Source organism: Streptomyces sp. LHD-70, assembly GCF_031157275.1.
In the GTDB taxonomy this organism is placed as follows: Bacteria; Actinomycetota; Actinomycetes; order Streptomycetales; family Streptomycetaceae; genus Streptomyces.
The window spans coordinates 1-112638 of the sequence record NZ_JAVIFW010000005.1 but is presented as its reverse complement, the minus strand read 5'-3'; the positions used below and the strand labels follow the sequence as shown (position 1 = coordinate 112638).

105 protein-coding genes and 1 tRNA gene (1 of these 106 only partly in view) are annotated in these 112638 nt (G+C 72.2%); 40 read left to right on the top strand and 66 right to left on the bottom strand.

The features are described 5' to 3' along the window. The 3 genes from RCO28_RS11190 to RCO28_RS11180 all read right to left on the bottom strand — a co-directional run. Positions 1-734: the 5' portion of an SCO1664 family protein gene (locus tag RCO28_RS11190; protein WP_308940892.1), read on the bottom strand. 115 nt of this gene lie to the left of the window's left edge; 734 of the gene's 849 nt are visible here — the first part of the coding sequence; its start codon is at positions 732-734; its stop codon lies beyond the left edge, outside the window. After that, on the bottom strand, positions 698-1288 hold the full coding sequence (locus RCO28_RS11185) for a DUF3090 domain-containing protein (RefSeq protein ID WP_282534813.1): 591 nt from the start codon (positions 1286-1288) through the stop codon (positions 698-700). Before RCO28_RS11185 ends, RCO28_RS11190 begins: the two co-directional genes overlap by 37 nt. 136 nt (positions 1289-1424) lie before the next feature. Continuing rightward, positions 1425-2120 carry a histidine phosphatase family protein gene (locus RCO28_RS11180; RefSeq protein WP_308940891.1) on the bottom strand — a complete coding sequence of 232 codons (696 nt, stop codon included), beginning with the start codon at positions 2118-2120 and terminating at the stop codon, positions 1425-1427. A 59-nt stretch (positions 2121-2179) separates the two neighbouring features. Here RCO28_RS11180 and corA point away from each other — a divergent pair, with 59 nt between their 5' ends. After that, on the top strand, positions 2180-3172 hold the full coding sequence (gene corA / locus RCO28_RS11175) for a magnesium/cobalt transporter CorA (protein ID WP_308940890.1): 993 nt from the start codon (positions 2180-2182) through the stop codon (positions 3170-3172). 21 nt (positions 3173-3193) lie between these two features. On the opposite strand, the gene RCO28_RS11170 is transcribed toward corA, so the two are convergent. Together RCO28_RS11170 and RCO28_RS11165 are read right to left on the bottom strand one after the other, a co-directional pair. Continuing rightward, complete coding sequence (locus tag RCO28_RS11170; RefSeq protein ID WP_308940889.1) at positions 3194-3982, bottom strand: ferritin-like domain-containing protein; 789 nt, start codon at positions 3980-3982, stop codon at positions 3194-3196. A 331-nt stretch (positions 3983-4313) separates the two neighbouring features. Continuing rightward, positions 4314-5369 carry an LLM class F420-dependent oxidoreductase gene (locus tag RCO28_RS11165; RefSeq protein WP_308940888.1) on the bottom strand — a complete coding sequence of 352 codons (1056 nt, stop codon included), beginning with the start codon at positions 5367-5369 and terminating at the stop codon, positions 4314-4316. Positions 5370-5523: 154 nt separating this feature from the next. Here RCO28_RS11165 and RCO28_RS11160 point away from each other — a divergent pair, with 154 nt between their 5' ends. Together RCO28_RS11160 and RCO28_RS11155 are read left to right on the top strand one after the other, a co-directional pair. Further along, entirely contained in the window at positions 5524-6507 is a 984-nt protein-coding gene (locus RCO28_RS11160; protein WP_308940887.1) for an aldo/keto reductase, read from the top strand. After that, positions 6504-8867 (top strand): helix-hairpin-helix domain-containing protein, encoded by a 2364-nt coding sequence (locus tag RCO28_RS11155; RefSeq protein WP_308940886.1) that lies wholly within the window; start codon positions 6504-6506, stop codon positions 8865-8867. Before RCO28_RS11160 ends, RCO28_RS11155 begins: the two co-directional genes overlap by 4 nt. Positions 8868-8971: 104 nt before the next feature. On the opposite strand, the gene RCO28_RS11150 is transcribed toward RCO28_RS11155, so the two are convergent. Next, positions 8972-9679, bottom strand: coding sequence for a hypothetical protein (locus RCO28_RS11150; protein ID WP_308940885.1), 708 nt, complete (start codon positions 9677-9679; stop codon positions 8972-8974). A 47-nt stretch (positions 9680-9726) separates the two neighbouring features. Here RCO28_RS11150 and RCO28_RS11145 point away from each other — a divergent pair, with 47 nt between their 5' ends. Further along, on the top strand, positions 9727-9915 hold the full coding sequence (locus tag RCO28_RS11145) for a DUF5703 family protein (protein ID WP_175410115.1): 189 nt from the start codon (positions 9727-9729) through the stop codon (positions 9913-9915). Between the two features lie 147 nt (positions 9916-10062). On the opposite strand, the gene RCO28_RS11140 is transcribed toward RCO28_RS11145, so the two are convergent. From RCO28_RS11140 to RCO28_RS11130, 3 genes are all read right to left on the bottom strand, one after another. Then, positions 10063-10794, bottom strand: coding sequence for a chaplin family protein (locus RCO28_RS11140; RefSeq protein ID WP_308940884.1), 732 nt, complete (start codon positions 10792-10794; stop codon positions 10063-10065). 139 nt (positions 10795-10933) lie between these two features. Further along, entirely contained in the window at positions 10934-11167 is a 234-nt protein-coding gene (chpH, locus tag RCO28_RS11135; protein ID WP_308940883.1) for a chaplin ChpH, read from the bottom strand. A 219-nt stretch (positions 11168-11386) separates the two neighbouring features. Beyond that, a complete protein-coding gene (locus RCO28_RS11130; protein ID WP_308940882.1) occupies positions 11387-12721 on the bottom strand; it encodes a M20/M25/M40 family metallo-hydrolase in 1335 nt (444 codons plus the stop codon). A gap of 210 nt (positions 12722-12931) precedes the next feature. On the opposite strand from RCO28_RS11130, the gene RCO28_RS11125 reads away from it, so the two are divergent. Then, positions 12932-13016: transfer RNA gene (locus RCO28_RS11125), tRNA-Leu, on the top strand. A gap of 154 nt (positions 13017-13170) precedes the next feature. Here the strand turns inward: RCO28_RS11125 and RCO28_RS11120 are convergent. Together RCO28_RS11120 and RCO28_RS11115 are read right to left on the bottom strand one after the other, a co-directional pair. Next, a complete protein-coding gene (locus tag RCO28_RS11120) occupies positions 13171-13893 on the bottom strand; it encodes an aspartate/glutamate racemase family protein (protein WP_308940881.1) in 723 nt (240 codons plus the stop codon). 71 nt (positions 13894-13964) lie between these two features. Then, the gene (locus RCO28_RS11115; RefSeq protein ID WP_308940880.1) at positions 13965-15476 is read right to left on the bottom strand and encodes an NCS1 family nucleobase:cation symporter-1; all 1512 of its coding nucleotides are present in this window, start codon (positions 15474-15476) and stop codon (positions 13965-13967) included. A gap of 283 nt (positions 15477-15759) precedes the next feature. On the opposite strand from RCO28_RS11115, the gene RCO28_RS11110 reads away from it, so the two are divergent. Beyond that, positions 15760-16170 (top strand): YchJ family protein, encoded by a 411-nt coding sequence (locus tag RCO28_RS11110; RefSeq protein WP_308940879.1) that lies wholly within the window; start codon positions 15760-15762, stop codon positions 16168-16170. A gap of 68 nt (positions 16171-16238) precedes the next feature. Here the strand turns inward: RCO28_RS11110 and RCO28_RS11105 are convergent, their stop codons facing one another. The 4 genes from RCO28_RS11105 to RCO28_RS11090 form a co-directional block, all read right to left on the bottom strand. Next, on the bottom strand, positions 16239-16874 hold the full coding sequence (locus RCO28_RS11105) for a cytochrome b/b6 domain-containing protein (RefSeq protein ID WP_308940878.1): 636 nt from the start codon (positions 16872-16874) through the stop codon (positions 16239-16241). Further along, positions 16816-17469 carry a molybdopterin-dependent oxidoreductase gene (locus RCO28_RS11100; RefSeq protein ID WP_308941234.1) on the bottom strand — a complete coding sequence of 218 codons (654 nt, stop codon included), beginning with the start codon at positions 17467-17469 and terminating at the stop codon, positions 16816-16818. Before RCO28_RS11100 ends, RCO28_RS11105 begins: the two co-directional genes overlap by 59 nt. Before the next feature lie 168 nt (positions 17470-17637). Next, the gene (locus tag RCO28_RS11095) at positions 17638-19209 is read right to left on the bottom strand and encodes an APC family permease (RefSeq protein ID WP_308940877.1); all 1572 of its coding nucleotides are present in this window, start codon (positions 19207-19209) and stop codon (positions 17638-17640) included. 82 nt (positions 19210-19291) lie between these two features. Next, the gene (locus RCO28_RS11090; protein ID WP_308940876.1) at positions 19292-20242 is read right to left on the bottom strand and encodes a hypothetical protein; all 951 of its coding nucleotides are present in this window, start codon (positions 20240-20242) and stop codon (positions 19292-19294) included. 287 nt (positions 20243-20529) lie between these two features. Between RCO28_RS11090 and RCO28_RS11085 the strand changes: the two genes are divergently transcribed. Further along, the gene (locus tag RCO28_RS11085; RefSeq protein ID WP_308940875.1) at positions 20530-20976 is read left to right on the top strand and encodes an ASCH domain-containing protein; all 447 of its coding nucleotides are present in this window, start codon (positions 20530-20532) and stop codon (positions 20974-20976) included. A 20-nt stretch (positions 20977-20996) separates the two neighbouring features. On the opposite strand, the gene RCO28_RS11080 is transcribed toward RCO28_RS11085, so the two are convergent. After that, positions 20997-22652, bottom strand: a complete 1656-nt coding sequence (locus RCO28_RS11080) for an FAD-binding dehydrogenase (RefSeq protein ID WP_308940874.1) — start codon at positions 22650-22652, stop codon at positions 20997-20999. Between the two features lie 160 nt (positions 22653-22812). Between RCO28_RS11080 and RCO28_RS11075 the strand changes: the two genes are divergently transcribed. The 6 genes from RCO28_RS11075 (at position 22813) to RCO28_RS11050 (ending at position 27163) form a co-directional block, all read left to right on the top strand. Beyond that, on the top strand, positions 22813-23319 hold the full coding sequence (locus RCO28_RS11075; RefSeq protein WP_308940873.1) for an NUDIX domain-containing protein: 507 nt from the start codon (positions 22813-22815) through the stop codon (positions 23317-23319). Positions 23320-23343: 24 nt separating this feature from the next. Continuing rightward, positions 23344-23739 carry a DUF202 domain-containing protein gene (locus RCO28_RS11070; protein WP_308940872.1) on the top strand — a complete coding sequence of 132 codons (396 nt, stop codon included), beginning with the start codon at positions 23344-23346 and terminating at the stop codon, positions 23737-23739. After that, entirely contained in the window at positions 23736-24065 is a 330-nt protein-coding gene (locus RCO28_RS11065) for a DUF202 domain-containing protein (RefSeq protein WP_308940871.1), read from the top strand. Before RCO28_RS11070 ends, RCO28_RS11065 begins: the two co-directional genes overlap by 4 nt. Before the next feature lie 306 nt (positions 24066-24371). After that, positions 24372-24668 (top strand): hypothetical protein, encoded by a 297-nt coding sequence (locus RCO28_RS11060; RefSeq protein WP_308940870.1) that lies wholly within the window; start codon positions 24372-24374, stop codon positions 24666-24668. 251 nt (positions 24669-24919) lie between these two features. Next, positions 24920-25942, top strand: a complete 1023-nt coding sequence (locus RCO28_RS11055) for a phosphotransferase family protein (protein ID WP_308940869.1) — start codon at positions 24920-24922, stop codon at positions 25940-25942. A 6-nt stretch (positions 25943-25948) separates the two neighbouring features. Next, positions 25949-27163 (top strand): acyl-CoA dehydrogenase family protein, encoded by a 1215-nt coding sequence (locus RCO28_RS11050; protein ID WP_308940868.1) that lies wholly within the window; start codon positions 25949-25951, stop codon positions 27161-27163. A gap of 8 nt (positions 27164-27171) precedes the next feature. Here RCO28_RS11050 and RCO28_RS11045 read toward each other — a convergent pair whose 3' ends face one another. The 3 genes from RCO28_RS11045 to RCO28_RS11035 all read right to left on the bottom strand — a co-directional run bounded on the left by RCO28_RS11045 (position 27172) and on the right by RCO28_RS11035 (position 30260). Further along, on the bottom strand, positions 27172-27768 hold the full coding sequence (locus RCO28_RS11045) for a TetR/AcrR family transcriptional regulator (RefSeq protein ID WP_308940867.1): 597 nt from the start codon (positions 27766-27768) through the stop codon (positions 27172-27174). 69 nt (positions 27769-27837) lie between these two features. Then, positions 27838-29511: an AMP-binding protein gene (locus RCO28_RS11040; protein ID WP_308940866.1), complete on the bottom strand. Its 1674-nt coding sequence runs from the start codon at positions 29509-29511 to the stop codon at positions 27838-27840. Next, positions 29508-30260, bottom strand: a complete 753-nt coding sequence (locus RCO28_RS11035; protein WP_308940865.1) for an SDR family oxidoreductase — start codon at positions 30258-30260, stop codon at positions 29508-29510. The genes RCO28_RS11040 and RCO28_RS11035 overlap by 4 nt, the downstream gene beginning before the upstream one ends. Before the next feature lie 196 nt (positions 30261-30456). Between RCO28_RS11035 and RCO28_RS11030 the strand changes: the two genes are divergently transcribed. Continuing rightward, positions 30457-31719 carry a DUF1343 domain-containing protein gene (locus RCO28_RS11030; RefSeq protein WP_308940864.1) on the top strand — a complete coding sequence of 421 codons (1263 nt, stop codon included), beginning with the start codon at positions 30457-30459 and terminating at the stop codon, positions 31717-31719. 82 nt (positions 31720-31801) lie between these two features. After that, positions 31802-33139, top strand: coding sequence for an MFS transporter (locus RCO28_RS11025; protein ID WP_374991147.1), 1338 nt, complete (start codon positions 31802-31804; stop codon positions 33137-33139). A gap of 68 nt (positions 33140-33207) precedes the next feature. Here RCO28_RS11025 and RCO28_RS11020 read toward each other — a convergent pair whose 3' ends face one another. Continuing rightward, complete coding sequence (locus tag RCO28_RS11020; RefSeq protein WP_308940863.1) at positions 33208-36063, bottom strand: penicillin acylase family protein; 2856 nt, start codon at positions 36061-36063, stop codon at positions 33208-33210. Between the two features lie 300 nt (positions 36064-36363). On the opposite strand from RCO28_RS11020, the gene RCO28_RS11015 reads away from it, so the two are divergent. After that, entirely contained in the window at positions 36364-36966 is a 603-nt protein-coding gene (locus tag RCO28_RS11015) for a hypothetical protein (RefSeq protein ID WP_308940862.1), read from the top strand. A gap of 49 nt (positions 36967-37015) precedes the next feature. Here the strand turns inward: RCO28_RS11015 and RCO28_RS11010 are convergent, their stop codons facing one another. Beyond that, complete coding sequence (locus RCO28_RS11010) at positions 37016-37534, bottom strand: hypothetical protein (protein WP_308940861.1); 519 nt, start codon at positions 37532-37534, stop codon at positions 37016-37018. A 125-nt stretch (positions 37535-37659) separates the two neighbouring features. Next, the gene (soxR, locus tag RCO28_RS11005) at positions 37660-38127 is read right to left on the bottom strand and encodes a redox-sensitive transcriptional activator SoxR (protein ID WP_308940860.1); all 468 of its coding nucleotides are present in this window, start codon (positions 38125-38127) and stop codon (positions 37660-37662) included. A gap of 96 nt (positions 38128-38223) precedes the next feature. On the opposite strand from soxR, the gene RCO28_RS11000 reads away from it, so the two are divergent. After that, a complete protein-coding gene (locus tag RCO28_RS11000; RefSeq protein ID WP_308940859.1) occupies positions 38224-38688 on the top strand; it encodes a MaoC family dehydratase in 465 nt (154 codons plus the stop codon). A 65-nt stretch (positions 38689-38753) separates the two neighbouring features. On the opposite strand, the gene RCO28_RS10995 is transcribed toward RCO28_RS11000, so the two are convergent. The 3 genes from RCO28_RS10995 to RCO28_RS10985 all read right to left on the bottom strand — a co-directional run bounded on the left by RCO28_RS10995 (position 38754) and on the right by RCO28_RS10985 (position 41130). Continuing rightward, positions 38754-39398 (bottom strand): TetR/AcrR family transcriptional regulator, encoded by a 645-nt coding sequence (locus RCO28_RS10995; RefSeq protein WP_308940858.1) that lies wholly within the window; start codon positions 39396-39398, stop codon positions 38754-38756. A gap of 228 nt (positions 39399-39626) precedes the next feature. Next, on the bottom strand, positions 39627-39917 hold the full coding sequence (locus RCO28_RS10990; RefSeq protein ID WP_308940857.1) for a YiaA/YiaB family inner membrane protein: 291 nt from the start codon (positions 39915-39917) through the stop codon (positions 39627-39629). A gap of 61 nt (positions 39918-39978) precedes the next feature. Further along, entirely contained in the window at positions 39979-41130 is a 1152-nt protein-coding gene (locus RCO28_RS10985; protein WP_308940856.1) for an acyl-CoA dehydrogenase family protein, read from the bottom strand. A 64-nt stretch (positions 41131-41194) separates the two neighbouring features. Between RCO28_RS10985 and RCO28_RS10980 the strand changes: the two genes are divergently transcribed. Further along, entirely contained in the window at positions 41195-41860 is a 666-nt protein-coding gene (locus RCO28_RS10980; RefSeq protein ID WP_308940855.1) for a TetR/AcrR family transcriptional regulator, read from the top strand. A 53-nt stretch (positions 41861-41913) separates the two neighbouring features. Then, the gene (locus RCO28_RS10975) at positions 41914-42885 is read left to right on the top strand and encodes a DMT family transporter (protein WP_308940854.1); all 972 of its coding nucleotides are present in this window, start codon (positions 41914-41916) and stop codon (positions 42883-42885) included. Here RCO28_RS10975 and RCO28_RS10970 read toward each other — a convergent pair. The 10 genes from RCO28_RS10970 to RCO28_RS10925 form a co-directional block, all read right to left on the bottom strand. After that, a complete protein-coding gene (locus tag RCO28_RS10970) occupies positions 42851-44182 on the bottom strand; it encodes an MFS transporter (protein WP_308940853.1) in 1332 nt (443 codons plus the stop codon). The two genes, RCO28_RS10975 and RCO28_RS10970, sit on opposite strands and share 35 nt — an antisense overlap. 392 nt (positions 44183-44574) lie before the next feature. Beyond that, a complete protein-coding gene (locus RCO28_RS10965; protein WP_308940852.1) occupies positions 44575-45657 on the bottom strand; it encodes a Zn-dependent alcohol dehydrogenase in 1083 nt (360 codons plus the stop codon). A gap of 29 nt (positions 45658-45686) precedes the next feature. Next, entirely contained in the window at positions 45687-47075 is a 1389-nt protein-coding gene (locus tag RCO28_RS10960; protein ID WP_308940851.1) for an aldehyde dehydrogenase family protein, read from the bottom strand. A 178-nt stretch (positions 47076-47253) separates the two neighbouring features. Next, the gene (locus RCO28_RS10955) at positions 47254-48798 is read right to left on the bottom strand and encodes a SulP family inorganic anion transporter (protein ID WP_308940850.1); all 1545 of its coding nucleotides are present in this window, start codon (positions 48796-48798) and stop codon (positions 47254-47256) included. A 14-nt stretch (positions 48799-48812) separates the two neighbouring features. After that, positions 48813-49427: a carbonic anhydrase gene (locus RCO28_RS10950; RefSeq protein WP_308940849.1), complete on the bottom strand. Its 615-nt coding sequence runs from the start codon at positions 49425-49427 to the stop codon at positions 48813-48815. A gap of 356 nt (positions 49428-49783) precedes the next feature. Then, positions 49784-50218, bottom strand: a complete 435-nt coding sequence (locus RCO28_RS10945; protein WP_308940848.1) for a hypothetical protein — start codon at positions 50216-50218, stop codon at positions 49784-49786. A gap of 181 nt (positions 50219-50399) precedes the next feature. Next, positions 50400-51641, bottom strand: coding sequence for an MFS transporter (locus RCO28_RS10940; protein ID WP_308940847.1), 1242 nt, complete (start codon positions 51639-51641; stop codon positions 50400-50402). Positions 51642-51644: 3 nt separating this feature from the next. Then, positions 51645-53081: a CitMHS family transporter gene (locus RCO28_RS10935; RefSeq protein ID WP_308940846.1), complete on the bottom strand. Its 1437-nt coding sequence runs from the start codon at positions 53079-53081 to the stop codon at positions 51645-51647. A 122-nt stretch (positions 53082-53203) separates the two neighbouring features. Further along, the gene (locus RCO28_RS10930) at positions 53204-55429 is read right to left on the bottom strand and encodes a molybdopterin oxidoreductase family protein (RefSeq protein ID WP_308941232.1); all 2226 of its coding nucleotides are present in this window, start codon (positions 55427-55429) and stop codon (positions 53204-53206) included. A 215-nt stretch (positions 55430-55644) separates the two neighbouring features. Next, positions 55645-56259, bottom strand: coding sequence for a TetR/AcrR family transcriptional regulator (locus RCO28_RS10925; RefSeq protein WP_308940845.1), 615 nt, complete (start codon positions 56257-56259; stop codon positions 55645-55647). Between the two features lie 113 nt (positions 56260-56372). Between RCO28_RS10925 and hmgA the strand changes: the two genes are divergently transcribed. From hmgA to RCO28_RS10910, 3 genes are all read left to right on the top strand, one after another. Continuing rightward, positions 56373-57710, top strand: a complete 1338-nt coding sequence (gene hmgA, locus RCO28_RS10920) for a homogentisate 1,2-dioxygenase (RefSeq protein ID WP_308940844.1) — start codon at positions 56373-56375, stop codon at positions 57708-57710. Between the two features lie 87 nt (positions 57711-57797). Further along, positions 57798-58547, top strand: a complete 750-nt coding sequence (locus tag RCO28_RS10915; RefSeq protein WP_308940843.1) for a GntR family transcriptional regulator — start codon at positions 57798-57800, stop codon at positions 58545-58547. A 20-nt stretch (positions 58548-58567) separates the two neighbouring features. Continuing rightward, complete coding sequence (locus RCO28_RS10910; protein WP_308940842.1) at positions 58568-59776, top strand: type ISP restriction/modification enzyme; 1209 nt, start codon at positions 58568-58570, stop codon at positions 59774-59776. A gap of 199 nt (positions 59777-59975) precedes the next feature. Here RCO28_RS10910 and RCO28_RS10905 read toward each other — a convergent pair whose 3' ends face one another. Further along, entirely contained in the window at positions 59976-60755 is a 780-nt protein-coding gene (locus RCO28_RS10905; protein WP_308940841.1) for an ABC transporter permease, read from the bottom strand. Between the two features lie 33 nt (positions 60756-60788). Further along, a complete protein-coding gene (locus RCO28_RS10900; RefSeq protein ID WP_308940840.1) occupies positions 60789-62528 on the bottom strand; it encodes an amidohydrolase in 1740 nt (579 codons plus the stop codon). A gap of 193 nt (positions 62529-62721) precedes the next feature. On the opposite strand from RCO28_RS10900, the gene RCO28_RS10895 reads away from it, so the two are divergent. Next, positions 62722-63942, top strand: coding sequence for a CaiB/BaiF CoA-transferase family protein (locus tag RCO28_RS10895; RefSeq protein ID WP_308940839.1), 1221 nt, complete (start codon positions 62722-62724; stop codon positions 63940-63942). Positions 63943-64097: 155 nt separating this feature from the next. Here RCO28_RS10895 and RCO28_RS10890 read toward each other — a convergent pair whose 3' ends face one another. The 3 genes from RCO28_RS10890 to RCO28_RS10880 form a co-directional block, all read right to left on the bottom strand. Next, positions 64098-64367: a hypothetical protein gene (locus tag RCO28_RS10890; RefSeq protein ID WP_308940838.1), complete on the bottom strand. Its 270-nt coding sequence runs from the start codon at positions 64365-64367 to the stop codon at positions 64098-64100. Positions 64368-64921: 554 nt separating this feature from the next. Further along, positions 64922-65731 (bottom strand): SGNH/GDSL hydrolase family protein, encoded by an 810-nt coding sequence (locus RCO28_RS10885; protein WP_308940837.1) that lies wholly within the window; start codon positions 65729-65731, stop codon positions 64922-64924. Positions 65732-65931: 200 nt separating this feature from the next. Next, entirely contained in the window at positions 65932-66555 is a 624-nt protein-coding gene (locus RCO28_RS10880; protein WP_308940836.1) for a hypothetical protein, read from the bottom strand. A 206-nt stretch (positions 66556-66761) separates the two neighbouring features. On the opposite strand from RCO28_RS10880, the gene RCO28_RS10875 reads away from it, so the two are divergent. Then, entirely contained in the window at positions 66762-67871 is a 1110-nt protein-coding gene (locus tag RCO28_RS10875; RefSeq protein WP_308940835.1) for a DUF5925 domain-containing protein, read from the top strand. Positions 67872-67919: 48 nt separating this feature from the next. On the opposite strand, the gene RCO28_RS10870 is transcribed toward RCO28_RS10875, so the two are convergent. Then, positions 67920-68288, bottom strand: a complete 369-nt coding sequence (locus RCO28_RS10870) for a GntR family transcriptional regulator (RefSeq protein WP_308940834.1) — start codon at positions 68286-68288, stop codon at positions 67920-67922. 71 nt (positions 68289-68359) lie between these two features. Between RCO28_RS10870 and RCO28_RS10865 the strand changes: the two genes are divergently transcribed. Together RCO28_RS10865 and RCO28_RS10860 are read left to right on the top strand one after the other, a co-directional pair. Continuing rightward, positions 68360-69286, top strand: coding sequence for a GNAT family N-acetyltransferase (locus RCO28_RS10865; RefSeq protein ID WP_308940833.1), 927 nt, complete (start codon positions 68360-68362; stop codon positions 69284-69286). Next, positions 69261-69764, top strand: coding sequence for a DUF402 domain-containing protein (locus tag RCO28_RS10860; protein WP_308940832.1), 504 nt, complete (start codon positions 69261-69263; stop codon positions 69762-69764). The genes RCO28_RS10865 and RCO28_RS10860 overlap by 26 nt, the downstream gene beginning before the upstream one ends. 85 nt (positions 69765-69849) lie before the next feature. Here RCO28_RS10860 and RCO28_RS10855 read toward each other — a convergent pair whose 3' ends face one another. Further along, a complete protein-coding gene (locus RCO28_RS10855; RefSeq protein WP_308940831.1) occupies positions 69850-70992 on the bottom strand; it encodes a methyltransferase domain-containing protein in 1143 nt (380 codons plus the stop codon). A 309-nt stretch (positions 70993-71301) separates the two neighbouring features. Between RCO28_RS10855 and RCO28_RS10850 the strand changes: the two genes are divergently transcribed. Beyond that, positions 71302-71436: a hypothetical protein gene (locus RCO28_RS10850; RefSeq protein WP_308940830.1), complete on the top strand. Its 135-nt coding sequence runs from the start codon at positions 71302-71304 to the stop codon at positions 71434-71436. Between the two features lie 12 nt (positions 71437-71448). On the opposite strand, the gene RCO28_RS10845 is transcribed toward RCO28_RS10850, so the two are convergent. Genes RCO28_RS10845 through RCO28_RS10830 form a run of 4 tightly spaced genes read right to left on the bottom strand, consistent with a single transcriptional unit; the run spans position 71449 to position 74942 of the window. Beyond that, entirely contained in the window at positions 71449-71910 is a 462-nt protein-coding gene (locus RCO28_RS10845; protein ID WP_308940829.1) for a GNAT family N-acetyltransferase, read from the bottom strand. Continuing rightward, on the bottom strand, positions 71907-73412 hold the full coding sequence (locus RCO28_RS10840; RefSeq protein WP_308940828.1) for a tripartite tricarboxylate transporter permease: 1506 nt from the start codon (positions 73410-73412) through the stop codon (positions 71907-71909). The genes RCO28_RS10845 and RCO28_RS10840 overlap by 4 nt, the downstream gene beginning before the upstream one ends. Before the next feature lies 1 nt (position 73413). Then, on the bottom strand, positions 73414-73953 hold the full coding sequence (locus tag RCO28_RS10835; RefSeq protein ID WP_308941231.1) for a tripartite tricarboxylate transporter TctB family protein: 540 nt from the start codon (positions 73951-73953) through the stop codon (positions 73414-73416). 5 nt (positions 73954-73958) lie between these two features. Beyond that, positions 73959-74942 carry a tripartite tricarboxylate transporter substrate binding protein gene (locus RCO28_RS10830; protein ID WP_308941230.1) on the bottom strand — a complete coding sequence of 328 codons (984 nt, stop codon included), beginning with the start codon at positions 74940-74942 and terminating at the stop codon, positions 73959-73961. Between the two features lie 185 nt (positions 74943-75127). Here RCO28_RS10830 and RCO28_RS10825 point away from each other — a divergent pair, with 185 nt between their 5' ends. From RCO28_RS10825 to RCO28_RS10815, 3 genes are all read left to right on the top strand, one after another. Continuing rightward, entirely contained in the window at positions 75128-75814 is a 687-nt protein-coding gene (locus RCO28_RS10825) for a response regulator (protein WP_308940827.1), read from the top strand. Between the two features lie 201 nt (positions 75815-76015). Then, positions 76016-77017: a lytic polysaccharide monooxygenase gene (locus RCO28_RS10820; RefSeq protein ID WP_308940826.1), complete on the top strand. Its 1002-nt coding sequence runs from the start codon at positions 76016-76018 to the stop codon at positions 77015-77017. Between the two features lie 127 nt (positions 77018-77144). Further along, positions 77145-77579 (top strand): SRPBCC family protein, encoded by a 435-nt coding sequence (locus RCO28_RS10815; RefSeq protein ID WP_308940825.1) that lies wholly within the window; start codon positions 77145-77147, stop codon positions 77577-77579. A 29-nt stretch (positions 77580-77608) separates the two neighbouring features. On the opposite strand, the gene RCO28_RS10810 is transcribed toward RCO28_RS10815, so the two are convergent. Further along, complete coding sequence (locus RCO28_RS10810; protein WP_308940824.1) at positions 77609-78580, bottom strand: hypothetical protein; 972 nt, start codon at positions 78578-78580, stop codon at positions 77609-77611. Continuing rightward, positions 78577-82026: a DNA polymerase III subunit alpha gene (locus RCO28_RS10805; RefSeq protein ID WP_308940823.1), complete on the bottom strand. Its 3450-nt coding sequence runs from the start codon at positions 82024-82026 to the stop codon at positions 78577-78579. Before RCO28_RS10805 ends, RCO28_RS10810 begins: the two co-directional genes overlap by 4 nt. A 184-nt stretch (positions 82027-82210) precedes the next feature. Here RCO28_RS10805 and RCO28_RS10800 point away from each other — a divergent pair, with 184 nt between their 5' ends. Then, positions 82211-83269: a DUF3533 domain-containing protein gene (locus tag RCO28_RS10800; RefSeq protein WP_308940822.1), complete on the top strand. Its 1059-nt coding sequence runs from the start codon at positions 82211-82213 to the stop codon at positions 83267-83269. 51 nt (positions 83270-83320) lie between these two features. Here the strand turns inward: RCO28_RS10800 and RCO28_RS10795 are convergent, their stop codons facing one another. From RCO28_RS10795 to RCO28_RS10785, 3 genes are all read right to left on the bottom strand, one after another. Further along, positions 83321-84406, bottom strand: a complete 1086-nt coding sequence (locus RCO28_RS10795; protein ID WP_308940821.1) for a S1 family peptidase — start codon at positions 84404-84406, stop codon at positions 83321-83323. Between the two features lie 401 nt (positions 84407-84807). Next, complete coding sequence (locus RCO28_RS10790) at positions 84808-85707, bottom strand: S1 family peptidase (protein ID WP_308940820.1); 900 nt, start codon at positions 85705-85707, stop codon at positions 84808-84810. A gap of 492 nt (positions 85708-86199) precedes the next feature. Further along, positions 86200-87546 (bottom strand): DUF5685 family protein, encoded by a 1347-nt coding sequence (locus RCO28_RS10785; protein WP_308940819.1) that lies wholly within the window; start codon positions 87544-87546, stop codon positions 86200-86202. Between the two features lie 283 nt (positions 87547-87829). Between RCO28_RS10785 and RCO28_RS10780 the strand changes: the two genes are divergently transcribed. Then, positions 87830-88276, top strand: a complete 447-nt coding sequence (locus RCO28_RS10780) for a cell division protein SepF (RefSeq protein WP_308940818.1) — start codon at positions 87830-87832, stop codon at positions 88274-88276. Positions 88277-88315: 39 nt separating this feature from the next. Here RCO28_RS10780 and RCO28_RS10775 read toward each other — a convergent pair whose 3' ends face one another. Together RCO28_RS10775 and RCO28_RS10770 are read right to left on the bottom strand one after the other, a co-directional pair. After that, entirely contained in the window at positions 88316-89512 is a 1197-nt protein-coding gene (locus RCO28_RS10775; protein WP_308940817.1) for an acyl-CoA dehydrogenase family protein, read from the bottom strand. A 102-nt stretch (positions 89513-89614) separates the two neighbouring features. After that, the gene (locus RCO28_RS10770; RefSeq protein WP_308940816.1) at positions 89615-91294 is read right to left on the bottom strand and encodes an MFS transporter; all 1680 of its coding nucleotides are present in this window, start codon (positions 91292-91294) and stop codon (positions 89615-89617) included. Positions 91295-91563: 269 nt separating this feature from the next. Between RCO28_RS10770 and RCO28_RS10765 the strand changes: the two genes are divergently transcribed. Further along, positions 91564-92721 carry a glycosyltransferase family 39 protein gene (locus tag RCO28_RS10765; protein ID WP_308940815.1) on the top strand — a complete coding sequence of 386 codons (1158 nt, stop codon included), beginning with the start codon at positions 91564-91566 and terminating at the stop codon, positions 92719-92721. Positions 92722-93010: 289 nt separating this feature from the next. Further along, positions 93011-94030: a phosphatase PAP2 family protein gene (locus RCO28_RS10760; RefSeq protein WP_308940814.1), complete on the top strand. Its 1020-nt coding sequence runs from the start codon at positions 93011-93013 to the stop codon at positions 94028-94030. A 138-nt stretch (positions 94031-94168) separates the two neighbouring features. On the opposite strand, the gene RCO28_RS10755 is transcribed toward RCO28_RS10760, so the two are convergent. The 6 genes from RCO28_RS10755 to RCO28_RS10730 all read right to left on the bottom strand — a co-directional run bounded on the left by RCO28_RS10755 (position 94169) and on the right by RCO28_RS10730 (position 99821). Continuing rightward, the gene (locus RCO28_RS10755; RefSeq protein ID WP_282534888.1) at positions 94169-94384 is read right to left on the bottom strand and encodes an I78 family peptidase inhibitor; all 216 of its coding nucleotides are present in this window, start codon (positions 94382-94384) and stop codon (positions 94169-94171) included. A 301-nt stretch (positions 94385-94685) separates the two neighbouring features. After that, complete coding sequence (locus RCO28_RS10750) at positions 94686-95663, bottom strand: helix-turn-helix transcriptional regulator (RefSeq protein ID WP_374991146.1); 978 nt, start codon at positions 95661-95663, stop codon at positions 94686-94688. A 58-nt stretch (positions 95664-95721) separates the two neighbouring features. After that, on the bottom strand, positions 95722-96570 hold the full coding sequence (locus RCO28_RS10745) for a hypothetical protein (protein ID WP_308940813.1): 849 nt from the start codon (positions 96568-96570) through the stop codon (positions 95722-95724). Next, positions 96567-97835, bottom strand: coding sequence for a glycosyltransferase family 4 protein (locus RCO28_RS10740; protein ID WP_308940812.1), 1269 nt, complete (start codon positions 97833-97835; stop codon positions 96567-96569). Before RCO28_RS10740 ends, RCO28_RS10745 begins: the two co-directional genes overlap by 4 nt. A 224-nt stretch (positions 97836-98059) precedes the next feature. Further along, on the bottom strand, positions 98060-99364 hold the full coding sequence (locus RCO28_RS10735) for an ABC transporter substrate-binding protein (RefSeq protein ID WP_308940811.1): 1305 nt from the start codon (positions 99362-99364) through the stop codon (positions 98060-98062). Continuing rightward, positions 99339-99821 (bottom strand): hypothetical protein, encoded by a 483-nt coding sequence (locus tag RCO28_RS10730; RefSeq protein WP_308940810.1) that lies wholly within the window; start codon positions 99819-99821, stop codon positions 99339-99341. The genes RCO28_RS10735 and RCO28_RS10730 overlap by 26 nt, the downstream gene beginning before the upstream one ends. Positions 99822-100010: 189 nt before the next feature. Between RCO28_RS10730 and RCO28_RS10725 the strand changes: the two genes are divergently transcribed. The 3 genes from RCO28_RS10725 to RCO28_RS10715 are packed head-to-tail and all read left to right on the top strand — an operon-like array spanning position 100011 to position 103928. Then, positions 100011-100580 (top strand): hypothetical protein, encoded by a 570-nt coding sequence (locus RCO28_RS10725; RefSeq protein ID WP_374991145.1) that lies wholly within the window; start codon positions 100011-100013, stop codon positions 100578-100580. Between the two features lies 1 nt (position 100581). Further along, complete coding sequence (locus RCO28_RS10720; protein ID WP_308940809.1) at positions 100582-103278, top strand: ATP-binding cassette domain-containing protein; 2697 nt, start codon at positions 100582-100584, stop codon at positions 103276-103278. Continuing rightward, on the top strand, positions 103275-103928 hold the full coding sequence (locus tag RCO28_RS10715; RefSeq protein WP_308940808.1) for an ATP-binding cassette domain-containing protein: 654 nt from the start codon (positions 103275-103277) through the stop codon (positions 103926-103928). The genes RCO28_RS10720 and RCO28_RS10715 overlap by 4 nt, the downstream gene beginning before the upstream one ends. Before the next feature lie 190 nt (positions 103929-104118). On the opposite strand, the gene RCO28_RS10710 is transcribed toward RCO28_RS10715, so the two are convergent. Further along, positions 104119-104736 carry a transglycosylase family protein gene (locus RCO28_RS10710; RefSeq protein WP_308940807.1) on the bottom strand — a complete coding sequence of 206 codons (618 nt, stop codon included), beginning with the start codon at positions 104734-104736 and terminating at the stop codon, positions 104119-104121. A 372-nt stretch (positions 104737-105108) separates the two neighbouring features. Between RCO28_RS10710 and RCO28_RS10705 the strand changes: the two genes are divergently transcribed. Continuing rightward, positions 105109-105933 carry a hypothetical protein gene (locus RCO28_RS10705; RefSeq protein ID WP_308940806.1) on the top strand — a complete coding sequence of 275 codons (825 nt, stop codon included), beginning with the start codon at positions 105109-105111 and terminating at the stop codon, positions 105931-105933. Between the two features lie 235 nt (positions 105934-106168). Further along, positions 106169-106471 (top strand): hypothetical protein, encoded by a 303-nt coding sequence (locus RCO28_RS10700; protein WP_308940805.1) that lies wholly within the window; start codon positions 106169-106171, stop codon positions 106469-106471. Positions 106472-106604: 133 nt separating this feature from the next. On the opposite strand, the gene der is transcribed toward RCO28_RS10700, so the two are convergent. The 6 genes from der to RCO28_RS10670 all read right to left on the bottom strand — a co-directional run bounded on the left by der (position 106605) and on the right by RCO28_RS10670 (position 111770). Continuing rightward, entirely contained in the window at positions 106605-108107 is a 1503-nt protein-coding gene (der, locus tag RCO28_RS10695) for a ribosome biogenesis GTPase Der (RefSeq protein ID WP_374991144.1), read from the bottom strand. A 41-nt stretch (positions 108108-108148) separates the two neighbouring features. Continuing rightward, positions 108149-108841: a lysophospholipid acyltransferase family protein gene (locus RCO28_RS10690; RefSeq protein ID WP_308940804.1), complete on the bottom strand. Its 693-nt coding sequence runs from the start codon at positions 108839-108841 to the stop codon at positions 108149-108151. After that, positions 108799-109494, bottom strand: coding sequence for a (d)CMP kinase (gene cmk / locus RCO28_RS10685; RefSeq protein ID WP_308940803.1), 696 nt, complete (start codon positions 109492-109494; stop codon positions 108799-108801). Before cmk ends, RCO28_RS10690 begins: the two co-directional genes overlap by 43 nt. 159 nt (positions 109495-109653) lie before the next feature. After that, the gene (locus tag RCO28_RS10680) at positions 109654-110739 is read right to left on the bottom strand and encodes a prephenate dehydrogenase (protein WP_308940802.1); all 1086 of its coding nucleotides are present in this window, start codon (positions 110737-110739) and stop codon (positions 109654-109656) included. Further along, positions 110736-111098 carry a chorismate mutase gene (aroH, locus tag RCO28_RS10675; protein WP_308940801.1) on the bottom strand — a complete coding sequence of 121 codons (363 nt, stop codon included), beginning with the start codon at positions 111096-111098 and terminating at the stop codon, positions 110736-110738. The genes RCO28_RS10680 and aroH overlap by 4 nt, the downstream gene beginning before the upstream one ends. 168 nt (positions 111099-111266) lie before the next feature. Further along, a complete protein-coding gene (locus RCO28_RS10670; RefSeq protein WP_374991143.1) occupies positions 111267-111770 on the bottom strand; it encodes a YidB family protein in 504 nt (167 codons plus the stop codon). A gap of 43 nt (positions 111771-111813) precedes the next feature. Here RCO28_RS10670 and RCO28_RS10665 point away from each other — a divergent pair, with 43 nt between their 5' ends. Continuing rightward, positions 111814-112524 (top strand): DNA polymerase beta superfamily protein, encoded by a 711-nt coding sequence (locus RCO28_RS10665; RefSeq protein ID WP_308940799.1) that lies wholly within the window; start codon positions 111814-111816, stop codon positions 112522-112524. Positions 112525-112638 lie beyond the last annotated feature (114 nt).

Here is a 112638-nt window from a genome sequence, read left to right as displayed (position 1 = left end):
AACTCCACGAGCCGGTCCGCGAGCGGCGCACCCTCGGCGAGGTCCCGCGCGAGGGTGCCGAGAACCTCGACGGCCTCCGCGGTCAGCGGCTCACCGGCCCAGCCCCACAGCAGGGTGCGCAGCTTGTCGTCCACGTGGAAGGTGACGCCGTGGTCGATGCCGTACAGCGTGCCGCCGGGCGCGGGCAGCAGATGGCCGCCCTTGCGGTCGGAGTTGTTGATCACGGCGTCGAGGACGGCGAGGCGGCGCAGGCGCGGGTCGTCGGCGTGCACGAGCAGGGCCGTGCGCCCCTCTGAGACCTCGGCGAAGCCGACGGCCTTCCAGCCCTCGTCGGGCTCCTCCCCGTCGACGAGCGCGAGGAGTTCGGGCGCGGAGTCCGCCTCCGACGGGGCGACCGGCTCGATCCACAGCTGGCACATGCCCTCGCCGTGCGGCCCGTCGCGCAGGACGGTTGGCGGTACGAGATCCCAGCCGGTGGCCCGCGACACCTCGTACGCGGCGACCTCGCGCTGGGCGAGCGTGCCGTCGGGGAAGTCCCACAGCGGACGCTCACCGGCGACCGGCTTGTACACGCAGTGGGCGCTGACGCCCTCGTGCTCGACCGAGCAGTAGAGAACCGCGTTGGAGGCTTCGCGGATCCGTCCGAGCACAGTGAGTTCGCCGTGCGTCAGCAGATCGACGGCTTCCGCGGTGGCGGTCACAGGCCGCGCCGGTATCCGTTCTGACGCGGGCATACGTGTCCTTCCGGGTCGAGCGGCAGGCTGCACAGCGGGCACGGCGGACGGCCCGCGTTCACGACGTCGAGGGCGCGCTTGGCGAAGGCCCTGGCCTGCGCTCCGGAGAGCCGTACGCGCAGCATCGGCGGGCCGTTCTCGTCGTCCTGGAGCAGTCGCTCCTCGGCCTCGGCGAGGTCCTCGTCGTCGTCGGCGTCCAGCTCGACGAGCGCCTGGGCCTCGACGACCATGCGCTGCTCCTCGCCGTCCCAGGCGAGCGCCATGGTGCCGACGCGGAACTCCTCCTCGACGGGGGCGTCGAGGGGCGCGCTGTCGGCGATCTCGCTGGGCGCCACGGCCGGCACGGGGGCGCTGCCACCGCTGCGCCGCACGACCTCGTCGAGCAGCTCGTCCATGCGCTCGGCGAGCGCGGCCACCTGGGTCTTCTCCAGGGCAACGCTCGTGACCCGGCCACCGGCGGAGGCCTGCAGGAAGAACGTACGGCGCCCGGGGAGCCCGACCGTGCCGGCCACGAAACGTTCCGGCGGGTCGTAGAGGAACACCTGACGGGACACGTCCTGGCCTCTCCCTCGGTATCGGGTACTGCGGCTGTCTGCTCGCTGTCGGGTACTGCCGGCCATCGGGTACGACGGCCTGATGTGCTGCGGCCCTGGCCGCGGTCGACGTGGGTCACCCTACTGCGGGCGACGATCACGGTGCGCCCGCACCGCCCCCGACTGTCGCGTCGCCCCGCCCGGCGTCGGCCCCGTTGTCGCGCGGCGCGAGCCCGCCCAGGTCACCGGTGTCCCCGAGGCGTACGAGGAAGGGGCGGAGCCGCGTGTACCGGATCACGGTGACCGAGCAGGGCTCGACGGAGATCCGCTGGAACAGGTCGAGGTGGAGGCCCAGCGCCTCCGCGACGAGGGACTTGATGATGTCGCCGTGGGAGCACATCACATAGAGGGCGTCGGATCCGAAATCACGCTCCACGCGCGCGTTCCACTCCCGTACCGCCTCGGCGGCGCGGTGCTGCATGGCGCGCATGGACTCGCCGCCGGGGAACGCCGCGGCGGAGGGGTGCTGCTGGACGACCCGCATGAGGGGTTCGTCGGCGAGCTCGCCGAGCTTGCGGCCCGACCAGTCGCCGTAGTCGCACTCGTTGATGCCCTCCTCGGTGTGCAGCGTGAGCTCCGGGCGGGCGGCGAGCAGCGGCTCCAGGGTCTGCCGGCAGCGCTCCAGGGGGCTGCTCACGGCCGTGGCGAGGGGCAGCTCGGCGAGCCGCCCGGGCAGGGCGGCGGCCTGGGCTGCGCCGCGCTCGTCGAGGACCACTCCCGGCGTCCGTCCGGCGAGCACGCCCGCGGTGTTGGCGGTGGACCGGCCGTGCCGGACCAGGATCAGGGTGGGCATGGCTGCCAGCGTAGGCGGACCGGGCCACGGGGGTGCGTACAGGCCCGGATCACGGGAGAATGCCCGCAATGATCGTGGACTGCGCCATCTATCGCGACGGCCGCCGCGCCGAGGGCCCGGAGGACTTCTCGACGGCCCTCGCAGAGGCGAGGGCCAGCGGTGACGCGTTCCTGTGGGTCGGCCTGCACGAGCCGACGGAGCGGGAGTTCGACCACGTCTCGGACGAGTTCGGCCTGCACCCGCTGGCCGTCGAGGACGCCCTCAAGGCGCACCAGCGGCCGAAGCTGGAGGTGTACGACGACTCGCTGTTCATGGTCCTGAAGCCGATCGTCTACGACGAGGCGGCGGACAGCATCAGCTCGGGCGAGCTGATGCTCTTCGTCGGCGACGCGTTCGTGGTGACGGTGCGGCACGGCGAGGGCGCACCGCTCGCGGCCGTACGCAAGCGTCTGGAGGCGGACCCGAAGGTGCTGCGGCACGGTCCGACGGCGGTGCTCTACGCGGTGAGCGACGCCGTGGTGGACCACTACATCGATGTGGCCGCCGAACTGCACCTGGACCTGGAGGGCCTGGAGGCGGAGGTCTTCGAGCCGACCGGCGGCGACACCCGGCACACGGCGGGCCGCATCTACAACTTCAAGCGCCAGGTCCTCGAATTCCGCCGCGCCACCATGCCGTTGGCGGCCCCGATGACCCGGCTCGCGGGCGCGGCCGTGCCGTTCGTGCACGCGGAGTCGCAGCCGTTCTTCCGCGACGTCGCCGACCATCTGACCCGCGCCAACGAGAGCGTCGAGGGGCTGGACCGCCTCGTCTCGGACGTCCTCTCCGCGCACCTGGCGCAGACCGGGGTGCGGCAGAACGACGACATGCGCAAGATCTCCGCGTGGGCCGCCATGGCCGCCGTCCCGACAATGGTCGCGGGCGTGTACGGCATGAACTTCGAGCACATGCCGGAGCTGAAGCACACCTGGGGCTACCCGGCCGTGGTGGCGCTCATGGCGGGTGCGGTGTACGGGCTCTACCGGCTGTTCAAACGCCGCGGCTGGCTGTAAGCCTCGGGCCCGCGGGGCCCGTCAGGCGAACTCGGGGGCCGAAGTCGCGGGCTCGCCAAGGGCGTTGCGCCGCTCCGGCATCCTCAGGGACACCATCCGCCGCCACCCGCCGGCCCGCTCGTACGCGTAGATGGCGTGGATACCGGCCGCGAGCAGGGCCGCCTTGGGGCCTGGCCAGCCGAGGATGCGGCCCATGTGGGACATGACGGCGAGGCTCACATCGCGGTAGATGCGGATCTCGGCGTGCGCGCACTCGTGCAGGATCCGCTGGATCTCCCGGCCGTGCCCGGCGTACGCGAACCGCAGCAACTCCTCGTGGCAGTACGCGAGATGGTTGTCCTCGTCGTGGGAGATCATCTTGACGGCGCGGCCGACGTCGGGGTGGTCGGCGAAGTGTCTGCGGAGCAGGTCCATCTGCTCGGAGGCGCGCTGTTCGGTGACGCGGCTGTGGGCGAGGTACATGATGATGTCCTGCTCGCCGAGCGGCCGCTCGGCCCTCAGCTGTTCATGCGCGAGGCCGATGCCGTTCCGCTCCAGGAGCAGGGTGTAGTCGGTCTCCGGCGGGACCTGGCAGGGTTCGAGGCGGCGCTTCTTCAGGAGGGCGTTGAAGATCCGGCCATGCTTGTCCTCGTCCGCGCCGTGCCGCCTGATCCTGGGGGCGAGGTCGCGCTGACTCTCCGGTACGAGCGCGGCGATCCGGCCGTTCTCCCAGCCCCCCTGGGACTCGCCGCCGGCCGCGATGGAGCAGAACAGCCGGAACGACTCGTCGTCGTCGAGGATCTCGGAGAACAGGCTCTTGGCCGAAAGCATCACTGCCACCTCCTGGGGGCGCCCGCGAAGTGACCCCGCGAAGAACGAGTCAAATGCGGTGCGAGGCGGCGGGCAACTCGAGATGGTTCGTGAGCGCCACGGAGAGCAGGACGGGCGGCAGACCTCCCGGAGCCCGTCCGAGCCCGTGAGACCCCGCCAGAGCCCGTCTGAGGCGTAACCGACGGGCTTGTGCGGCGTTGTACGGAGTAACGGCCGTGGCGGGGAAGACCCCCGAGCCCCCACCACGGCCGTAGAGAACTCCCCCGGGAACTCCCCCGGGAACTTCCCCGGAGAACTCCCCACTGCTCCGGTCTCCCGGAAATCCCCCGCGTCAGGCCAGTCCGGCCCGATCGAGCGCCTCGGTGCCCGCGCGCAGCGCGGCCAGTCGCTCGTCGAGCGTGAAGCCGGCCGGTGCGAGCGTCAGCGTCGTCACTCCGGCCTCCGCGTAGGCCTGCATGCGGTCGGCGATCCGCTCCACGGAGCCGAGCAGGGTGGTGGAGTCGATCAGCTGCTGCGGCACCGCGGCGGCCGCGCCGTCCTTGTCGCCGGACAGGTACTTGTCCTGGATCTCGGCGGCTTCCTTCTCGTACCCCATGCGCTGCGCGAGCTGGTTGTAGAAGTTCTGCTTGCGGCTGCCCATGCCGCCGACGTAGAGCGCGGTGTACGGGCGGAAGGTGTCGGCGAGCGCGCTCACGTCGCCGTCGTCGCCGAGCGCGAGCGGCAGCGTCGGGCACACGTCGAAGCCGTCCATCGTCAGTCCGGCCTTCTCGCGGCCCGCGCGGATGTGCTGCAGCGCGGTGTCCTCGATGTGCTCGGCGGCAGGAAAGATCAGCAGCGCGCCCTCGGCGATCTCGCCGGTCTGCTCCAGGTTCTTCGGGCCGATCGCGGCGATGTAGACGGGGATGTGCTCGCGGGCCGGGTGCACGGTGAGCTTGATCGGCTTGCCGGGGCCGTCGGGCAGCGGCAGCGTCCAGTGCTCGCCGTCGTACGAGAGGCGCTCGCGGCTCATCGCCTTGCGGACGATGTCGACGTACTCGCGGGTGCGGGCCAGCGGCTTGTCGAACTTCACGCCGTACCAGCCCTCGGAGACCTGCGGTCCGGATACGCCGAGGCCGAGGCGGAAGCGGCCGCCGGAGAGGGAGTCGAGGGTGGCCGCCGTCATGGCGGTCATCGCCGGCTGCCGGGCCGGGATCTGGAAGATCGCGGAGCCGACGTCGATGCGCTCCGTCTGGGCGGCGACCCAGGAGAGCACGGTCGCCGCGTCCGAGCCGTATGCCTCGGCCGCCCAGCAGACCGAGTAGCCGAGCCTGTCCGCCTCCTTGGCGACGGCGAGATTGTCCGCGTCCATCCCGGCGCCCCAGTAGCCGAGGTTGATCCCGAGTCGCATGCGCCGAACCCCTTACCCATGAGTAACGTGCCTGTTGTCCGGACTCTAGCGCGCCGCGGTGCGATCCGTCAGCGGGTGGCTGTCCACAGGCTCCGGCGAACGGTTATCCACAGGCCCGCCCGGGTTCGGCACGTGAGCAGTAACCTCAGCGCCCATGGAGCAGAGGCATCTCGGCCGCACCGGCCTGCGCGTGTCCAGGATCGGCCTCGGCACCCTCACCTGGGGCCGTGACACCGACGAGCACGACGCCGCCCACCAGTTGAAGGTCTTCTGGGAGGCGGGCGGCACGCTCGTCGACACGGCGGACGTGTACGGCGGCGGCGAGGCGGAGTACGTCCTGGGGCAGCTCGTCGAGGGCCTGGTGCCCCGGCGCGAGCTGGTCATCGCCACCAAGGCGGGCAGCGTCCCCGACCCGGAGCGCCGCTTCGACGGCTCGCGCGGCCATCTGCTCGCCGCCCTGGACGCCTCGCTGCAGCGGCTCGGCACGGACTACGTCGACCTGTGGCAGGTGCACGCCTTCGACGCGTCGACGCCCCTGGAGGAGACCCTGCAGGCCCTGGACATCGCGGTCTCCAGCGGCCGCGCCCGCTACGCCGGGGTGTCCAACTTCTGCGGCTGGCAGCTCGCCAAGGCCGCCACCTGGCAGCTCGCGGCCCCGGGCGTGCGCACCCGCCTGGCCAGTACGCAGATGGAGTACTCGCTACTGCAGCGCGGTGTGGAGCGGGAGGTGCTGCCGGCCGCGCTCGACCTGGGCGTCGGGCTTCTGCCCTCCTCGCCGCTCGGCCGGGGCGTCCTCACCGGCAAGTACCGCCACTCCACGCCCGCCGACTCGCGGGGCGCCTCCGAGCAGTTGGCGCCCTTCGTGGAGCCGTATCTCGACGAGGCCGCGGGCCGCGTGGTGGACGCGGTGGCGACGGCGGCGGACGGCCTCGCGGCCACACCGCTGCAGGTGGCCCTCGCGTGGGTGCGCGACCGGCCGGGGGTGGCCGCGCCGATCGTGGGCGCGCGCAACGCACAGCAGCTCACGGCCGCGTTGTCAGTGGAGAGCCTTAGTCTTCCTGACGAGATCTGCCGGGCTCTCGACGACGTGTCGGCGCCCGTGCACCGCTACCCCGACCAGGACTGGAGCACCCTGTGAGTACGGAGTCCGCCGCCCCGGACGAGACCGGCAGCACCACACCCGAGCCGGCCGCGGAGGACGCCCTGCCCGAGACGCCCGCGGAGAACGCCGCGGCCCCCGGCGGGGGCGGCTCGGACGGCTCGGACGGCTCGGACGGCACCGAGGGAGACGCAGCGGAGAGCGCCGCCGACGGCACCCAGGAAGACGCTGAGGAGACCGCCGCGGAGAGCGCCACCGACGCCACCAAGGAGGAGGCCGCCGCCCAACCCTCCGAAACCGAGGCCGAGTTGGCCGCGCAGCGGGAGCTCAGGGAGCGGATCGAGCGGCGCAAGGCCGAGCGGGACGCCCCGATCGAGAGCGGCACGAAACTCAGCGGCACGGCGGCCGACCTCCTGGCCGCCGTCCGCGCCGTGGAGAGCGGCGAGAAGCCGGCCGGAGCGGTCTTCGAGCCCGAGTCCGCACCCCGCCGCCCGGCCCCCGAGCCGGCCCGCAGGCCCGAGCGCCCGGCGCCGGTGAGCACTCCTGCGGGCCCCGCCGCCGAGGCCGTGGACGCGGTCCGCGCGGTCCTCGCCGAAGGCGGTGCCCCCGCCGCGCTCGCCGAGCAGACGGCCACGGCCCTGGGCGAGGGCGCCGAGGCCGTGCTGCGCGAGGACCCCTGGCAGCTCCTCCGGGTCACGGGCGTGCGCCCGGAGCAGGCCGACGGCTTCGCCCGCGCCCTGCTGGGCGACGCCTGCCGTCCGGACGACGAGCGCCGCGACCGCGCGGTCGCCGTCTGGCTCCTGGAGCAGGCGGCCGTCGCCGGCCACACGGCGCTGGACGCCCCCGCGCTCGAATCCACGCTTGGGCGGTACGGCGTGGCGGACGCCGACGCCGCGGTCCAGAGCGCGATCGCCGAGGGCGACCTGCTGGTCTTCCAGGACGCGCTGGAGAACGCCCCGGGCGCCCCGGCCGCGCCCGCCACCGCAGCAGCCGAGGGCGAGGGCGAGGGCGAGGAGGCGGAAGAGCAGGAGCGGCCGGTCCGAGTCCTCGTCGGCCTGGAGCGCTACGCCATGGCGGAGGAGAGCCTCGCCGACGGCCTGGCCAGGGTGCTCAACTCCCTTGCCAAGGAGGAGAGTCCGCAGCGGTCCGCCCTGCTCGCGGCGGCCGGTTCCGCCCGTGGTTCGACGGCCGAGCTGATCCGTGCCGTCGCGGGCAGCAGCCTCGTCCTGCACACCGGAGGTGAGGAGGCCCGCGCCGAGCCCGCCGCCCTGGTGGCCGCCGCCGCAGCCGCCGGACTCCGGGTCTGCGCCGCCTCCCACACCCCGTACGGGAAGAGGACGTTCCGGCAGGCCGTCGCCGCGCGGACCGGTGCGGCAAGCGAGTCCGCGGAGGCCGGGTCCACGCCGGGCGGCACCGCGGAGGGCGCCGCCGTGACCGTCGCCGAGTTGCTCTCCGGCGCGGAGGGCCCCGGCCGGGACGCCGAGGGCGCGTTCGACCTTGACCTGCTCGTGCTGCTCGACGCCCCGCAGCTGGACGTCGAGGGTGCGGCAATGCTCGTGGAGTCGCTGCCCGACGGTGCCCGGCTCGTGCTGAGCGGCGATCCGGGGGCGCTGTGGTCGGCGGGCCCGGGTCGGGTCTTCGCCGACCTCCTGGGCGCCCGCGTCTGCCCCGTGGTGGTCTCGCGCGTCCCGGACGAGGGCCCGATCGGCGAGCTGGTCTCCGGCATCGGCATCGGCGAGCTGAACCAAGTGGCCGCGCCGGACAAGGAAGTTGTGATCGTCCCCGTGCGGGACGCGGGCGAGGCCGTGCACCGTACGGTGCAGCTCGTCGCCGAGTCGGTGCCCCGCGCCTTCGGCCTGCCCGCCGGCGCCACGCAGGTGATCACCGTGGGCCACGGCGGCGCCGCGGGCACCCGTGCCCTGAACGCCGCGCTGAAGGAGCGGCTCAACCCCGGACCGGGCCGCTTCGGCGGCTTCGACCCCGGCGACCGGATCGCGTACTCCCCGGCGCCCAACCGCACCGTCCTCGGCCAGGTGGTCCGGGCCGACGCGGACGGGCTGCACGTGGAGTGCGAGGGCAGACCGGTCGTCGTCCGCAAGGACCGGGTGGAGCAGTCCGTACGCCACGGCTGGGCGCTGACCGCTCAGCAGGCCGTCGGACAGCGCTGGCCCGCAGCCGTCGTCGTCCTGCCCGGTGACGCGGCCAAGGGGCTGACCAGAGCGTGGGTCTACACCGCGTTCGGGCGGGGCGAGCGGCATCTGTCGGTGGTGCACGGCGTGGAGCAGGCCCTCCCGCGCGCCGTGGCGGAGCGCCCGGCGAAGCCGCGTACGACCCGGCTGCAGACGCTGCTGCGTACGCAGGTCCCCTCGCCCGAGGCCACACCGCCCCAGGACGCCTGACCTCGCACGCACGGCGGCGCCCGACGGGAAGAACCCGTCGGGCGTCGGCCGTGACCGACGGCAGGCGGTGAGGGGCCGGGCGCAGAGGGCGCCCGGCGTCGGCCTCAGGCGAGCCCGTCGACTTCCTGCGATGCCGTACGGGCGACTCCGCGGCTTGCCGCGGGGCGGGGCTCGTCCACGTCGTCCTCCAGGTCCTCGTCGAAGACCGAGCTGACGTCGAAGCGGCACACGATCTGCTGCGGGTCGGCCTGCTCGAAGGGCGCGTCCAGCCACTCCCCCGGTTCGGCCGGCTCGTCCGCGGCCGCCACCCACAGCGTGGAGTCGCCCTCCTCGAGGCCGAACTCCTTGTGCCGCGAGGCGATTTCGTCCGGTTCGAACTCGCCGAAGAGCACACCGAGCGCGGCGTGCACGCTGTGGCCCACGACCCCGGCGGCCGAGGGCTCGCCCGCCGCGGTGTCGGTGTCCAGATCCGCGACGCGCTGTGCCTGTGCCCGCAGCCGCTGCGGCTCGATCACGGTGTAGTCCCGGCGGATCAACACGCTCACCGCGTTCGGCTCCTCCGGCCCGGTGTACGGCGGCAGGCCGTCCTCCGCGCCCGGGATCTCGAAGGGCGTGACCTCGTCGTAGGCGTCGTAGAGCAGTTCGTCGTACACCTCCGCCGCCGCGGCCAGCTGGTTGAACGCCTCATGGACTCCCGAGTCGTCATCCCCCGACCTCCGCTCGACGGCCGCCAGGTGGGCGTCGAGCGCGGCCTTGACCGCCTCGGCGGCGGCACGTACCTCGGCAGCTGTGGGCTGCGCAGCATCAGACATAGTGCAGACGCTATCCGTACCGGGGCGCTGCCCGCACAATAGATGCGATGCCGGAATACGAATTTGTCGATGTGTATGTGCCGCGCGGGGTGTCCCGCAAGGAAGCGACGCGACTACTGACGGACCACGCGGAGTACGGACACTGGGAGTTGGACCGACTGAGCCTGCGCAGGGACGGCAGCCGGAAGGTGCGGTTGCGCCGCCGGATCATCCGGCAGGTGCGCGCCACCTGGTGAGGCTGCCGGGCAGGAGCCGCCGGACCTGAGGTGCCTGGCGTAAGGAGCTGCCTGTAAGGAGCTGCCGGATGTCAGGCTGCCGGACATGCGAACGGAGTGGGTGCCGTCCTTGACGGCGCCCACTCCGTCGTCGTGCTCCCGGGTGCGTCAGGTGCGCACGCGGGCCTTGCGGTACAGCACGGTGCCGGCGAGCAGCATGCCCGCACCCACCGGAACCGCCACACCGAGCGGCAGCTCACTGCCGGTCTGCGCGAGGGTCTCGATCTCCTCGACCGGCGTCACGAGCTGGGTCTTCGGCTCGTTCGGGGGCTTGCTGGGCTCCTCGGCGACCGGGTCGCGGGGGTCCTGCGGCTTGCCGGGGACCTCCTTGTCCGGAGGCGCCGCCTCCCCGTTGCCGCAGTCGTTGCCGGTGGTGGGGTTGAGGGCGCCGACAACCGAGACGCCGTTCCCACAGGCGTTGACCGGCGCCTCGACGGGAGCCTGGACGTTGTTGCCGGAGAGGACGCCGGGCGAGCCGGAGGTGACGCCTTCGGCGGTCGCTCCGCCGCCCGATCCCCGCTGGGAACCGCTGCCGCCCTCGCCGTAACCGCCGCCCTGCTCGGAACTTCCGCCCTGGTCTGATGAACTGCCGCCTCCCTTGGAGGAGTTGCTGCAGTCGTTGCCGGCCGCCGGGTTGAGGAGGCCGACGACGTTCACGGTGTTGCCGCAGACGTTGACCGGCACCTCGATCGGTGCCTGAACGCTGTTCCCGGAGGCGACGCCGGGCGACCCGTGGGCGCTGCCCTGGGCCCCCGAGTCGGCGTGTGCGTAACCGGTGACGGCGAAGACGCCGGACGCGGCCGCCACGGTGATCAGGCCTTTACGCGTGACCTGTCGCATAGGTACTTCCCTGTCTTGGAACTACTGGGAACGCGCACACCCCACAGCGGGACGTGCGCCGAATGCCCAACGGCCCCGGAGTGCATGGCGCACACTCCGGGGCCACGGGACTCAACCCCTCAAGGGGTGAGGCACAACGTCACTTGTTCACGCAGGTGTTGCCGAAGGTGGGGTTCAGCAGCCCGATCACGGAGACCGTGTTGCCGCAGACGTTCACCGGCACGTGCACGGGCACCTGGACGACGTTGCCCGAGAGCACGCCCGGAGACTTGACGGCAGCGCCCTGAGCACCGGCGTCGGCGACGGCGATACCCGCGCCGGCGAGCACCAGACCACCGGTGGCAGCCGCAGCAGCGACGACCTTCTTGATCATTATTCCTCCTTGTTGGCAATGCAGTCCCAGCCGCGGACTGCACCACCTGTAACGAGGAGAGGTGACGGGGGCTACGACCGAACGGCCCCATTCACCCGTTTCAGTCAACTGCGCACACGCAGACGATTCTTGACGCGAGCGCGACGCCTTCCCGGGGCGTCACGAGGCGCCCCGAGACGCTCCAAGGCGTTCCGAGACGCCCCGAGGCTCCCCGAGAAGTCACGAGGCGTCGATGAACCGGTCGAGGACGCGCACGCCGAACTTGAGGCCGTCCACCGGAACCCGCTCGTCCACGCCGTGGAACATGCCCGCGAAGTCCAGCTCCGGCGGCAGCTGCAGCGGCGCGAAGCCGAAGCAGCGGATGCCCAGGTCGTCGAAGGACTTGGCGTCGGTGCCGCCGGAGAGCATGTACGGCACGGCCCGCGCGATCGGGTCCTCCGCCTTGAGGGCGCTCTGCATGGCGTCGACGAGCTTGCCGTCGAAGTCGGTCTCCAGGGCCTTGTCCGCGTGCACGTCCTCGCGCTGCACGCGCGGGCCGAGGAGGCGGTCGAGGTCGGCCAGGAACTCCTGCTCGTAGCCGGGCAGGAAGCGGCCGTCGACGTGGGCGGTGGCCTGGCCGGGGATGACGTTCACCTTGTAGCCCGCGCCGAGCATGGTGGGGGCGGCGGAGTTCTTCAGGGTCGCGCCGACCATCTTGGCGATGCCGCCGAGCTTGGCGAGCGTCTCGTCCATGTTCTCCGGGTCGAGCTCGGTGCCGAGGGCGTCGGACAGCTCGTCGAGGAAGGAGCGGACGGTCTTGGTGACGCGGATCGGCCAGTTGTGCCGGCCGAGGCGGCCGACGGCCTCGCAGAGTTCCGTGATGGCGTTGTCGTCGTTGGTCATGGAGCCGTGGCCCGCCGTGCCGTCCACGGTGAGCCGCATCCAGTGCATGCCCTTCTGGGCGGTCTCGACGAGGTAGAGGCGGAGGTTCTCGTTCACGGTGAAGGAGAAGCCGCCGACCTCGCCGATCGCCTCGGTGACGCCCTCGAAGAGGTCCGGGTGCTTGTCGACGAGATAGCGCGCTCCGTACGTACCGCCGGCCTCCTCGTCCGCGAGGAAGGCGAGCACGATGTCGCGCGGGGGCTTGCGGCCGCTGCGCATGCGCTCGCGTACGACCGCGAGGGTCATCGCGTCCATGTCCTTCATGTCGACCGCGCCCCGGCCCCAGACGCAGCCGTCGGCGATCTCGCCGGAGAAGGGGTGGTGGGTCCAGTCCTGCGCGTTGGCCGGTACGACGTCGGTGTGGCCGTGGATCAGCAGCGCGGGCTTGGACGGGTCCTCGCCCTCGATGCGCGCGACGGTCGAGGCACGGCCCTGGTGGGACTCGAAGATCTTCGGTTCGAGGCCGACCTCGGCGAGCTTCTCCGCCACGAACTCGGCGGCCTTGCGCTCGCCCGGTCCCGAGTGGTCGCCGTAGTTGCTGGTGTCGATACGGATCAGGTCCCGGCAGAGGTCGACGACCTCGTCCTCGCCGGAGACCGACGGTGCCTTCTCGCCCCTGCTCGACTCGCTCACGCTGCTTCCTCCCGAGTTGCCGCTGCTGGTCCCCCACATCCTCGCGCGCCGACCCCGCTCACCCCAAGGCAGGGCACCGCCCGTAATGCGCCGTTCATGGCCGGGCGGGGGTGGGCCGGGGTGGGCCAGGGGTGGGCCAGGGGTGTGATCAGGGCACCCCGAATGTTTGCTATGGTTTTCCACGTCGCCGCGGGAAACCGCGGGTCACCGGTCCGGGTGGCGGAATGGCAGACGCGCTAGCTTGAGGTGCTAGTGCCCTTTATCGGGCGTGGGGGTTCAAGTCCCCCCTCGGACACAGCGAAGATCCCCCGGCTCCACTGGAGCCGGGGGATCTTTTCGTTGGGCTGCGGCTCAACTCCCGTACGGGCGCGGCCGGTTCGATGCCCGGACACACGTCCGCCCCGGCCGGGCTCGGGGCGCACCGGTCGGGGCGGGGTTCGTGGGAGCGGTCAGTTGCTCGGGGGCCACGCCTTGAAGTGCTTCGGGCGGGGAGGCGCGTACGTCCGGATCTTGGAGGTCTTCAGGCCGAGGCGGACCAGGGACTCGGCGATCGTCACGGCCGCGGCGACGCCGTCCACGACGGGGACGCCGGTGCGCTCGACGACACGTTCGCCGAGGCCCGACATGCCGCCGCAGCCCAGGCAGATGACCTCCGCACGGTCCTGCTCGACGGCGCGGGCCGACTCCTCCACGATCGCCTCCACGGCGGCGGCCGGGTCGCGCTCCAGGTCGAGGACGGCCATGCCGCTGGCGCGTACGGAGGCGCAGCGGTCGGAGAGGCCGGCGAGGGCGAGGCGGTCCTCGATGAGGGGCACGGCCCGGTCGAGGGTGGTGACGACGGAGTACGTACGGCCGAGGAACTGGGCGGTCGAGGCGGCGGCCTCGGTGATGTCGACGACCGGGACATCGAGCAGTTCCTGCAGGCCCTCGCGGCCGTGCTCGCCGTAGCCGGCCTGGATCACCGCGTCGAAGGGCTCCGGGTAGGCGCGGACGGTCTCCATGACGGCGATGGCGGCCAGGTGGCTCTCGTAGTTGCCCTCGACGGAGTCGGCGCCGAAGGCCGGGGTGAGCGGGACGATCTCGGTGCCGGGGGCGGCGACGCTCGCGGCCTGCTCACCGATGCTCTTCGTCATCGTTTCGGTGGTGTTGACGTTGATGACAAGGAGTCGCATGGGGTGGTGTTCCTGTTTTCTCGCGTGACGGTGCGGGTGGGACGGGTGGGACAGGTGCGGCGGGCTTCCGCTCAGACGCTCGGTACGGCGATGTCCTCGCCGTCGACGTCCTCCTCGGGAACCGCGGGGCGGCCCGGCAGGACGACGAAGAGCAGGGCGGCGAGCAGGGCGCCGATGAACCAGGAGAAGCCGGAGATGCCCTGGAAGGCCGGGACGAGCGCGATGACCACGGCGAGGGCGGCGGCCGGGACGAACGCCCCGACGGCGCGGGGGTTGATGCCCTTGCGGTACGCGTACGTGGCCTCGGGGTGCTCGGTGTAGAGGTGCGGGACGTGCACCCGGGTCTTGCGGATCAGCCAGTAGTCGGCCATGACGATGCCGAAGACCGGGCCGAGGAGCGCGCCGAGTCCGCCGAGGAAGTAGTTGACGACGACCGGGTTGTTGTAGAGGTTCCAGGGCAGGATGACGAGCCCGATCGAGGCGCTGACGACGCCCGCGCGGCGGAAGTTGAGCTTGCGCGGGAAGAGGTTGACCAGGGTGTAGACGGGCGCGACGAAGTTGGCCATCAGGTTGACCGCGACGGTCAGGACGATCAGCGCGAGCGAGGCGAGGACCAGCAGGAACGTGTTCGGGATCGTCTGCACGATGTCGGAGGCGCTGGTGACGACCCTGCCGTCGAGCTTGAACTGCGCGCCGCTGAGGACGACCACGATGCCGGCGAAGAAGAGCATGTTCACGGGGATGCCGACGAGGTTGCCGACGTTGATCGAGCGGTTGCTCTTCGCGGAGCGCGTGAAGTCGCAGAAGTTGAGCACGAACGTGCCGTAGATGACGACCCAGAGCGCGGCGGCCTCGAGGATGTGCAGCCAGCGGTCGGCGCCGGTGAAGGCGTTGCCGGCGTCCATGGCGATGGACATGTCGGCCTTGGCGAACATCCACACGGCGAGCGCGAGCATCGTGATGAGGACGGCGGGCGCGGCCAGCTCGACGTACTTGCGGATGGCGTCCATGCCGAAGCTGACGATCAGGACCTGGATGACCCACAGGCCGAGGAACGAGACCCAGCCGAGCGCGGAGAGGCCGAGGATGGAGGTCTGCTCCCAGCTCGCGAGGCTCGGGATGAGCGCCTTGAGCAGCGCGGAGAGCACGGTCGCGGCCAGATAGGTCTGGATGCCGAACCAGGCGATGGCGACGCCGCCGCGGATCACGGCGGGGAGCTGGGCGCCTTTGACGCCGAAGGCGATGCGGCTCATGACCGGGAACGGGACGCCGGTCTTGGAACCCATGTAGCCGGAGAGGCTGAGCAGGGCGAACAGGAAGAGCGAGGCGAGCAGGAACGCCGCGAGGATGTCCCAGACGCCGAGCCCGAGAGCGAACAGGCCCAGGGCGAAGGCGTAGTTGCCGAGGCTGTGCACGTCGTTGGCCCAGAGGGTGAAGACGCTGTAGCCGCTCCAGTTGCGGCCTTCCTTCTTCGTGGGCGCGAGGTCCGGACTGTAGAGCCGGGTACTGGTGCCCGTGGCAGTCGCCTGCGAGGCGTCCGAAGACGACTCTCCTGTGTGCGCTGCGTCCTGTGCTGTGGTCACACCAGTCACCCTTCCGGGAGTTCCGGTATCCGGGAGTTCCGGTATACGGAATCAGTTTTTCGAAGCAGGTGAGCCAGGACGCTACGACCGGTTTCGCGTACCGGTCAAGAGGTTCGCGGGAGAAAACCACAGGTGAACGGGGGGCGATCAAGGCCGCAGCGTGCAGTAACAGCCTCAGGTATGGGCTGGAACTGGTGGGTAAATGGGATACCAAATCTTGCTCAGGCACAAGGGGTGACCTGCCTGCACGTCGCCCGAGCCGCCTCGCCGCAGGCACGGCAGAATGAGCGGCATGTCTCGTCGTACGACCTCACCGTGCCCTTGCGGACAGCCGCTCGCCTACGCGGAATGCTGCGGAAGATTGCACTCCGGAAAGGCCGCCGCGGCCACTCCGGAGGAGCTGATGCGCTCCCGGTACGCGGCGTTCGCCGTTGAGGACGAGGCGTATCTGCTGCGGACCTGGCATCCGCGCACCCGCCCGCCGAGGGTCGGCTTCGAGGCCGGGGGGTCGATGCGCTGGACGGGCCTGGAGATCCTGGACAGCGCGGAGGGCAGCGCGTTCCACAGCACGGGCACGGTGACGTTCCGGGCCCGGTACGTCGACGGCGGCCGGGCGGGCGCGCTGCACGAGCGCAGCCGGTTCGAGCGGCTCGACGGGGCGTGGGTGTACGTGGACGGGGATGTGTACGAGTAGCGGGGCGCCGGGCCAGGGACCGCCGCCCCGAGGGGCGCGGACCCGCAAGGGCCGGGGAGGCGGGAGCCCTAGACCGTGTCCTTGAGGTCTCTCCTGCCCTCGCGGAGTTGACGCGCCTCGCTCCGCTGTGACCACATGCGCACGGCCATGCCAATGTGTCCGGCCACCACGATCGCGACCGCGAGGGCCAGCCAGTCGTGCACGAAGGTCGCGCCGGTGCGTACGGCGAGCGGGGCCAGGCCGGTGAACCACATCAGGATGCCGGTGCCGAGCATCACCAGGACCGCGCCCGCGATCCACGCCGCGTACAGCTTCTGGCCCGCGTTGAACTTGCCCTGCGGGCGCGGCCCCCGCTCGCGGCGGAGCGCGGCCCGCAGCCAGTGGCGGTCGTGCGGGCCGAAGCGGTCCAGGCGGCGCAGGTCGGCGCGGAGCGCGCGGGAGGCGAGGCCGGCGAGGAGCGGCACGGGCAGCAGCAGGCCCGTCCACTCGTGCACGGTGACGACCAGGGCGCGGCGGCCGACGAGCTGGGCGAGCGCGGGGACGTAGAGGCAGGCCGCCGAGGCGATGCAGAGCAGCGTCAGGGCGGCGGTCGCGCCGTGCGCCCAGCGTTCGGCGGGGCTGAAGCGGCCTGCGTGCACGGCCTGTTCAGGCGGTCGGGGTGTCGTCGCGGCCGTTGGAGCGGCCGACCCAGGCGTCGACGTCATAGCCTCGCTCCTCCCAGTATCCGGGCCGGACGTCCTCGGTGACGGTGATGCCGGAGAGCCACTTGGCCGACTTGTAGAAGTACATGGGCGCGACGTACAGGCGTACCGGCCCGCCGTGTTCGTGGCTGACCGGCTTGTCCTGCATGCGCAGGGCCACCAACACGTCGTCCCTGCGGGCCTGTTCGAGGGTGAGGCTCTCGCTGTACGCGCCGTCGAAGCAGGTGAAGCGGACGGCGCGGGCCTCGGGGCGGACCCCGGCGGCGTCCAGGAGCCGGGACAGACGTACGCCCTCGAAGGGGGTCTCGGGGACCCGCCAGCCCGTCACGCACTGCACGTCGCGCACGATCCGGGTCTGCGGTTCGGCGCGCAGCCCGGCCAGCGTGTACGTGCTGGGGCGGTCGACGAGGCCGTCCACGCGCAGGCGGTAGGTGCGGGCGTTCTTCGGCGGTACGGACGCGGTCACGGAGTAGTACCGGAAGGCGCCGCCCGCGGGCAGGGCGTCGGTCAGGCCGGTCGGGTCCTGCCGGGCCAGCGCCTCGACGCCGCGCTGCAGGAGCGGGGCGGCGGCGACTCCGGCCGCGCCCAGGCCGAGCATGCCGAGCACGACGCGGCGGCCGATGGGTGCGCCGGAGGCGTCGTCGGACCGGTCGTGGACGTCGTCGGGCGGGGTGGGGTTCACATCCCCGAGTTCAGCACTCGGGACGCGGTCGGACCAGGGGGCGCGGGGCTTCGTCAGGGTTTCGTCATCTCTTGCGGTGCGCCCCTACGGGTGCGTGCGCTGGGTCGCCTGCTCAAGTTGGAATGCCTCGTTGCCCAGACCGATCCGGGCGTGGGCCTCCGGGCGCCGGGCGCGCAGGACGGCGCCGTGCACCAGGCCGACGACCGCCGCGAGGCCGATCACGCCCGGCAGCACCCACGCGAGGGCGGAGCCGGGGCCCGCGCCGACGAGGACGTCGAAGTCCTTCACCGTGTACCCGGCGATCACCAGGAGCGCCAGGCCCGAGAGGGCCGCGGCGACCAGCCGCCAGGCCTGGGCGCGGGCGGCGCCGCGGCGGGCGAAGAAGACGATCACCGCGAGGGAGGCGGCGGCCATGAGGGCGATGATGCCGAGGGCGCCGACGTTGCCCATCCACGTGAACAGCCGCAGCACCGGAACGGTCGGGTCGCCGATGGGCTTGTCGTCGGTGACCGCGAAGGCCGCGATGACGGCCACCGAGATCACCGTCTGCAGGAGCGAGCCCGAACCGGGCGCCCCGCTCGCCTTGTTGGTACGGCCGAACGCGGCGGGCAGCAGCCCCTCGCGGCCCATGGCGAAGGCGTACCGCGCGACGACGTTGTGGAAGCTGAGCATCGCCGCGAACATCCCGGTGACGAAGAGGATGTGCAGGACGTCCGTGAAGCCGGCGCCCAGGCGGTCCTCGGTGAGGCCGAACAGCAGGCCGGGGCCCTGCTCGCGGGCCGCGTCGACGATCCCGGACGGACCGGCCGCCACCGTCAGCGCCCAGGAGCTGAGCGCGAAGAACAGCGCGGCGAAGCCCACCGCCAGGAACATCACGCGGGCGACGACCACCTGCGGCCTGCTGGTCTCCTCCGCGTACACCGGCGCCTGCTCGAAGCCGACGAACGCGGCGATGCAGAAGCAGAGGGCCGTGCCGAAGCCCGCGCCGGTGAGGGAGTCCGGGTCGAACGCGGTGAGCGCGAGCCCGGAGGAGGCGGGCTCGGCGACCGCCGCCACGTCGAAGACGACGACCAGGAGGCACTCGATGAGCAGCAGCACGCCCAGCACGCGCGCGTTGAGGTCGATCTTCAGCCAGGCGAGTGCGGCGACGAGCGCGACGGCCGCCAACGCCGGTATCCACCAGGCCAGTTGGATGTCCAGGTAGGTGGCGAAGAGGGTGGAGACCTCGAAGCCGAAGATGCCGTAGATGCCGACCTGCATGGCGCTGTACGCGACCAGGGCCACGAGCGAGGCTCCCGCACCGGCGGTGCCGCCGAGGCCGCGGGAGATGTACGCGTAGAAGGCGCCGGCGTTGTGGACGTGCCGGCTCATCTCCGCGTATCCGACGCTGAAGAGGGCCAGGACCAGGCCGAGGATGACGAAGAGCAGCGGCTGTCCGACCATGCCCATCACGCCGAACGTGGTGGGCATGACTCCGGCCACGACCATCAGGGGCGCGCTGGCGGCGAGGACGGAGAGCAGCAGGCCCGCCGTGCCGAGGCGGTCGGCGCGCAGGGCGCGCTCCTCGCCCTTGTAGGTGTTGATCCGGCTGTCGCGCGCGGTGGGGGTTGCTGCGGTTCCTGTCGTGTCGGTGGTGCTCGAACTGCCCGTCGACATGGTCGCTCCGGTTCCTTCGGGGGTGGGGGGGCGGATCGGTGGGGCTCGGGTCGGGTCGCGCACCCGGCGGCTGCCGGGCGGGTCAGGCGGCGCCGAGGGCTGCGTTGCGGGCGGCGCCGAAGGCCTGTGCCGGGTCGCGCCCGGGGTACGACCAGGGGTCTTCGGTCGCGTTTCGGCCGATGCGGTGGAACAGGGCCGCCGCCTCGGCCGCGCGGCCCTCGCAGAACTTGGCGTGGGCAAGGAAGTTGAGGTCGATGCGGCCGCGCGGATGCTGGTCGCCGCCCCACTCCAGCCACCAGTCGAACGCGCCCTTCAGGACGAGGCGCGCCAGCCGTCCGGACCAGTGGCCCGAGCGCTCCGGCGGGGACGCGGCGCGGGTGGCACCGGCGAGGACGCGGTACCGCTCGGCGTGCGCGACGACCGGGAGGATCGCGAGCGGGGAGTCGGGCGGCGCCTGGTCGACGGCCCAGGAGGCGAAGTCGTACACCTCGTGCAGCGGGTCCTGGCCCAGGTCGGCGCGGCGTTCGGCGAGGCGGCCGACCATGAGGTGGTGGGCGTGGTGGTGCTGCGGGTGGCGGTGGCGGACCTCGTCGAAGAGGCGGACCACGTCCTCCTCGGAGCCGAGGGTGCGGGCCAGGAGCAGCAGGGCGAGCCACGGTGTGGGGTCATCGGGGGCGAGCGAGGCGGCGGCGCGGCAGGCGTCCTGCGCGTTCTCGGGGCGCTCCTTGCCGCGCAGGGCACGCCAGACCGAGGCGCAGGCGAACAGGGCCGCGGCGTCCGCGCTCTCCGGCTCGACGAGCCGCCACTCCTGCGCCCACGCGCGCGTGGCGGGTGACTGTCCGAGGACGACGAGGCGGTGGCCTCTGCGGTCCCAGTCGGGGCCGGTGGCGGCGAGCAGGGCACGCGTGTCGGCCCAGCGGCCGCGCTCCAACGCGGCGCGGGCGGCGGTCAGTTCGGTGTCGTCGAGGGCGGGGTCGAAGTCGTACGTGGCGCGCTTGCGGGCACGCCCGAGCGGAGGAGGCGGTGGGGACACCTCGGTGAGTCCTTCCCATCACGGTGGTCAAGCGGAGGGTGTGGACGGTTGCTGCGGGTCTGTGGTCGTGAGCCTGCGGCGATCACGCACCGCAGACCGGATGATCACGGACAGCTAAGCGGCAGGGGTCCCTTCCGTCAAGGCCGGGCCGGGAGGAATCGATTCGCCAACTGGCTTGTCCACAGGGTGAATTGGGGGGTTGGGGCGATTGTCAGTGGGGGGTCGTAGTCTCGCGAGTGGAGATCAGGACCAGCAGCGGACCACCGCAGGACCGAAGGAGCAGCGCCATGCAGCCGACCGACCCGCACCAGGACGTTCAGGACCTCCCGCCCCTGGGCCTCGCCTTCCCAGGACCGCTCCGGGACACCCTGGTCGCGGCAGTGCTCGCGGGCGAGAAGACATCGACGACGGGATTGCTGGTGGAGTACGAGCTGGAGGGCGAGCCCCTGCCGAGACCCGGGAACCGCTATGCGCTGATCGACTCCGACGACCGGCCCGTCGCGGTCGTCGAGACCACCGGAGCGCAGGTCATGCCGCTCGCCGAGATCGACCTGCGGCACGCCCTCGACGAGGGCGAGGGGTACACGTCGGTGGCCGAATGGCGGGTGGAGCACGAGAAGTTCTGGCACTCCCCGGAGATGAGGGCCGCGCTCGGCGACCCGGAGTTCACGGTCGCCGACACCACACAGGTGGTCGCGGAGCGCTTCCGGGTCGTCGCGCGCCTGACTGACTGAACCCGCCCTACCTCACCGCCCTACCCCACCGCCCGACCCGCCGCCCGACCCGCCGCGCGGCCGGAGAAGATGCAGCCGCCGAGGAACGTGCCTTCGAGGGAGCGATAGCCGTGCACGCCACCACCGCCGAACCCGGCCGCCTCCCCCGCCGCGTACATCCCGGGCAGGGGGTCGCCGCCGTCCGTGAGCACGCGCGAGGTCAGGTCGGTCTCCAGGCCGCCCAGGGACTTGCGGGTGAGGATGTTCAGGCGTACGGCGACGAGCGGGCCCGCCTTCGGGTCGAGGATGCGGTGCGGGGACGCGGTGCGGATCAGCTTGTCGCCGATGAACTTGCGGGAGCCGCGCATCGCGGTGATCTGCAGGTCCTTGGTGAAGGGGTTGGCGATCTCCCGGTCGCGGGCGGTGATCTCGCGGCGCAGTTCGGCCTCGTCGATCAGCGGCTCGTCGGTGAGCGCGTTCATGCGGCGGACGAGGGCGGCGAGGTCGTTCTCCACGATGAAGTCGTTGCCGTGGTCCATGAACGCCTTCACCGGGCCGGGCACGTCGGCCCGCGCGCGGCCGATCACGTCGCGCACGGACTTGCCCGTCAGGTCCGGGTTCTGCTCGGAGCCGGAGAGGGTGAACTCCTTGCCGATGATGCGCTTGTTGAGCACGAACCAGGTGTGGTCGTAGCCGCTGTGCATGATGTGGTCGAGGGTGCCGAGGGTGTCGAAGCCGGGGAAGAGCGGCACCGGGAGGCGCTTGCCGCGGGCGTCCAGCCAGAGGGAGGACGGTCCGGGCAGGATGCGGATGCCGTGCTTGTTCCAGATCGGGTTCCAGTTCTCGATGCCCTCGGTGTAGTGCCACATCCGGTCGCGGTTGACGACATGGCCGCCCGTGTCCTCCGCGATGCCGATCATCAGTCCGTCGACGTGCGCGGGCACCCCGGAGAGCATCCTGGCCGGCGGGCGGCCGAGGCGCTCGGGCCAGTTGGCGCGGACCAGCTCGTGGTTGCCGCCGATGCCGCCCGAAGTGACGATCACCGCCTGGGCTTTGAGCTCGAAGAGACCGGTGACGGTGCGGCCGGACTCCTGGCCGCGCTCGATGTCGGACGGTTCGAGCACCTCGCCGCTCACGGTGTCGACGGCGCCCGCGCTGCGGCCGAGGCCGGTCACGCGGTGCCGGAACCGCAGGTCGACCAGGCCGCGCGCCACCCCTTCGCGCACGCGCCGTTCGAAGGGGGCGACGAGCCCGGGCCCGGTCCCCCAGGTGATGTGGAACCTGGGCACCGAGTTGCCGTGCCCGGTCGCGTCGTACCCACCGCGCTCGGCCCAGCCGACGACGGGGAAGAACCGCACGCCCTGCGCGTGCAGCCAGGAGCGCTTCTCGCCCGCCGCGAAGTCCACATAGGCCTCGGCCCACTTGCGCGGCCAGTGGTCCTCCTCGCGGTCGAAGGCGGCGGTGCCCATCCAGTCCTGTAGGGCGAGCGCGTGGCTGTCCTTGATCCGCATCCGCCGCTGCTCCGGGGAGTCGACGAAGAACAGTCCGCCGAAGGACCAGTGCGCCTGCCCGCCGATGGACTGCTCGGGCTCCTGGTCGAGGAGGATCACCTTCCGTCCCGCGTCCACGAGTTCGGCAGTGGCCACGAGACCGGCGAGGCCCGCCCCGATCACGATCACATCAGCGTCGTACGCCATGGTCATCCGTCCTGTCGGCGGTGCGCTTCGGGGAGAAGGCACGGGGGTCGGGCAGGGAACTCAGGGATGGGTTACCGATGGGTTAGATCTTCGGGACACATGTGCGGGGCGTCAACCGCTGCGTTGGACGTGCCTGGTGCGACGCGGGTTGGATGGCCGCATGAGCGCTGACGAGATCCTCGACATCGTGGACGAGCAGGACCGCGTCGTGGGCACCGCGCCGCGCGGCGAGGCCTACGCGAAGGGCCTGCGCCACCGCTGCGTCTTCATCCTCGCCCGGGACGCGAAGGACCGCGTCTTCGTGCACCGCCGCACGCCGACGAAGCTGGTCTTCCCGTCGATGTACGACATGTTCGTGGGCGGCGTCGTCGGAGCGGGCGAGGCGTACGACACGGCGGCGCTGCGCGAGGCCGAGGAGGAGCTGGGCGTCCGTGGACTCCCGCAGCCCGTCCCGCTGTTCAAGTTCCTGTACGAGACGGACGAGCACACCTGGTGGTCGTACGTCTACGAGGTGCGCTGCGAACTCCCGGTGTCCCCGCAGGCCGAGGAGGTCGACTGGCACACGTTTCTGCCCGAGGACGACCTGGAGCGCGCGCTCGGCGAGTGGGAGTGGGTGCCCGACGGCCTGGCGGCGTACGAGCGGCTGAGGGCCTGGCGTGCGCGGTGATCGGGCGCCGGTAGGGTGCGGGGCGTGATCGGGTTCGTGGAGTCGTTGCGGCTGTGGTTGGCCCCCGCGCGGGTGCGGGAAGAGGGCGAGACGCCGGACTACCGCTTCTCGCTGGCCAACGAGCGGACCTTCCTCGCCTGGATCCGTACGGCGCTCGCGCTTGTGGGCGGCGGCTTCGCGGTAGACCAGTTCCTGCCGGACCTGTCCTGGGGCTGGCGGATCGCGCTGGCCCTCGCGCTGCTCGTGGTGGGTGTGCTGTGCGCGCTGCGGGCCGTCAACCACTGGATGCGGTGCGAGCTGGCGATGCGGCGCGGAGAGGACCTGCCGGTGTCCCGGTTCCCGGCGCTGCTCGCGCTCGCGGTCGGGCTCGTCGCCCTCGCGATGGTGGTGGTCGTGCTCTTCGGCTGGGCGGAGGGGTGAGTCACCCCGTACCACCGGCAACTCCTGAGCGGGACCCGGGACTTCAGCCGGAGCGGACCCGACTCGCGTGGCGGCGTACGACGTTGTCCTGCACGGTGGCCGCCGTGCTCGCGGGCAAGCAGGCGCTGCACGGCGGGGCGGGCCCGCTCGCTCTTGCCGCGGCGGGGCTCTCGCTGGTCGTGTGGCTGGTGTTCGTGGTGGTCGCCAACCGGCGGATTCATGCCCTGGTGAGTGCCCGGCCGGTGTCGATGCGGTGGGGTACGGCGCTGGGGGCGGCGGGCTGCACCGTGGGGCTGGCGGTCTTCGCGGTGGCCGTGGTGCGCTGAGGCCGCCGTCCTGAGCTGAGGCTGAGCCGCCGAGCGTGGCCTTGGTGCGCGGCCGTGGTGGGCGGCGTGGTGCACGGCGTGGTGCACGGCCGTGGCGCGCGGGCGTGGCGCGCGGGCGTGGCGCGCGGGCGTGGCGCGCGGAGCGCACGGGCGGAGCGCGCCCTTCCGTGCGCGCCACCGTGCACCCGGACGCCCCCGCCACTCGCCACCAAGCCCCACCAATCCCCACCATCACAACCGGATGAATCCGACATACAGGTCTAGCCTGGTGCTGTCATCCACCCCTGTACACCGAAGGTGAGCCGCATGACCACCCTCCACCTGGAGCACCCGACCCACGAGCACACGCACGGCGAGAGCTGCGGGCACCCGTCGGTCACGCACGGCGACCACATCGACTACGCGCACGACGGCCATCTGCACCGCGAGCACGAGGGCCACTGGGACGAGTGCGAGCCCGCCGGGCATCAGGCCCACGAGGGGCACGAGCACCAGCACGGCGAGGGCTGCGGCCACCAGACCGTCTCGCACGGCGACCACGTCGACTACGTGCACGACGGACACCGGCACGCCGAGCACAACGGCCACTGGGACGACCACTGAGTACCGGCCCCGAGCCGTACTTCCCCCGCTCCCGCCCCGACTGGCAGGCTCTGCCGAGAGGGTGCGGTGGGCGGGGGTTCTTGTAACGGCGACCACCGCAACGCCTCCGCACGACCACCACCTACGCACGACCACCACCTACGCACCTCGCCCTTCCGGACGAGAGCCCGATCACTTTCGGCCCACAGGGTAGACGGCATACCGACTGGTCGGCATGATGCTCCTGGAGTCAACACACAGGGAGCGACAGCATGGCCTCAGACCAGCCACCGGGCCTCGACCTCGCAGCACTGCGCGGCCACCTCGACCGTGTGCACCCCGGACTTGTGCGCGGCCCTCTCGAAGGACGGCTGATCGAGGGCGGCCGCTCGAACCTCACGTACGCGGTGACCGACGGAACCGACCGCTGGGTGGTGCGCCGCCCGCCGCTCGGCCACGTCCTCGCGACCGCGCACGACATGAAGCGCGAGCACCGAGTGATCAGCGCGCTGCAGGACACCGCGGTGCCGGTGCCGAAGGCGGTGCTGCTGTGCGAGGACGAGTCGGTGATCGGCTCGCCGTTCTACGTCATGGAGTTCGTGGAGGGCACGCCGTACCGCACCGCGGGCGAGCTGGCGGCGATCGGGGCCGAGCGGACCAGGGCCGCCGCCTTCAACCTGGTGGACACCCTGGTCGAGCTGCACGCCGTGGACCCCCAGGCCGTGGGGCTCGGCGACTTCGGCCGGCCCGAGGGCTTCCTCGACCGCCAACTGCGGCGCTGGGGCAAGCAGTTGGACGCCTCCCGCAACCGTGACCTCGCGGGCATCGACGAGCTGCACGCGGCGCTCGGCAGGGAGCTGCCGAACTCCCCCGCGGCCACCGTCGTGCACGGCGACTACCGGCTCGACAACGTCCTGATCGACGACCGCGAGCAGATCACCGCGATCCTCGACTGGGAGATGTCGACGCTCGGCGACCCGCTGACCGACCTCGGGCTGCTCGCGATGTACAGCGCGCGGCTCGAACTCCCCGACTCCCCGATTTCCACGACCGCTTCGGCTCCCGGCCACCCGGACGCGAGCGAGCTCATCCAGCGGTACGCCGCGCGCTCGGGGCGCGACGTGTCGGCGGTCTCCTGGTACACGGCGTTCGCCTGGTTCAAGCTCGCCGTGATCCTCGAGGGCATCCACTACCGGTACACGCTCGGGCAGACCGTCGGCGCGGGCTTCGACCGCATCGGCGAGCTCGTCCCGCAATTCATCGAGCACGGCCTGACCACCCTTCAGGAAGGCTGATCCGTCATGGACTTCGCATTCGACGCCCGCACCGAGGAGCTGCGCACCAAGCTGCTCGCCTTCATGGACGAGTACGTGTACCCGGCGCAGCCGGTGCTGCACGAGCAGCACGCGCAGCTCGACTCGCCCTGGAAGGTCCCGCAGATCGTGGAGGACCTGAAGGCGGAGGCACGCCGGCAGGGCCTGTGGAACCTCTTCTTGCCGGACGCCGAGCACGGGGCCGGGCTCACCAACCTCCAGTACGCGCCGCTGGCCGAAATCACCGGCCGTGTCCCGCAGTTGGCGCCGACCGCGCTGAACTGCGCGGCGCCGGACACCGGCAACATGGAGGTGCTCACGCAGTTCGGCGACGAGCAGCAGAAGAAGCAGTGGCTGGAGCCGCTGCTCGCCGGTGAGATCCGCTCGGCGTTCGCGATGACGGAGCCCGAGGTGGCCTCGTCGGACGCGACGAACATCGAGACGCGGATCGAGCGCCAGGGCGATGAGTACGTCATCACCGGGCGCAAGTGGTACATCTCCGGGGCGATGAACCCCAACTGCAAGATCTTCATCGTGATGGGCAAGACCGACCCGGACAACGAAGACGTACGCCGGCAGCAGTCGATGATCCTGGTCCCGCGCGACACCCCGGGCCTCACGGTGAAGCGCGCCATGACGGTCTACGGCTACGAGGACCACTGGCACGGCGGGCACGCCGAGGTGGTCTTCGACCAGGTGCGGGTGCCCGCCTCGAACCTGATCGGCGAGGAGGGCGGCGGCTTCGCGATCGCGCAGGCGCGGCTCGGCCCCGGCCGTATCCACCACTGCATGCGCCTGATCGGCATGGCGGAGCGCGCCATCGAGCTGATGTGCAAGCGGGCCGTGTCGCGTACGGCGTTCGGCAAGCCGCTCGCGCAGCAGGGCGTGGTGCACGAGTGGATCGCGGACGCGCGGGTCGCCGTGGAGCAGTTGCGGCTCCTCGTCCTGAAGACGGCCTGGCTGATGGACACGGTCGGCAACAAGGGCGCGCACACCGAGATCCAGGCCATCAAGATCGCCACTCCCCGTACGGTCGTCGACATCCTCGACCGCGCGGTCCAGCTGCACGGCGCGGGCGGCGTGAGCCAGGACTTCCCGCTGGCCGAGCTGTGGGCCGGGGCGCGCACGCTGATGCTCGCGGACGGCCCGGACGAGGTGCACCAGCGGTCGCTCGCCCGGCGGGAGTTGAAGAAGTACCTGTGACCTGAGGGTCAGGGGCGCAGCGCGCGCAGCAGCAGGTCCGCCAGGTGATCGGCGACCTGCTGCTGCGTGAGCGGGCCGCCCGGCCGGTACCACGTCGACAGATGGTGGACCGAGCCGAAGTGGTAGTCCACGACGAGGTCGGCCGGGGTGGCGGTGGAGAACACCCCGGCCTTCTGGCCTTCCTCGATCAGGGCGCGGAACCGTTCGTGGTAGCGGCGGCGTTCGGAGCGCACCTGCTTGTTCTTCTCCGGGCTCAGTTGGTGCATGGAGCGGAAGAAGATGGCGGCGTCGTCGAGGTTGTCGATGGTGGTGACGACGACGTCCGCGGCGGCGTCCCGCAGCCTCTTCTCGATCGGGGCGTCGGAGTCCGCGTACGCATCGAGGCGCTCCTGCTGGAGGCGGAGCACACGCGCGTAGACCTCCTGGAGCAGGTCTTCCTTGGAGCCGAAGTAGTGGTAGAGGGCGCCCTTGGTGACGCCGGCCGCCTCGACGATCTCCTGTACGGAGGTGCGGTCGTAGCCCTGCTCGGCGAAGAGCCGGGTGGCGGCGGCCAGGAGCCGTTGGGGGACGGGCGTGCCGGCATCGGAGTCCGTCACCTTGGCCATGGCCGCCACCTGCCTTTCGTACGTGTGCCAGTTGCTGTGTGTACCGGTCAGCGGGAAACCGTATGCGATCTACGGCTGGGAACGCAGTTCCCGTCGGAGGATCTTCCCACTCGTGGTCTTCGGGAGCTCCGGCAGGATCTCCACCTCGCGCGGGTACTTGTACGCGGCGAGCCGCTCCTTGCAGTACGCGCCGAGCTCGTCCGGGTCCGCGCTCGCGCCGGGGCGCAGGCTGACGTACGCCTTCACGGACTCGCCGCGGTAGCTGTCGGGGACGCCGACGACGGCCGCCTCGCGGACCGCCGGGTGGCCGTAGAGGACGTCCTCGACCTCGCGGGGCCAGACCTTGAAGCCGGAGGCGTTGATCATGTCCTTCTTGCGGTCGACGACGTAGAGCCAGCCCTCGGCGTCCATGAAGCCGATGTCGCCGGTCCTCAACTCGCCCTGGGGGAAGGTGGCTTGGGTGGCCTCGGCGCGGCGCCAGTAGCCGGGGACGACCTGGGGTCCGGTCACCGCGATCTCGCCGTGCTCGCCGAACGGCACGTCGGCGCCCTTCTCGTCGACGATCCGTACGACGGTGTCCGGGCCCGGCACGCCCACCGAGAGCGTCCCTGAGGCCGGGTCGACGGGCGCCTCGTGCTCGGGCGGCACGGAGGCGCAGGGCGCGGTGCACTCGGTGAGTCCGTAGCCGTTGCGGATGTACGGGCCGAAGCCGGCGCGGAACTTCTCCACCAGGGCGGGCGGCAGCGGGGCGCCGCCCGAGGAGATGACCTCGAAGGACGAGAAGTGGTCGCGGGTGACGTCCGGGTGCGCGGCGAGCGCCATGAACGCGGTGGACGGGCCGACGGTGTACACGGGCCGGTGCTCCACGAACGCGTCCAGGACGACGCCCGCCTCGAAGCGGTACGCGAGGGCCAGCGTGCCCGCGTTGGCGAAGCAGGCGGAGAGCTGGCAGACCATGCCGGTGATGTGGAAGAGCGGGGCGAGCCCGAAGTAGGTCGCGCCCTCGGCGATCCCGTGGCCGCCGCGCTGCCGTTCGGCGTTGTACGTGATGTTGCCGTGCAGGTTCATGGCGCCCTTGGGGGTGCCGCTGGTGCCCGAGGTGTAGCTGATCAACGCGATGCCGTCTGCGGCCGGTTCGCGGTCGGTGGGCGCTGCGGCGCCGGCGCGGGCGACGGTCAGCAGGTCGTCGGCGTCGGCCGCCTGCGGGAGGCGTTCGAAGCCGAGGACGCGGGTGTCGCCGCGGGTCTGCAGGTCCAGCTCGCAGGCGGTGAGCACGATCCGTACCGGGGAGTCCGCGGCGGTCTCCCGCAGGTACGACTCCCAGGCGCGGTCGGAGCAGATCAGCCCGGTGACCTCGGCGTCGTGCAGGACGTGCCGGACCTCGCCCGACTTGTACATCGGGTTGACCGGGACGACCGTGGCCCCGGCCTTCCAGGCGCCGAGCAGGGCGAGGACGAAGTGCGGGGTGTTCTGCAGCATGATCGCCACCCGGTCGCCGGGGCCGAGGCCGCGGGCCGCGAGGTGTCCGGCGACGGAGTCGCTGAGCGCGTCCGTCTCCGCGTACGAGAGGCGGCCGTCGAAGTAGGCGAGGGCGGTGTGCCGCGGGGCCCTGCCGACGGCTTGGCGGAAGGCGTGCACGACGGAGGGCGGCGGGTCGGCGGGGGCGCGCTGGGCCTCGCTGAGGCGGCCGAGCCAGGGCTTGGCGGCGTATATGCCCGAGGACTGCGTTCCGGCTGGCTTCACTGGGCCGCCTCCCACTTCTGCTGGATGTGGTTCATGTTGCCGAGCCAGCGGTCCGGGTCCGAGGCGCGTGCCGCGTAGTATCCCCCGACCTCGGGGTGCGGCAGGATCAGGAAGCGGTCGGCCTCGATGCCCGCGAACAGCGCCTCGGCGACGTCCTCCGGCTCGATGGCGCTGGGCGCGAGGACGAGTTCGCCCGCCGAGCCGGCGGCGGTGAGCATGTCGGTGCGCACGCCCTGCGGGCAGATGGCGTGCACCTTGAGGCCGCGGTGCCGGTACGTCAGCGAGAGCCACTCGGCGAAGGCGTACGCACCGTGCTTGGTGACGCTGTACGGCGCCGCCCCGACCATGGTGAGCAGTCCGGCGGCCGACACCGTGGAGATGAAGCGGCCCTCGCCGCGCTCCAGCCAGCCGGGCAGCAGGGCGTGGGCGGCGCGGATGTGCGCCATCACGTTCACGTCCCAGGCCGTGGCCCACACCTGCTCGTCGGCGGCCTCGGTGCCGCCGGAGGCGAGGCCCGCGTTGGCGCAGTAGACGTCGACGGTGCCGCCGAGCGCCTCGCGCGCGGGCTCGACGATCGCGGAGGCGTCCCCGGGTACGGCGATGCCACCGATCTCCTCGGCCACAGCCTTCGCCTTGTCGGGGTCCAGGTCGTTGACGACCACCCGGGCGCCCTCGGCCGCGAACCGGCGGGCCAGTGCGGCGCCGATGCCGGCACCCGCCCCCGTGACGACAACTGCCTTGTCCCGCATGCTCTCCACCTTCGTGTCTCCCCTCGTGAACGACTCGTCAACAGCCTCGACGCGATCGCAGACTAACCAGTCGGTATGCCGTGGGGGAAGGGGACGGACGAGACGACCGCTGTCCGGTTCGTTCCCTGCGGGGCGTGCGCGCGTTAGCGTGCGTGCGCATGTCAGCCGCGCTCATCGATGTCACGGAGGTCATGGAATGAATCTCTCCAGACGGAGCCTGCTCGCCGCCGGTACGGGAGCGGTCGCCGCGACGGCCGCCGCCTCCCCCGCCCTCGCTGCGGACGCGGGCCGTACGGCACGGCCGGGCGGGCGCCGGCTGCGGACCGGCTTCGAGCAGCTCGCCGACGACGGCTACGGCCTCCTCGACGGCGAGCGCGTCGGCATGGTCACCAACCCGACGGGCGTGACCCGCGACGTCCGGCACATCGTGGACGTGATGCACGCCGACGCACGCGTGGACCTGGTCGCGGTGTTCGGCCCCGAGCACGGCTTCCGCGGCACGGCGCAGGCGGGCGGTTCGGAGGGCCGGTACGACGACCCGGCGACGGGCCTGCCGGTCTTCGACACGTACCGGAAGAGCGGGCAGGCGCTCGCGGACATCTTCACTGAGGCGCGCGTGGACACCGTCGTCTTCGACATCCAGGACGCGGGCGCGCGCTTCTACACGTACATCTGGACGCTGTACGACTGCATGGTGGCCGCCGAGCTGGCCGGGAAGCGGTTCGTGGTCCTGGACCGGCCGAATCCGGTGTCCGGGCGGTCGGCGGAAGGGCCGGTCCTGCACAAGGAGTTCGCGACGTTCGTGGGGCGCGAGCCGATCTCGCAGGCGCACGGGATGACGGTGGCGGAGCTGGCGCGGCTGTTCAACGCGGAGTTCCTGGAGCGCCCGGTCGAGCTGGAGACCGTGCTGATGTCGGGCTGGCGCAGGGACGAGTTCTACGACGCGTCGGGCCTGCCGTGGGTGCCGCCGAGCCCGAACATGCCGACGCCCGAGACGGCGCTCGTGTACCCGGGTACGTGCCTCTTCGAGGGCACCAACCTGTCGGAGGGGCGGGGCACGACGCGGCCGTTCGAGCTGCTCGGCGCCGAGGGCATCGACCGTGGCTGGGCCGAGGCCGCGAACGAACTCGGCCTGCCCGGCGTGCACTTCAGGGAGGCGTACTTCGCGCCGACGTTCTCCAAGTTCCAGGGCAAGACCGTCGGCGGTGTGCAGCTGCATGTGCACGACCGGGAGGCGTTCGACGCGGTGGCGACCGGGATCGGGCTGCTCGTGACGGCCAAGCGGACCTGGAAGGGCTTCGCCTGGCGCAGCGACCACTGGATCGACAAGCTCACCGGGTCGACGCAGGTGCGCACGATGATCGACGCGGGCGCGGACGCGGAGGACGTGGTGGCCGCCTGGCAGGGCGAGTTGGCGGAGTTCCGTGCGGTGCGCAGGAGGTATCTGGCGTACCGCTGAGATTGATGCGCGCGGTCTCATTAACCGAGACCGACCGTCCCGCCTATTGACTGCACGCTACACCGATCGTCACAGTGCCGACGTGCTCAACGACGACCCCACCACCGACCTCAGCAAGGCCACCGCCCCCGGCGACGCCGCCTCCACGGACGAGAGTCCGGAGAGCCTGCGCCGGGTGGCGGTGGCCAGCTTCATCGGCACCGCCATCGAGTTCTACGACTTCTACGTCTACGGAACGGCCGCCGCTCTCGTCCTCAACGACGCCTTCTTCCCGAACCTCACCCCGGTCAACGGCACGCTCGCGGCGTTCTCCACGTACGCGGTGGCCTTCGCGGCGCGGCCCATCGGCTCGCTGGTCTTCGGCCACTTCGGGGACCGGGTCGGCCGCAAGTCCGTCCTGGTCGCCTCGCTGCTCCTGATGGGGCTCTCCACGGCGCTCGTGGGCCTGCTGCCCGGCTACGGTACGTGGGGCATCTGGGCGCCGCTGCTGCTCGTCCTCCTCCGCTTCCTGCAGGGCGTCGGGCTCGGCGGCGAGTGGGGCGGGGCCGCGCTGCTCGCCGTGGAACACGCGCCGCGCGGCAAACGCGGCATGTTCGCGGCGTTCCCCCAACTCGGCCCGTCCGTCGGGTTCTTCGCGGCGACGGGCATCTTCTGGCTGCTCTCGTCCGTGCTCGACGACGAGGCGTTCCGCAGCTGGGGCTGGCGGGTGCCGTTCCTGCTGTCGTTCCTCCTGGTGGCGGTCGGCCTGTTCGTGCGGCTCAGGATCAGCGAGACCCCGGTCTTCGCGCGTGTGATGGCCGCTCAGGAGGCCAGCAAGGCCCCCGCCCTGGAGGTGTTCAAGCGGCACCCGCGCGAGCTGCTGCTCGGCGCCGGCGGCATGGTCGTCGCGTACGGCCTCTTCTACACGGCCACCACGTACTGCCTGGCGTACGGGACGAACACGCTCGGCGTCTCCCGGAACACGATGCTCGGCCTTTCCCTGGTGGCCTGCGTGTTCCTCGCCGCGGGCACCTGGTTCGCGGCGACCCGCTCCGACGCGCGCGGACGGCGCCGCCTGATCCTCGCGGGCAGCGGGCTCGCGGTGGTGTGGGGGTTCGTGCTGTTCCCGCTGATGGACACCGAGCAGCCGGTCCTCATCGCGATCGCGCTCGGCGGTGCGCTGTTCTGCATGGGTGTGGTGTACGGCCCGATGGGTGCGTACCTGCCGGAGCTGTTCGGGGCGCGGGTGCGGTACTCGGGGGCGTCGTTCGCGTACAACCTGGGTGGGGTTGCGGGCGGGGCGGTTGCTCCGCTGGTGGCTACGCGGCTGCAGGAGTCCTTTGGGTCGGGGGCGGTGGGGTGGTACGTCAGCGCCATGGCCGTGGTGTCTTTGGTGTGCGTGTTGGCTCTGCCGGAGACGCGGGAGCGGGAGCTGGGCTGAGGGTCCTGCCGGACAGGCCTCCTCAATCGCCGGAGGGGCTCAATTTGAGCCCCTCCGGCGATTGGGCCTCACCTGTGCGCCGGGAACTCCACCACCTGCTGATACGTAGGCCGGTTCTGCCACTGGATCGGCTCGTGTGTGATGCCGCCGACCGCGCGGTGGACGATGGTGTCCGCGCACCACTGGTCGCCCGCCTTGCAGCTGTCGTCGCCCGGGTAGACCTCTTCCGCGGACAGCGCGGTCGCCTCCGTGAGGCTTGCGAGGAGGGCGTCGCGGCAGGCGTCAAGCTTCCCGTCACCGCAGTAGTTCGCGCCCAACTCGCCCTTCACCGGCTGCCCGAGGACCTTGCGAAGGTCCTTGTCGACATAGCCCCACCAGCCGTACTGGAAGGCCGAGCCCGCGTGCGCGCCGGTCGGGCCGTGGGCCGCGGACGGGGCCTCGTCGACGGCGAGTTGCCCGGTCAGGGCCTCGTACAGGTCACCGCCGAGCCCCGGCTTGAACTGGGCCTCGACGAGCCGCGGCCACCAGGCGTCCATGACGCGGATCGCATCCGGGTGTGCGTACGTCTTCGACCCCGCCGAGGTCTGATTGCGCTGGGCGCCCGCCTTCCGCCATGACTCCAACTGCTGTACCGCCTTGGCGAGTTGGGGGTCGGTGATCGGCTTGCTGCGCAGCACCTTCAGCAGCTCGGGCAGGACCTGCTCGCCGCGCAGATCGGTGACGGCGGCCTCGGCCATCGCGCGCGTGAGCGATGCGCGGGTGACGCCGCCCTCGTCGACGAGTTCCTTCACCCGGTCGTCGAGGAGATCACCGCGGTGCACGGCCCCGTAGCTGAAGTTCGCGCCGCTGAAGTCCTTGGCCTGCTTGTTGTTCCAGGAGATGTAGTAGTCCTGGTTGACGGACTGCGGGTGCTCGGCGGGCGGGGTGTACGCGGCCGTGTTGTGCGTCGGGTCGAACTCCCGCCACTCATAGGCCTCTTCGGCCTTCACGGGGAACGACGGGTCCACGCCCTCCGCGCGCTGCGGGTTGGATCCGCTGTTGTAGTACGCGGTGTCGCGGGAGTCGGCGTAGAACCAGTTGAAGGCGTAGCCGATGTGCTCGGCGGCCTTCTGGAAGGACTCGGCGTCCTTGACGTACGACGGGTCGTTGAACATCTGGAAGCCGATGATCGAGTCGGCCTCGTGCTGGTAGGTGGAGCGCAACGAGGTGTACGCGACGGGCTTGCCGTCGACCGTCGCGCGGTGCGTGACGATGCCGTACTTGGTGCGGAAGACCTGGAGGCGGTAGGAGCCCGCGGCCGTGGAGTCGGCGAGGGTGGGCTTCCAGGCGTTCTTCTTCTCCAGCATCTCCATGGGCAGGCAGTCGCCGCGGTGGCGGTAGTGCGTGGACTGCTTGGTGGGCGCCGAGCCGTCGGGTTCGCAGAGTTCGACGGCGTACGTGTCGGTGATGTCCTGGTTGGCGGAGGTCGCGCTCCACGCGTAGTCCTGGCCGCGGCCGAGCTGGACGTACATGCCGACGCCGGCGAAGGAGACGCCGCGGGCGCTGATGCCCGGCCCCTGGAGCTCCTGCATCATCAGGAGCTGGGGCGCGAAATAGCCGGTCTGCGGACCGAACACGGCCACCGGGTTTCCGCTTGCCGTGTGCTTCCCGGAGACCAGCAGGGCGTTCGACATGCCCTTGCGGGACGTGGAGTTGGGCCCGCTGAAGGTGTCCTCGGGCAGGACCCCGTCGTCGTACATCCCCTGCAGTTTCTTCAGCTTCTCCGGGGCCTTCACCGGGTCCTTGGCGCCCGTCTTCGCCGCGCCCTCCCGGTCGTACACGAGCGGCTCGCGCTCGACCGAGCCCGCGTCCGGCATGGCCGTGCCGCGCGCCTTCTCGGGCTTGCCCGCGTACGGGAAGCTCGTGCCGTCGTGGACGGTGAGGACGGTCTCCGGGTCGTTGCGCTGGCGGAACGACTCCCAGACCTTCGTGCCCTTCTCGACGCCGTACTTCTCCTGCGCCTTGAGCAGGGAGAGCGCCGCGTCCACCTCTCCCCCGCCGCCGCCTCCGAAGAGGCCGCCGACGACCGAGGCGAGCGCGATCATGTCGGTGATCTTGAAGGGTTCGATCTCGCCGATGTTGGTGATCGCGTCGACCTTGCCGGTCAGGACGTACTCACCGGGGAAGTAGCGGCCCTTCTTCGCCTTCTCCCGATAGGAGTTGAGGCCGTCGACGTAGGCCTGCGCGTCCTTCATGGCCTGCTCGCCGCGCGGACCGGAGTTCTTCCGCAGCCACTCGACCTGGTTCTCCAGGTCCTTCTCGGTGTACGGGGCCTGCGGCCAGAACTGCTGCTCAAGGCCCTGGTTGGCGGGGGCGCCGCCCGCGAAGGAGGTCAGCTCGCCGCGGCCGATGTGCCGGAACAGGTCGATGAGCCAGAGCCGGTCCTGGCCCGCGGCGTAGCCCGCGCCGAACTCGGTGCCGTAGCGGGTGGTGCCCTTGATGTGGGGCACGCCGTTCTGCTTGTCGCGGGTGATCGTGACGTCCTCGCGCGGCTTGGTGACCGAGGCGGCCTGCCCCTCGGGGACACCGAAGGAGGAGTCCCGGAAGAAGTCGGTGAGCCGGTCGTCCGTGAGGGAGCCGTAGCCGGAGGAGAGCGCGTCGTACGGGCCCAACTGGTCGTCGCTGTGGGCCGGTTTGGTGCCGAAGAGGCGGTGGCCGAGGATCTCGGCGAGGGTGGCGCTGCCGTTGGCGCCGGGCGGCAGGATGTCGGCGCACTGCTTGCCGCAGTAGTCCTCGGCGGCGGTCGGCGCGGGCTCCGCGGCGGCGGCCTGGGGCAGCGGCGCGAGCAGCCCGCCGAGCAGGGCCGCCGCGGCGACCAGGACGCCGGGCCCGCCGCGGACGCGATGGCCTCTGCGGATCACTCTGCGTGGGATGCGCCGTTGCATTCCTGCTCCTCCCGAAGACGGTGGCCGGGAGGTTACCGGCGGTAGGGGAGGGAACTGAAGATGAACAACAGTCACTTTTTCCGAATCACCACAGTCGACGGCGGACTTACGTGAATCCCACGGCCCTTGTGATGGACTCCCGTTCCCTCGGCGTTCCGCGCGCGCCGAGCAGCCGTGACGGATCGTGATGGGTGCCATCGGAAATCGGATGGAGCCGGATCGCGAGTCGATACGTCTATGAGGCGACGTCTTTCGCCGACGCCGAAGTAGCCGAAGCAGCAGCGACGGAGGTGCGATGAGGTGGCTGGATTCAGAAGCCTCGCGAGACAGGTCCGCGACGGACACCACGACTTGGCCCTGCGGCGGTACTCACTGCGCAAATGCCTGGAGCGATTCGCTCCCTACGGCCACCGGGCCACCTGGGACCACCTCTGCACACGGGCCGGCTTCGGCCCCGAGGACCGGTCCCCCGACCCGGCCCGCCTGACGGCCGCGCTCGACGAACTCGAGGAGGCGCGGGCGGTGTGGCTCGCGTACGAGACGGAGTTCGCGCACCGGCGCAAGCAGGAGAAGCACGACGGACTCCGCCGCCCCGGCACCGTCGACGACTGGCACCGGCTGACCTGGGGCGGCCACGGCATCGCCTGGTGCGACGACCCGCACGTCCACCCCACCGAACCGCTCGCCGACGTCCTGCGCAGGCTGATCGCGGCCCTGGAACGGGAGCCGGGGGGCTGCTGCCCGGTCTGCGCGTCGGCCGACATCGTCTGGAAGTACGACCTGGCGCACGAACCCTCCGCGGGACCGGTGTGCACCGGCTGCGGCATCGTCGTACCGCAGCCCGTCCTCGTACCCGGATCGCTCGCGCGGGCCCGGCAGTTCAGGACGCTCGTGACGGCGTGAGCACGACGGGGGTGCGCCGGACCGGGACGCACCCCCGTGCGCTCGGGGCTCAGGGCACCTTGACGTCCGTGTGGATGGCCAGCTTGAACTGGGCGTGCATCAAAGGGGTCTTGACCTTCACGTCGCCGGTGTCGCGCGCGGACACCTTGAAGCCGAGCGGCGTGCCCTTGTGCACGAACATCTGCCAGACGTAACTGCGGTACTGGCCGCCGCCGGTGGGCGAGGAGTCCGTCGTGGCCGTCGAGTCGTAGCCGGAGCCGGCGCCGAGCGGATCCCGCACGAATCTGGCGCGGTACTCGTTGGGGCGGGAGTCCGGCTCCCAGAACACGAGCGCGGAGAGCATGCCCCAGCCGTCGTGGCTCGGCCAGATGAGCCCGGAGCGCGCGTCGGGAAACTTCGACGGGGTGCTGCCGCCGTGTGCCGGATCGTGCATCTTCCACGGGTCGTACGACTCCTGGGCGGAGGTGTACGGGAAGCGGACCAGGTGGTAGCCGTCGTTGTCGTAGCTGACCGACTGCTTTCCGCCCTGCGCGGCGTCCCAGAGCAGTGAGCAGATCACCAGGCTCATCGGCGCTCCTCGTTTTCGGTTTCGGGGCGTTGGTGTGGGGGGCGGGCCTGCAGATTTTCTCCCCACCCGGCCCCTTCCCGAAAGCCCTCAGCGGGCAGCTCCGGGGGTTGCCACCCCCGGACCGGTCAGCCCGACTTCCGTCCCTCCGCCAACAACCGCGACCCCGTGAGGCGTTCACCGAACACGTCGTCCGGATTGGAGAGCACGCAGGTCTCCATCGACAGGCAGCCGCAGCCGATGCAGTCGGTGAGGTGGTCGCGCAGGCGGCCGAGCTGTTTGATCCGCTCGTCGAGCACGGAGCGCCAGTTCTCCGAGAGCCGCGCCCAGTCGTCGCGGTTCGGGGTGCGCTCCTCGGGGAGCTGCGCGAGGGCGTCCCGGATGGTGGCCAGCGGGATGCCGACGCGCTGGGCGGCCCGGATGAACGCGACCCGGCGCAACGTGTCCCTGGCGTACCGGCGCTGGTTGCCGCTGGTGCGGCGGCTGCCGATCAGGCCCTTGGACTCGTAGAAGTGCAGGGCCGAGACGGCGGCACCACTGCGCTGGGACAGCTGGCCGACGGTGAGCTCATGAACCTTCTCTGGAATCTGCGCCACCCCGTCGACCCTACCTGCGTGATCCGTTGACAGGCACACATACCGGCGAGCATGCTGAGCAAGCGCTTAGACATACTCACGTGGGAGGCATGGAACATGGCGGAGCCGAGGATCTTCCGGTCGGTCGAGGAGCTGCAGGCGGCGGTCGGCGAGGAGCTGGGCAGCGGCGACTGGCTGGAGGTCGACCAGAAGCGGATCGACCTGTTCGCCGACGCCACGGGCGACCACCAGTGGATCCACGTCGACCCCGAGAAGGCCGCCGCGGGCCCCTTCGGCACGACGATCGCGCACGGCTACCTCACGCTCTCGCTGCTGCCGACGCTCGTGCCGCAGATCATGCGCGTGGAGAACGTACGCATGGGCATCAACTACGGCACGAACAAGGTGCGGTTCCCCTCCCCCGTCCCGGTCGGCTCGCGGCTGCGCGCGACCGGCACGCTGAAGGACGTCTCGCCCACGCAGGACGGCGGCGTGCAGATCACGACGACCGTGACGATCGAGCGCGAGGGCGCCGACAAGCCGGCCTGCGTGGCGGAGTCGGTGTCGCGCTTCTACTTCTAGTCGTGGGAGCGCGCGGGTTCTAGTCCTGGGAGCGCGCGGGTTCTAGTCCTGGGAGCGCGCGGTTTCTAGTCCTGGGAGCGCGCGGGCCCGGTCCGCGCGCCCACCATCCGCAGCACGAGGTCGGCGTACATCGCGCCGACCTCGTCCGGCGTCCAGCGCCCGTCGAGGCTGAACCAGCGGGCCACGTCGATGCAGAGGGAGAGCACGGCGAGGGTGGTCCCGGAGACGTCCGGCACCTCGAACTCGCCCGCGTCGACGCCGTCGCTCAGGATCCGTCGTACGGCCGCGTCGCAGCGGCGCCGCAGGAGGACGACCTCGGCGCGGTGGTCCTCGCCGAGCGCGTCCAGCTCGTACTGCACGACGCGCGCGGTGGTGGCCTGGCCGGCGTGCCAGATGACGAAGGAGCGCACGGCCTCGACCAGGCGGTCGGCGGCGCTGCCGGTGCCGTCCGCGGCGGACTCCAGGATGGCGAGCGCCTTGGTGTGACCGATGGCGCTGATCTTGTGGAGCAGCTCTTCCTTGGTCTTGTAGTGGATGTAGAGCGCGGCGGGGCTCATGCCGGCGCGACCGGCGATGTCACGCGTGGTCGTCGCGTGGTACCCGCGCTCGGCGAAGGCCTCGACCGCGGCGATCAGCAGCCGCCTGGCCGCGTCCGGAGTCACCTCGCCCCACGGCATGTTCTCGCCGCCGGTCTCCTCCGCCGTACTCATCACAGGCCCCTTCCCTCTCGCAGGACGCACACCCTACCTGGTGGGGGTGAGCAAGCGCTTAGGGTTGGGGCCGGGAACTGTCGACGGCGGCACCGTACACCGCCCTGCGGGCGGGCTTCTTCCCCTCCCCGCCCCTTCCCGCAACTGGGGCTCCGCCCCAGACCCCGCTCCTCGATCTCCCCCAGCTACCGCTGGGAGGTGCCCCCAGAGGGGCTCGAGACTGGCGGGCTACGGCGTCTTGAAGGGGTCGTGGTCCGCCAGGATCTTCTCGATTCTGGCCTGGTCGACCCGGCTGACCAGCGCTCCCGCCTCCTGCCGGTCGCGGACGACCTTGGCGAGCGTGAACGACGAGGTGACGAGGTAGAGCATCGCGATCGCGAGGAAGGCCCGGATCCAGGCGTCGACGTCCATGTAGAGGACGGCGATCACGACGGCGGCCAGGGCCACCGCGAAGGACGCCACCGCCATGCCGTAGTACGCGGCGGTGTTCTGGTTCTTGTTCGGCGCTTCGGATGTCATGCCCCAGAGGATCGTCCGGAGCGGCGGCCTCCCCCATCCGTACAGCTACTCAACTCCGTACTCAGAACGCCGAGATCCCCGTCAGCGCGCGGCCGATGACCAGTTTCTGGATCTGGCTCGTGCCCTCGTACAGCGTCATCACGCGGGCGTCGCGGAGGAGTTTGCCGACCGGGTACTCGTCGATGTAGCCGTAACCGCCGAAGACCTGAAGGGCGTTGTTGGCCGCGCGGACGGCCGCCTCGGAGGCGAAGAGCTTGGCCTTGGAGGACTCGGTGGTGAAGGGCTGCCCGCGGTCGATGAGGTCGGCCACGCGCCAGGTGAGCAGGCGGGCGGCGTCCACGTCGACGGCGATGTCGCTGATCAGCTCCTGCACCAACTGGTGCTGGGCGATGGGCTTTCCGAACTGCTCGCGCTGGCCCGCGTACGTCACGGCCGCGTCCAGGGCCGCCTGCGCGATGCCGACACAGCCCGCCGCGACCGACATCCGGCCCTTGGCGAGCGCCGACATGGCGACCGAGAAGCCCTTGCCCTCGGGCCCGAGCATCGCGCTCGCCGGCACCCGCACGCCCTCCAGGACCAGCTCGGCGGTGGCCTGGCCGCGCAGGCCGAGCTTGCCGTGGATCGTGCGGCGGGTGAGGCCGGGGGCGCTGGTGGGGATCAGGAACGCGGAGACGCCGCGGTGGCCGGGCTCGGCGCCGGTGCGGGCGAAGAGGAGGACGACATCGGCCCAAGTCCCGTTCGTGATGAACATCTTGGCGCCGTCGATCACGTACGAGTCGCCGTCCCGTACGGCCTTCGTGGCGAGGTTGCCCGCGTCGGAGCCGGTGCCGGGCTCGGTGAGGCCGAAGCAGCCGACGTACTCCCCCGAGGTGAGGCCGGGCAGCCACTGCCGCTTCTGCTCCTCGTTCCCCCAGGACGCGATCGTCTTGGCGACCAGGCCGAGGGAGACGGAGACGATGCCGCGCACGGACGAGTCGCCCCGGCCCAGCTCCTCGGTCACCAGGCAGTACGCGAGGTGGTCGCCGCCCGAGCCGCCGTACTCCTCGTCGACCGTGAGGCCGAGGAAGCCGACCTCGCCGAGCTTCTTCACGATGCCCCGGTCGACGCTCTCGGCCCGGTCCCACTCGACGACATGGGGCGCGATCTCCCGGTCGACGAAGTCCCGTGCGAGCTGTCGGACGGCGTTCTGTTCCTCGCTCTGCTCCAGGTTCACCCGGTCCACCCCACTTTTAATTACCACTGCTAGTTTTCTTCCAGCAGGGCCTACTATGAGCCGCATGGCCCGACCGCGCAAGCCCCTGCTCAGCCGAGATCTGATCGTCGACACGGCACGCGCGCTCGTGGACGCGGAAGGGCTCGCTGCCCTCTCCACCCGCCGCCTCGCCGCCGAACTGGGCGTCAGCGGACCCTCGCTGTACAACCACTTCCGTACGAAGGACCAGATCCTGGAGGCGGTCGCGGACTCGGTGAGCGCGCGGGTCGACCTGTCGATGTTCGAGGACGGCAGGCCCTGGCGTACCGCCCTGCACGACTGGGCCGTCTCGTACCGCGCCGCGCTCACCGAGCACCCGAACATCGTCCCGGTGCTCGCCCAGGGCCCCGGCCGCCGGCCGGCCGGACTGCGGCTCGCGGACGCGGTGTTCGGCGCGATGACCGCGGCGGGCTGGCCGCACGCGCAGGCCACGTCGATCGGCGCCCTGATGCGGTACTTCGTGATGGGCTCCGCGCTCGGCTCGTTCGCGGGCGGCTTCGTGGACGACGAGACGGCGTACGACCCGGCGGACTACCCGCACCTCGGCCAGGCCCATCTGCTCGCCGAGCGCCAGGAGAAGGTCGACGAGCGCGCCTTCGAGACCGGCCTGCAGGCGCTGCTCGACGGGCTCGCGGTGCAGTACGAGGCGGTGGCGCACACGTCCCCGGAGCAGCCCGGCTCCGACGCTTGACGGCTCCCGTCAATTCGTTCGGCACCGAAGCGTTCCGGCTCTAGTTTCGGCCCATGAGCTCTTCCACCTCTCAGAGCGGGCGTCGCCCCGAAGCTCTCGCCATCGCGGCCGCCGCCGTCACCGTCGTGCTGTGGGCCTCGGCCTTCGTCTCCATCCGCAGCGCGGGCGAGGCGTACTCGCCAGGTGCGCTCGCGCTCGGCCGGCTGCTCTCCGGCACCGTCGTCATCGGGCTGATCTGGGCGCTGCGCCGGGAAGGACTGCCGCCGCGGGCCGCGTGGCCGGGTATCGCGGTGGCCGGCGTGCTGTGGTTCGGGCTCTACATGGTGGCGCTCAACTGGGGCGAGCAGCTGGTCGACGCGGGCACCGCGGCCCTCGTCGTGAACGTCGGCCCGCTGCTGATGGCGCTGCTCGGCGGCTGGCTCCTGAAGGAGGGGCTGCCGCGGCGGCTGCTCGCCGGGATGGCGGTGTCGTTCGCGGGCGCGGCGATCGTGGGCCTGTCCATGTCGGGCGGCGGGGACGCCTCACTGCTCGGCGTCGCGCTCTGCCTGGTCGCGGCCCTCTCGTACGCGAGCGGGGTCGTGGCGCAGAAGCCCGCGCTGCGGTACGCGAGCCCGCTGCAGGTCACCACGTTCGGCTGCGCGATCGGCGCGGCGGCCTGCCTGCCGTTCGCCGGGCAGCTGCTCGACGAGGGGGCGCGCGCCCCGCTGCCGGCCACGCTCAACATGGTCTACCTGGGCGTCTTCCCGACGGCCCTGGCGTTCACGACCTGGGCGTACGCCCTGGCCCGTACGACCGCGGGGAAGATGGGCGCCACCACGTACGCGGTGCCGGCGATCGTCGTCCTGATGTCCTGGCTGGCCCTGGACGAGGTTCCGGGGTGGCTCACGCTGCTCGGCGGGCTCTTCTGCCTCGCGGGCGTGGCGGTGTCGCGCTCCCGGCCGCGCCGGTCCCGCGACACCGCCACCACCACCGCCCCCGAGGCGGACGGCGTCAGCGCTGAGCAGCCCGCCCGGCGAGCACCTTGATGCTGATCAGGGCGACGACGGCGAGCATGATGATGTACGCCGACACCGACATGGACGTGCCGGTGAGTTCGAGCAGCAGCACCATCACGAACGGCGCGAGCCCACCGCCCGCGACGGCCGCGATCTGGTAGCCGAGCGAGGCGCCGGTGTACCGCATCTCGGCCGTGAACAGCTCGGCGAACAGGGCGGCTTGCGGCCCGTACATGATGCTCAGGAAGCAGCTGCACACGAACGTGCCGACGGCCAGCCAGAGGAGTGAGCCGGTGTCGATGAGCAGGAACATCGGCACCGCCCACACCAGGAGTCCGACCGCACCGAACCCGTAGATCTTGATCCGGCCGATGCGGTCCGAGAGGGCCGCGGAGAGCGGGATCAGGGCGAGCTGGGTCAGGCTGATGCAGAGCGAGACCATCAGCACGGACTCGCGCTCCATGCCCAGTTCGCGGGTCGTGTAGTCGAGGACGCCGGTGATGATGATGTAGAAGGTCGCGGTGTTCACGGCGAAGGAGCCGCCCGCGAGCAGCACCGTGCCGAGGTGCTCGCGCAGGATCGCGCGCAGCGGGGAGCGCTTGGCGCCCTCGCCCTTCTCCTGCTCGGCGAGCGCCTGCTCGGCCTCCTTGAACGCCGGGGTCTCCTCCACCTTCGCGTGGATGTACCAGGCGAGGCCGAGCACCAGCAGGCCGACCAGGAACGGCAGTCGCCAGCCCCAGGCCGCGAAGGCGCTGTCGCTGGTGAGGGCGCCGGCGATGAGGAAGACGGTGTTGGCCGTCACGACGCCGATGGGCACGCCGAGCTGGACGAGGCTGCCGTAGAGGCCGCGCTTGCCCTCGGGGGCGTACTCGGTGGCCATGAGCATCGCCCCGCCCCACTGGGCGCCGACGGCGATGCCCTGGAGGATGCGCAGGAAGACCAGGAGCAGCGGGGCCGCGATGCCGATCGTCTCGTACGTCGGGAGCAGGCCGATGCCCGTGGTGGCGAGGCCCATCAGGGTCAGGGCCATGACCAGCATGGGCTTGCGGCCGCGCTTGTCGCCGAGCTGGCCGGCGATGACGCCGCCGATGGGGCGGGCCAGGAAGCCGACGGCGAAGGTCGCGAACGAGGCGAGGACGCCGGCGGAGGGGCTGCCGGCGGGGAAGTAGAGCTCGCCGAGGACGAGGGCCGCGGCGATGCCGAAGACGAAGTAGTCGTACCACTCGACGGCGGAGGCGAGCGCGGCCGCGGTGGCCACCCTGCGGCGGTGCTTGTCCGTCGGTCCTTGGGCGGTTTCTGGCGTGACTGCGGAAGGTGCCGAGTCCATGCGGATGCACACTCCGGTGGGTGCGGGGATGGTGGAATCGGGGGGCGGCGCCGTGAGATGCGGGGAACGTACCGACCAGTCGGTGCGCGGTCAACGGGTCGTGCGGTCACAGTTTTTTGCCGGGGGTTTGCCTGTACGCGGCATGTACGTGGCCCTCACGCGGGCAGCACGAAGGCCCCGGCCGCGGGGGGGGGTGCGGTCGGGGTGGGGGTGGGGTCGGGGTGGCGCGGGCGCGTGCGGGGCGGGCTTCTCCCCTACCCGCCCCTTCCCGAAACTGGGGCTCCGCCCCAGACCCCTCCCCCAAGCTCTCGGCTTCGCTCGAGCAGGGGGGACCCCCATCTCAAACGCCGGAGGGGCTGATTTATCAGCCCCTCCGGCGTTTGAGGGAGCGCCTAGTCGAAGACCACCAGCGCGCGCCCGCCCTTGCCCTCGATCATGTTCTCAAAGGCCTTCGGGATCTCGTCCAGGGTGATGCGGTCCGTGATCAACGACGTGAGGTCGAGCCGCCCCGCACGGACGTGCTCCGCCAGGACCGGTAGGTCGCGCTCCGGGTCGGAGTTGCCGTACACGCAGCCGGAGAGCGTGCGGCCCCAGTGGAACAGCTCCAGGGCGTTGAAGCTGACCTGCTGGTCCTTGCCGCCGATGCCGACGACCGTCGTGCGGCCGCCGCGCCGCGTGGACTCCCAGGCGGTACGGATCGTCACCGCGCGGCCCACGCACTCGACGGCCACGTCCGCCCCCTGGCCGCCGGTCAGCTTGCGGATCTCGCGGGCGGTCGTGTCGGAGGCGACGACATACTCGGTGGCTCCGGCCGCGCGGGCCAGCTCCTCCTTCTCCGGGGAGACGTCGACGGCGACGATCGGGCCCGCCCCGGCGATCCGGGCCGCCTGGAGGGTGGCGAGGCCTACGCCGCCGACGCCGAAGACGGCCACCGACTCGCCCTCGCGTACGCGCGCCGAGTGGTGGACCGCCCCGTACCCGGTGAGGACCGCGCAGCCGAGCAGGGCCGCGTCGGTGAGCGGTACGCCGTCCGGCACGGGCAGCACGCAGTTGGCGGCGACGACGGTCTCCTCGGCGAACGCCGCGACGTTCAGGCCGGGGTGCAGCTCGGTGCCGTCGGGCAGCGTCGCGTAGACGTTCGCGGCTCCGGCGAGGGCGCTGGTGCAGAGCCAGACCTCGCCGAGGGCGCAGGCGTGGCAACTCCCGCAGGAGGGCGCCCAGTTGAGGACGACACCGTCGCCGGGGGCGACGTGGGTCACGCCCTCGCCGACGGAGACGACGGTGCCGGCGCCCTCATGGCCGAGCACGCAGGGCGTGGGCACCCGCATGGTGCCGTTGGACAGGGACAGGTCGGAGTGGCAGACCCCGGCGGCGGCGAGACGGACCCGTACCTGGCCGGGGCCGGGCTCGGGGAGGGCGATCTCCCTTATCTCCAGGGGTGAGTCGACAGCGGGCAGAACGGCGGCGCGGACCACGGCGTACTCCTCGGAATTCCGGAACAGGCTCAGAACTGCAGGGACTTGGTCTGGAGGTACTCGCCCAGGCCGTGCGGGCCCAGCTCGCGGCCGACACCCGACTGCTTGTAACCGCCGAAGGGGGCCCGCGGGTTGAAGCGGCCGCCGTTGATGTCGACCTGACCGGTGTCCATACGGCGGGCGAACGCGACGGCCTCCGCCTCGTCACCGGCCCACACCGCACCGGCGAGGCCGTAGACGGTGCCGTTGGCGATGGCCAGGGCCTCGTCCTCGTCGGCGTACTTCAGGATCGACAGGACCGGGCCGAAGATCTCCTCCTGGGCGACGGTCATCTCCGGGCGTACGTCCGCGAAGACGGTCGGCGTGATGAAGTACCCCTTGTCATGGGGGGGTTCAGTGCCGCCGACGACCACCCGGGCGCCCTCGGCCACACCCTTCTCGATGTAACCGCGCACCCGCGCCTGCTGCTTGGCGTTGACGACCGGGCCGATCCGCTCGCCGTACTTGGCGGCGGCCGCGGCGGCGAGCTCGACCGCCTCGTCGTACTGGTCGGCGTGGACCAGCATCCGGGTCCAGGCGCTGCAGGTCTGGCCGGAGTTGGACATCACGTTGGCCACGCCCACGTTGACGGCCTTGGCGAGGTCGGCGCTCGGCAGGATCACGTTGGCGGACTTGCCGCCCAGCTCCAGGGCGACGGGCTTGACGGCGGCGCCCGCGGTGGCGCCGATCTGCTTGCCGACGGCGGTGGAGCCGGTGAACGAGACCAGGTCCACACCCTCGTGCTCGGCGAGCGCCTGCCCCGCGACCGGGCCGAGCCCGGTCACGAGGTTGAACACCCCGGCCGGGACGCCCGCCTCGTGCGCGGCCTCCGCGAAGAGCTGCGCGACCAGCGGGGTGTCCTCGGCGGGCTTGAGGACGACGGTGCACCCGGCGGCGAGCGCGGGCGCGACCTTCGCGACGATCTGGTGCAGCGGGTAGTTCCAGGGCGTGATCGCGCCGACGACACCCACCGGTTCGAGCAGCACGGTGGAGTTGCCGATCTTCTCCTGGAAGGCGTACGAGGCGGCGATCTCGGCGTACGAACCCGCCACGGCGATCGGCACACCCGCGTGCACCGTCTGGGAGAACGGGAGCGGGGAGCCCAGCTCGGCGGTGACGGTCTCGGCGATCTCGTCCTTGCGGGCGGCCAGGGCGTCGCGCAGGGCGCCGATCACGGCCCCGCGCTCGGCGGGCGGGGTCGCGGCCCAGCCGGGCAGCGCGGCGCGGGCGGCCACGACCGCGGCGTCGACGTCCTCGGCGGTGCCGGCCGGGACGTGGGCGATCACCTGCTCGTCGACCGGGTTGACCACCGCGATGGTGTCCGCGCCCGTGGCGGGCCGCCACACGCCACCGATGTACATGCCGTCGTGCGCCTTCATGGCACTCCTTCCGCGCCTGCTTCCGTCGTCCGCGACCCAAACTAGCGGTGTTAGTTTTTTGGCGCCAGGGGCCGCTGGGCCCGTGCCCGGGATCCGGGGGGCTGGGTGCAGCGTACGGGCGCATGGAACGGCCCGGCGGTGGGGTGCACCGCCGGGCCGTTCCGCAGGACAGCGAGGATCAGGCCTTCGCTCCGGCCATCGCTTCGGCCCTCGGTTCGGGCTTCGTGACCTTCACGGGCGGCGCCGCACCCGCGAGGGCGTTGTGCCGCTCCTCCCAGGTGGCCAGGGCCATCGCGCAGGCGTGGTCGACGTGGCGCAGACCGCTGAGGTCGATGTGCAGCTCACGGTCGGCGGGCAGCGCCTCCAGGGAGTCGACGAGCTTGGGCAGGCGCAGGAAGGTCGCGTTGCCCAACACCCGTATCTTCAGGGCGGGTTGTGCGCCCTCCTCGGCCACGGGCTCCTCGGTGACGTCGATGTGGACGTGGCTGACCTCCCAGGCCGTCTTGGCGATGGCGAGGAACAGGCCGATGAGCACGCCCTCGAAGAGGTTGCCGACGACGATCGCGACGGCCGTGACGACCAGGATCACCAGCTCGCCCCGGTGCTCGCGCCACAGCGGCTTCAGGTCCTTCCACGGGACCAGCTTGACCCCGGCGTGCACCAGGACACCGGCCAGCGCGGCGATCGGGATGACGCCGAGGGCCGCCGGAAAGGCCGCCGCGAAGATCAGCAGCCAGACGCCGTGCAGGATCCGGGAGGCCTTCGTACGGGCGCCCGCCGCGACGTTGGCCGAGCTGCGGACGATCACCGCCGTCATCGGGAGCGCGCCGAGGGCGCCGCAGACCGCGTTGCCCGCGCCCTGCGCCATGAGCTCCTTGTCGTAGTCGGTGCGCGGACCGTCGTGCATCCGGTCCACGGCCGCGGCGCTGAACAGGGACTCGGCCGAGGCGATCAGCGCGAACGCGACGACGGTGCCGAGCATCGCGACATCGGCGAGCGCGGCGAACTCGGCGCCGCCGGGCGGCTGTACGGCGTCGAACAGACCCTGTACCTCGACCCGGGCGACCGGCAGGCCGAACACGGCGACGGCGAGCGTGGCGGCGGCGACGGCGACCAGCGGGGCGGGCAGGATCTTGGCGGCGGGCTTCCAGCGCGGCCACAGGACGAGCAGCGCGATGGTGCCGACGCCGACGCAGAGCGCGGCGAGCGCCTCGGGCGACGCGGCCACGTCGAGGACGAGCCCCGGCAGGCCCGCGATCTTGGCGAGACCGCTGCTGGGCGCCTCCAGGTCGGCCATGGCGTACACCTGTCCGGCGATCAGGACGAGGCCGATTCCGGCGAGCATGCCCTGCACGACGGCGAGCGAGATGGCCCGGAACCAGCGGCCCAGCTTCAGGGCGCCCATGGCGAGTTGGAGCGCTCCGGCGGCGAGCACGAGCACGCCGAGCGCGGCCAGCCCGTACGTCTGCACCGCTTCGTAGACGAGCACGGTGAGGCCGGCGGCGGGGCCGGAGACCTGGAGGGAGCTGCCCGGCAGGAAGCCGGTGAGGAGGCCGCCGACGATGCCGGTGACGATGCCGAGCTCGGCGGGGACGCCGGAGGCGACGGCGACACCGACGCACAGCGGCAGCGCGACGAGGAAGACGACGAGGGAGGCGGTCAGGTCGTACCGGAGGGTGCCGCCACGGGTGTCGGGAGTGGTTTCCGAGGGGGGAGCAGACATGGTGTTCGTTCCCTTCACAGCGGCAGGAAGGCGTCGGCCGCCGGGTCGTGCTGCATCACGAGGCCGGTGTCTATGGCGTAGTACCAGCCGTGCAGGCGCAGCCGTCCGGCCGCCAAGCCCTCGCGTACGCAGGGGTATTGGCGGAGCCGGTCGAGCTGGGCCTTGACGTGGCGCTGCACCGAGCCGGCCACCTGGGCGTCGTCGTCGATGCCGGAGCCGGGCTCGCGGACCGGGAGGTGCGGCAGCTGGCGCTCCAGCCAGCCGGCGACGGCGGGCACGGCCGCGAGGTCCTCGCCGTGCACGCGGGCGCGGACGGCGCCGCAGTGCGAGTGCCCGCAGACCACGATGTCGGGGACCTTGAGCACGCTCACCGCGTACTCGATGGTGGCGGCCTCGCCACTGGCGCCCTCCGCGTAATCGGGTACGGCGTTGCCCGCGGTACGCAGCTCGAAGAGCTGGCCGGGGCGGGCGCCGGTGAACAGGGAGGGGATGACGCGCGAGTCGGAGCAGGTGATGAACAGGGCTTCGGGGGACTGCCCTTCGGCGAGCCGGCCGAAGGCCTCGCGCTCCTCCCCCGCCGCGGCGATGCGGCCGGGGAAGTCGCGGGCATGGTCGATGAACGAGTGCATGAAGGTTCCTCCAGGCGTTCCACGTCGGGCGGTCGGGCAGGGCGCATCACCGGGGCGACGCTGCCTCGGGGTACGCGCTGTCGTCCGGCCGTCGGGAAACGTGGTCGGGGGCGCTGAAGTGAAGGGTGTGAAGTGAAGGGTGTGAAGTGAAGGGTGTGAAGTGACGTGCGGGGCCGGGACGTTCGGCGGGGTGCTGCGGATTGCCGTACCACCGGTGGTGCCGATTCCCGCACCGGCGCTGCTGCGGATTCCCGCACCGAAGGTGCTGGGGCCGCGCGACCTCACGGCTCACGTGGGGTGAACGGAGGTGGGCGCCGCGGGTGACGTTCGGCGGGCGTCCCGGAGAAAGGTGCGGCTCAGCAGCGGAACACTTGCAGGAGGGCGGGCCGTTCGCCGGGGTCGAGGACCGCGGCGACGGCGGCGTGCCCGGTGGCCGTTCTCGGGGTGCCCGCCGGGTGTGCGACGGGCCCTGGCGCCGCGCAGGCCGCGCAGGCCGCGCAAGGCTGCGGCAGGGGCGCGGCGACCGAGGCGCGGATCGCGCGCCGGTGCCGGCAGTCGTCGAACGGGCCCGGGTTGCGGTCCTGCTCGACATTGGACGCGCCGTGGCCCTGGCCCGCCGCGGCGGGGGCGCCGAAGGAGGCGGGCGCTGCGGCGGCCGCGGCGTACGGGATGGTGGCCGCGGAGGTCGGGTCGCCCGGGTGAGCCACGGCGCTGCCCGTGGCGACGGCGAGGGCGAGGAAGGCGCTCAGGGCGGTGAACAGAACACCGAGGAGGGTCCGGCACCTACGCATCTCAACCCCCTTGCACCTCTGGACGGTTCACGCCTGGAACGGCAAACGCAGCTCACGCTCGGGCGCGCGGTGTGCCGCCAGGCGGTGATCACCATTGTGCCCAAGTGCTGTGTCCAGTGTGCAAGTTGCCGTGTGAACGGCGGGTTAACCAGGCGGCGGAGCGTGGCTGGATTCACGCTGGTCAGTGCCGTGCGTGATCCTTCGTGGCCGAATTTGAACCCCTTACGCCGGTCGTGCTTTGCGACCGCAGACCTGCGCGTGTCGCGAGCCCGGCGGCGGCCACGAGGAGCGCGCCGAGCATCAGGAACGGGGCGGCGGCACCCGCGACTCCGGCGACGAGTCCGGCGGACGCGGGGGTGGCGACCTGGCCGAGCCGGTTGCCGGTGAGGCGCAGCGCGAGGGCGGTGGACCGGGCTCCCTCGGGGGCGGCCTGGACGACGGTCGTCATGGACAGCGGCTGGCCCACACCGAGGCAGAAGCCGAGCACGGCGAGCATCAGGGCGAGCGCCCACACCGGTACGGGCAGGGCGATCCCGGCGCAGAGCAGGCCGCCGAGCAGGCAGGTCGTGACGAGCAGGGCGGTGCGGCCGATCAGCCGGATCATGGGCGTCATGACCAGTCGGCAGGCGATGGTCGCGGCGGCGCGCAGGCTCAGGAGGAGGCCGATGGCGGCGGGCGCGATCCCGCGGTGCTCGCCGACGACCGGCAGGTAGGCGGTGAGGATGTCGGTGGCGGAGAGCACGGCGAGGCTGATGAAGATGCCCGCGGGGACGCCGCGGGTGCGCAGGATGCGGTGGACGGGCACCTTGGCGCCCTGGTCCCTGCGGGTGCCGGACTCGGTGCGGTGCTCGATGCGCCACAGCGAGGTGAAGGCGACGGCGGCGACCGCGGCGGAGACGGTCAGGGCGAGTGCGCTGGTCCTCGCCATCGCCCCGTCCTGCCCGGAGATGAGGAGTCCGGCGGCGATCGGGCCGATGAGTTGGCCGAGTGAGGCACCGATCGTGAAATGGCCGAAATTACGGTCCTGTTCGGCGGGCGCGGACTGCCGGGCGACGATCGACTGGGCACCGATCACGAAGCAGAGGTGCCCGAGTCCCATGACGCCGCTCCACGCGGCCATGGCGGCCAGGGAGTTCACGGCGCCGCTCAGGGCGCAGCCGCCCGCGATCAGGACGACGCCGACGGGCAGCAGTGGCGCGCACCGGCCGTGGTCGGTGCGGCGGCCGAGGGGGACGGCGGCGAACAGCGGCAGGAGCGCGTACACGCCCGCGATGACGCCGATCGCGCGTTCGTCGGCGCCGAGCGACAGGGCCCGGTAGGACACGGCGGGCCGCGCCATCGACACCGCCGCCTGGGCGAAGCCGAAGGCGATGACGAGGCGCAGGAGCCATGCCCTTCCGGGCCCTGAACTGCCGTTCCGCATGGGTCAGATGATCCCGAAGAGGATTCCGGCGGCGAGCACCACGAGCGAGGTGAGCGCGGCCCATTTGACGGTGAACTTCGTGTGGTCGCCGAACTCGACCTTGGCCATGCCGACGAGGACGAACACGGCGGGCACCAGCGGGCTCGACATGTGCAGGGGCTGGCCGGCGATGGAGGCGCGGGCGATCTCCACGGGGGCGACGCCGTGGGCGGCGCCCGCCTCGGCGAGGACGGGCAGGATGCCGAAGTAGAAGCCGTCGTTCGACATGAAGTAGGTCAGCGGGAGGGAGAGGAGGCCGGTGACCAGGCCCATCTGCGAGCCCATGCCGTCGGGGATGGAGCTGACCATCCACTTGGCCATGGAGTCGACCATGCCGGTGCCGGTGAGGACGCCGGTGAAGACGGCGGCGGCGAAGACCATGCCGGAGACGTTGAGGACGTTCTCGGCGTGGGCGCCGATCCGGGCCTTCTGGTCGGTCATGTTGGGGAAGTTGACCGTGAGCGCGAGGGCGGCGCCGATGAGGAACAGCACCGGGATGGGCAGCAGTTCCGTGATCATCGCGGTGAGCAGGGCGACGGTCAGGAGCGCGTTGAACCAGTACAGCTTGGGGCGCAGGGTGGCGCGGTTCGGGTCGAGCCCGGCGAAGGTCTCGCCGTCCTCGTTCTCGTACGCGGGGGCGCTGTGGTCGCCGCCGGTGCCGGTGGCCTTGCCGGAGCCGGAGCCCTTGCCGTTGCCCGCGCCCTCGCCGTTGCCGGAGCCCGCGCCGACGAGGACCTTCTCGTCGGCGGTCTCGGTGACCGTCTCGGTGACCTCTTCGAGGGAGAGGTAGCCGAGGCGCTTGCGCTCGCGGCGGCCGAGGACGTACGAGAGGGCGAAGACGGCGAGCAGGCCGACCGCGAGCGCCGGGATCATCGGCACGAAGATGTCGGTGGCGTCCAGCTTGAGGGCGGTCGCGGCGCGGGCGGTGGGGCCGCCCCAGGGCAGGGTGTTCATCACGCCGTTGGCGGTGGCGGCGACACCGGTCAGCACGACCAGGCTCATCTTCAGGCGCTTGTAGAGCGGATACATCGCCGAGACGGTGATCATGAAGGTGGTGGAGCCGTCGCCGTCGAGCGAGACGATCGCGGCGAGCAGTGCGGTGCCGACGACGATCCGCATCGGGTCGGCCTTGCAGAACCGCAGGATGGCTCGGACGATCGGGTCGAACAGGCCGACGTCGATCATCACGCCGAAGTAGACGATCGCGAACATCAGCATCGCCGCGGTGGGCGCGAGATCGGTGACGCCGTCGAGGACGTAGTCCCCGAGCTTCGCTCCTTGTCCGACGATTACGCAGAAGAGCGCGGGGATCAGCACGAGTGCCGCTATCGGCGACATCTTCTTCATCATGATCAGGACCAGGAAGGTCGCGATCATGGCGAAGCCAAGGATTGTCAGCATTTTGGGGCCTCTCACGTTCGCCCTTGAACACCCACCACGGCCGGCGGTTCGGACGACGTTAAGACCCGCTATTCAGCGTTAACAAGATGTTGACACGCGAGCAATAAGAGCAAAACTCCAGGTCACAGCCTTGCCTGCGGTTCTGTGCCGACGGGCGTGAGCAGAACCGGCACCCCGTTGAGCACCGCCGTGCCGGACAGCGGGTCCAGGAGCGTCCCGTCGAGCAGCTGGTTGCTGTTCACTCCGGGAGTCGCCGTCGCGACGGCGGTACGGGTGCCGGGCCGGTCGTGGCCCCAGCCGTGCGGCAGGCTCACGACGCCCCTGCGCACGGCCCTGGTGACCTCGGCGGGCGCCTCGACCTCTCCCCCGGCGCCCTTGATACGGACGGGCTGCCCGTCGGCGATCCCGGCGCGGGCGGCGTCCTCGGGGTGGATGTGCAGGGTGCAGCGGTTGGTGCCGCGGTTGAGGACGGGGACGTTGTGCAGCCAGCTGTTGTTGGACCGCAGATGGCGGCGGCCGACGAGGACGAGCTCGGCGGGGTCGCGGTCCAGGGCGGCGCGCAGCCGCGGCAGGTCGGCGGCGATCGGCTCGGGCAGCAGCTCGACGCTGCCGCTGCGGGTGCGGAGCACTTCGGGGAGGCGGGACCCCAGCGGCCCGAGGTCGATGCCGTGCGGGTTCGCGAGCAGCTTGGCGAGGCTCAGGCCCTCGGGATCGGCGCCGAATCCGTCGCCGTACGGGCCGAGGCGCAGCATCAGGTCGAGGCGGCGTTCGGCGCCGCTGTCGCCGGTGAGCTGCGCGGCGAGTTCCTTCGGGTCGCGGCCGGGCACGCTCTGGTGCGGGTCGGCGACGGCCTTGCCGAGGGCGCGCTCGATGACCATGTCGTCCACGGCGTGCGCAGGCGCCCCGTGCATCCCGGAGACGGCGAGGACGAGCCGGGCCTGGATCTCGCACTCGTCCAGGGCGCCGTCCCGCAGCGGGACCGCGGCGCGCGTGTAGCGGGCCTGGTTGCGTACGGCGAGGGCGTTGAAGGCGAAGTCGTAGTGCGCGCTCTGCGCGGGCGGCGGCGGGGGCAGCACCACGTGCGCGTGCCGGGAGGTCTCGTTCAGGTACGGGTCGACGCTCACCATGAAGTCCAGGCCCGCGAGCGCCCGGTCGAGGCGGTCCCCGTCGGGCGCGGAGAGCACCGGGTTGGCGGCGAGGACGAGCAGGGCGCGGATCCGGCCCTCGCCCGGGGTGTCGATCTCCTCGGCGAGCGCGGCGGTGGGCAGCTCGCTCTTGACCTCGGGGTGCCCGCTCACCCGGCTCTGCCAGCGCCCGGTCCGGAACCCCTTGCCGGGCGCGGCGGGGCGGGGTGCGCGGTCGGTGGCGGAGAGCGGGAAGAGGGCGCCGCCGGGCCGGTCGAGGTTGCCGGTGAGGACGTTCAGGACGTCGACGAGCCAGTTCGCGAGGGTGCCGAACTCGACGGTGCAGGTGCCGATGCGGCCGTACACGGCGGCGGTGGGCGCGGCGGCCAGCTCCCTGGCCAGGGCGCGGATCTCGGCGGCCGGTACGTCACAGGCGCCTGCGACGGCCTCGGGGCTGAACTCGCCCACGGCGTCCCGGAGTTGGTCCGCCCCTTCCACGTACCGCTCAAGCCGGCCGAGCGAGATCAGGCTCTCCTCGAAGAGGACATGGACGAGCGCGGCGAGCAGCAGGGCGTCGGCGCCGGGGCGGATCGCGAGGTGCCGGTCGGCGAGTTCGGCGGTGCGGGTGGTGCGCGGGTCGACGACGGTGAGCGTGCCGCCGCGCTCGCGCAGGGCCTTGAGGCGGCCGGGGAAGTCGGGCGCGGTACAGAGGCTGCCGTTGGACTCGAGGGGGTTGGCGCCGAGGAGCAGCAGGTGGTCGGTGTGGTCCAGGTCCGGCACGGGGATGGCGAGGGGGTCGCCGTAGAGCAGTCCGCTGGCAACGTGCTTGGGCATCTGGTCGAGCGTGCTGGCGGTGAAGAGGCTGTGCGTGCCGAGGGCGCTCATGAGGACGGGCGGGTAGAGGGCGCCGGCCATGGTGTGCACGTTGGGGTTGCCGAGCACGACGCCGATCGCGTCGGGCCCGTGCTCCTCGACGAGCGGCCTGATGCCCGCGGCGACCGCGTCGAAGGCCTCCTCCCAACTCGCCTCCTGGAGCGTGCCGTCGCGGCGGACCAGGGGGCGGGTGAGGCGGTCGGGGTCGCTGTCGAGCGCGCCGAAGGCGGCGCCCTTGGGGCAGATGAAGCCCCGGCTGAACACATCGTCGCGGTCGCCGCGCGCGCCGGTGACACGGGTGCCCTCGATGGTGAGGGTCAGCCCGCAGGTGGCCTCGCAGAGGGGGCAGATCCGGAGCGCGGTACGGGATTCGGTACCGGAATCGGTACGGGATTCGGTACCGGAATCAGTACGGGAATCCGTAAGGGGCGCGGTTCGGGTGTTGCGGGACACGGGGCCCTCCCTGGGCGGCGGCAACGGCGGCGCACTCTCCACTGCGAGCATACCGACCGGTACGCATGGGGGCGAGGGGTGCGGGGAAGGTTCGGGCTCCGTTCCCCACAGGTTCAGTCGAGCGCCCGCGCCAGATACGCGTGCAGCAACTCCCGGGTCTCCGCGATCAGTTCGGGGTCACCCTCGGGCCGGAGGCGGAAGGCGAGGCGGAGCACCGCGTCGGCGGCCTCCACACCGACCAGGAGGCAGCGGCGCAGACCGGCGTCGAGGGAGCGTCCCAGGTGCCGGGCGAGGAGGTCCGCCAGGCGGTCGGCGAGCAGGTGGTTGGCCTCGGACGGCGCCTGCACGGGCCCGGCGAAGTCGACCAGGGCGAAGCCGGGGACGGTGCGCTTCATCGTCAGGTACTCCTCGAGCGCGGCGTCGGCGGCGGTCCGCCAGTCGTCGCGCCCGACCGTCGCGAGGCGCCCGGAGATGCGCTCGGCGTACCGGTCGAGGTTGCGCTGCGCGAGGGCCTCGGCCATGGCGCGCTTGTTGCCGAAGAAGCGGTACACGGAACCGATCGGCACGTCCGCGCGCTCGGCCACGGCACGGGTGCTCAGGGCCTCGTACCCGGCCTCGTCGAGCAGGCCCGCGCAGGCGTCGAGTATCCGGTTGAGCCGCTCGGCGCTGCGCTGCTGCACGGGGGCGCGCCTGAGCCGGCTCGGGTCGGGGTCGGGGGTCCAGGACATGGGCGTGAGCGTAACCACCGGAGAAGCCGTCCGACTGCCCCGTTGACGGGACCCCTCAGCAATCCTACGGTGGTCCATAGGATTCCAGGTTCCTACGGCAGCGGGGAGCACACATGAGCGGCACCGAGCAGGCGCGGAAGACGGCGGAGGGGCTCTCGTACCTCTCCGGCTTCGGCAACGAGCACAGCAGCGAGGCCGTCCCCGGCGCTCTGCCGCACGGCCGGAACTCCCCGCAGCGCGCCCCCCTCGGCCTGTACGCGGAGCAGCTCAGCGGCAGCGCGTTCACCGAGCCGCGGGCGCACAACCGCCGCTCGTGGCTGTACCGCATCCGCCCCTCCGCCGCGCACCCGGCGTTCACACGGATCGACAACGGCGCGGTGCGCACGGCCCCGTTCACCGAGTCCGTGCCCGACCCGAACCGGCAGCGCTGGAACCCGCTGCCCGAGCCCGCGCCCGGCACCGACTTCCTCGACGGCCTGTGGACGGTCGGCGGCAACGGCGACGCGACGCAGCGCACCGGCATGGCCGTACACCTCTACCACGCCAACTCCCCCATGGAACGGCGGGTGTTCAGCAACGCCGACGGCGAGCTCCTGATCGTCCCCGAGCACGGCGGCCTGCTGCTCCGCACCGAACTGGGCCTGCTGCGCGCCGAGCCGGGCGAGGTGGCCCTGATCCCGCGCGGGGTGCGCTTCCGCGTGGAACTGCTCGACGCGACCGCCCGCGGCTATGTGTGCGAGAACTACGGCGCGCCCTTCCAGCTCCCCGACCTCGGCCCGATCGGCGCCAACGGCCTCGCCAACGCACGGGACTTCAGGGCCCCGGAGGCCGCGTACGAGGACGTGGAAGGGGACGTGGAGGTGGTCAACAAGTACTGCGGCAACCTCTGGTCGGCGGTCTACGACCACTCCCCGCTCGACGTCGTCGCCTGGCACGGCAACCACGTCCCGTACGTCTACGACCTGCACCGCTTCAACGTCATCGGCTCGATCAGCTACGACCACCCGGACCCGTCGATCTTCACGGTCCTCACCTCGCCGACCGACACCCCGGGGCTCGCGGGCGTCGACTTCGTGGTGTTCGCGCCGCGCTGGCTGGTGGGCGAGGACACGTTCCGGCCGCCGTACTTCCACCGGAACGTGATGAGCGAGTACATGGGCCTGATCGAGGGCGCGTACGACGCGAAAACTGCCGGTCCAGGGGGCTTCGTGCCGGGCGGCGGCTCGCTGCACAACATGATGTCGGCGCACGGACCGGACCGGGAGACGTTCGAGAAGGCGTCCGCGGCCGAGCTGAAGCCGCAGAAGATCGACGACGGCCTGGCGTTCATGTTCGAGACCCGCTGGCCCGTGACACTCGCCCCGCAGGCGGCCGAGGCGTCCCACCTGCAGACGGGCTACGACGATGTGTGGCAGGGTCTCCAGCGTCATTTCCGGCCAGGAAATGTCTGAGACTCAGGAAACCCCTGAACTCAGTCCCATGCATTCCGTCATGAACCGGTTGTAAGACGGAGCGGATCCATACGGAGCGGAGCAGCCGTGACCGCCTTTGCCCCGGACTCGATCGTCCTCAACCGCAAGCTGCCGCTGTGGTACCAGGTGTCGCAGTCGCTGCGCGCCTCGATACTCGGCCGCACCCCGGAGGCGCCGCTGCGCCTGCCCACCGAGGAGCAGCTCGCGGTGCACTACGGCGTGAGCGTCCTGACCATGCGCCAGGCGCTCAAGGAGCTGGAGGACGAGGGTCTGATCAGCCGGCACCGGCGGCGCGGCACGTTCATCGAGCCGAGCGCCGAACGAGGCGCTCCGGTACGGCTGTTGGGCTCCGTCGACGCGATCGTGGCGCAGCAGTCCGGCATGCGCACCGAGCTGCTCAGCCATGGCGAGGGCCCGGCGCCGGCGGATGTCGCCGCGTACTTCCCGGGCCTCACGGAAGTGGCCACGTACCACCGGCTGCGCAGCGACGAGCAGACCGGGGAGCCGACCAACCACGCGCGCAACTACGTCCGCCCGGACGTCGCCGCCCGTATCGATCCGGCCGATCTGGAGCGCTGGCCGATGACGAAGGTGCTGCGCGACCTGGTCCGGCTGCGCATCAGCCGGATCACGGACACCGTCGAGGCGAGGCTCGCGGACCCGGAGACGGCCGCCCTGCTCCAGGTCCCGCTGCTCAGCCCGATCCTGCACTACACCGGCGTCACCTACGACGAGGACGGCGAGGTCCTGGACGTCGCCCGCATCCACTACCGCGGTGACCGCTTCTCGTTCACGGTCACCCTGGACGCCCACTGATCACGCCGTACGATCGGAGCGTGACTCACTCGGACGTGGCAGCCGTTTCCGCCGCCCCGCTGCTCGACGATCTGCTGCCCTGGTCGGTCGCTCCGCTGCGGCTCGGCCGCGGCTGGCCGATGGCACCGGACGCGGCGTCACTGAAGGCGCGCTGGGCGGCGTTCGTACGGGCCGAGGCCGAGCAGCGTCAGGTGTTGCTGCACCCCAGCCGGTCCCGCACCCTGATCACCTCCGTCGCCCAACTCCCCGGCCAGAGCAGCGGAACGCGCCCGCTCGCCGACGAGTCCGGGCCGTGCCCCGAGCCCGTGCGGGTGCTGCACGGGCCGTTCGACGAGCAGTGGCTGCTGCCCGACCACCGGCTGATCGACGCGGCCAGGCCCGAGCTGTGGCGGGTCGCGGACGTCGAGCAGCTGTTCCTCGTCGAACCCGGGCACGTGCCGGAGGCCGGCGGCCCCGCCCTGGTCGCCACCGCGCTGCTGCCCGACGGCCGCTCCCCCGCCGGGCGCCCCGGCCGGATCCGCCCGCTCTACCGGCGCCCCGGCGGCACCGAGCCCAACCTGGCGCCCGGGCTCCTGGACGCGCTCGCCGACCGCCTCGGCACCGAGACCGGCCCGGAGGAACTGCTCGCCTGGTGCCTGGCCGCGGCCCGCCGCACCCCGTCCGGCTGCCGCGTCCCGCTCACCGCCGACCCGGACGTGTGGGCGCACGGCGTGGACCTCGGCCACCGCATCCTGTGGCTGCATCTGCGCACCGGCGAGCGCCCCAAACTCCCCGGCGGCCGCCGCCCGTACGTCCGCTCCGCGCTGCCCGCCCGCCCCACCGAGCTGCTCTACGACCGCGAGGAGGAGGCCCTGCACATCGGCGAGGGCCGGATCTCCCCGGTCCCGGCAGCGGCCTGGGACTTCCACGTGTGCGGGGTGCGGGTCCTTCAGCTGTGGTTCGAGCGGCGTTCGTGGGCAGAGCAGCCGGAGGGCCTGGAGGCGCTGCGGCCGTCGGCGTGGCCGCAGGCCTGGACGTCCGAGCTGCTCGAACTGATCACGGTCCTGTCGCTCCTCGCGGAAGTCCGGCCGCGGCAGGAGGAGTTGGTGCGCGCGGCGGGGGAAGCTCCGCTCGGCGCGGGCGAGCTGCGCACGGCGAAAGTCCTGCCCGTGCCGGACTCGTCCCGCCGCCCTGCCTCGGTCCTGGACCACCAGGAGGAGGGCCCGGGCGGGCAGTTCGCGCTGCTGTAGGGGCGGCTGCTCCTTCTTCCCTCCCCGCCCCTTCCCGAATCTCCTCAATCGCCGGAGGGGCTCAATTTGAGCCCCTCTGGGGGCACCTCCCAGCGGTAGCTGGGGGAGATTGAGGAGGCCCGTCCGGCAGGCCACGCGGCGCCAGCCGCAGATCGACACAGTCGGGAAGGGGCGGGGAGGGGAGGGGAAAAGTAAGCCTCTAGGCCACGCCACGATGCAGGTACCCCCGCGCCACCAGCTCCAGCACCCCCGCCACCGCGACCCCCTGCACCGCCATGAGCGCGACGAGCACGAAGAGCTGTACCGCGCCCGCCTGTACCGGTGACGCCCCGCCGAGGAGCATGCCGACGAACGCGCCGGGCAGCGTGACCAGGCCGACCGTACGGGTCTGGTCGAGGCCGGGGATCAGCGCCTCCGACGCGGCCGGGCGGGCGACCAGGAGGCGGGCCTCGGGGTCGCTCAGGCCGAGGGCCATGGCCGCCTCCACCTCGCCCTTGCGGGCGTCGAGTTCGTCCAGGGCGCGACGGCCGCCGAGCACGGTGGCGGTGAGCGCGCCGCCGATGAGGATGCCGGTGACGGGGATCAGCGCGATGCCCTTGAGCGGCACGAGCCCGGTGAGCAGCAGCGCCAGGACCACGGGGACGACGCCCGCCCCGATGGGCACCGCCGCCCACCACCAGCTGCCGTCGGCGGTGATCCGGCGTCCGGCGGTGCGGGTGGCCACCACGTACATCAGGACGAGGAAGCCGAGCAGCAGCGGTACGGAGCGGACCACCCAGCCGATCAGCAGGGAGACGGCGGCGAGCTGGGCGGCGGCGCGCAGCCCGGCGACGACGATCTCGCGGGCGCGGCCCCGGTCCTCGGCGGGGCTGAGCCGGGCGAACGCGGCGACGCAGGCGGCCACCGCGAGCAGCACGGCGAGGACCGCGCCCAGGGTGAGGTTGACGGGCAGCAACGTGTTGGCGGCGTACGCGGGCACGTCCGTAACCCTAAGTCCCTGGGGCAGCAGCCTTTACTTCTGCGGCGCCAACTCCGGCCCCAAAGAAGAGAACTGCTCCTGCGAGACCACTCGCCTGGGCGGCCACGTGATGTTGCTCGGGGGCCACTTCTGGCCCGTCTGCTTGAGGAACCACGCCGGCGGCTCGTACATCGGCGGCTCGTACCCCTCCGGGAGCGCCGTCTTCCACTCCACCCCCTTCGTCCGCTCCGCGAACTCCTCCTTGACCGCCTTCAGCCGCGCAGGCTGGGTCAGCAGGTCGACCGCCGTCGCCGCCAGATACGACGCCGCGGCGAGCACCGCCGCCCGGCCGGGCGCCGCCGCCGCGCAGGCCGCCGTGGACCAGGTGTGCATCTTGGTCCCGATGGGCGCGAGGGCCGCGCCCATGGACACGGTCGGCACGTTCCAGCTGATGTCGGCGACATCCGTGGAACCGCCGCCCATGAAGACCGGGTTGGGCGGGTTGAGCGCGCCGATCTCGGCGTGCAGGCCCTTCTCGGGAAGCCCGAGGGACTTCTGCAGCTCCTTCGCCAACTCCTGTGCCTCGCCGGAGAACTCGGGCGGGCCGATCTGGCGCATGTTGTCGTGCAGGAGCTCGGCGAAGGACCTGGACGGCAGCTGGTTCCAGCAGGCCGCGGTGATGCGGTGGCTCACCTTGGTCTGCGCGGCCTTCGCCGCCGCCTCGGACACGGCGATCACCTTGTCGAGCAGCACCTGCACGCGCGCGGGGCTGCCCTCGCGTACGTAGTACGAGATCTCGGCGATCTCCGGGGTGACGTTCGGGATGTCGCCGCCGTTGTTGATCACCCAGTGGAGCCGGCCGCTGGGCGCCAGGTTCTCCTCGCGCAGGAACTCCGACATCGTCGCCATCATCACGGCGGCGTCGAGGGCCGACTTGTTCCCGAGCGGGGTGCCGCCGTGCCCTGCTACGCCGAGGAAGGTGAACGTCACCGCGGTCATCGCGGTGGTGGAGCCCCAGCCGGTGGCGTTGGCGGTGGAGGGGTGCCAGTCGAGGAAGGCGTCGAGTCCGTCGTACACGCCCTGCGAGACCGCGTACGTCTTGCCGACCAGGGTCTCCTCGGCCGTGGAGCCGAAGAACTTCACGGTCACGGGCAGGTCGTGCCTCTCCGCGGCCCGCGCCACGGCTGCGGCCGCCGCTGCCGCCGCCGTGCCGAGCGCGCTGTGCCCGCAGCCGTGGCCGGGGCCGTACGAGGGGGCGTACGGGTCGTGCACGTACTCCAGGGGGTCGTGGTGGCCGACGCCCTTCTTCTGGGAGAGGCCGGGCAGCGCGTCGTACTCGCCGCTGAAGCCGATGGCCGGTCCGCCCGAGCCGTGCCGGTACGTCGCGGTGAAGGCGGTGGGGAAGCCGGCGGTGCCGAACTCGACCTGGAATCCGGCCTTCTTGAGGAAGTCGGCCTGGGCGAGCGACGACTTCCACTCCCGCAGGGAGAGCTCGGCCAGCTCCCATATCTCTTCGTTGAGGCCGGTGATCCGGTCGGCCTGTGAGGTGATCCAGCCGAGCGCGGTCCGCTTGGCGGCGCTGTCCTCGGCGAGCCCTTCGGGTGCCTGGTACGAGCCGTCCGTATCGGCGGATTCAGCCGCGGCGGCCATCGCGGGGTCGGCGTCGGCGCTCATCGCGGCGGCCGTGACGCCCGCGGCGCCGAGGAGCTGCATCACGCGCCGACGGCTGAGCGCGGGGTGTCCGGCGGTGGCGGTCTCGTGGTCGTGCTCGTGCTGATCGTGCAGGTCACACACGCGGGCCTCCGGGGGTGAGGGCGGTGGCGAGGACGCCGGCGAATCGCGGCATATGGGGACAAAAGCGCACGGGCACACCACAGTTCGGTGTACCTGCCATGCGCTTGCGGTGATCAGCACCTTGGACCGTGATCGTTGCCACGTCAACATCCGGGGTGACAAAGCCATTACGCGGGGTTCAGGATCATGAGCCATGCAGAACTCTCCGCGTCCCCCTCAGCCGCAGCAGCCGCTACCCCTGGACGGCATCACCGTCGTCGCCGTCGAGCAGGCCGTCTCGGCACCGTTCGCCACGCGTCAACTGGCCGATCTGGGCGCCCGGGTGATCAAGGTCGAGCGGCCGGACGGCGGCGACTTCGCCCGCGGCTACGACACGGCGGCGGCCGGTCTGGCCTCGCACTTCGTGTGGGCGAACCGCGGCAAGGAGTCCCTCGCGGTCGACCTGAAGGATCCGCGGGGCCTCGCGGCCGTACGGGCGCTGATCGCGGAGGCGGACGTCTTCGTGCAGAACCTGGCGCAGGGTGCGGCGGCCCGCCTGGGCCTGGACGCGGCGTCGCTGTGCGCGGAGCATCCACGGCTCGTGGCGGTGGACATCTCGGGGTACGGGGCGGGTGGCCCGTATGCGGACAAGCGAGCGTACGACATGCTCGTGCAGTGCGAGGCGGGCCTGGTGTCGGTCACGGGGACGCCGGAGCAGCCGGTGAAGGCGGGTATCCCGGCGGCCGACATCGCGGCGGCGATGTACGCGTTCTCGGGGGTGCTCGCGGCGCTGCTCAGGCGGTCGACGACGGGGCTCGGCGGCCCGGTGGAGGTCTCCATGCTGGAGGCCCTCGCGGAGTGGATGGGCCACCCGCTGCATCACGCGATGCACGGCGGCGAGCCGCCGGTCCGCACGGGTCTGGCGCACGCGGTGATCGCCCCGTACGACGCCTACGCCACCGCGGACGGGGCGCGCGTGCTGCTCTCCGTGCAGAACGACCGGGAGTGGCGGCGCCTGGCCGAAATGGTCCTGGAGCGGCCGGAGTTGGCGGATGATCCGGCGTACGCGACCAACGCGGCGCGGACGGCGCACCGGGCGGCGACGGACGAGCTGGTGGCGAAGGCCCTGGGCCGGCTCGATGTGGATACCGCGCTGGCGCGCCTGGAGAAGGCGGGGATCGCGTGCGCGCGGCTGCGGGACGTCACGGAGGTGGCGGAGCATCCGCAGCTGGCGGCGCGGGGGCGGTGGCGCGAGGTGGGGTCGCCGGTGGGGTCGTTGCGGGCGCTGCTGCCGCCGGTGACGCTGCCGGGCGGGGCGGATCCGGCGATGGGAGCGGTGCCCGCGCTCGGCGAGCACACCGGGGCGCTGCTGCGTGCCGTGGGGATGTCGGACGCCGAGATCGCAGCGTTGCGCCGGGACGGTGTGGTCGCCTGAGCGTGACGGGCCTGTGCGTGTGACGGGCCTGTGGGCGTGACGGGCCTGTGCGTGTGAAGGGCCGGGGTGTGGCCCGCGGGCTGCGGGCTCACACTGTCGTGCTCTGCTCTGTCCTGCTCGCTTCGTACGGCGGCCTGGTGGCCGCCGCAGACGGCTCAGTGGCCGCCGAAGAGCGAGCGGGTCAGCCGCCGGAGCGGCGCGAAGAGAGAGACCTTGCGCACACGGGCCACACGGCTCGTGCGCTCGTGCGCCACATCACGCGTCGTGAGCTCGCGCATCAGCAGCGTCGCGTCCGCCGACTCCCGCTGCGGGACGGCGGGGCCGCCCAGCACCGACAGATGGCGGTCGAGACGAGAGCTGGTCGCACTGCTCCCGCAGGTGATCGCAGGGACTCGCGCCCTGCTGCGCACTGTTATCTGTTCCATGTCACTCCCCACCCGTACGAGGGCACCCGGCCCGGGCAGGTTAACCCTATCGCCCCGCACTGACACTCGCGTATCCCGGTCGCGGGATTCACTTCCACCTTAAGGATGTTGACGCTCACTCTCTGAATACGCCTGATTCCAGGGCGAGTTGGACAAGTTGGGCGCGACCGACTCGTAGTGACCGGCCGTCACCCCAGGGGCGGCCGGGAGCCTGTTCGCCCGTGCCTCCAGATGGCGGAACGCGGCGTGTCCCGGCGGCCCCGTATGGACCGTAACGCGACGCGGGGCCCTTGCAGTCTGTGATGATCACCACTTCCGGCGTGGCGATGTTTACGAAGGCGGATCGCGGGGCCCAACTACTACCCCGCGCGCACCCGCCGTCACGCTCCGCGCCGAACTCGGTCCTCAAGTCCCGCTCGTACGAATTGAGTTGACGCACCGTCCGCCGACGCGGTGCGGGCAGGAGCCCCGGTCGTACGGGAGCTCCTGCCCGCGTGTGGCAGTCGTCATTCAGGGTGGGGGTGGGAACGCGCGGCTGGTGTGGCCGGTCGGGCTCACACGGTGCCGCTGAAGGTGGGCAGGTATCCGCCCGACTGACCGGCCGCGGTGGGGTGGTAGGACTCGCCGATGTTGCCCCAGTTGACGCTGTGCAACCAGGAGTCGCCGGAGCAGATCTCGTGTCCGGTGAAGGCCGGGGCCACGTCGCCGAAGGCGAAGCCGTGGTCGGCGGCCCGCTTGGCGGTGGCGGCGTTGAGGTGGTCGGCGGCGCCGTTGATGGCGGCGCGCTCGTTCTCGGTGAGCCCTGCGACGCAGCTGCCGTTCAGCTTGTAGAAGCGGGGGTAACCGAGCACGGCCACCTGCGCGTTGGGGGCCTTGCCGCGGATCGCGCTGTACGCCTTGTGGAGGTTGCCGGGAAGCGTGGTGTCGACGTATCGCTTCGCCTCGTTGACTCGGGCGATGCAGGTGCTCTCGGACTGCAGGACGCAGGTGGTCATGACGTCGGCGAAGCCCGCGTCGTTGCCGCCGATGGTGAGGGAGACGAGCGTCGTACCGGAGTTGAGGGGACCCAGCTGGTTGTTGATGAGATCGCCGGTGCGGGCGCCGGAGCAGGCGGTGAAGGAGAAGGACGACGGGGAGTGGGAGTTGGCCCACAGGACGGGGTACGCGCGGGTGCTGCGCTTGCAGCCACCGCTCCCGCTGTCGTAGTTGCCGGCGCCGAGGCCCGAGGAGTAGGAGTCGCCGAGCGCCACATAGGCCTCGGCCGCCGCGCCCTCGGTGGCCCCTGCCGTGCCTGCTCCGGTGAGAGCTAAGCCGGTGGCAAGGAGAAGTGACGAGGCGTAAGCCGTGATTCGGGACAGTCTCATGGAACCTCCCTTTAGCAGGATCTCTGCCTAAGCCGTGGTAGCACGCGGCCGGTGACGCTGGGAGTGTCCATGCCAAGAAGGTTCGGTGTGGGGACCTTCACTCGGAACAGGTTTGACCTGGGATCCGCCCCTTCACAGGACAACTTCCTTGGTGGGGGCGGGAAATGAGGAAGGCTCAGTTACCAGGGAGTTCGGTGGGCTCAGGGGTCTTGGTGGGTGCCTCTGTCCCCGGTCGGTGCCTCCGTCCCGCGCCGCTTGCGGATGCGGCCCGCGCACCAGAGGAGCAGGAGGATGCCGACGGGGATCGCGAGCACCCCGGCGAGCCAGGCCAGCGGATACTGCTCACCGATCCAGCAGGCCCCGCCCACCTCGTAGCAATCGGCGTCCCGGTTGCGGCGCTTGGGCCGGATCGCCCCGAGCTGAAGCGCGAGCAGGAACACCGCCGCCGCACCGCCCGCGCACACCCCCGCTCCCCAGCCGAGCACCCCGACAGGCCCGGACGCCCCGCCCGCGCCCCCGTCGCCGCCCCGCATCCGGAGCCACGCCGCGCCTGCCCCGCCGATCACCAGCGGCAGCAACAGGCCGACGGTGACGGCGAATCCGTACCCGCCGCCGGGCCAGTGCGGTGCGAGGGTGCCCCAGAGCGGAGCCGACCAGAAGAAGGTGCCCGTCGCGGAGGCGATCAGGGCGAGCACGATGAGCGTGATGGCGGGCCAGATGCGGGAGGCGGTTCGGTCACGGGAGCCGGTTCGGTCACGGGAGGCGCCGCGCTCGCCGCCGCCTCGCTCACTCCGTGGCCGGGGTGCGCGCGGTGCCGCAGCCAACGGCGAAGGTGCCGCCCTGCGCCGTTTCGGCCTCGCTGAACCCGCCACGTCAACTCCCCCGCCCGTACGGTCCTTCCGGCCCCGGCGGTGGTGGTTCCGGCGCCGGGCCGCCTCATTGGACCACGAGGCCCGGCGCGCCCCGGAACACGGCCGGGCCTTGAGGAAATGCGGTGCGGGACCGGCGGGCGTGCCGGATCATGGGCCGCATGCCTGCTGACGACCCTCACGGTGCCCTGCCGATCCGGCTCAACGTCGATGACAGCGACTCCCCTTCGGACGTCGTCGACGCGCTGTTCCTCGGCCGCTTCGCGACGGGCGAGCAGCCGTACGCGCACAGCTCGTCGATCGACCGCGTCAAGTCCGGCCTGACCCTGATCCCGCCGGGTGCGACCGTGCTGCGCGCCGCGCGCGACGACGACCGCAGCGCGACCCTCGCCCAGGGCGAGGGCTGGACGCTGCTGATCTCCCGCTGGAACCGGGGCGCGGACGTCACCGTCACCGCGGTCACCGAGGAGCTCGCCCGCGAGATCGTGAAGCAGTCCACGGACGGCGCCGCCGACGAGCCCGAACCCCAGCCCGAGAACGTGACGATGGGCTTCTGGTACGTGTCGCCGCGCCGCGGCCCGCATCGCACCACCCGGCAGATCGCCGCCGGTACGTGGGACGAGGTCCGCCCCAACTACACGACGCCGGTCGCCGAGGCCATGGACCGGCTGATGAAGACCACCCCCGAGGACATCGCGGGCCGCCTGCTCCTCCTGCACGGCCCGCCCGGCACCGGCAAGACCTCCGCCCTGCGCACCCTCGCCCGCTCCTGGCGCGACTGGTGCCAGGTGGACTGCGTACTCGACCCGGAGCGGCTCTTCTCCGACGTCGGCTACCTCATGGACATCGCGATCGGCGAGGACGACGCGGCGGGCGGCCGCTGGCGGCTGCTGCTCCTGGAGGACTGCGACGAGCTGATCCGCGGCGAGGCCAAGCACACCGCGGGCCAGGCCCTCTCCCGGCTGCTCAACCTCACCGACGGACTGCTCGGCCAGGGCCGCAACGTCCTGGTGGGCGTCACCACCAACGAGGACCTGGAACGGCTGCACCCGGCCGTGGTCCGGCCGGGGCGCTGCCTGGCCCGGATCGAGGTGGGCGGACTGACCCGCGCCGAGTCCCTCGACTGGCTGGGCGCGGATTTCCCCGCCGCCGAGGAGGCCGTGGGCCGCGACGGCGCGACGCTCGCCGAACTCTTCGCCCTGCGCCGCGGCACGAGCCCCACATCGGTCCCGGACCAGCGGGACGGGGCGGACTCGGGGTTGTACCTGTAGGGGGCTCGGCGGTGACCGAGCCGACGGTGCGGATCCTGGTTCGCGGGCCTACTCGTACGCCGCCCGCAGCGCATCCCGCACCGCGTCGAGGGCGGCTCCTTGGTCGAGGCCCAGGCGACGGGCCTCCGCCGCATACGTCTGTGCGGCGGCCGCCGCACGCCGCTCCGCCGCATCCCCCGCCGCCGCGATGAACGTCCCATTGCGGCCACGGGTCTCGATCACCCCGTCCGCCTCCAACGCGCGATATGCCTTGGCCACCGTATTCGCGGCGAGGCCGAGTTCCTCCGCGAGGCCGCGCACCGTCGGGAGTTTGTGGCCCACGGGCAGTGCGCCCGACCTGGCCTGCTCGGAGATCTGGGCGCGCACCTGCTCGTAGGGCGCACCGGCTTCGTGGTCGACGTGGATCTTGAGGGTCACGGTTCGATTCTCGCGTACGGGCCGGAAATTCGAAGGCGCGGGCAGCGGTTCGCGTCGTACGGTCCGTCACCATGACTGTGCTCGTCAGAGAATTCCGCCCCGAGGACGCCGAGGCGACCGCCGAAGTGCTGCGCGCGGCCATCCCGTTCCTGGTGACGACGCCCCAGGAGATCGTGTGGTCGGTGGCGCACGCCAACCCGGCGAGCGCCTATCGGCTGCTCGTCGCCGAGATCGACGGCCGGGTGGTGGGCCGCGCCCAGGTCGGCCTCGCGTACGAGAGCGGCACGCCGGGGCAGGCGTACGCCAACGTGTACGTCCACCCGGAGCACCTCGGGCAGGGCGCGGGCTCCTTGCTCGTGCGCACCGCCGAGGAGCATCTGGCGTTCGCGGGCGCGAGCTCCGTCTACTCCTGGGTGCTCGACGAGCCCGGGAACCGCGCCTTCGCTCAGCGGCGCGGCTACCTGGCGCGCCGCTCCGCGCGCTTCCTGCGGCTCGGCCTGACGGAGGGCACGCTCCCGCCGCTGCCCGAGGCCCCGGCCGGGGTGGAGCTGCGTACGGCGGCGGAGTTCGCGGGCGATCCGCGGCCGCTGTTCGCCCTCGACGCGGAGACGACGGCGGACGAGCCGAGCGACGTCGGTGCTCAACTCGACGACTACGAGGACTGGTTGACCAGCACCTGGGGTCACCCGGGCCTGGACCGGGACCTCACGGTGGTGGCCGTGGTGGACGGGGTGCCCGCGGCGTTCACCGCGGCCCGCACGGACCGGGTCAGCCGGTACACCTCGGGCATGACGGGCGTGACGCGCGCCCACCGCGGCAAGGGCCTGGCCAAGCTGGTCAAGGCGCACTCGCTGCACCGGGCGCGGGCGGCGGGCCTCACCGAGGCGTTCACCGGCAACGACGCGGGGAACCAGCCGATGCTGGCGGTCAACAAGTGGTTCGGTTACGAAATCTGTGCGACGGAGGTACGGCATGTCCGAGAACTCGGTGTCGGCTGAGGCAGCCGTGGACGTGGTCCTGCGCAAGGCGGGGCGCACGAAGATCAGCTATCCGGCGACGCTGCTCAGCGACGACGGCACCCATCTCGTGGTGCGGGCGGCCTGGGCGGGCGCGGGCGTGCGCGACTTCGGCTTCGTACGCTTCGAGCCGGGTGACGTGTTCACCGAGCACTACTGGCGGGACCGGTGGTACGCGGTGAAGGAGGTCCGGTCGGGCGGCGGGGAGTTGAAGGGCTGGTACTGCGACGTGACCCGGCCGGCCGAGGTCGGCGCGGCCGGGGTCGTGGTGGAGGACCTGGACCTCGACCTGTGGGTGTCCGCCGACCGCAGGTCGGTGCTGCGCCTGGACGAGGACGAGTTCGCGGAGAGCGGCCTCGCGGAGCGGGACCCTTCGGCCGCGCGGCAGGCCGTGGCGGCGCTCGACGAGCTCGAACTCCTCGCCCGGGGCGCGGGGTTGAGCCCGCTCCTGAGCGCCTGATCGCTTGAGCGCCTGACCGCCTGAGCGCACGAGCGCACGAGCGCACGAGCGCCTGAGCGGGACCGGCATCCCGGGGCCGCGCGGCTCACTCCGGCCACCGGGCACCGCCCTCACCCCCGCTCATCGGCAGCGGGACCGCCCGCGGGCTCTTCGGGTCGTACGCGATCGGGTCGTCGTCCTCGTGCCAGTGGAGGACGAAGCGCTCGCCCGCGCGGTACGCGTCGAGGCCCGCTCTGCAGTACGCGACCATGTCGTCCGGCAGCGCGTCCAGTGCGTACCAGCCGAGCTCGGAGCACTTGTCCGGCTCGCCGTTGACGGGGGTGCCGCCCGCGCCGTGGTCCGCCTCGAAGAACCAGCCGATGCGGGGTGCGGTGCCGGGGCCGCGGTGCTGCATCACGAGGGCGACCCGCAGGTCCTGAGGGGCCAGGCGCAGGCCGACCTCCTCCTCGGCCTCGCGGATCACCGCCTCCCGCACGTCCTCGCCGTCCTCGGTGTGGCCGGAGGGTGCGTGCAGCAGGCCGTCCGCGTAACCGGTGTTCGCGCGGCGGGCGAGCAGCACCTCGCCGCCCCTGCGGACGATCAGGTGGACGTCGACCACCTCTCTGTGGCGGCGCGGGCCGTCCACGACCGCCACCAGTGCGTACCGCTCGTCGGTGACCGGGCCGCCCCACAGCCGGGCGTCGGACGACAGCGACTCGGTGTGCACCCGGCCGGCGAGCGGGGCGAGGGCACGCGTGAGCCGGGCGGCGGGGAGGCCGACGGGGCTCTGCTCGCCCCACACGCCCTCGATCAGGACGAGCCGCCCGCCGGGCCGGAGCAGGGTGCACCAGTGGCGCAGGGCGGACTCCGGGTCGGGCAGCGTCCACAGCACGTGCCGGACCAGGACGGCGTCGAAGCGGCGGCCGTCCAGCGGAGGTCTGCTCGCGTCGCCCACGAGCACTTCGGCGCCGGTCCCGGAGAGCTTCGCGCGGGCCCGCTCGGCCATCCGCGGCGCGCTGTCGACGGCGGTGACGCGGTGTCCCCGCTCGGCGGCGAGGAGCGCCAGGCTGCCGGTGCCGCAGCCGAGGTCGAGGACGTCCGCCGGGGCGGGCGGGAGCCACTGCGCGAGCCGGTCCGCCCAGGCGGCGCGGACGCCCAGGTCCCGCAGGCCGTGGTCCGGAGCGTCGTCGAAACGGGCGGCGGCCTCGTCCCAGTCGACGTTGCCGAGGTCATCGATGTCCATCGTCATGAGCCCGATGGTCGCAGCCACCACTGACAACGGCCTCCCGGTCCGTACTGCCGCCGTGCACAGGGCAGTTGAGGTACGCGACAGCGGCTGCGGACGCGCTCCGTGTCCGTCCCGTCACAGGAGTGCACAGGGGGCGCACGGGGCGCAGGAACAGCCCCGTAGAACGGGGGTCCACACCTCTGCGCGCGGGTTCGCGCACCCGAGGGAGTGACGTAGGCCACAGACAGAGGTGCGGCGATGGGTGACGCTCCTCTTCCGGGTCTGCCTCCGGAACGCGGAACCAGGCCTGCTCCACCCTAGGAGGCCGTCATGCGTCGCCAGACCCTGCACAAGCCCCTGCCCAGGCCCGCCAAGCGCCGCGCCGAGGAGCGCCGCGAGGAGGCCGGCCGGCCACGCCCCGAGATCCGCGAGGACGTTCGCAGAACGTGGTGGCCGGAGAGCTGACCGCCGACGTGGTCACTTCCCCTCTCCCACCCGCTTCCGGTAATGCACCCGGTCATACACCCCGTCCCTGCGCCGCTCCACCACCTCGTACCCGTACCGCGCATAGATCCTCTGGTTCTCCCGCATCAGGGCGTTCGTGAGGAGGCGGACCTCGGGCAGGTCCAGGTCACGTGCGCGCTGTTCCACGAACGTGAGCAGCGCGCGGCCCACCCCGCGCCCGTGGGCGTCGGGGTGGACCGCGATGGACTCCAGGTAGAGGTGGTCCTCGTGCGGGACCAGGACCACCAGGCCGGTGACCGGGTCACCGGTGACGAACACCCGGCCCGCCGCCACGTCCGCGGCGTGGTCCCGGTCCATCGGCGCGGGCCTGAGCCCGATGCGCTCGATGTAGGGGTGGTACGCCGCGTCCGTCACCGCGCGTACGGCGGGTCCGTCGGCGGAGGTGGCGGGCCTGATGTCGGCGGCTGTCGTCATGCGTCCACGGTACGGTCCGAACTCCCCCTCTTGATCAGCTTCTTGAGCAGCGGCCAGGCCAGGAGCAGCACGACCACGACGTAAACCGTCACGGAGAACGGCGTATTGACGAGGCCCGTCACGCTGCCGTCGCTGATCTGCAGGGCGCGGCGCAGCTGCTGTTCCGCGGCCGGGCCGAGGATGACGCCGATGACGGCGGGCAGGACGGGCAGTCCGTAGCGCCTCATGCCGAAGCCGATCAGGCCGATGACCAGGAGGATCACCAGGTCGAGCGCCTCACCGCCGACCGCGTACGCGCCGACCGCCGCGAAGAACAGGATGCCCGCGTAGAGGTAGGGGCGCGGGATCCGCAGGAGCTTCGCCCACAGCGGGGCCAGCGGCAGGTTCAGGGCGAGCAGCAGCACCATGCCGACGAACAGCGAGGCGATCAGGCCCCACACCAGTTCCGGCTCGCGCTCGAAGAGGAGCGGGCCCGGCTGGATGCCGTACTGCTGGAACGCGGCGAGCATCACGGCCGCGACGGCGGTGGTCGGCAGGCCCAGGGTGAGCATGGAGACCAGCGTTCCGGCGGCGGAGGCGGAGGCGGCGGACTCGGGGCCCGCGACGCCCTCGATGGCGCCCTTGCCGAACTCGTCCTTGTGCTTGGAGAGCCGCTTCTCGGTGACGTACGAGAGGAACGTGGGGATCTCCGCGCCGCCCGCCGGGATCGCGCCGAACGGGAAGCCGATGGCGGGGCCGCGCAGCCAGGACTTCCAGGACCGCTTGACGTCCGCCTTGCCGAGCCAGGGGCGGCCGACCGGAATCGCTTCGGCGCTCCCCCGCCGCAGATGGGCGGCCACCCACAGCGCCTCGCCGATCGCGAACAGGCCCACCGCGACGATCACCACGTCGACGCCGTCGGCGAGTTGGAGCGAGCCGAAGGTGAGGCGCTGCTGTCCGGTCATCTGGTCGAGGCCGATCAGGCCGATGGTGAGACCGATGAGCAGGGAGGCCATGCCGCGGATGCGGGAGGAGCCGAGGACGCTGGTCACCGCGATGAACGCGAGGACCATGATGGCGAAGTAGTCGGGTGCGCCGATGTCGACGGCGAGTTCGGCGATCTTCGGGGCGAGCGCGACGAGCAGGATCGTGCCGACCATGCCGCCCGTGAAGTGGCCGATGGCGGCGGCCGCGAGCGCCTGTGCGCCGCGCCCGGCCTTGGCCATCGGGTTGCCCTCCATCGCCGCGACGACGGCGGCGCTCTCACCGGGGGTGTTGAGCAGGATGGAGGTCGTGGAGCCGCCGAACATCGCCCCGTAGTAGATCCCGGCGAACATGATGAACGCGCCGGTGGGGTCGAGTCCGTACGTCACCGGGAGCAGCAGGGCGACGGCCATGGCGGGGCCGATGCCGGGCAGGACGCCGATGGCGGTGCCGAGGAGCACGCCTATGGCGGCCCACAGCAGGTTGAGCGGGGACAGCGCCGTACCGAAGCCGTCCATCAGGGAGTTGAGAGCATCCATGTCACAGCACTCCCATCAGCGGACCGCCGGGCAGCGGCACCCCGAGCAGGTTGTTGAAGACGACGTAGGTCAGCAGCGAGAGCACCGCGGCGATCAGCGGATCGCGGTCGATACGGCGGCTGCCGAGCGCGAAGGCCGCGCCCCAGAAGAGCAGCGCCCCGGCGACCGGGAAGCCCAGCGGGTCGATCAGGACGGCGGTCGCCAGGAAGACCCCGGCGAGCAGCAGGACCGTGCGCCAGTCGGCGGGTTCGGACAGGTCGACGTCCTCGCCGCTCTCGGCCTCGCCGCGGCCGCCGCGCAGCACGTCGACGGCGAGCAGTACGGCGATCAGGAGCAGTCCGGCGCCCACCACGATCGGCACGGTCTTCGGGCCGATGGGGCCGCGCTGCGCGATGTCGACGTCCATGGTGAGGGCATCGGTGAGGACGAGCAGGCCGAGCACCAACAGCAGGACGGAGACGCCGAGTTCGGAGTGCTCCTGGAGCCAGGACCGGCGCGGCTGGGGCTGCGCCTCGGGGGACTCAGGGGATTCAGGGGTCACGGTCGTCACAGGCCGAGCTCCTTCAGTACGGACACCACACGCTTGTCCTGGGCCTTGAGGAAGTCGCCGAACTCGTCGCCGGTGGCGAAGGCGTCCTCCCAGCCGTTCCTCTTCATGGACTTCTGCCACTGCTCGGACTTGTGCAGCTTCTCCACGAGGCCGGTGAGCTTCTCGCGTTCGGCCTCGCTCAGGCCGGGCGGGGCGACGATGCCGCGCCAGTTGGTGAAGTTCACGTCGTAGCCGGACTCCTTGAGGGTCGGACCGTCCAGGCCCTTGACCCGCTTCGGCCCGGTCACCGCGAGCAGCCGCAGCTCCCCGGACCTGATCTGGTCCAGGTACTCGCCGACGCCCGACACCCCGAAGGCGACCTTGTTGCCGAGGATGGAGGCGAGCAGTTCACCGCCGCCGTCGAACGGCACGTAGTTGACCTTCTTCGGCTCGATCCCGGCGGCCCGCGCCATCAGCATGGGCGCGATGTGGTCGGGCCCACCGGGCGAGGAACCGCCACCCACGGGCATCTTGCCCGGATTCTTCTTCCAGGCGTCGATCAGGTCCTCGATGGTCTTGTACGGGGAGTCCTTGGCGACCACCACGACGTCCTGCTCCTCGGTGAGGCGGGCGATCGGGGTGGTGTCGGCGAGGGTCTTGGGCGAGTCGTTGGAGCGTGCGGCGCCCACCACGCCCAGGCCCATGGACATGGCGAGCTTGCCGTTGCCGTGCTCGCCGACGAGCCGGGTCAGACCCACGGTGCCGCCCGCGCCGGGCAGGTTGAACACCTCGATGTTGTGGGTGAGACCGGCGTCCTCGGCGTCCTTGGCGGCGGTGCGGGCCGTGATGTCGTAGCCGCCGCCCGGGGTGTTGGGGACCATGAAGCGCAGGCCCGGGATCTGCGTGCCGGTGTCGGCGCCGCTGCCCGGGGTGAGCAGCGGCGGCCCGGCGAGCACGAGCAGCGCGGCCCCGAGCAGGGCGAGGGGTGTGCGCAGGCGCACGTGTGCCACCACCTGTCGGTACGTAGACGGAATTCGCGGACGGAATTCGTTGACGGAATTCACAGATAAAGGTGCCGTGAAGGCTTGTGAGGTGGCCCACATGTTGCCCGTGCGTTAACAAGCTGTCTCCCTTCCGCAAGCAACGGACGTTGTGGTCGTTGCGGTCACGCGCTTAGCCTGCGGCGATGACGAAGGTGCTGGTCGTGGACGACGACTTCATGGTGGCCAAGCTGCACGGCCGCTGCGTGTCCGCGATGGACGGATTCACGGTGGTCGGTGTCGCCCACAGCGGCGCCGATGCGCTGCGCGCGGCCGAGCGGCTGCGCCCCGATCTCATCCTGCTCGACGTGTACTTGCCGGATATGGACGGCATCTCCGTACTGCGGGAACTGCGCGCCGCCGAGGAGCGTGATCCCGGGCGGCCGCGGGTGGACGCGCTGTTCATCACGGCCGCGAGGGACGGCGACATCATCCGTTCCGCGCTGCGCGCCGGGGCGCTGCACTACCTCATCAAGCCGTTCAACCAGGCGGCGCTGCAGGAGCAGTTGAGGCATGTGGCCGCGCTGCGGGCCCGCCTCGACGACCTGGGCGAGGCCCGCCAGGAGGACGTCGACCAGATCTTCGGCACCCGCCCGCCGGGCTCCCGCGAACTGCCGAAGGGCCTCGCGGCCCATACGGCGGACCTGGTCGAGCGGGTGCTGCGCGCGGAGCCGGGCGGCCTGTCCGCGACGCAGTGCGCCGAGGCGGGCTCCCTTTCGAGGGTCAGCGCCCGCCGCTACCTGGAGTTCTTCGCGGACAGGGGCCGGGTCGAGGTGACGCTCAAGTACGGGGGGACGGGGCGGCCGGAGCGGCGGTACCGGTGGGTGGGGTGAGTTCCGGCGAGCGCGGCTCCAGGGAGAAAACCGGACGTTCCGCACCCTGTCTTTAACCACCTCTGAGCCGACCCTTAAAGCGACCATAAGGATCTCCAAGACCCGGCCTCAGCAGGCGATTTCACGGTTCCCAGGGGCTAGCTTCGAACTCGCCGACCCCCAGGGCTCGACCCTGTTGAACCGTTTCGAGGAGACCCCCCAATGACCACGCGCCGCACCGTCGCCTCCGTCGCCGCCCTCGGTATAGCTCCGCTCGCGCTGACCGCCCTGGCCGCCTCCCCCGCCGCCGCGCACGGCTCGATGACGGACCCGGTGAGCCGCGTCTCGGCCTGCTTCGCCGAGGGCCCGGAGTCGCCGACGTCGGCCGCCTGCAAGGCCGCGGTCGAGGCCAGCGGGGCGCAGGCCTTCTACGACTGGAACGAGGTCAACATCGCGAACGCCGCGGGCAAGCACCGCGAGATCATCCCGGACGGCAAGCTCTGCAGCGCGGGCCGCGACAAGTACAAGGGCCTCGACCTGCCCCGCGCCGACTGGCCTTCCAGCGAACTCGGCGCCGGGAAGCACACGTTCCGCTACAAGGCGACCGCCCCGCACAAGGGCTCCTTCGAGCTGTACATCACCAAGGACGGCTACGACCCGAGCAAGCCGCTGAAGTGGTCGGACCTGGAGTCGGAGCCGTTCGCGAAGGTCACCGACCCGAAGCTGGAGAACGGCGAGTACGTCTTCGACGGCACCGTTCCGAACAAGTCAGGGCGTCACCTCGTCTACAGCATCTGGCAGCGCTCGGACTCCCCCGAGGCCTTCTACACCTGCTCGGACGTGACGTTCGGCAAGGACGGCGGCAGCGCCGCGAAGGCCCCGGAGGCCGAGGCCCCGTCGGGCGACCAGATCGACGCGGGCGCCGATAAGTCCACGGTGGACCACTCCGGCCATGGCGGCGACCACGCCGAGCACGGTACGCAGCACCAGGAGGCCGGAGCCGCCGAGCCCGCCGCGCCGCAGGACGACACGGGCAACGCGCCCGAGGCGAACGGCGCCGCCGAGCCCGCGGCCGCCACCGGCACCGAACTCGCCGAGACGGGTGGGGACTCCACCACCCCGTACATCGCGATCGGCGGCGCCGCAGCCCTCGCCGTCGGCGCCGCGGCCCTGTTCGGCTCGGTCCGCCGTCGCGCCACCGCTGGCGGCCGCCACAGCCGCTGACGCCGACCCGCCCCGAACCCCGGCGCCTGCACGCCGGTTCCGCCGCGCCGCCGCTCCCCTTCCTTCACCTCGGGGGGCGGCGGCGCAGCCCTGCGTCCACGGCTCCCACCGCTCGTACCCTGGCCGTGTGCCCGAGTTCCGGATCGCCCACCGCTGCCCGCTCGCCCCCGCCGAGGCCTGGCGACGCGTCACCGACTGGCCGCGGCACGCCGCGCAGGTGCCGCTCACCAGGACGACCGTCCTGACCCCACCGCCGACCGGCCGCGGCACCCGGTTCGTGGCCCGCACGGGAGTCGGCCGGCTCGCCTTCGACGACCCGATGGAGGTCACCGCCTGGCAACCCCCGGGCGCCATCGCCCCGTTCGGCCGCTGCCGCCTCGTCAAGACGGGCTCGTTCCTGACGGGTTGGGCCGAGATCGAGGTACGCCCCGTCGGCACGGGCTCGTACGTCGTATGGCGCGAGGATCTGCGGGTACGGCCCCTGCCGAGGTTCCTGGACGCGTTGACGGCGCGGGCGGGCCGGGTGGTGTTCGGGTACGCGCTGCGGAAGGTGCTGGCTTGACGGGGGCGGGGAAGGGAACAGATCCAGCCCTACGCCGCCAACGCCCCCAACCCCACCACCCCCTCCCCGAACCGCGCCCGCGCCCGGTCCGTCGCGGCCTCCAGGCGGCGGGCCTTGTCGTCGACCGGGTCGAAGGTCAGCTGGCGGGCGGCCTGTTCGGCGGGGCCCAGGCCCTCCGCGCGCAGGGAGAGCGTCCGCACCCGGGCGCGCTGCAGGCCGAGGGCCTCGTACATGCCGTACGCGGTGGCGGTCAGGGACGCCGAGTGCGCGGTGGGTTCGCGCAGGGCGCGGGAGCGGGTGGTGGTGGAGCGGTCGGCGTAGCGCACCGTCAGCGTCAGGGAGCGGCACACCTGGCTCGCGCCGCGCATCCGCGCCCCCAGTTCCGCGGTGAGCGAGAGCAGGGCGCGCCGGTGCCTGGCGGGGTCCAACTCGTCGCGGGCGAAGGGCCGTTCGGCGGCGAGGGAGCGGGCCGCGGCGTTGCGTACGACGGGGGTGCGGTCGATGCCGCGCGCCTTCTCGTACACCTCGCGCCCCGCCTTCGCCCCGAGGATCCGCTGGAGCGTGCCGAGCGGTGCGGCGGCGACGCGGTCGACGGAGTCGAGGCCGTAGGTGCACAGGGTGCGGGCGGTGGCCCGGCCGACGCCTTCGAGGGCGACGACCGGCTTGCGGTCCAGGAACTCCCGTACGCCGTCGGCCGTCGCCGGCACCACCCGGGTCTGCCCGGGGCCCGCCTCCCGTGCGGCCATCCTGGCCAGCATCGGGTTGGGGCCCGCGCCGATCACGCAGTCCACGCCGTGCAGAGCGAGGGCGCGGACCCGTACGAGCGCGGCGAGCTGTTCGGCGTCCCGGTCGAAGTAGCGCAGGGCGCCGCGCACGTCGGCGAGGGCCGTGTCGGGCGGCGCGGCCTCGACGGCGGGCGTCAACTCGCCGAGCAAGGCGATGAGTTCGGGCAGCAGAGCCTCACCGTCCGCGCCCGTCAGGAACCGTACACAAAGAATCATCCCGCGCTCCCCTGGCTCCGGTGCCACAACTTCCGTCCTCCCGGGGGCCCTTCGCCGGGTGGCTGAAGGTCGGCCCACGGGTTCATCTCGTAGCCGGTGGGCATACGGATCCGACGTCCCGTATCAGCGTCCGCACCCGGGTCGGCGACAGCGGCAGGGGCGGCCAACCGCTCCCCCACCGCTTCGAGCCCGCCCGTCTCGCGCAGCTCGACCAGCTCCTGGAGGTTCCACGCCGCCGCGCCCACCACGGACAGGCTGCGCGGGCCGCGCCGCTGGACCACGCCTCGGACGAGGAGCAGCCAGGAGTGGAAGACGGTGTGCGCGCACCGCTCGTGGCTGTCGTCGAAGAAGGCGAGGTCGACCAGGCCCGTGCCGTCGTCGAGGGTGGTGAAGATGACGCGGCGACCGGAGCGGATGGGCGGCGTCTGGGTGGCCGCCTTGGCGCCCGCGACCAGGACGGTCTGCCCGTTCTCGGCCAGCCGCAGCCGCTTCGCGGAGGTCACGCCGAGTTCCCGCAGGAACGCGTGGTGGTCGCCCATGAGGTGCCGGGAGGCGTCCATGCCGAGGACGCCGAGCTCGGCGCTGAGCCGCTCGGCCTCGCCGAGGTCGGGCAGGCCGACGGCGGCGGTCTTCCGGCCGCCCGCGAGGGGGAGTTGCGAGCCGTACGAGCCGCGGGCGCCGCGGTGCAGTTCGGCGAGGTGCAGGAGCAGATCCCGCCGGTTGCCGCCGAACGCGTCCAACGCGCCCACCTGAGCGAGCCGTTCGGCCACCGGCCTGCTGGGCCTGGCCCGCTGCCAGAAGTCGAGCAGCGAGGAGTACGGCCGGCCCTCCTCGATCCGCCGCGCCTCCGCCTCGCTGATCCCGTGCACGTCGGACAGCGCGAGCCGCACGCCCCAGCGGCCACCGGACCCACCTCCATCGGACACCAGTTCGATGCTGTGAGCGGCCGCGGACCGGTTCACGTCGAGGGGCAGCACCGGCACCCCGCGCCGCCGCGCGTCCGCGAGCAGCAGCCGCTTCGGGTACATGCCGGGGTCGTGGGTGAGCAGCCCGGCGTAGAACGCGGCCGGGTGGTGGGCCTTGAGCCAGGCGGACTGGTAGGTCGGCACGGCGAAGGCGACGGCGTGCGCCTTGCAGAATCCGTAACTGCCGAACGCCTCGATGATCTCCCAGGTCCGCTGGATCGTCTCGGCGTCGTACCCGTTCACGGCCGCGTGCTGGGCGAACCACACCTTGATCCGGCCCTGCGACTCGGGGTGGGAGAGCCCGCGCCGCACCCGGTCGGCCTCGCCTCGGCCGCAGCCGGTCATGATGTCCACCATCGCGATGATCTGCTCGTGGAAGACCACGACGCCGTACGTCTCGCGCAGCGGTTCCTCCAGGTCGGGGTGCGGATAGCTGACGGGCCTGCGGCCGTGCCGGGACTCGATGAACGGCCGCACCATGTCGGCCGCGACCGGTCCGGGCCGGAACAGCGAGATGTCCACGACGAGATCGTGGAAGGTCGCGGGCTGCAGCCGCCCGACCAGGTCGCGCTGGCCCGGCGACTCGATCTGGAAACACCCCAGCGTCTCGGCGCTGCGGATGAGTTCGTACGTCGCCGGGTCGCCCGGCGGGACCGCGTCCAGGTCGACGGAGGCACCCGTGGCGCGTTCGACCTCTCGTACGGCGTGCGCCATCGCGGACTGCATGCGGACGCCGAGCACGTCGAGCTTGAGCAGTCCGAGCTCCTCCACGTCCTCCTTGTCGAACTGGGACATGGGAAGGCCTTCGCCGCTGGTCGGCACCACGGGCGTACGGGCGAGCAGCGAGGCGTCCGAGAGCAGCACCCCGCACGGGTGCATGGCGATCCCGCGCGGCAGCGCGTCGAGCCCTTCGACCAGCTCCCAGAGCCGCCCGTACTTCTCCTTCTGTTCGGCCACGTCCTTCAGCTCGGGCAGTTCGTCCATCGCCGCGCGGGCGTCCTTGGCCCGGATGTGCGGGAACGCCTTGGCGAGCCGGTCGATCTCGGCGGGGTCCATGGACAGGGCCGCGCCGACGTCCCGGATGGCGTGCCGTACGCGATAGGTCTCGGGCATGGAGACGGTGGCGACCCGTTCGGCGCCGAAGCGGTCGATGATCGCCCGGTACACCTCGATCCGGCGGGCGGACTCCACGTCGATGTCGATATCGGGAAGGACGGAGCGCCGCGTGGACAGGAACCGCTCCATCAGCAGCCCGTGCTCGACGGGGTCGGCGTGTGCGATGCCGAGCAGATGGTTGACGAGCGACCCGGCCCCCGAGCCGCGCGCGGCCACCCGGATTCCCATCTCCCGTACGTCGTCGACGACTTGAGCGACCGTCAGGAAGTACGAGGCGAAGCCGTGGTGGGCGATGACGTCCAGCTCCTGGTGCATCCGCTCCCAGTAGGTGCGCCGGTCGCCGTAGCCGCGGAGCAGCATTCCGGCGGCGGCGCGGGAGGCGAGGGCGCGCTGCGCGGTGCGCCGCCCGGCGCCGACGAGCCGCGCCTCCGGGAAGTGCACGGAGCCGATGCCGAGGTCGTCCTCGGGGTCGACGAGGCAGGCCGCGGCGGTCTGCTGGGTGCTTTCGAGCAGGCGGTACGCGGCCTCGCGCCGGTAGCCCGCCGCCTCCACGACCCGCTCCGCCTCGTGCAGCATCGCGTCGGCGCCCTTGAGCCAGCGCTCGCCGCTGTCAAGGCCCTTGCGCGGGTCGATGGGCACAAGGCGCCGGGCGGCGTCCAGGACGTCGGCGACGGGGCCCTGGCCGGGGTCGGCGTACCGGACGGCGTTGCTGAGCACGGGCCGTACGCCCTGCTCGGCGGCGAAGCCCACGGTGCGGGCGGCGAGCCGCAGCGATCCGGGTCCTGTGCCCTTCAGCCCGTGGTGGACGGCCTCCAGGCGGAGCGCGCCGGCGTACCGCTCCCGCCAGGGCGCGAGGAGTTTCGCGGCGCGGTCGGGACGCCCTGCGGCGAGGGCGCGGCCCACGTCGGAGGCGGGGCCGAGCAGCACGGTGAGGCCGTCGCCGTGGTTGTCCGGCCAGGGAAGGAGCGGCTGCGCCGAGGCGTCGCGGGCGTCCGCGTGGGCGGCGGTGATCATCCGGCAGAGCTCGGCCCAGGCGGCGGCGCCGTCCCGGGCGAGGTAGGTGACGCGGGGCGCGGACTCGTCGACGAAGGCGCCGCCGCGCACGGGGGTGCGCCGCTTCTCCTGCGCGGAGCCCGATTCCCGTACGGCCGGTGCCACCGCGAGGTCGACGCCGAACAGCGGTCGCACCCCGGCCTTCTCACAGGCCGTGGCGAAGCGCACCGTCCCGGAGAGGGTGTCCCGGTCGGTGAGCGCAGCTGCGTCCATGCCCCGCTCGGCGGCGCGCTCGGCCAGCCGCTCCGGGTGCGAGGCGCCGTAGCGCAACGAGAACCCGGAGACGGTGTGCAGATGCGTGAACCCCGGCACACGCACCTCCTGAACCCGCCTGAACCATCGCTCTCCGCATCCCCTTCCCCACCATAGACCAGTTTCGAACGTACGTACGACCCCAGGTGGACCGCAGGTGTGCCCCGAGGGGGCGTCTCCCCGTACTCACCCGTTCGGTCCCGCCCTGCTGCGGGCCGCAGGCTCCCCGTCGAGCGTGGTGGGCATGACGAGGACCACACGCGGCGGCGGCCTGGACGGCGACCCGGGCACCGGATTTCTCCACGAGGTCAGGGACGCGGTGAGCGCCCGCACCGGCCTCCTGGTCATCGGGGTGCTCCTGGTGCAGCTCGCCTTCATCGCTTCGTACATCGGCGCCTTCCACAAGCCCGTGCCGCACGAGATCCCGATCGCGGTGACGGGACCGAACACCCAGGTCACGGGGCAGGCCGTGGAGCAGCTGCGCGCGCTGCCGGGCGAGCCGCTGAAGCCGCGCGCGGTCCGGGGCGAGGCGGAGGCGGTCGAGCAGATCCGGAACCGGGAGGTCGACGGCGCCCTGATCGTCGACCCGCGCGCGCCCGGCGACCGGCTCCTGGTCGCGAGCGCCGCGGGCGGCAGCCTCTCGCAGGCGCTCGAAGAGGTCGTCGGCGCGGCGGAGAAGGCCCAGAAGCGCACGCTGACGGTCCGGGACGTGGTCCCGGGCGCCGCCGGGGACGCCCGCGGCCTGTCCTCCTTCTACCTCGTCGTCGGCTGGTGCGTGGGCGGCTATCTGTGCGCCTCGGCCCTGGCGATCAGCGCGGGCGCCAAGCCCGCCAACCCGGCCCGCGCCCTGATCCGGCTCTGCGTGATGCTCCTGTACGCGGTCGCGGCGGGGCTGCTCGGCGCGGTGATCGCGGGCCCGTGGCTGGACGCGCTGCCCGGCAGCGTGCTGGCGCTGTGGGGGCTCGGCACGCTCCTGGTCTTCGCGGTCGGCGCGCTCACGCTCGCGTTCCAGGGCATCGCGGGCGTGGTCGGCATCGGCCTGGCGATCATCGTGGTCGTGGTCCTCGGCAACCCGAGCGCGGGCGGCGCCTACCCGTACCCCTTGCTCCCCGGCTTCTGGCGCGGCCTCGGCCCCGTACTCCCACCCGGCGCGGGCACGTTCGCGGCCCGCTCCATCGCGTACTTCAAGGGCAACGGCGCGGGCGGCCCGTTCCTGGTCCTCGGAGCGTGGGCGGTCGCGTCGGCGGCGGTCACCCTGCTCCTTTCGCTGCTACGCCAGGAACGACGCAACAGAAACACCTAAGGCTCGGCCCACCGAAGTGGGCCGAGCCGTGGAGCGTGAGGGAGCGGACCGTCAGCCGATCTCGGCCCCGAAGGCCTCAAGGGCTTCCGGGACGGGCTGGAAGAAGGTCTCGCCGCCGCCGGAGCAGTCGCCGCTGCCGCCCGAGGTCAGACCGAGCGCGGTGTCGCCCGCGAAGAGCGCGCCGCCGCTGTCGCCGGGCTCGGCGCAGACGTTGGTCTGGATCAGGCCGTTGACGACGTCGCCGCCGCCGTAGTCGACCGTGGCGTCGAGGCCGGTGACCTCACCGTCGTGCAGCTGCGTGGTGGAGCCGCTGCGCTGCACCTGCTGGCCGACCGTGGCGTCGCCCGCCTGCGCGATGGCCTGCGTCGAGCCGTTGTACAGGTTCACCTCGCTGGGGTGCGCGGTGTCACCGGTGTACTTGACGATGCCGTAGTCGTTGTCGGGGAAGCTGGACCCGGCGTTGGTGCCGATGACCGGGCCGCCCTGCTCCTCGGACCACTCCTGGATCGACTCGGTGCAGTGGCCGGCCGTCAGGAAGTGCGGCTCGCCGCCGACCGTGACGTTGAAGCCGAGCGAACAGCGTCCGCTGCCGCCCCAGATGGCGTCGCCACCGGCGATGAACTTCTTGAACTCGCCCTGGCTGCGCTTGAGTTCGACCTGCGAGCCGAGCGCTTCGGTGGCCTGGGTGAGCTTGGCGAGCTCGGCGCCCTTGACCGTGCGGTCGGCGGTGACGACGACCTTGTTGGTCTTCGGGTCGAGGGCCCAGGAGACGCCCTTGGTGCTGGCCTTCTCGATCAGGTCGCTACGGGTGGTCTTGAGCTCGGCGAGCGAGTTCTCGACGACCTTGGCCTTGGCGCCGGCCTGCTCGACGGCGTCCGCGGCCTTCTGGTCCAGGACGTTCACCACGAGCGACTTGGACTTGACGTCGTAGTAGGCGCCGGCCGCGTCAGCCCCGAGGTCCTGGCCGAGAACCGAGCCGAGCTTGCCGGCCGCGGCGGCGGTGAGGGTCTTGAGCTCCGGGGTGGCGGGAGCGTCGCTCGCGTTCGCGGTCTGGAAGGTGACGCCGGCGGCGACCAGTGCGGCTATGCCCGCACCTGCCATGGCGGCACGGCGCTTGGGTATGCGTCGGTGCTTCAAGTCACGTCCTCCTGTGGGGGGTCGGGTCCGGATCGGTGGGGTTCACCGGGCCCTGAAGGGTGACAGTCACTATTGCCACGTTCACAGGGCGCACACAAGGTCGAGTTCCGGACGCGCACTCGACGACCACGGCGCGGTCCCCGGGCATTCACGAAACCTTCGCTTGCACGTGGCGGGCCCTCCGCAACTCGATGCAGGGCTGGCCGATTCTTTCCCCTCCCGCCTCTTCCCGACGACGGTTCAAAATCAGCCCCTCCGGCGTTTGAGGAGCGGGGGATCCGGGGGCGGAGCCCCCGAAGCGCCGCAGGCTTTCGGGAAGGGGCGGATAGGGGAAAAGAACGAGCCCCCGCCCGGGAGTTCGGGCAGGGGCTCAAGAGGCGCGGGAGGGGTCCCGTACTGGATCAGTACACGGAAACCCCGTACGCGCTCAGCGCCTCCTTCACGGGCTGGAAGAACGTCGTACCGCCGGAGGAGCAGTTGCCGCTGCCACCGGAGGTGAGGCCGATGGCCCGGCTGCCGGAGTAGAGCGGGCCACCGGAGTCACCGGGCTCGGCGCACACATTGGTGCGAATCATGCCGTAAACGACATCTCCACCACCGTAGTTGACCGTCGCGTTGAGGCCGGTGACGGAGCCGCTGTGGGTGCCGGTGGTGGAGCCGCGGCGGGTGACGGACATGCCGACCGTGGCGTCGGCCGCACTGGTGATGTCCCGGCCGCCGACGGTGCCCGGGTGGGAGAGCCCGGTGTTGGAGTAGCGCACCAGGCCGTAGTCGTTGCCCGGGAAGCTGGATCCGGCCGTCGGGCCGATGGTGGTGGTACGGGCGGAGTTGGTGTACCAGGTGCCCGCGCCGTCGGTGCAGTGGCCGGCGGTCACGAAGTAGTACGTGCTGCCGCTGCGCACGTTGAAGCCTGCCGAGCAGCGCCAGCTGGAGGCGTAGATCGCGTCGCCGCCGGAGAGCAGCTTGCTGAACTTGCCGGGGGTGCGCTCGATCTTGAGGGCTCCGGCGTTCGTACCGGCTTCGCGCTTGATCTTGTTGATCTCGGCCCGGGAGACGGTGCTGTCGGCCGTGACCAGGACGCGCTTGGTCTTCGGGTCCACGTTCCAGGCCGTGCCCGCGACATCGGCGGCGAGCACCGCGTCGCTCGCCTCGCTGAGCTGGGCGCTGCTGAAGGTGGTGGCCTCGTCCGCGCTGGCGGCCGGTGCGGCGAACGCTCCGGCGGCGACGAGGGATCCGGCCACGACGGCCAGGGACGCGCGTCTCGCGACGCCGCTGCGGGGGGTGGTGCGCTTGATCCTCACTTCACGTTCCTCCGAGGGAATCGGGGGCCCGCCTGGGAGGAGCGGGCCCGTGAGGCGCAGCCGAGGGCGGGCCGCCCGGGTCCGGTGTCCGGAATCCGGTTTGGCCGTGCCCCTGACAAGCGCTGGCTCGGAGTATTCGGTCGGCGTGAGGGCCGCACAAGGCCAGCTTTCGGCCGTCTGCGCATGACACACCTCGGCCCCGGCGGCGGGTCCGTCGCGGTGTTCCGCGGGTGCCGTCGGGGTCGCTCGTCGAGGGTGTGACGTACGGGCGCCGCTCGGGGTTCCACACCGGGATGCGGCAGGGCGCACCCTCAACTCACGCCATCCGGCCGGGAGTTGAAGGATGAACCGATTCGCCCGCGTCCGTCCGGGGCCGGGACCTGGCCGGAAGTCGCCGCTCCGGATGACCTCCGTACCGGCGACGGTGGTGGTGGCGACGGTGGTGGCGGTGGTGGCGGTGGCGGCGGCGGCGGCGACGACGGTGGTGGCGGTTCAGCCGCAGCCGCAGTCGCAGTTGCAGTCGCAGCCGTCACAGCACCCGCCGTCGTCGCCTTCGCCGCTCTCCCCGTCTCCCCCGCAACAGCTGCAGCAGTTGGAACAGTTGGAACAGCAGTCACAGGCGCCGCAGCAGTCGTTGCACGGCCCCTCCTTGCGCTCCCGGCTCCACGGGTCCTCGTGCGTGCCGCAGCACAGCTGACACGTACAGGCGAGTCCCGCCCACACCAGGCACCCGGCGATCAGCCCCCGCCGGTCACGGCGCGGCGGCCGAGGCCCACCGGGCCCACCAGGCCCACCGGGCCCCGGCCCGTACGGACCACCAGGACCGCCGGGGCCACCGGGCCCGGGCTGCTGCGGAGCGTACGGACCGGCGGGGCCACCGGGACCGCCCGGACCGGGCTGCGGGTACGAGGTGTACGGACCGACCGGCCCACCGGAACCGGGGTGCGCCGCGTGCGGCACGCCGGGCTGCTGATGCGAGCAGCCCGTGGTGCCGAAGGCGCGGTCGACGGAGCGCGGCAGTTCGTGCACGAGCAGCCGGTGCGCGAGCCCCGCGTCCGTGAACTCCACGTCGCGCAGGGCGAGTCGGATGCCGCGCAGCGCGTCGTCGGCGAGCCTGCGGGCCCCGGTGAGTGAAGTCCCGGTCGCGGAGAGGGGGTTCCACGCCCCGCGTGCGGCGTCCTCCTCGCGGTCCTCGACGGCGTCCAGGAGGTGCGCGAGCCGCCCGAAGAGCCGGCCGGCCTCGGCGAGCGGTGCCGCGTTGCCCGGCCGTCCGGAGAGGTGCGCGGTGTGCGCGAAGGCCGCGGCGGTCGCGGTCTCGGTCGGCTCGGTCACGACGAGCAGCGAGGTGCCGGGCCCGGCGAGCGCCTCGATGCCGCCCTGCCGCCGCACGGCGTCGACGAGCACGGCGGTGTCGAAGCCGACGTCGGCCCCGGTGCGCGCCCCGGCCCGGTCCCAGGAGCGGGCCACCCGGCGCGCCGCCAGGGCCACCGGCCTGCGCCCCAACACCCCGTCCCCGTCGGCCACGTGGTCGCGTACCTTCGCCGAGGCGAGGACGAGCGAGACGGCCGCGGCGAGGCGCGCACCCTCGCCCTGGGCGACCGAGGCGCCGCGCATCCCGCGCAGCGGACAGGGCCCGGCGGTGCGCCGCCACCCCGTGGTCCGCTCGACCTGAGCCTCCGTCAGAACCGAGACGAGCAGGCCGTCGTAGTTGGTGACGACCCGCGCGAACTGGCCGTGATCGCTGCGCAACGCGAGGCAGAGCCCGCACAGATGCGCCATCCACTGCGTCTTGAGGCCCTCACCGAGTCGGTGGCTGCAGGGCCTGACGATGCCGAACAAGACGGCTCCCCCGTGAGTCGCTGATGACGTGCGACCGCATCGTATCGGCCACGCTCAGCAGCTCGACACGCCCGTCGTCACCCGGACGCGCCGACAAGTCATATTTCACTCACTGTCAGCAGCCCTGCCTGGCAGGACCCTTGGAGAATGGGGGTGCGTTCTGCACCAGTACCGTCACGAAAGGCGCGCGGCGCGACTAACCGCTTGGTCGGAGCGACGCGCCTTCCGCATCATGGACGACCATAGGGGTGCGGACAGCAGGACCGCTTGAGAGGAGGCGTCCATGGGATCGGTGCGCAAGGCGAGTGCCTGGCTTGGCCTCGTCGACGACAACGATGACGAGCGTTACTACGACGGTTACGAGGACGACGCGGCCGAGGGCCCCGAGTCCGGCGAGACCTGGGTGACCGACCCCCGGGTGCGGGTCGCCGGCGAGCAGGCCGAGGAGGCCGGCCGCCGGATCGGCACCATCGCCCCGGACGGCTTCCGGGACGCGCGCGCCATCGGCGAGCTCTTCCGGGACGGCGTCCCGGTCATCATCAACCTCACGTCGATGGACCCCGGCGACGCCAAGCGCGTGGTGGACTTCGCGGCCGGGCTCACCTTCGGCCTGCGCGGCTCCATCGAGCGGGTGGCGACCCGGGTCTTCCTGCTCAGCCCGGCCGACACCGCGGTCGTCAACGGCGAAGCGGCCGCCCGGCCTTCGGACGGCTTCTTCAACCAGAGCTAGCCGGCAGGCCGCTCACCGACTCCCCCCGGACCGTCCGGTCTACCGGAACGCGTCGAGCCCGGTGAGCGCCTTGCCGAGCACCAACTGATGCATCTCGACGGTGCCTTCGTAGGTCAGCACCGATTCGAGATTCGTCGCATGCCGCATCACGGGGTATTCGAGCGAGATCCCGTTGGCCCCGAGGATCGTCCGTGAGGTGCGGCAGATCTCGATGGCCTCTCGTACGTTGTTGAGCTTGCCGAAGCTGACCTGCTCCGGCCGCAGTCGGCCCGCGTCGAGGCGGCGCCCCAGGTGGTGGGCGAGCAGGATCCCCTTGTGCAGTTCGACGGCCATGTCGGCGAGCTTGGCCTGGGTGAGCTGGAAGCCGCCGATGGGCCTGCCGAACTGCTCCCGCGTCTTCGCGTACTCCACCGCCGCCTCGAAGGACGAGCGGGCCGCTCCCATCGCGCCCCAGACGATGCCGTAGCGCGCGTGGCTCAGGCAGCTGAGCGGGCCGCGCAGGCCGGTGACCTCGGGCAGGACCGCGTCGGCGGGCAACCGCACCTCGTCCAGGACGAGTTCGCTGGTGACCGAGGCGCGCAGGGACCACTTGTGCTTGATCTCGGGGGCGGAGAAGCCGGGGCTGTCGGTGGGGACGACGAAGCCCCTGATGCCGTCGTCCGTCTGCGCCCAGACGACCGCGACACCGGCCACCGAACCGTTGGTGATCCACATCTTGCGGCCGGTCAGGATCCAGTCCGTGCCGTCCTTCTTGGCGTGCGTCCGCATCGCGGCGGGGTCGGAGCCGTGGTCGGGCTCGGTGAGGCCGAAGCAGCCGATGACCTCGCCGGCCGCCATCCGCGGCAGCCACTGCTGCTTCTGCTCCTCGGAGCCGAACTTCCAGATCGCGTACATCGCGAGCGAGCCCTGGACCGAGACCAGGGAGCGGATGCCGGAGTCGGCGGCCTCCAGCTCCAGGCAGGCCAGGCCGTACTGGACGGCGCTCGCGCCCGCGCAGCCGTAGCCGGTGAGGGACATGCCGAGGGCGCCGATCCCGCCGAGCTCCCGGGCCAGTTCGCGTACGCCGGGCAGTTCACCGCGCTCGTACCAGTCGGCGATGTGCGGCAGGACGCGGTCCTGGGCCCAGGTTCTGACGGTGTCGCGGATGGCGAGGTCCTCGGGGTCGAGGAGATCGTCGAGGCCGAGCGGGTCGGCGGGGTCGAAGGGCGGCAGGGCGGGGCGGGACGAGGACGACATGGACGGGCCTCCGGACACGTAAAACTAGCAGCGTTAGTTACGGTGGTGCCGACGGTACGGCCCCGGGAAGCCGCACGTCCAGAGTGTGCCCCGCGGGCGGTGTCAGGCGGAGGACTCGGCGGTGATGGCCTCGCGGTCCCGCTGGGCCGGGGCGGTCTTCCGCAGGCCGCGCTCGCTGGTCGCGGGGGTGGTGTCCTCGTCCGCCGGGGACGCGGAGAGGTCCATGGCGCGGGGCAGCCGCAGGGCGGCCAGGGCGCCGATGAGGAGCAGGCCCGCGCTGGCGTACAGGGTGACGTGCAGTCCGTGCACGAAGGCGTCGCGGGCCGCGGCGCGCAGGGCGGCGCCCGCGCCGGATTCGAGCCCGTGGGAGATCTCGTAGGCCTCGCCGAGGGAGTGCCGGGCGGCGGCGACGTCGCCGCCGGGGACGCCGGGGACCGAGTCGAGGCGGGGGCCGTAGGCGGCGTTCATGACACTGCCGATGAAGGCGATGCCGATACCGCTGCCCAGCTGGTACGAGGTCTCGCCGATGGCCGCGGCGCCTCCCGCCTGGCCCTGGCTGACGTCGCTGAGCATCGACTCGTACGCACCGAAGAGCGTGGTCTGCAGGCCGAAGCCGAGCAGGACGAAGCCGGTCAGGAGCAGCGCGAGGTTGTCCTCGCGGCCCATGAACGTGAGCGTGAGGACAGCTGCGGCGGTCAGGCAGAAGCCGGCCGAGACCATCACGCGCGGGCCGAGTCGGGGCAGGATCCAGGATCCGGTGAGCCCGCCGGCCATGGCGGCGAGGGTCAGCGGGACCATCCTGAGGCCGGTCTCCAGCGGCGAGAGGCCGAGCACCAGCTGGAGGTACTGCGCGGCGATCAGCATCAGGCCGACGAGCGCCAGCATCGCGATGATGATGCAGCCGACGGAGGTGCCGAAGGCCGGCCGGGAGAACAGGCTGAGGTCGACCAGCGGGTGCTTGCGGCGGCGCTGGCGGCGGACGAAGAGCACCAGGAGCAGCGCGCCGACGATCAGCGGCACCAGGGTCATCGGGCTGACGACGCCCTCACCGCCGCCCGCGCGCTTGATGCCGAGCACGACGCCGAAGAGTCCGGCCGCGGCCATCAGCGCGCCGACCACGTCCCACGGGCCGTTGCGGTCGCCGGTGGACTCGGGCAGGAGCCAGCGGCCGACCAGGAGGCTGGCGAACATCAGCGGGATGTTGATGAGGAAGACCGAGCCCCACCAGAAGTGCTCCAGGAGGAAGCCGCCGAGCAGCGGTCCGGCGGCGGCGCCGACGGCGGCGACCGCGCTCCAGATGCCGATGGCGAGGGCCCGCTCGCGCCGGTCGGGGAAGACCTGCCGGACGATGGAGAGCGTCGCGGGCATGATCATCGCGCCGCCGACGCCCAGCAGGACGCGGGCCGCGATCAGGGTCTTGGGTTCGTGCGCGAGCGCCGCCATCGCGGAGGCGAAGCCGAACAGGCCGTACCCGAGGAGCAGGACCTTTCTGCGGCCGACGCGGTCGCCGAGGGTGCCGAAGAGGATCAGGAGCGAGGCGCAGACCAGCGGATACGAGTCGACGATCCACAGGAGCTGGATGGCGCCGGGCTTGAGGTCCTCGGTGACGGCCGGAACCGCCACGTGCAGCACCGTCGAGTCGATGGCGACGATCGCGAGGCTCACGCACAGGACTATGAGGACGACCCAGCGGTTGGCGCCTTCCGGGCGTCCGATGCCCATGCGCTCCAGGAACCGGGATGCCGAGGGCCGCTTCGGAGCAGCCGTGGTCGTCCCGGTCATGTAGTACCTCCCAGTGATCCCGTACTCAGGCGGTCGGCGGGCGGCGGCTCTGCCAGCGGCAATGGGCCCGACCGGGTGTACGAGTGAGCAGTCAGCGTACGCGAGTTCACAGCGGGCTTGGGTGGCCCACCTCTCACGTAGCTGAACGACGCGGTGTGGCGTACGCCACGCCTCGCCGTCCGAAGTCCCCCGTCCCAACTGGTCGTCCCCGTCTGGTGAAACGACCGCCCGGGGGTATGCGGTTCCCTCTTCCACCCATAATCGAGCCCGTGACCGATCTTGCCCCGTACGTTCCGACCGTCCGCCGCGACCGGGTCCGCAGTGCGCTGCGCCGGGCGGCGCCCGCGCTGTTGGTGTACGCCGGGGTGCGCGCGCTCGGGCTCGTGGTGCTCGCGGGGTGGTCCGCGGCGAACGGCAAGAGCGCGCACGGACTGCTCACCGCGCGCTGGGACTCGCTCTGGTACACCCGCGTCGCCGACTTCGGCTACGGCTGGGAGACCCGCCTGCCGGACGGCTCGGTCCACTCCAACCTGGCGTTCTTCCCGCTGCTCCCGTGGCTGGAGCGGCTCGGCCACGCGCTGACCCCGCTGTCGTACGCGGATGCCGGGCTGCTCGTGGCCTGGCTCGCCTCGCTTGCGGCGGCGCTCGGGATCTTCCTGATCGCGGAGCGGCTTCACGGGCTGCGCGCGGGCGTGTGCGCCGTGGCGCTGTGGGCGGTGCTGCCGGTCGGGATCGTGCAGTCGATGGCGTACAGCGAGTCGCTGTTCACGGCGCTCGCGGCCTGGGCGCTGTACGCGGTGCTGCGCGAGCGGTGGGTGTGGGCGGGCGTGCTCGCGGCGCTCGCCGGGCTGACCCGGCCGGTGGGCGCCGCGGTCATGGCGGCGGTCTGGGTGACGGCGGCGATCGCGGTCGCGCGCGAGCGGCGGGCCGGATGGCGGCTCGTGCTCGGGGTGCTGCTCGCTCCGCTCGGGGCGGCGGGGTACGTGCTGTGGGTCGGGCATCGCACCGGCGACGGACTGTTCGGCTATCTCGACGTCCAGGCGCAGTGGGGCAACGGCTTCGACGGCGGCCTCGCCTTCGCGCGGTTCGTCGGCGGGATGCTGACCTCGTTCCCCTCGGTGTTCGCCGGGCTCGGACTGACCGTCGGGGTCGGCCTGGTGATCTGGCTGTACGTGGTGTGCGTGCGCCGGGGGCAGCCGCCCGCGCTGCTCGTGTACTGCGGGATCGTCGTCGTACTCGCGCTCTGCGCCTCGGGCTACTTCGGCTCCAAGCCGCGGCTGCTGCTGCCCGCCTTCCCGCTGCTGCTGCCGCTCGCGGTGGGCCTGGCGCGGTGGCGCACCGCGCGGGCGGCGGCGCTGCTCGCGGTGGTGGCGGTGGGCTCGGCGGTGTACGGGGCGTTCTGGCTGAACGGGTCGGGACCGCCGTGACTCGGGCCGTCCCGGCGCGGGCGCGACCACGGGCCGTACACGCCGTGTCACCGGTCGGCGTACCGTCGGCGTGCCGTCGGCGGAATTCACATCACCTCGTACGGAATGAATTCAGACGCCATCCGAAATCACAGCAGATGAAGATCGAATAAATAGCGATCCAAGGTCATCAGCTTTTACTCGGGACTCCTGAATAACTCCGCGCCTGAGATCAATCCCACATCACATCGTCATCACAAACCCTCTGATTCGGCCGGGTCAGGCGCTCACTCGCTGTAGCGTCGATTGAGTGCGTACCGAACCAAACCTGACCCGTCTGGACCGGCTCTTTGCCCGGCTAGACCGGGAACCCGAACGGCCGGCGGGCCTCGAAGTGCCTCGTATGAGTCCGCACCGGATCGTGCTGTTCGGCTCGACGCTGGTCTTCTACCTGCTCATCGTCGTGGCCGTGATCAACACGTCCTGGCTCGTCCGGCTCGACTGGCAGCTGATGTTCTTCCGGCCCTACCAGCAGTGGCAGGAACTGCACGCGTTCATCGACTACTACGTCGTGCTCGGCCAGCGCGGCCCCACCGCCGTGATGGTCGCGGCCTGGCTGGGCTGGCGGTCCTGGCGGCAGCACACGCTGCGCCCGCTGCTCATGCTGGGCACCTCGCTGCTGCTGCTCAACGTCACCGTCGGCGCGGCCAAGTTGAGCATGGGCCGGGAAGGTCCGCACTACGCCACCGTCATCGGCTCCAACGAAATGTGGCTGACCGGCGACATATTCCCTTCGGGCCACACCGCGAACGCCGTCGTGACCTGGGGCATCCTCGCCTACCTCGCCTCCACCGCACGGACCCGCCGCTATCTCTCGGCGCTCTCCGCGGTGGTCTCGCTCGGCGTCGGCCTCAGCACGGTCTACCTGGGCACGCACTGGCTGAGCGACGTCCTCCTCGGCTGGGCCGCGGGGCTCCTCATCCTGCTCGCGCTGCCCTGGTTCGAGCCGCTGGTCACCCGCGCCGAGGCCTGGATCCTCGCCCAGCGCGACCGGTACCTGCCGGGCCTGCGCGGCCGCGCCACGGCACCCGCGCCGGCCGGTGCTCCCCCGCTGCTCCCGGAGCCGGGCCCCGCCACCGAGCCCGTACTGGAACCGGTGGGCGCCGCGCCGCACGGCGGCAGGACGCCGACGCACTTCAGCACGCAGCGGTACACGGTGCGCTCGGAGCGCTCCCCCGTCACGCCGACCGGCAGCCGCCGGCCCGCGCACGCCGACAGCGCCACCCGCACGGGCCGCTCCACCCCGGCCCGCCCGGTGGCGGGCGGCTGACCCGAGGCCGCGGGGGCGGTACGCACAACTCCCCCGCATGCGAAGGCCCCGGCTCCCCTTGATCAGGGGGCCGGGGCCTTCGCCGTGTCGTGTACCGGGTCCCTTCGGGGTCCGTACCGGGTCCCGTACCGGGTCCGTTCAGCCCTTCCAGCAGCGCTTCACGGTGCCTTCGCTGACCTCGAAGTTCAGCCGTCCCGCGAGGTACTCCATGGTCACGATCGCGCCCGGGGGCAGCGCCCTGACGGTGGACCAGCCGCGCTCGCGGGCCTGGCGCTCGGCGCCCTCGGCGTCGAGTCCGACGTACGCGTCGGGGGTGTCCTGCGGTTCTGCGGGGGGTGTGGGTGTGGGTGCCATGCCGTCACCGTAGGCCGCTCGCGGCGGGAAGTGAAAGGGCCGCCGAAAAGCCGCGAGGGGCGGGCACCCAGGGTCATCTGCACCTTCGAGGTCACGCTTGTGTCACAGGATCGCCACATGTGCTTGCCGATTCCCGCTTCACACGAACGGGCGGTACGGAATTGTTCCGGGCTGCCCGGCAATTACCTGTGTCCGCCCGGCAATTCGGGAGCCCGCCTGCCGAAGATCGAATACGTCAGCCTTTTAGGAACGCGTCCATCGGCCGCTTCCCGACAGGCCCAGGCAATTCCCCGGATCATTTTCAGGTCCGGGTGTCCGAGCGCTCCAGAGCCCGCGAGAGACGGTCGCGGGCCGACCTGAGGTGCTGGGTGAGTTCCGCGGGCTCCAGGACCTCGAACTCGAGGCCCAGGAGCATCAGATGGATCACCATCACGTCGAGACTCGCCGCTCCGGTGCGCAGCAGACACGTAGCCGCGGACTCGTCCTCCAGGGTTCCGGCCGACGGCGAGATGTCCACGGCGGCCTCGGCGAGCGGCACGAAGAGGCGGACCAGGGCCTGCTCCGCGTACACCCTGCGGGAGACACCCTCGGAGACGTACGCGGCCAGGTCCTTCGCGGGCGGTGTGCGCGGGGTGAAGCGGGGGCCGTGCGGGGGCTTGGGGGTGATGCGGTCGACGCGGAAGGTCCGCCAGTCCTCCCGGTCCAGGTCCCAGGCGACGAGGTACCAGCGGCGCTCGGTGCAGACCAGGCGGTGCGGCTCGACGGTGCGGCGGGTGGTGGTGCCCGCGTGGTCGCCGTACTCGAAGCGCAGGCGCTGACCGTCGCGGCACAAGTGGGCGAGTTCCGTGAGCACTTCGGGGTCGACAGCCCCGGGCTGCCGGCCGCGCAGCATCGGCACCGTGAAGGCGTTCAGCGCGCCGACCCGGCGCCGCAGCCGGTCCGGCAGCACCTGCTCCAGCTTGGCCAGGGCGCGTACGGAGGTCTCGTCGATGCCCTCGATGCCCTGGCCGGCGGCGGTGCGCAGGCCGACCGCGACGGCGACGGCCTCCTCGTCGTCGAGCAGCAGCGGCGGCATCTCGGCGCCCACGCCCAGCTGGTAGCCGCCGCCGGTGCCGGGTGAGGCGTGCACGGGGTAGCCGAGCTCGCGCAGCCGGTCGACGTCGCGGCGGACGGTGCGCGGGGTGACGCCGAGCCGGTCCGCGAGGCCGGCGCCGGACCACTCGCGGTGGGCCTGGAGCAGCGAGAGGAGCCGCAGGAGTCGTGCCGAGGTCTCCAACATGCGGGCGAGTCTGCCAGCCGTTGCGGACAGCTACGGTCCGCGAAAGCAACGTGGGGGGTCAGTCGGCCTCCGTCACCCGCAGCGACAGGTCGTTGTCGCGGGTGTAGTACGGGCCGACGGCCACCGGGCCGGTGCGGACCGCCGGGTACGTGAAGATCGGCTTCTTGTCGGCCACGTCGTCGAGCAGCCGGGCCACCCGCGCCTGCGGTCCGTGCGGGCCCTGGGGCAGCAGCCACAGGTCCCAGATCCCGGGCTCTCCGGCCAGCTCCGGGTACGCCACGGTGAGCCCGAACTCCCCGCCGGACGCGCCGAGTTCGACCCGGCGCGGGGCCTGCCCCGGCGCCCGGCCGCGCAGCTCCGCGTACCCGGCCGGGGTGAACGGCGCCCCGAGGAGCCGTCCTCGTACGGTCAACTCGGCGCTGTCGATGTGCAGTTCACCGGCCTCGGCGTGCGGGGCGCGGTGCCAGGCGCGGATGGTGAGGTTGCCGTGCTTGGTGGCGTACGGGATGCGCACCGCGACGTGCGGGCGGGTGCCGCTGGGCATCCGGTCGACGAGCGAGCGCAGGTCGTTGACGCCGGGCGAGAGGCGGCGCGGGGCGGTGTCGCCGTGGTCGGCGTACACGTCCCAGCGGCCCTCGGCGAGCTGGACGCTGCTGGGCAGTACGGCGCGCAGCCTGCCGTCGGCGGCCGGGGTGAGCGGGAGCCGGGTCTCGGTGGGGGCGCGGTGCGGCTGCCGCTCGCGCAGCCGCAGCAGCAGATACGCGGCGCCGGGGCGGCCCAGGTCGGCGAGGTCGAAGGTGAGCCCGCCGGCGGAGTCGGCGACGCAGTCGGCCCGGGGCTCGACGTCGGTGGTGCCGTCGGCCTCGTGGACCTCGTCGGGCAGCGGCGGGGGCAGCAGAGCGCTCATGCGGTCCGTCCCTTTCTCAGGGCGGTGCGCCCCGCGTCCCTGACCGCGTAGGCGCCGCCGAGCATCGCGCCGCGGGTGCGGTGCAGCGAGCCCCGGAAGCGGCCGAGCGGTCCCGCGGGGCCGCGTGCGGTCAGATCGGTGAACAGCGATTCGTAGCGCTCCGCTATCCGCGCGGGGTCGAAGCGCTGGGAGTCGAGGAGCGCGGCGGCGGACATCCGGCCGCGCAGGTCGTCGTCGTTGATCAGTTCCAGGAGGCCGCCGGCGATCGCCTTGACGTCGCCGACGGGGACCAGGCGGCCGTCGACACCGTTGTCGATGATCTCGCCCGGGCCGTGCGGGCAGTCCGTGGCCACCACGGGCAGGCCGCAGCGCATGGCCTCGACGATGGTCATCCCGAAGGACTCCAGGCTGGAGGTGACCGCGGCGACGGAGCCCTTGGCCCACTCCGGGTCGATGGGATGGGCGGGGCCCATGAGGAACACGTGGTTGTAGAGGCCGAGTTCGTCGATCAGGGTGCGGAGGGCGTCCTTCTGCCGGCCGCCGCCGTATATCCGCAGGCGCCAGTCCGGGCGCTGGGCGCGGACCAGGTCGAAGGCCCTGATCAGCAGGTCGTACCGCTTGACCGGGGCGAGCCGGCCGGCCGCGACGACCCACTTCCCGGTGCCGTCGGCGGGCGCCACCTCGGGGGCGGGTACGGGGTTGGCCATGGCGTCGACGCGCACTCCGGGCAGCCGCATCTTGTCGCGGTAGGCGCCCGCGTCGGCCTCGGTCGTCGTGGTCAGCGCGTCGAGGCGGGGGTAGACGCCGCGCAGCTGGGTGCGCAGGGCCTTGGAGTGGCTGTCGAGGGTGAGGTGTTCCTGGCCGACGCGGAGCGGGCCGCGGCGGGCCTGGCGGGCGATGTGCACATTCAGCCCGGGCCTGGTTCCCACGAGGACATCGGCTTCGGCGGTCGCAAGGTGGTCGGCGATGCGGCGGTCGGTGAGCGCGTTGTACTGGTGGAAACGGCCCTCCGCGCGCGGGAAGACCTGTGCGGGGCGCTGGTACTCGGGGCTGTCGCCCTCGTAGCCCGGCGCGCCCTTGCGGATGTCGACGAGGTGGCGCACCCGCACCCTCGGGTCGACCTGGAACACCGGGTCGTCGCGGTGCCGGTAGACCGACACGACCTCCACGTCGTGCTGTTCGGCCAGAGTGTTGGCCAGGTTGTAGGTCGTCCGGATCGTCCCCCCGATTCCGTACGCGTTGTGTATCAGGAAAGAAATATGCATGCGTCCCCGTATCCCACGCTTCCCCGCGGACAGTCCTGTCTCGTCCGCCTACCGCAGGGTTAGACCGAAACCAGGGGGTGAGGGTTGGGCGGCATCATCATCTTGTTCTTGAACAGTTGCGCTATTGGTAGGTGATTTCGGGAACCTGGGGGTGCTCTGCCGCATCAGGGGCAGTGTGGGCGTATGCGCGGTACGGCCTGTGCGCGGGGCTCGTACCCGAATGTTCAGGGTTTGTACGCGAGTTGCGGTACGTCGAAGCAGTTGCGGTTCATGTCGCCGCTCTGCGTGACCCAGCCCTCGCCGTCGCGCCAACGGGCCACGGACAGGCAGGTGGTGCGGGTCTTCGGCGGTTCCTCGCGGTGCTCGAAGACGACGGGGACGAGCAGTCCGTCGGCGTCGTAGGGCTCGCCCTTCTCCAGGTACGCGTCCACGCACGCGCGCGTGGCGGCGGTTTCGGGCTCCGCGCGTGTGCACGTTTTCGCCGCGTCCGTGAACCACATGGCCGCCGCCCAGCCTTCGAGGGCCCACTGCGACAGCGGCCGGCCCTTCATCGCGTCCCGGAACTCCGCTACGGCCGGGTGCCCGGTCTCCTGGTGGTTGCGGCTCGACCCGGTCACCCAGAGGGAGTTGCGGCAGGCCGGCGCGTCCTCGTAGTCCTCGGCGACCGTGTCCGTCCAGTTCTGGGCGTTGGTGACCTTCGCCGTGACGCGGGCGCCGACGTCGTCCATCGCCGCGCAGAGGCGGGCGTTGCCGTGTGTGTCGAGGGCGTCGAAGACCAGGTCGGCGCCCTGCTCCTTGAGGTCGGCGGCCACGGCGCGGAAGTTGGGCAGCGCGAAGTCGACCTGCTCGGTGACCACTTCGTACCCCTCGGCCCGCAGCCCCTGCGTGACGAGCCGGGCGTACGCGGCGGACGCGGACTGGTTGTAGGAGACGACGGCGGCGGTGCGGGCGCCGTGCTCGCGCTTGAAGTAGCGGTAGACCTCGGTGCCGCCGTACAGCTTTCCGTCCCAGCCCGGCTTGCCTCCGGTGCGCGGCGCGAGGCTCCCGTAGATCGAGTAGAGGTGCGGATACGTCTCGTACGCGGGTCCGACCGGCTGGCCGCCGATGTCGGGGACCCCGGCGGCGGAGACGCGCGGGGCGGCGGCGTAGTCGAGGACGGCGGTGGCGACGAGCGCGACGACCCGCTGTTCGTCGACCAGCTCGCGCACGCACTCGTTGTTGCCGACGCCGCTGCCGCCGTCGTCGCAGGTGTGCACCTCGACGCGGCGGCCGTCGATGCCGCCGCGCGCGTTCAGCCGCTCGAAGTACGCCACCGCCCCGTCGCGCGGGCCGGTGAAGGCGCGGCCGCCGACCGGGCTGGTGGCGCTGGTCACGATGCCGACGCGGAGCGGCCCGGCGCGCGCCGGCGGCTCGCTCGCGGCGCCGCGCCCGGTGAAGTCGCTCTCGGGCAGCCGACTGCCGCAGGCGGCGCCGAACAGCAGCATCAGCGCCGCGACGAGGACCTCAACAGCCCGGAACCGGCGAGGCATTGCCGCTGCTCATCTGCACCAGGGCGCACAGCGACTTGACCGACACCTTCCAGGTGCCGTCCTGCTTCACCGAGACACCGGCCGCGTCCCGCAGCGCCGGCTGTCCGTCAAGGGAGAGCGTGTACGTCACGTCGGCCTCGGTCTTCGACGTCAGCTCCACATCCGTGACGCTCGCCTCGGTCTGCTTGCCGCGCGGGTCGGCGTTGAAGGCCTGAAGGACCGGACGCATCTCGGCGCCGTTCTCCAGGACCTCCTCCTTCTGGTTCAGGGGTACCGCCGCGTCGAAGAACTTCTCCCAGTTCGCCTTGATCTCGCGCTCCGCCGCCGCGGCGTCCTCCGTGTCGCCCGGGGCCTCCTCGGTGCGCTCGACGGACGGATCGGACGGTGGCGTGCCCCCGCCGTCGTCCCCGCACCCCGTGGCGGCCATGCCGATCGTCAGCATCGCGGCGGCCGCCACAGCCGCGATCCGAGTCCCGCCCCGCCTGCGCCTACTGCTCCCGAGCACCATCTGGCTCACCGCCGGGTCGATATTCCGGGCAGAGACCGCCCGGTGCTTTCAGGGTCGGCCGACCGGAGGCAGAGTGCAAGCGTTCTCTTGACATGAACAAATGGGTACAGAGCCACTCTCATCCCCCGGGAGCCTCGGATGCGCACCAGCCGACTCCGCACCGCCCACCCCCTGCTCTGGGCCGGTGCCGCCGCCCTCGCCGTCGGCGCCGTGCTGTGCGTGCTCGGCTGGTACGGGGTCTCCGGGGAGCGCTTCGCCGAGCGGCAGGTCCCGTATCTCGCGTCCTGCACGCTGCCCGGTGCCGCGCTGATCGTGGCGGGCGCCGTCCTGCTCGTCGGCAGCCAGGGCGCCCTGGCCACGGCGCGGGTGCAGGAGCTCTACGAGCTGCTCGTCGCGGCCGACCCCGGCGCCCCGGAGGCCACGCCCGCCGCGCCGGGCGCCCGCAGCGACGAGCTCGTCCTGGTGCCGGGCGGCACGCTGTACCACCGCGCCGACTGCCCGCTGGTCGAGGGCAAGCCCGAGGCCGTACCGGCTGACCCGCGTCCCGGCCTCACCCCGTGCCCGATCTGCGAGCCGCCGGTGCGTACGGCCCGGCACCAGGACGAGCCCGTGCCTGAGCCGGACAAGGCCGGGCGTGAGCTGGACCAGCCCGTACGTGAGCCGGGCAAGCCAGTCCACGAGCCCGACAAGGCGGACCCGGAGCCCTGACATGGACTCCCTGACGTACGACCTCACGCTCGCCGGACTCGCCGTCGGCAGCGCGGCCGCGCTCACCGGGATCGGCCTGATCGTGACGTACCGGGCCACCGGGGTCCTCAACTTCGCGCACGGCGCCGTCGCCATGGTCTGCGCGTATCTGCTGCGCCAGCTCACCGTCGAGTGGGGCTGGCCGCTCTGGCTCGCCGCCCTGGTCACGCTGTGTGTGGCGGCGCCCGGCATCGGGCTCGTCCTGGAACGGACCGTGTTCCGGCCGCTCGCGGTGCTCGGCGCCGGGCCCGCGCAGACCCTCGTGGCGTCCATCGGGGTGTTCGTGCTGCTCGTCGGCGGGGCGGCGCTCGTGTGGGGGCCGGGGGCGCGCGCGGACGCGCCCGAGCTGCTCGGTGACAGCGCGCCCTGGGGACAACTGGCCGTGGTGGTCCTGCTCGCCGCCGCCGTGGGCGCGGTGAGCCGCTGGACCCGCTTCGGCAGCGAGCTGCGCGCCGTCGTCGACAACCGCTCCCTGGCCGTGCTCGGCGGCATCGACGCGGACCGGGTCGCCGCGGCCGGCTGGGCCTTCGGCTCGTTCACCGCCGGCCTGACGGGCGTCCTGCTCGCCCCGCACGTACGCCTCGACCCGTACGGGCTGCCGCTGCTCGTCATGGAGGTCGTGGCCGTCGCCGTGGCCGCGGGGATGCGCAGCCTGCCGCTCGCGGTCCTGGTCGCGCTCGGGATCGGTGTCGCGCAGGCCCAGCTGACCCGGCTGCACCCCTCGGGCCTGGGCGAGCCGCTGCTGCGGGCGGTCGGGGCGAACCTGTTCGTGGTGGCGCTGCTCGTCGCCGCGCTCGTGCTGCCCGCGCCGGGGCGGGTCCGCGGGCCCGGGGACGGAGCCGGGCAGGGGCACGAGGCCCCGGCGCGCACGGCCACCGCGCGGGTGCGCACCCCGCTCGGGGCGTGGCTCGTGGCGGGCGTGCTGTTCCTGCTGCCCCTCGGCTTCGCGGGCTCCGACCTGCACACGGCCGTCCAGGTCCCGGCGCTCGCCGTGGTCCTGCTCTCGCTGGTCGTGGTCACCGGCAGAGGCGGCCAGATCTCCCTCGGGCAGTCGGCGTACGCGGGTCTCGGCGCCCTGTTCACGGCCCTGCTCGCGGCCGGCCGGTTCCCCGGCCTTCCCGCACTCCCGGCCCTCGCGGCGCTCGGCCTCGCGGTACTCCTGGTCGCACCACTCGGCCTGCTCACGGGCGGACCCGCGATCCGGCGGCACGGCCTGGCGCTCGCGCTCGCCACGTTCGCGGTCGGCGTGGGTGTCAGCCGCTTCGTCTTCGACCAGCCGTACGCGACCTCGGGGCTCGGCCTCGACCGCCCGGCCGGACTCGGCGGCGACCGGGCCTACTACCTCCTCGAACTCGCCCTGCTCGGCGCCGCGTTGCTCACCGTCGCCGCACTCCGCCGGGGCCGTACCGGACGCGCGCTCGCCGCGATGCGGGACCACGAGGCGGGGGCGGCGGCCGCCGGGGTCCCGGTGCCGCGCCTGAAGGTCGGCGCGTTCGTCGTGGGCGCCGCCCTGGCCGCGCTCGGCGGCGGCATGCTCGGCCTGGGTGTGCGCGCCTTCGACCCGGCGGCGTTCGACCCGGTGCGCGGCCTGCTGTGGTTCGCGGCCGTGGTGGTGCTCGGCGCGGACTCCCTGCTCGGCGCGCTCCTCGCGGCCGCACTCCTGGTGGGCCTCGACGAGGGCACGCGCGGCGGCGTCGCGGCGGCGGTGATCGGCCTCCTCGCGGTCCTCATCGGCCGCTTCCCCGGCGGCCCGTACGAGGCGCTCCGCGCGGCGTCGGCCCGGCTGCGCCCACGGCGGAGGCAGGTCGCCCTCACCCCGCTGGGCGAGCGGGTGGCATCCCACCTGCGCCCGCAGCGGGCCGCTCCGCCCCCACCGGCCGAACCCGCACGCGCCCCCACCCCCGCACCACCCCACACCCCCACCCCCGAAGAACCCCTCTCCGGCCGCCGACTGACCGTCAGATACGGCGGGTTCACCGCGCTCGACGGGGTCGACGTCGAGGTCCCGCCAGGGCGGATCACTGCCGTGGTCGGGCCGAACGGGGCGGGCAAGAGCACGCTGTTCCACTGCCTGGCCGGTACGGTCCGCCGACACTCCGACATGACAGGCCGGGTGCGCTTCGCCGGCCTCGACCTCACGGACCGGCCCGCGCACGCCCGCGCCCGGCTCGGCGTGGCCCGTACGTTCCAGCAGCTCGCCGTCTTCCCGTCCCTGACGGTCGCCGAGAACGTCGCGGTCGGCGCGGAGCAGGGGCGGGTGCGCGACGCCCGGACGGTCGGCCGCACCCTGGCCCTGCTCGGCCTGGACGGGCCCGTACGCGACCGGCCCGCGGCGCGCCTTCCGACCGGGACGCTGCGCCGCGTCGAGCTCGGCCGCGCGCTGGCCGGCGCCCCGCACGTGCTGCTCCTCGACGAGCCCGCCGCGGGCCTCGACACGGTCGAAGTCGCCGCCCTCGCCAAGGTGTTGCGGGCTCTGGCGGCGGAGGGCACGGGCCTGCTGATCGTCGAGCACGACCTGGACCTGGTGGCCCACCTCGCCGACACGGTGCACGTCATGGCCGCCGGCCGCATCGTCGCCTCCGGCCCACCGGACCAGGTCCTGGACGCGCTCACCCCCGCCCGGGCGGACACCCCCCGAGGAGGTCCGGCGGAGCCATGAGCACGGAGCTCGAACTGCGCCACGCGCGCGTGCGGTACGGCCCGTTGGAGGCGCTGCACGGTGTCAGCCTCACCGTGGCCGCAGGCGCCGTCACGGTCCTCCTGGGCCGCAACGGCGCGGGCCGTACGACGACGCTGCGCGCGCTGGCCGGTACGGTTCGGCTGTCCGAGGGCGCGGTCCTGTGGCGGGGCAGGGACGTCACACGGCTCACGGCTCACGCGCGTGCGGCGCGCGGCCTCGCCCTCGTGCCCGACCGCGAGGCGGTGTTCGGCTCGATGACGGTCGCCGAGAACCTCCGACTCGCCGCGCACCAGGCCGACTTCACCCGGGCCCTCGCCACGTACCCGGAACTCCGCCCCCTCCTCCCCCGCACCGCAGGCACCCTCTCCGGCGGAGAGCAGCGCATGCTCGCCCTCGCCCGCGCCCTGCTCTCCCCCGCCCGCGTCCTGCTCCTCGACGAGCCGACCCAGGGCATGTCCCCCGCCGTCGCGGCCCGTACGTACGCCCTGCTGGCCGACCTGCCGACCACCCTCGTCCTGGCCGAGCAGCACCTTCCCGCCGCTCTGCACGCGGCCCCGCGCCCGGTTCTCGTACTCGAACTGCGGCGCGGGGCTGTGGTGTTCAGGGGGGAGGCGGTGGAGGTGAGGTAGCTCTCCGGGGGGCCGGACAGCGAGATCCGGGAGCCGGGCTACGGGGCTACGGACGCTGGGCTCCGGGCTCCGGGCTCCGGGCTCCGGGCTCCGGGCTGCGGGCTGCGGGCTCCGGGCTCCGGGCTACGGGCTCCGGGCTCCGGGCTGCGGGCTGCGGGCTGCGGGCTGCGGGCTGCGGGCTGCGGGCGCCTCAGATCATTCGGCCCTTCGCGTCCAGGTCGGGGACGACGATCAGCATGCCGACCGAGATCCGGTCCGGGGACGGGCCGACCACCTTGCGGTTGGCCTCGTAGAGCGCCTGCCAGCCGCCCTTCACGTGGTAGCGGCGCGCGATCCCGCTGAGGGTGTCGCCGGGCACGACCCGGTGGATACGGCGATCGAAGCGGATGCCCTTCGAGCACACCGGCCACGCCTTGGGCCCCTGGCTGACGAGTACCTTCTCGGCGACCCTGACCTGCTCCTCGGGCGTGGCGAGGTCCGCGCGCGGGGCGTACTTCAGGCCACCGTGGTCCTTCCAGGTCGGCTGGTAGAACTGCAGGCCGCCGTAGAAGCCGTTGCCGGTGTTGGCGTCCCAGCGCCCGCTGCTCTCACACTCGGCCAGACAGGTCCAAGGCGACTTCCCGGGCCCGCACTTGCGCGGCTTCTTCACGGCCGGCGCGGTGGCGGAGCCCGCGCCGGGTGCTCCGGCCGCGCCGTCCCGTACGGGGTCGCCCACCGGGGGCGTGGGCTCGGCGGCGGAGGCGGTCAGCGGCGCACACGAGAGGAGAGCTGCGGCGAGGGCAACGAACCAGACACGAGTGTTCGACATCGCGTCAGCTAAGCAACCGCCGTCCGGCCCGCCGGTCCGCCGCGCCCCGCCGCCCCGTACCCCACCCGGTCGGGCGGCATCCGGCTGCAGCAGCGGGGGGCCCGTACGTCACGGGCGTACGTGGGCCTGCGCGTCCCGACCGCGGGAGCCGGGCCCCGCCCCCATGAAGCGGAAGATCAACTTCCGTACGCGCTCCGGGGGTTGTCCGGACTCGGCGATTCCGGGAGGACCCTCGCATCCCGCTGCGGATGGCGTGATTCCGTACGCCGTCCAGCGTGACTTGCCCGCAGGCACGCCGTTGAACTCTGCATGAGCCGGGCTCCGTCCGGCCGTCCACGCATCGAACGACGTACCGAACTCCTAGGAGCACCCGTGCCGCGCATGCTCGACGTCAGCGACGACGTACGCGCCGAGATCGGCGACGAAGAGGCCGACCGGCTGCTCGCCGGCGACAACTCCCCGGGCAGTTACGACTGCACCTCCTGCCGCACCCCCGGCGACTCGGCGCAGGAACGCACCAGCACCGTGCTGTTCATCGGGGACGAGACCGCGGTCCTGGCCTTCGCCCACGCCACCTGCCTGCCTTCCCAGGTCGTCAAGGTCGCGGAGGAGCAGCTGCAGGGCGCCGTGCGGTCCATCACCGGCGAGAGCGACGCCGCCGGAGGCTTCCCGGCCGCCGCCGCGCAGACCGCCCCCGCGGCGCCCGCGGCGGCCGGGGGCCAGCCGCAGCCCGCCGTCCTCGGCATCACCAGCGGGCTCGTGCTGCTCGGCGACGAGCTGTACCCCGCCCTCGTCGTGGAGCCCACCGGCCCCATCGCGCGCCCCGGCACGACCGGCGGCGAGGACCAGTTCCTGGCCCTCCTGAGCGAGCAGGGCTTCCAGCCCCTCGGCCAGATCCAGGAGGTCCCGGCCGTCCTCCCCGGCTGGTCCGTACTGCTCGCCGTCGGCCAGCTGCACGCCGTGCTGCAGCCGGGCAACGGCGGCTCGCCCGTCGCCTGGTGGCAGGCGCACCAGCCGCTGCAGGTCACCGACGGCTGGCGGACCGCCGCGTCCAAGCTCGGCAAGGTCATCGTCTTCGCGGCCCCGGTCGGCACGATCGGCCGCCAGCCGCGCGAGGACCTCCTGCGCGACGCCCTCGACAAGGCCGCGGCCAACGGCCTGTTGACGGCGGCCACGATGCCGCTCGCCGGCACCTGATCCACCGCCGCCGTTCCATCGGGGCCCGACGGACGTTCCGTGACGCGCCTCCCGCGCTCACTCCGCACTCACCCTCTCGATCACCCTCGCGATCACTTTCCGTGCTCACTTTCCGTGCTCACTTTCCGTGCTCACCTTGCGTGATCGCCTTGGGGTGCACCGCATCCGATCGGGCCCCCGGGTCGTTGGCAGATACGTGCCGCCATACGACCCCTCCCACCACCAGATTCCCCCGATGCGTCCGGCCCGTGACACCAGCACGGACCGCTCGGCCACGCCGATCTACGACGCGCTCTACTCGGAGTGGCGCCGGTTCTTCCGAGCCCTGCCGGGAGACCGGAGTGGCGAGGAGGATCTGAGGTTCCGGGGCTTCTCCAGCGGCCCCCGATATCCCGGCACGGGCTCGACCCACTCCGGCTCCGCGCCCACCGGGCACACCCCGCCCGGCTTCTGGTTCAGCGAAGCCCCGCAGCGCCCCGCCGGCGACCGCGACCGGCCGCAGCCCGCCCTCCCGCCGGCCCGGCGCCACGAGAGCTGAACTCCGTACCCCGCGCAGAACTCCCGTACCGCGCACGGACGTCACTCACCCAACGACGCGTGCGCCGTACGCCACCGGGTTCCCGGTGCCGTACGGCGCACGCGTCGCTGTGTCTGCTTCCGCAGCCGGAGGGCTACTTCTTGCGGCCGCGCTTCTCGCGGACGCGGACCGAGATATGGATCGGCGTGCCCTCGAAGCCGAACTCCTCGCGCAGACGGCGCTCCACGTACCTGCGGTAGCCGTGCTCGATGAAGCCGGAGGCGAAGAGAACGAAGCGCGGGGGCTTGGTGCCCGCCTGGGTGCCGAAGAGGATGCGGGGCTGCTTGCCGCCGCGGATCGGGTGCGGGTGTGCGGAGACCAGCTCGCCGAGGAAGGCGTTCAGGCGGCCGGTCGGCACGCGCGTCTCCCAGCCGTCCAGGGCCGTCTCGATCGCCGGGACCAGCTTCTCCATGTGCCGGCCGGTGCGCGCCGAGACGTTGACCCGCGGCGCCCAGGCGACCTGGCCGAGCTCGGTCTCGATCTCCCGCTCCAGGTAGTAGCGGCGCTCCTCGTCGAGGGTGTCCCACTTGTTGTACGCGACGACGATCGCGCGGCCCGCCTCGACGGCCATCGTGACAATGCGCTGGTCCTGGATGGAGATGGACTCGCTGGCGTCGATCAGGATGACCGCGACCTCGGCCTTCTCGACCGCCGCGGCGGTACGAAGGGAGGCGTAGTAGTCGGCGCCCTGCTGGAGGTGGACGCGCTTGCGGATACCGGCGGTGTCCACGAACTTCCAGGTGACGCCGCCGAGTTCGATCAGCTCGTCGACCGGGTCGCGGGTGGTGCCCGCGATCTCGTTGACGACGACGCGGTCCTCCTTCGCGACCTTGTTCAGGAGGGACGACTTGCCGACGTTCGGACGGCCGATCAGGGCGATCCGGCGCGGTCCGCCGATGCCGGCTCCGCCGAAGGTCTGCATCGGCGCCTCGGGGAGCGCCTCCAGGACGGCGTCCAGCATGTCGCCGGTGCCGCGGCCGTGCAGCGAGGAGACCGGGTGCGGCTCGCCGATGCCGAGGCCCCACAGCGCGGTCGCGTCGGCCTCGCCGCTCGGGCCGTCGACCTTGTTGGCGCAGAGCACCACCGGCTTCTTGGCCTTGCGCAGCAGGCGTACGACGGCCTCGTCGGTGTCGGTCACGCCGACCGTGGAGTCGACGACGAAGACCACGGCGTCGGCGGTCTCGATGGCGTACTCCGCCTGGGCCGCGACGGAGGCGTCGATGCCGAGGACGTCCTGCTCCCAGCCGCCGGTGTCGACGACCTTGAAGCGACGGCCGGCCCACTCGGCCTCGTAGGTCACACGGTCGCGAGTGACGCCCGGCTTGTCCTCGACGACGGCCTCGCGGCGGCCGATGATGCGGTTCACCAGCGTCGACTTGCCGACATTGGGGCGGCCGACGACGGCGAGCACGGGCAGCGGGCCGTGGCCCGCCTCCTCGATGGCGCCCTCGACGTCCTCGAGGTCGAAGCCCTCTTCCGCGGCGAGCTCCATGAACTCCGCGTACTCGGCGTCGCCAAGCGCTCCGTGGTCGTGCTCGTCCGAGCCGCCGGAGTGGATCTGCTCGTTCATGAAGTCCGTACCTCTGTCATCAGTCATCGATGGACCGCAAGTCCGCGGTCCACTACTCAAAGTCTCGCTCAGCGCCCGGTCAGGCGCCTGGCGTTCTCCAGGTGGCCGGTCAGCCGCTCCTGGATGCGCACGGTGGCCTCGTCGAGCGCCTTGCGCGTACGCCGCCCGCTCCCGTCACCGGCCTCGAAGGCCTCGCCGAAGACGACGTCCACGCGGCTCTTCAGCGGGGGCAGCCCCCGTATCAACCGTCCCTGGCGCTCTCCGCTTCCCAGGACCGCCACCGGCACGATCGGCGCCCCGCTGCGCACCGCGAAGTACGCGAGGCCCGCACGCAGCGACGCGAAGTCGCCCTCGCCCCGGGTGCCTTCGGGGAAGATGCCGAGCACGCCGCCCTCCGACAGGACGTCAAGGGCCTGCGTGATCGCCGTGCGGTCGGTGCTCGACCGGTCCACCTTCAGCTGCCCGATGCCGCGCAGGAACGGGTCGAGCGGGCCGACGAACGCCTCCTTCTTGATGAGGAAGTGCACCGGCCGCGGCGCCGTCCCCATCAGCATTGGGCCGTCGAGGATGTGCGCGTGGTTCACGGCCAGGACGACCGGGCCGCTCGCGGGCACCCGCCAGGCGCCCAGGACGCGCGGCTTCCACAGCCCGTACATCAGGCCCACGCCGATCCGCCGGCCGACCTCCGCGCCCTTTTCCGAGGGCGGGACGGATGCGGTCACGCGGCGGCCCGCTTCTCCTCGACCAGGGTCACGACGCACTCGATGACCTGCTGCAGGGTGAGCTCGGTGGTGTCGACCTCGACGGCGTCCCCGGCCTTGGCGAGCGGGGAGGTCTTCCGGCCGGAGTCGGCGGCGTCCCGCTTGATCAGGGCTTCCCTGGTCGCGTTGACGTCGGCGCCCTTGAGCTCACCGCTGCGGCGGGCGGCGCGGGCCTCCGGCGAGGCGGTGAGGAAGATCTTCAGGTCGGCGTCGGGCAGCACCGTCGTACCGATGTCACGGCCCTCGACCACGATGCCGCGCGCGGCGCCGCGGGCGATGGAGCGCTGGAGCTCGGTGATGCGGGTGCGCACCTCGGGCACGGCGCTGACGGCGCTGACCTTGGAGGTGACCTCCTGGGTGCGGATCGGGCCCGCGACGTCCGTGCCGTCGACCGTGATGGTCGGGCCGGACGGGTCGGTGCCGGAGACGATCTCCGGCTTCTCGGCGACGGCGGCGATGGCGGCGGCGTCGGCGATGTCGATGCCGTTGCTCACCATCCACCAGGTGATCGCGCGGTACTGGGCGCCGGTGTCCAGGTAGCTGAGGCCGAGCTGGGCGGCGACGGCCTTGGAGGTGCTCGACTTGCCCGTGCCGGAGGGGCCGTCGATGGCGACGATCACTGCTGCCGGGGCGGCGTTTGCGGCGGTTTCCACGGGGGACGGACACCTTTCTCAGTGCACGGGGCAGGTGGTGGGCGCGAGAAACGCCCCGGACAAGGTTACTGGCTCGGGGCGCGGCTCTTCACGGGGCTGTGGACAACCCCGGGTACGGCAGGTGACGGGGGCTCCTGCGACCCCCGCCAAGCCGGTCGGCTACTGCCGGATCGACCAGCCACGCTCCCGCAGCGCCGCCGTGAGCACCGGGGCCGCGTTCGGCTCGACCGTCAGCTGGATCAGGCCCGCCTGGCGGCCGGTGGCGTGCTCGATACGGACGTCCTCGATGTTGACCCCGGCCGCGCCGGCGTCCGCGAAGATCCGCGCGAGCTGGCCCGGCTGGTCGTCGATGAGCACGGTGACGATCTCGTACGACACCGGGGCCGAGCCGTGCTTGCCGGGCACCCGGATCTGTCCCGCGTTGCCCCGGCGCAGGACGCGCTCGACGCCCTGCGCGCCGTCGGTCCGCTTCTCCTCGTCCGCGGACTGCAGGGCCCGCAGCGCCCGCACCGCCTCGTCCAGGTCGGCGGAGACCTCGGCGAGCAGGTCGGCGACGGGGCCGGGGTTGGCGGACAGGATGTCGATCCACATGCGCGGGTCGGAGGCCGCGATCCGCGTGACGTCCCGGATCCCCTGGCCGCAGAGCCGCACCGCGGTCTCCTCGGCGTGCTCCAGGCGGGCCGCGACCATGCTGGAGACGAGGTGCGGCATGTGCGAGACGAGGGCGACGGCGCGGTCGTGCGCGTCGGAGTCCATCACGACCGGGACGGCCCGGCACAGCGAGATCAGCTCGAGCGCGAGGTTGAGCACCTCGGTGTCGGAGTCCCTGGTCGGCGTCAGCACCCAGGGCCGGCCCTCGAAGAGGTCGGCGGTCGCGGCGAGCGGCCCGGAGCGCTCCCGGCCGGACATGGGGTGCGTGCCGATGTACGCCGTCAGGTCGAGGCCGAGCTCCTCCAGCTCACGGCGGGGCCCGCCCTTGACGCTGGCCACGTCGATGTACCCGCGCGCGGCCCCGCGGCCCATCAGCTCGGCGAGGGTGCTCGCCACGTGCGCGGGCGGTACGGCGACGACGGCGAGGTCGACCGGCCCCTCGGGCGGGCTGTCGATGCCGGCGCCGAGGGCCGCGGCCATGCGGGCCTGCTCGGGGTCGTGGTCGACGAGGTGCACGGTCACGCCGCGGCCGGCCAGGGCGAGGGCGACGGAGGTGCCGATCAGGCCGGTTCCGATGACGGCGGCGGTTCTCACTGGGCGATGTCCTTGCGCAGGGCGGCCGCGGCCCCGAGGTAGACGTGCGCCACCTCGGACCGGGGCCGGTCGGACTCGATGTGCGCGAGGAGCCGTACGACGCGGGGCATGGCGCCCTCGATGTCCAGCTCCTGGGCGCAGATGAGGGGTACGTCGGTGATGCCGAGCTTGCGGGCGGCGGCCGCCGGGAAGTCGCTGTGCAGGTCGGGGGTGGCCGTGAACCAGACGCTGATCAGGTCGTCCTGCGTCAGGTCGTTGCGCTCGAGGACCTCGGTGAGCAGGGCGCCCACCTGCTCGTCCATGTGCCGCGCGTCGTCCCGCTCGAGTTGGACGGCGCCCCGGACCGCTCGTACCGCCACGCTGCTGCTCCTTGCCTGCTGAATCCGTCGGAACCCGTACGGGCCCTCCGGAACCGTGCCGGAATCTTCCAGACCTGTACGGGCCAAGGGTAGTCAGCCGCTCGGACACACACGCGCGGCGCCCGTCAGCCGAGACGGGCACCGCGCGTGTACCGGAGCGGCATCCGGTCAGAGGCGCTGCTGCTCGATGAGGTCCTGGAGGGAGCCGCTGGGGACCTGCCCCTCGGGCGTCAGCTTGTCCACGACCTGCGGCAGTTCCCGGGCGACCTGGTCGGCCACCTGGTCGCGGCTCACACCGGCCTCGGTGGCGACCCTGTCCAGGGTCTCGTCGGGCACCGCCTGCTTGACCTGCTCGGGGCTGAGCGGCTGGTTCTCGCCGGTGCCGACCCAGGAGTCGAGCTGGCCCCGGTCGCCGAGGCCGGACCTGGTGAGCATGTCGAGGAGGCCGCCGAGGGGGTTGTCTCCGCCGCCGCCCGTACTGCCTGCTCGTCCGTTCCCGGCGCCACCGAGGAGGCTGCCGAGCAGCGCACCGAGAACGCCCCCACCCGTACCGCCTTGCTGACCGCCGCCGAGAAGTCCGCCCAGATCGTTGCCTGCCATGAGCGTCGTCGCCTTTCGTGAGGGGGCCCGCGGCGGGCCGCCCGGACGGTTCCCATGTCGCCCGCCGCCCACCGCCCCGCCACCCGGCGCAGTGCCTCGCGTACGCTCCCCTCGCATGGACCCCGACGACGTGCCGAGCCCCGAGGACCTGGTGCGTGAACACACCGTGTACGCCTGCGTGATGGGCTCCCGCGCCTTCGGCCTCGCGACGGACACCAGCGACACCGACCGCCGTGGTGTCTTCCTCGCGCCCACGTCGTCGTACTGGCACTTCCAGAAGCCGCCGACGCATGTGGAGGGGCCGCACGAGGAGCAGTTCTCCTGGGAGTTGGAGCGGTTCTGCGAGCTGGCACTGCGGGCCAACCCGAACATCCTGGAGTGCCTGCACTCGCCGCTGGTCGAGCACTGCGACGCGACAGGCCGTGAACTCCTCGCCCTGCGCGGCGCGTTCCTGTCCCGCAGGGCGCACGAGACCTTCGCCCGGTACGCGCTCGGCCAGCGCAAGAAGCTCGACGCGGACGTACGCGCCCACGGCGCCCCGCGCTGGAAGCACGCCATGCACCTGCTGCGGCTCCTGATGTCCTGCCGCGATCTGCTGCGTACGGGAGAGCTCGTCGTCGACGTGGGGGACGCCCGCGACCAACTGCTCGCCGTGAAGCGCGGCGAGGTGCCGTGGGAGCAGGTGGAGTCCCGGATGAACCTGCTCGCCGAGGAGGCGGGGGCAGCGGCGTCCGGAAGCCCCCTCCCTACGGAACCCGACACCGCGCGTGTGGCGGATTTCCTGTACCGCGCCAGACGGGCATCGGCGCTCGAATCCAGCCCCTAGATGATTGAGTCCGATGTCTGGGCTGGTCGCGACCATGGCGAAGGGCGCCCGTTGGCCTGAGTGTGACTTCCGACCTGGACGCCCTTCTGGCGGCACTGTACGTGTTCATCGACG

Excerpts from the sequence above, each read along its gene's own strand:
- RCO28_RS11180 (WP_308940891.1), bottom strand. The coding sequence starts at position 2,120 with ATGCCCACCCTGATCCTGGTCCGGCACGGCCGGTCCACCGCCAACACC.
- corA (WP_308940890.1), top strand. The coding sequence starts at position 2,180 with ATGCCCGCAATGATCGTGGACTGCGCCATCTATCGCGACGGCCGCCGC.
- RCO28_RS11170 (WP_308940889.1), bottom strand. The coding sequence starts at position 3,982 with ATGCTTTCGGCCAAGAGCCTGTTCTCCGAGATCCTCGACGACGACGAG.
- RCO28_RS11165 (WP_308940888.1), bottom strand. The coding sequence starts at position 5,369 with ATGCGACTCGGGATCAACCTCGGCTACTGGGGCGCCGGGATGGACGCG.
- RCO28_RS11160 (WP_308940887.1), top strand. The coding sequence starts at position 5,524 with ATGGAGCAGAGGCATCTCGGCCGCACCGGCCTGCGCGTGTCCAGGATC.
- RCO28_RS11150 (WP_308940885.1), bottom strand. The coding sequence starts at position 9,679 with ATGTCTGATGCTGCGCAGCCCACAGCTGCCGAGGTACGTGCCGCCGCC.
- RCO28_RS11145 (WP_175410115.1), top strand. The coding sequence starts at position 9,727 with ATGCCGGAATACGAATTTGTCGATGTGTATGTGCCGCGCGGGGTGTCC.
- RCO28_RS11140 (WP_308940884.1), bottom strand. The coding sequence starts at position 10,794 with ATGCGACAGGTCACGCGTAAAGGCCTGATCACCGTGGCGGCCGCGTCC.
- chpH (WP_308940883.1), bottom strand. The coding sequence starts at position 11,167 with ATGATCAAGAAGGTCGTCGCTGCTGCGGCTGCCACCGGTGGTCTGGTG.
- RCO28_RS11120 (WP_308940881.1), bottom strand. The coding sequence starts at position 13,893 with ATGCGACTCCTTGTCATCAACGTCAACACCACCGAAACGATGACGAAG.
- RCO28_RS11110 (WP_308940879.1), top strand. The coding sequence starts at position 15,760 with ATGAGCGGCATGTCTCGTCGTACGACCTCACCGTGCCCTTGCGGACAG.
- RCO28_RS11105 (WP_308940878.1), bottom strand. The coding sequence starts at position 16,874 with ATGACGTCGACGCCTGGGTCGGCCGCTCCAACGGCCGCGACGACACCC.
- RCO28_RS11100 (WP_308941234.1), bottom strand. The coding sequence starts at position 17,469 with ATGCTCGGCCTGGGCGCGGCCGGAGTCGCCGCCGCCCCGCTCCTGCAG.
- RCO28_RS11095 (WP_308940877.1), bottom strand. The coding sequence starts at position 19,209 with ATGTCGACGGGCAGTTCGAGCACCACCGACACGACAGGAACCGCAGCA.
- RCO28_RS11085 (WP_308940875.1), top strand. The coding sequence starts at position 20,530 with ATGCAGCCGACCGACCCGCACCAGGACGTTCAGGACCTCCCGCCCCTG.
- RCO28_RS11080 (WP_308940874.1), bottom strand. The coding sequence starts at position 22,652 with ATGGCGTACGACGCTGATGTGATCGTGATCGGGGCGGGCCTCGCCGGT.
- RCO28_RS11075 (WP_308940873.1), top strand. The coding sequence starts at position 22,813 with ATGAGCGCTGACGAGATCCTCGACATCGTGGACGAGCAGGACCGCGTC.
- RCO28_RS11060 (WP_308940870.1), top strand. The coding sequence starts at position 24,372 with ATGACCACCCTCCACCTGGAGCACCCGACCCACGAGCACACGCACGGC.
- RCO28_RS11055 (WP_308940869.1), top strand. The coding sequence starts at position 24,920 with ATGGCCTCAGACCAGCCACCGGGCCTCGACCTCGCAGCACTGCGCGGC.
- RCO28_RS11050 (WP_308940868.1), top strand. The coding sequence starts at position 25,949 with ATGGACTTCGCATTCGACGCCCGCACCGAGGAGCTGCGCACCAAGCTG.
- RCO28_RS11045 (WP_308940867.1), bottom strand. The coding sequence starts at position 27,768 with ATGGCCAAGGTGACGGACTCCGATGCCGGCACGCCCGTCCCCCAACGG.
- RCO28_RS11035 (WP_308940865.1), bottom strand. The coding sequence starts at position 30,260 with ATGCGGGACAAGGCAGTTGTCGTCACGGGGGCGGGTGCCGGCATCGGC.
- RCO28_RS11030 (WP_308940864.1), top strand. The coding sequence starts at position 30,457 with ATGAATCTCTCCAGACGGAGCCTGCTCGCCGCCGGTACGGGAGCGGTC.
- RCO28_RS11020 (WP_308940863.1), bottom strand. The coding sequence starts at position 36,063 with ATGCAACGGCGCATCCCACGCAGAGTGATCCGCAGAGGCCATCGCGTC.
- RCO28_RS11010 (WP_308940861.1), bottom strand. The coding sequence starts at position 37,534 with ATGAGCCTGGTGATCTGCTCACTGCTCTGGGACGCCGCGCAGGGCGGA.
- RCO28_RS11000 (WP_308940859.1), top strand. The coding sequence starts at position 38,224 with ATGGCGGAGCCGAGGATCTTCCGGTCGGTCGAGGAGCTGCAGGCGGCG.
- RCO28_RS10995 (WP_308940858.1), bottom strand. The coding sequence starts at position 39,398 with ATGAGTACGGCGGAGGAGACCGGCGGCGAGAACATGCCGTGGGGCGAG.
- RCO28_RS10990 (WP_308940857.1), bottom strand. The coding sequence starts at position 39,917 with ATGACATCCGAAGCGCCGAACAAGAACCAGAACACCGCCGCGTACTAC.
- RCO28_RS10980 (WP_308940855.1), top strand. The coding sequence starts at position 41,195 with ATGGCCCGACCGCGCAAGCCCCTGCTCAGCCGAGATCTGATCGTCGAC.
- RCO28_RS10975 (WP_308940854.1), top strand. The coding sequence starts at position 41,914 with ATGAGCTCTTCCACCTCTCAGAGCGGGCGTCGCCCCGAAGCTCTCGCC.
- RCO28_RS10970 (WP_308940853.1), bottom strand. The coding sequence starts at position 44,182 with ATGGACTCGGCACCTTCCGCAGTCACGCCAGAAACCGCCCAAGGACCG.
- RCO28_RS10960 (WP_308940851.1), bottom strand. The coding sequence starts at position 47,075 with ATGAAGGCGCACGACGGCATGTACATCGGTGGCGTGTGGCGGCCCGCC.
- RCO28_RS10955 (WP_308940850.1), bottom strand. The coding sequence starts at position 48,798 with ATGTCTGCTCCCCCCTCGGAAACCACTCCCGACACCCGTGGCGGCACC.
- RCO28_RS10950 (WP_308940849.1), bottom strand. The coding sequence starts at position 49,427 with ATGCACTCGTTCATCGACCATGCCCGCGACTTCCCCGGCCGCATCGCC.
- RCO28_RS10945 (WP_308940848.1), bottom strand. The coding sequence starts at position 50,218 with ATGCGTAGGTGCCGGACCCTCCTCGGTGTTCTGTTCACCGCCCTGAGC.
- RCO28_RS10940 (WP_308940847.1), bottom strand. The coding sequence starts at position 51,641 with ATGCGGAACGGCAGTTCAGGGCCCGGAAGGGCATGGCTCCTGCGCCTC.
- RCO28_RS10935 (WP_308940846.1), bottom strand. The coding sequence starts at position 53,081 with ATGCTGACAATCCTTGGCTTCGCCATGATCGCGACCTTCCTGGTCCTG.
- RCO28_RS10925 (WP_308940845.1), bottom strand. The coding sequence starts at position 56,259 with ATGTCCTGGACCCCCGACCCCGACCCGAGCCGGCTCAGGCGCGCCCCC.
- hmgA (WP_308940844.1), top strand. The coding sequence starts at position 56,373 with ATGAGCGGCACCGAGCAGGCGCGGAAGACGGCGGAGGGGCTCTCGTAC.
- RCO28_RS10895 (WP_308940839.1), top strand. The coding sequence starts at position 62,722 with ATGCAGAACTCTCCGCGTCCCCCTCAGCCGCAGCAGCCGCTACCCCTG.
- RCO28_RS10890 (WP_308940838.1), bottom strand. The coding sequence starts at position 64,367 with ATGGAACAGATAACAGTGCGCAGCAGGGCGCGAGTCCCTGCGATCACC.
- RCO28_RS10885 (WP_308940837.1), bottom strand. The coding sequence starts at position 65,731 with ATGAGACTGTCCCGAATCACGGCTTACGCCTCGTCACTTCTCCTTGCC.
- RCO28_RS10875 (WP_308940835.1), top strand. The coding sequence starts at position 66,762 with ATGCCTGCTGACGACCCTCACGGTGCCCTGCCGATCCGGCTCAACGTC.
- RCO28_RS10865 (WP_308940833.1), top strand. The coding sequence starts at position 68,360 with ATGACTGTGCTCGTCAGAGAATTCCGCCCCGAGGACGCCGAGGCGACC.
- RCO28_RS10860 (WP_308940832.1), top strand. The coding sequence starts at position 69,261 with ATGTCCGAGAACTCGGTGTCGGCTGAGGCAGCCGTGGACGTGGTCCTG.
- RCO28_RS10855 (WP_308940831.1), bottom strand. The coding sequence starts at position 70,992 with ATGACGATGGACATCGATGACCTCGGCAACGTCGACTGGGACGAGGCC.
- RCO28_RS10850 (WP_308940830.1), top strand. The coding sequence starts at position 71,302 with ATGCGTCGCCAGACCCTGCACAAGCCCCTGCCCAGGCCCGCCAAGCGC.
- RCO28_RS10845 (WP_308940829.1), bottom strand. The coding sequence starts at position 71,910 with ATGACGACAGCCGCCGACATCAGGCCCGCCACCTCCGCCGACGGACCC.
- RCO28_RS10840 (WP_308940828.1), bottom strand. The coding sequence starts at position 73,412 with ATGGATGCTCTCAACTCCCTGATGGACGGCTTCGGTACGGCGCTGTCC.
- RCO28_RS10825 (WP_308940827.1), top strand. The coding sequence starts at position 75,128 with ATGACGAAGGTGCTGGTCGTGGACGACGACTTCATGGTGGCCAAGCTG.
- RCO28_RS10820 (WP_308940826.1), top strand. The coding sequence starts at position 76,016 with ATGACCACGCGCCGCACCGTCGCCTCCGTCGCCGCCCTCGGTATAGCT.
- RCO28_RS10810 (WP_308940824.1), bottom strand. The coding sequence starts at position 78,580 with ATGATTCTTTGTGTACGGTTCCTGACGGGCGCGGACGGTGAGGCTCTG.
- RCO28_RS10800 (WP_308940822.1), top strand. The coding sequence starts at position 82,211 with ATGACGAGGACCACACGCGGCGGCGGCCTGGACGGCGACCCGGGCACC.
- RCO28_RS10780 (WP_308940818.1), top strand. The coding sequence starts at position 87,830 with ATGGGATCGGTGCGCAAGGCGAGTGCCTGGCTTGGCCTCGTCGACGAC.
- RCO28_RS10775 (WP_308940817.1), bottom strand. The coding sequence starts at position 89,512 with ATGTCGTCCTCGTCCCGCCCCGCCCTGCCGCCCTTCGACCCCGCCGAC.
- RCO28_RS10770 (WP_308940816.1), bottom strand. The coding sequence starts at position 91,294 with ATGACCGGGACGACCACGGCTGCTCCGAAGCGGCCCTCGGCATCCCGG.
- RCO28_RS10755 (WP_282534888.1), bottom strand. The coding sequence starts at position 94,384 with ATGGCACCCACACCCACACCCCCCGCAGAACCGCAGGACACCCCCGAC.
- RCO28_RS10750 (WP_374991146.1), bottom strand. The coding sequence starts at position 95,663 with ATGTTGGAGACCTCGGCACGACTCCTGCGGCTCCTCTCGCTGCTCCAG.
- RCO28_RS10745 (WP_308940813.1), bottom strand. The coding sequence starts at position 96,570 with ATGAGCGCTCTGCTGCCCCCGCCGCTGCCCGACGAGGTCCACGAGGCC.
- RCO28_RS10740 (WP_308940812.1), bottom strand. The coding sequence starts at position 97,835 with ATGCATATTTCTTTCCTGATACACAACGCGTACGGAATCGGGGGGACG.
- RCO28_RS10735 (WP_308940811.1), bottom strand. The coding sequence starts at position 99,364 with ATGCCTCGCCGGTTCCGGGCTGTTGAGGTCCTCGTCGCGGCGCTGATG.
- RCO28_RS10725 (WP_374991145.1), top strand. The coding sequence starts at position 100,011 with ATGCGCACCAGCCGACTCCGCACCGCCCACCCCCTGCTCTGGGCCGGT.
- RCO28_RS10720 (WP_308940809.1), top strand. The coding sequence starts at position 100,582 with ATGGACTCCCTGACGTACGACCTCACGCTCGCCGGACTCGCCGTCGGC.
- RCO28_RS10715 (WP_308940808.1), top strand. The coding sequence starts at position 103,275 with ATGAGCACGGAGCTCGAACTGCGCCACGCGCGCGTGCGGTACGGCCCG.
- RCO28_RS10710 (WP_308940807.1), bottom strand. The coding sequence starts at position 104,736 with ATGTCGAACACTCGTGTCTGGTTCGTTGCCCTCGCCGCAGCTCTCCTC.
- RCO28_RS10700 (WP_308940805.1), top strand. The coding sequence starts at position 106,169 with ATGCGTCCGGCCCGTGACACCAGCACGGACCGCTCGGCCACGCCGATC.
- der (WP_374991144.1), bottom strand. The coding sequence starts at position 108,107 with ATGACTGATGACAGAGGTACGGACTTCATGAACGAGCAGATCCACTCC.
- RCO28_RS10665 (WP_308940799.1), top strand. The coding sequence starts at position 111,814 with ATGGACCCCGACGACGTGCCGAGCCCCGAGGACCTGGTGCGTGAACAC.